At 39.4% G+C, this 115,343-nt stretch carries 105 protein-coding genes, 1 tRNA gene, 1 pseudogene and 4 other annotated features (1 of these 111 only partly in view); of the genes and pseudogenes, 16 read left to right on the top strand and 91 right to left on the bottom strand.

Features of this window, described 5'->3' with window-relative positions:
* Window positions 1-37: 37 nt before the first annotated feature.
* The gene (locus tag NSQ41_RS13950) at window positions 38-2,680 is read right to left on the bottom strand and encodes a valine--tRNA ligase (RefSeq protein ID WP_339210172.1); all 2,643 of its coding nucleotides are present in this window, start codon (window positions 2,678-2,680) and stop codon (window positions 38-40) included.
* Window positions 2,681-2,733: 53 nt separating this feature from the next.
* Window positions 2,734-2,956 (bottom strand) — a binding site (T-box leader).
* A gap of 146 nt (window positions 2,957-3,102) precedes the next feature.
* Here NSQ41_RS13950 and NSQ41_RS13955 point away from each other — a divergent pair.
* Entirely contained in the window at window positions 3,103-3,294 is a 192-nt protein-coding gene (locus tag NSQ41_RS13955; protein WP_063387843.1) for a hypothetical protein, read from the top strand.
* Window positions 3,295-3,312: 18 nt separating this feature from the next.
* Here the strand turns inward: NSQ41_RS13955 and ysxE are convergent, their stop codons facing one another.
* The 8 genes from ysxE to hemA all read right to left on the bottom strand — a co-directional run bounded on the left by ysxE (window position 3,313) and on the right by hemA (window position 11,901).
* Window positions 3,313-4,326, bottom strand: a complete 1,014-nt coding sequence (gene ysxE / locus NSQ41_RS13960) for a spore coat protein YsxE (RefSeq protein WP_311066366.1) — start codon at window positions 4,324-4,326, stop codon at window positions 3,313-3,315.
* Window positions 4,327-4,399: 73 nt separating this feature from the next.
* Window positions 4,400-5,542 (bottom strand): stage VI sporulation protein D, encoded by a 1,143-nt coding sequence (gene spoVID / locus NSQ41_RS13965; RefSeq protein ID WP_339196965.1) that lies wholly within the window; start codon window positions 5,540-5,542, stop codon window positions 4,400-4,402.
* Window positions 5,543-5,675: 133 nt separating this feature from the next.
* On the bottom strand, window positions 5,676-6,959 hold the full coding sequence (hemL, locus tag NSQ41_RS13970; RefSeq protein ID WP_063387472.1) for a glutamate-1-semialdehyde 2,1-aminomutase: 1,284 nt from the start codon (window positions 6,957-6,959) through the stop codon (window positions 5,676-5,678).
* Between the two features lie 16 nt (window positions 6,960-6,975).
* Complete coding sequence (gene hemB, locus NSQ41_RS13975) at window positions 6,976-7,959, bottom strand: porphobilinogen synthase (RefSeq protein ID WP_144597681.1); 984 nt, start codon at window positions 7,957-7,959, stop codon at window positions 6,976-6,978.
* A gap of 3 nt (window positions 7,960-7,962) precedes the next feature.
* Window positions 7,963-8,760, bottom strand: coding sequence for a uroporphyrinogen-III synthase (locus NSQ41_RS13980; RefSeq protein WP_339210173.1), 798 nt, complete (start codon window positions 8,758-8,760; stop codon window positions 7,963-7,965).
* Window positions 8,757-9,698 carry a hydroxymethylbilane synthase gene (gene hemC, locus NSQ41_RS13985; RefSeq protein ID WP_339210174.1) on the bottom strand — a complete coding sequence of 314 codons (942 nt, stop codon included), beginning with the start codon at window positions 9,696-9,698 and terminating at the stop codon, window positions 8,757-8,759. The genes NSQ41_RS13980 and hemC overlap by 4 nt, the downstream gene beginning before the upstream one ends.
* A 23-nt stretch (window positions 9,699-9,721) precedes the next feature.
* On the bottom strand, window positions 9,722-10,543 hold the full coding sequence (locus tag NSQ41_RS13990; protein WP_339193181.1) for a cytochrome c biogenesis protein: 822 nt from the start codon (window positions 10,541-10,543) through the stop codon (window positions 9,722-9,724).
* A gap of 20 nt (window positions 10,544-10,563) precedes the next feature.
* Entirely contained in the window at window positions 10,564-11,901 is a 1,338-nt protein-coding gene (gene hemA / locus NSQ41_RS13995) for a glutamyl-tRNA reductase (RefSeq protein ID WP_094246302.1), read from the bottom strand.
* A gap of 196 nt (window positions 11,902-12,097) precedes the next feature.
* On the opposite strand from hemA, the gene NSQ41_RS14000 reads away from it, so the two are divergent.
* Window positions 12,098-12,571 carry a hypothetical protein gene (locus NSQ41_RS14000; protein WP_339193183.1) on the top strand — a complete coding sequence of 158 codons (474 nt, stop codon included), beginning with the start codon at window positions 12,098-12,100 and terminating at the stop codon, window positions 12,569-12,571.
* 70 nt (window positions 12,572-12,641) lie between these two features.
* Here the strand turns inward: NSQ41_RS14000 and yihA are convergent, their stop codons facing one another.
* From yihA to ilvB, 13 genes are all read right to left on the bottom strand, one after another.
* Window positions 12,642-13,226 (bottom strand): ribosome biogenesis GTP-binding protein YihA/YsxC, encoded by a 585-nt coding sequence (gene yihA / locus NSQ41_RS14005; RefSeq protein WP_063387465.1) that lies wholly within the window; start codon window positions 13,224-13,226, stop codon window positions 12,642-12,644.
* Window positions 13,223-15,547: an endopeptidase La gene (lon, locus tag NSQ41_RS14010; RefSeq protein WP_066249767.1), complete on the bottom strand. Its 2,325-nt coding sequence runs from the start codon at window positions 15,545-15,547 to the stop codon at window positions 13,223-13,225. Before lon ends, yihA begins: the two co-directional genes overlap by 4 nt.
* Before the next feature lie 187 nt (window positions 15,548-15,734).
* A complete protein-coding gene (lonB, locus tag NSQ41_RS14015) occupies window positions 15,735-17,393 on the bottom strand; it encodes an ATP-dependent protease LonB (protein ID WP_339193185.1) in 1,659 nt (552 codons plus the stop codon).
* Between the two features lie 201 nt (window positions 17,394-17,594).
* On the bottom strand, window positions 17,595-18,860 hold the full coding sequence (gene clpX, locus NSQ41_RS14020) for an ATP-dependent protease ATP-binding subunit ClpX (RefSeq protein ID WP_066249773.1): 1,266 nt from the start codon (window positions 18,858-18,860) through the stop codon (window positions 17,595-17,597).
* A 274-nt stretch (window positions 18,861-19,134) separates the two neighbouring features.
* On the bottom strand, window positions 19,135-20,421 hold the full coding sequence (gene tig, locus NSQ41_RS14025; RefSeq protein WP_063387461.1) for a trigger factor: 1,287 nt from the start codon (window positions 20,419-20,421) through the stop codon (window positions 19,135-19,137).
* Between the two features lie 204 nt (window positions 20,422-20,625).
* Window positions 20,626-21,606 carry a tetratricopeptide repeat protein gene (locus NSQ41_RS14030; protein ID WP_339193186.1) on the bottom strand — a complete coding sequence of 327 codons (981 nt, stop codon included), beginning with the start codon at window positions 21,604-21,606 and terminating at the stop codon, window positions 20,626-20,628.
* A gap of 730 nt (window positions 21,607-22,336) precedes the next feature.
* Window positions 22,337-22,930: a 3-isopropylmalate dehydratase small subunit gene (gene leuD / locus NSQ41_RS14035; RefSeq protein WP_063387459.1), complete on the bottom strand. Its 594-nt coding sequence runs from the start codon at window positions 22,928-22,930 to the stop codon at window positions 22,337-22,339.
* Window positions 22,931-22,946: 16 nt separating this feature from the next.
* A complete protein-coding gene (gene leuC / locus NSQ41_RS14040) occupies window positions 22,947-24,362 on the bottom strand; it encodes a 3-isopropylmalate dehydratase large subunit (protein ID WP_063387458.1) in 1,416 nt (471 codons plus the stop codon).
* Window positions 24,363-24,446: 84 nt separating this feature from the next.
* Window positions 24,447-25,559, bottom strand: coding sequence for a 3-isopropylmalate dehydrogenase (gene leuB / locus NSQ41_RS14045; protein WP_063387457.1), 1,113 nt, complete (start codon window positions 25,557-25,559; stop codon window positions 24,447-24,449).
* Window positions 25,560-25,582: 23 nt separating this feature from the next.
* On the bottom strand, window positions 25,583-27,127 hold the full coding sequence (locus NSQ41_RS14050) for a 2-isopropylmalate synthase (protein ID WP_063387456.1): 1,545 nt from the start codon (window positions 27,125-27,127) through the stop codon (window positions 25,583-25,585).
* Window positions 27,114-28,139, bottom strand: coding sequence for a ketol-acid reductoisomerase (gene ilvC, locus NSQ41_RS14055; protein ID WP_094246308.1), 1,026 nt, complete (start codon window positions 28,137-28,139; stop codon window positions 27,114-27,116). Before ilvC ends, NSQ41_RS14050 begins: the two co-directional genes overlap by 14 nt.
* A 46-nt stretch (window positions 28,140-28,185) precedes the next feature.
* Entirely contained in the window at window positions 28,186-28,704 is a 519-nt protein-coding gene (ilvN, locus tag NSQ41_RS14060; RefSeq protein ID WP_144597671.1) for an acetolactate synthase small subunit, read from the bottom strand.
* Window positions 28,701-30,425, bottom strand: coding sequence for an acetolactate synthase large subunit (gene ilvB / locus NSQ41_RS14065; RefSeq protein ID WP_063387453.1), 1,725 nt, complete (start codon window positions 30,423-30,425; stop codon window positions 28,701-28,703). The genes ilvN and ilvB overlap by 4 nt, the downstream gene beginning before the upstream one ends.
* A gap of 87 nt (window positions 30,426-30,512) precedes the next feature.
* Window positions 30,513-30,763 (bottom strand) — a binding site (T-box leader).
* A 538-nt stretch (window positions 30,764-31,301) separates the two neighbouring features.
* On the opposite strand from ilvB, the gene NSQ41_RS14070 reads away from it, so the two are divergent.
* Window positions 31,302-31,700, top strand: coding sequence for an MmcQ/YjbR family DNA-binding protein (locus NSQ41_RS14070; protein WP_339211633.1), 399 nt, complete (start codon window positions 31,302-31,304; stop codon window positions 31,698-31,700).
* A 9-nt stretch (window positions 31,701-31,709) separates the two neighbouring features.
* Here the strand turns inward: NSQ41_RS14070 and NSQ41_RS14075 are convergent.
* A pseudogene (locus tag NSQ41_RS14075) lies at window positions 31,710-32,015 on the bottom strand (tRNA-dependent cyclodipeptide synthase); the annotation flags it as partial.
* A 279-nt stretch (window positions 32,016-32,294) separates the two neighbouring features.
* Between NSQ41_RS14075 and NSQ41_RS14080 the strand changes: the two are divergent.
* The 3 genes from NSQ41_RS14080 to NSQ41_RS14090 all read left to right on the top strand — a co-directional run bounded on the left by NSQ41_RS14080 (window position 32,295) and on the right by NSQ41_RS14090 (window position 35,291).
* On the top strand, window positions 32,295-33,410 hold the full coding sequence (locus NSQ41_RS14080; RefSeq protein ID WP_339210175.1) for an IS4 family transposase: 1,116 nt from the start codon (window positions 32,295-32,297) through the stop codon (window positions 33,408-33,410).
* A 228-nt stretch (window positions 33,411-33,638) separates the two neighbouring features.
* The gene (locus tag NSQ41_RS14085; RefSeq protein WP_034769954.1) at window positions 33,639-34,106 is read left to right on the top strand and encodes a MarR family transcriptional regulator; all 468 of its coding nucleotides are present in this window, start codon (window positions 33,639-33,641) and stop codon (window positions 34,104-34,106) included.
* 12 nt (window positions 34,107-34,118) lie between these two features.
* Window positions 34,119-35,291 carry an MFS transporter gene (locus NSQ41_RS14090; protein WP_328189306.1) on the top strand — a complete coding sequence of 391 codons (1,173 nt, stop codon included), beginning with the start codon at window positions 34,119-34,121 and terminating at the stop codon, window positions 35,289-35,291.
* 93 nt (window positions 35,292-35,384) lie between these two features.
* On the opposite strand, the gene NSQ41_RS14095 is transcribed toward NSQ41_RS14090, so the two are convergent.
* The 13 genes from NSQ41_RS14095 to NSQ41_RS14155 form a co-directional block, all read right to left on the bottom strand.
* A complete protein-coding gene (locus tag NSQ41_RS14095) occupies window positions 35,385-35,873 on the bottom strand; it encodes a transposase (protein ID WP_339211635.1) in 489 nt (162 codons plus the stop codon).
* A complete protein-coding gene (locus tag NSQ41_RS14100; protein ID WP_339210178.1) occupies window positions 35,783-36,553 on the bottom strand; it encodes a transposase in 771 nt (256 codons plus the stop codon). The genes NSQ41_RS14095 and NSQ41_RS14100 overlap by 91 nt, the downstream gene beginning before the upstream one ends.
* Before the next feature lie 291 nt (window positions 36,554-36,844).
* Window positions 36,845-36,921: transfer RNA gene (locus NSQ41_RS14105), tRNA-Arg, on the bottom strand.
* 125 nt (window positions 36,922-37,046) lie between these two features.
* A complete protein-coding gene (locus NSQ41_RS14110) occupies window positions 37,047-37,559 on the bottom strand; it encodes a metallophosphoesterase (protein ID WP_130156110.1) in 513 nt (170 codons plus the stop codon).
* Window positions 37,537-38,154 carry an XTP/dITP diphosphatase gene (locus tag NSQ41_RS14115; protein WP_339210179.1) on the bottom strand — a complete coding sequence of 206 codons (618 nt, stop codon included), beginning with the start codon at window positions 38,152-38,154 and terminating at the stop codon, window positions 37,537-37,539. Before NSQ41_RS14115 ends, NSQ41_RS14110 begins: the two co-directional genes overlap by 23 nt.
* Window positions 38,151-38,921 carry a ribonuclease PH gene (gene rph, locus NSQ41_RS14120; protein ID WP_063387450.1) on the bottom strand — a complete coding sequence of 257 codons (771 nt, stop codon included), beginning with the start codon at window positions 38,919-38,921 and terminating at the stop codon, window positions 38,151-38,153. The genes NSQ41_RS14115 and rph overlap by 4 nt, the downstream gene beginning before the upstream one ends.
* A 104-nt stretch (window positions 38,922-39,025) precedes the next feature.
* Window positions 39,026-40,108 carry a GerMN domain-containing protein gene (locus tag NSQ41_RS14125; protein ID WP_144597666.1) on the bottom strand — a complete coding sequence of 361 codons (1,083 nt, stop codon included), beginning with the start codon at window positions 40,106-40,108 and terminating at the stop codon, window positions 39,026-39,028.
* A gap of 101 nt (window positions 40,109-40,209) precedes the next feature.
* Window positions 40,210-41,028, bottom strand: coding sequence for a glutamate racemase (gene racE / locus NSQ41_RS14130; protein WP_339210181.1), 819 nt, complete (start codon window positions 41,026-41,028; stop codon window positions 40,210-40,212).
* A gap of 10 nt (window positions 41,029-41,038) precedes the next feature.
* Window positions 41,039-41,473 carry a MarR family transcriptional regulator gene (locus NSQ41_RS14135; RefSeq protein ID WP_339210183.1) on the bottom strand — a complete coding sequence of 145 codons (435 nt, stop codon included), beginning with the start codon at window positions 41,471-41,473 and terminating at the stop codon, window positions 41,039-41,041.
* 236 nt (window positions 41,474-41,709) lie between these two features.
* Window positions 41,710-41,934 carry a response regulator transcription factor gene (locus NSQ41_RS14140; RefSeq protein WP_063387446.1) on the bottom strand — a complete coding sequence of 75 codons (225 nt, stop codon included), beginning with the start codon at window positions 41,932-41,934 and terminating at the stop codon, window positions 41,710-41,712.
* Window positions 41,935-42,181: 247 nt separating this feature from the next.
* Window positions 42,182-42,946, bottom strand: coding sequence for a succinate dehydrogenase iron-sulfur subunit (gene sdhB / locus NSQ41_RS14145; RefSeq protein ID WP_339196994.1), 765 nt, complete (start codon window positions 42,944-42,946; stop codon window positions 42,182-42,184).
* Window positions 42,947-42,975: 29 nt separating this feature from the next.
* Window positions 42,976-44,727, bottom strand: a complete 1,752-nt coding sequence (gene sdhA / locus NSQ41_RS14150; protein ID WP_066247775.1) for a succinate dehydrogenase flavoprotein subunit — start codon at window positions 44,725-44,727, stop codon at window positions 42,976-42,978.
* A gap of 36 nt (window positions 44,728-44,763) precedes the next feature.
* On the bottom strand, window positions 44,764-45,372 hold the full coding sequence (locus NSQ41_RS14155) for a succinate dehydrogenase cytochrome b558 subunit (RefSeq protein ID WP_339196997.1): 609 nt from the start codon (window positions 45,370-45,372) through the stop codon (window positions 44,764-44,766).
* A gap of 300 nt (window positions 45,373-45,672) precedes the next feature.
* Between NSQ41_RS14155 and NSQ41_RS14160 the strand changes: the two genes are divergently transcribed.
* Window positions 45,673-46,122 (top strand): YslB family protein, encoded by a 450-nt coding sequence (locus NSQ41_RS14160; protein ID WP_232515579.1) that lies wholly within the window; start codon window positions 45,673-45,675, stop codon window positions 46,120-46,122.
* 59 nt (window positions 46,123-46,181) lie between these two features.
* Here the strand turns inward: NSQ41_RS14160 and uvrC are convergent, their stop codons facing one another.
* The 11 genes from uvrC to zapA all read right to left on the bottom strand — a co-directional run bounded on the left by uvrC (window position 46,182) and on the right by zapA (window position 58,478).
* The gene (gene uvrC, locus NSQ41_RS14165; RefSeq protein ID WP_094246311.1) at window positions 46,182-47,954 is read right to left on the bottom strand and encodes an excinuclease ABC subunit UvrC; all 1,773 of its coding nucleotides are present in this window, start codon (window positions 47,952-47,954) and stop codon (window positions 46,182-46,184) included.
* Window positions 47,955-48,071: 117 nt separating this feature from the next.
* Window positions 48,072-48,386, bottom strand: a complete 315-nt coding sequence (gene trxA, locus NSQ41_RS14170) for a thioredoxin (protein ID WP_063387440.1) — start codon at window positions 48,384-48,386, stop codon at window positions 48,072-48,074.
* A 182-nt stretch (window positions 48,387-48,568) separates the two neighbouring features.
* On the bottom strand, window positions 48,569-49,549 hold the full coding sequence (locus NSQ41_RS14175) for an electron transfer flavoprotein subunit alpha/FixB family protein (RefSeq protein ID WP_063387439.1): 981 nt from the start codon (window positions 49,547-49,549) through the stop codon (window positions 48,569-48,571).
* A 30-nt stretch (window positions 49,550-49,579) separates the two neighbouring features.
* On the bottom strand, window positions 49,580-50,353 hold the full coding sequence (locus NSQ41_RS14180; protein WP_063387438.1) for an electron transfer flavoprotein subunit beta/FixA family protein: 774 nt from the start codon (window positions 50,351-50,353) through the stop codon (window positions 49,580-49,582).
* A 38-nt stretch (window positions 50,354-50,391) separates the two neighbouring features.
* Window positions 50,392-50,982 carry a TetR/AcrR family transcriptional regulator gene (locus NSQ41_RS14185; RefSeq protein WP_339197000.1) on the bottom strand — a complete coding sequence of 197 codons (591 nt, stop codon included), beginning with the start codon at window positions 50,980-50,982 and terminating at the stop codon, window positions 50,392-50,394.
* 120 nt (window positions 50,983-51,102) lie between these two features.
* Window positions 51,103-52,779 (bottom strand): long-chain-fatty-acid--CoA ligase, encoded by a 1,677-nt coding sequence (locus tag NSQ41_RS14190; RefSeq protein WP_094246314.1) that lies wholly within the window; start codon window positions 52,777-52,779, stop codon window positions 51,103-51,105.
* A gap of 221 nt (window positions 52,780-53,000) precedes the next feature.
* Window positions 53,001-53,411: a DUF350 domain-containing protein gene (locus tag NSQ41_RS14195; RefSeq protein ID WP_063387435.1), complete on the bottom strand. Its 411-nt coding sequence runs from the start codon at window positions 53,409-53,411 to the stop codon at window positions 53,001-53,003.
* A gap of 23 nt (window positions 53,412-53,434) precedes the next feature.
* Entirely contained in the window at window positions 53,435-55,795 is a 2,361-nt protein-coding gene (locus tag NSQ41_RS14200; protein WP_339210186.1) for an endonuclease MutS2, read from the bottom strand.
* A 29-nt stretch (window positions 55,796-55,824) separates the two neighbouring features.
* Window positions 55,825-57,543, bottom strand: coding sequence for a DNA polymerase/3'-5' exonuclease PolX (gene polX / locus NSQ41_RS14205; RefSeq protein WP_339210188.1), 1,719 nt, complete (start codon window positions 57,541-57,543; stop codon window positions 55,825-55,827).
* A gap of 120 nt (window positions 57,544-57,663) precedes the next feature.
* Window positions 57,664-58,212, bottom strand: coding sequence for a CvpA family protein (locus tag NSQ41_RS14210; protein ID WP_063387432.1), 549 nt, complete (start codon window positions 58,210-58,212; stop codon window positions 57,664-57,666).
* 8 nt (window positions 58,213-58,220) lie between these two features.
* Window positions 58,221-58,478 (bottom strand): cell division protein ZapA, encoded by a 258-nt coding sequence (gene zapA / locus NSQ41_RS14215; protein WP_063387431.1) that lies wholly within the window; start codon window positions 58,476-58,478, stop codon window positions 58,221-58,223.
* A 196-nt stretch (window positions 58,479-58,674) separates the two neighbouring features.
* Here zapA and rnhC point away from each other — a divergent pair, with 196 nt between their 5' ends.
* Window positions 58,675-59,538 carry a ribonuclease HIII gene (rnhC, locus tag NSQ41_RS14220; RefSeq protein ID WP_339210189.1) on the top strand — a complete coding sequence of 288 codons (864 nt, stop codon included), beginning with the start codon at window positions 58,675-58,677 and terminating at the stop codon, window positions 59,536-59,538.
* Window positions 59,539-59,665: 127 nt separating this feature from the next.
* On the opposite strand, the gene pheT is transcribed toward rnhC, so the two are convergent.
* From pheT to NSQ41_RS14240, 4 genes are all read right to left on the bottom strand, one after another.
* Entirely contained in the window at window positions 59,666-62,077 is a 2,412-nt protein-coding gene (pheT, locus tag NSQ41_RS14225) for a phenylalanine--tRNA ligase subunit beta (RefSeq protein ID WP_339210190.1), read from the bottom strand.
* Between the two features lie 14 nt (window positions 62,078-62,091).
* Window positions 62,092-63,126, bottom strand: a complete 1,035-nt coding sequence (gene pheS, locus NSQ41_RS14230) for a phenylalanine--tRNA ligase subunit alpha (RefSeq protein ID WP_063387428.1) — start codon at window positions 63,124-63,126, stop codon at window positions 62,092-62,094.
* 185 nt (window positions 63,127-63,311) lie between these two features.
* Entirely contained in the window at window positions 63,312-64,562 is a 1,251-nt protein-coding gene (locus NSQ41_RS14235) for an IS4 family transposase (protein ID WP_339192832.1), read from the bottom strand.
* Between the two features lie 163 nt (window positions 64,563-64,725).
* Window positions 64,726-64,956, bottom strand: a binding site (T-box leader).
* 49 nt (window positions 64,957-65,005) lie between these two features.
* Window positions 65,006-65,758: an RNA methyltransferase gene (locus NSQ41_RS14240; protein ID WP_339210191.1), complete on the bottom strand. Its 753-nt coding sequence runs from the start codon at window positions 65,756-65,758 to the stop codon at window positions 65,006-65,008.
* A 97-nt stretch (window positions 65,759-65,855) separates the two neighbouring features.
* On the opposite strand from NSQ41_RS14240, the gene sspI reads away from it, so the two are divergent.
* On the top strand, window positions 65,856-66,080 hold the full coding sequence (gene sspI, locus NSQ41_RS14245; RefSeq protein ID WP_063387425.1) for a small acid-soluble spore protein SspI: 225 nt from the start codon (window positions 65,856-65,858) through the stop codon (window positions 66,078-66,080).
* Window positions 66,081-66,094: 14 nt separating this feature from the next.
* Here the strand turns inward: sspI and NSQ41_RS14250 are convergent, their stop codons facing one another.
* Window positions 66,095-67,180, bottom strand: a complete 1,086-nt coding sequence (locus NSQ41_RS14250; protein WP_327847825.1) for a M42 family metallopeptidase — start codon at window positions 67,178-67,180, stop codon at window positions 66,095-66,097.
* 432 nt (window positions 67,181-67,612) lie between these two features.
* On the opposite strand from NSQ41_RS14250, the gene NSQ41_RS14255 reads away from it, so the two are divergent.
* Complete coding sequence (locus tag NSQ41_RS14255) at window positions 67,613-68,842, top strand: IS110 family transposase (RefSeq protein ID WP_027725928.1); 1,230 nt, start codon at window positions 67,613-67,615, stop codon at window positions 68,840-68,842.
* A gap of 189 nt (window positions 68,843-69,031) precedes the next feature.
* Here NSQ41_RS14255 and NSQ41_RS14260 read toward each other — a convergent pair whose 3' ends face one another.
* Window positions 69,032-69,520 carry a dUTP diphosphatase gene (locus NSQ41_RS14260; protein ID WP_063387423.1) on the bottom strand — a complete coding sequence of 163 codons (489 nt, stop codon included), beginning with the start codon at window positions 69,518-69,520 and terminating at the stop codon, window positions 69,032-69,034.
* Window positions 69,521-69,642: 122 nt separating this feature from the next.
* On the opposite strand from NSQ41_RS14260, the gene NSQ41_RS14265 reads away from it, so the two are divergent.
* Window positions 69,643-70,053 carry a sigma-w pathway protein ysdB gene (locus tag NSQ41_RS14265; protein ID WP_339210192.1) on the top strand — a complete coding sequence of 137 codons (411 nt, stop codon included), beginning with the start codon at window positions 69,643-69,645 and terminating at the stop codon, window positions 70,051-70,053.
* 277 nt (window positions 70,054-70,330) lie between these two features.
* Here NSQ41_RS14265 and NSQ41_RS14270 read toward each other — a convergent pair whose 3' ends face one another.
* The 4 genes from NSQ41_RS14270 to infC form a co-directional block, all read right to left on the bottom strand.
* A complete protein-coding gene (locus tag NSQ41_RS14270; RefSeq protein WP_130156128.1) occupies window positions 70,331-70,522 on the bottom strand; it encodes a hypothetical protein in 192 nt (63 codons plus the stop codon).
* A 148-nt stretch (window positions 70,523-70,670) separates the two neighbouring features.
* Window positions 70,671-71,030, bottom strand: coding sequence for a 50S ribosomal protein L20 (gene rplT, locus NSQ41_RS14275; protein ID WP_063387420.1), 360 nt, complete (start codon window positions 71,028-71,030; stop codon window positions 70,671-70,673).
* A 34-nt stretch (window positions 71,031-71,064) separates the two neighbouring features.
* Window positions 71,065-71,265, bottom strand: coding sequence for a 50S ribosomal protein L35 (rpmI, locus tag NSQ41_RS14280; RefSeq protein WP_063387419.1), 201 nt, complete (start codon window positions 71,263-71,265; stop codon window positions 71,065-71,067).
* A gap of 15 nt (window positions 71,266-71,280) precedes the next feature.
* Window positions 71,281-71,802 (bottom strand): translation initiation factor IF-3, encoded by a 522-nt coding sequence (infC, locus tag NSQ41_RS14285; protein WP_222422773.1) that lies wholly within the window; start codon window positions 71,800-71,802, stop codon window positions 71,281-71,283.
* A gap of 68 nt (window positions 71,803-71,870) precedes the next feature.
* Window positions 71,871-72,001 (bottom strand) — a sequence feature (ribosomal protein L20 leader region).
* A 181-nt stretch (window positions 72,002-72,182) separates the two neighbouring features.
* On the opposite strand from infC, the gene NSQ41_RS14290 reads away from it, so the two are divergent.
* Entirely contained in the window at window positions 72,183-72,362 is a 180-nt protein-coding gene (locus NSQ41_RS14290; protein WP_094246321.1) for an H-type small acid-soluble spore protein, read from the top strand.
* 20 nt (window positions 72,363-72,382) lie between these two features.
* Here NSQ41_RS14290 and coaW read toward each other — a convergent pair whose 3' ends face one another.
* The 26 genes from coaW to dnaE form a co-directional block, all read right to left on the bottom strand.
* A complete protein-coding gene (gene coaW / locus NSQ41_RS14295) occupies window positions 72,383-73,186 on the bottom strand; it encodes a type II pantothenate kinase (protein ID WP_339210193.1) in 804 nt (267 codons plus the stop codon).
* A 55-nt stretch (window positions 73,187-73,241) separates the two neighbouring features.
* Window positions 73,242-75,173, bottom strand: coding sequence for a threonine--tRNA ligase (gene thrS / locus NSQ41_RS14300; RefSeq protein WP_339210195.1), 1,932 nt, complete (start codon window positions 75,171-75,173; stop codon window positions 73,242-73,244).
* A 351-nt stretch (window positions 75,174-75,524) separates the two neighbouring features.
* Window positions 75,525-76,352: a putative sporulation protein YtxC gene (ytxC, locus tag NSQ41_RS14305; protein WP_063387414.1), complete on the bottom strand. Its 828-nt coding sequence runs from the start codon at window positions 76,350-76,352 to the stop codon at window positions 75,525-75,527.
* Window positions 76,353-76,438: 86 nt separating this feature from the next.
* Complete coding sequence (gene dnaI, locus NSQ41_RS14310) at window positions 76,439-77,374, bottom strand: primosomal protein DnaI (RefSeq protein WP_063387413.1); 936 nt, start codon at window positions 77,372-77,374, stop codon at window positions 76,439-76,441.
* 18 nt (window positions 77,375-77,392) lie between these two features.
* Window positions 77,393-78,787: a replication initiation and membrane attachment family protein gene (locus NSQ41_RS14315; protein ID WP_094246325.1), complete on the bottom strand. Its 1,395-nt coding sequence runs from the start codon at window positions 78,785-78,787 to the stop codon at window positions 77,393-77,395.
* A gap of 46 nt (window positions 78,788-78,833) precedes the next feature.
* Window positions 78,834-79,295, bottom strand: a complete 462-nt coding sequence (gene nrdR / locus NSQ41_RS14320) for a transcriptional regulator NrdR (RefSeq protein ID WP_063387411.1) — start codon at window positions 79,293-79,295, stop codon at window positions 78,834-78,836.
* A gap of 438 nt (window positions 79,296-79,733) precedes the next feature.
* Window positions 79,734-80,114, bottom strand: a complete 381-nt coding sequence (speD, locus tag NSQ41_RS14325) for an adenosylmethionine decarboxylase (RefSeq protein WP_063387410.1) — start codon at window positions 80,112-80,114, stop codon at window positions 79,734-79,736.
* A 261-nt stretch (window positions 80,115-80,375) separates the two neighbouring features.
* Entirely contained in the window at window positions 80,376-81,401 is a 1,026-nt protein-coding gene (locus NSQ41_RS14330) for a glyceraldehyde-3-phosphate dehydrogenase (RefSeq protein ID WP_063387490.1), read from the bottom strand.
* A gap of 153 nt (window positions 81,402-81,554) precedes the next feature.
* A complete protein-coding gene (gene coaE, locus NSQ41_RS14335; protein WP_339210197.1) occupies window positions 81,555-82,154 on the bottom strand; it encodes a dephospho-CoA kinase in 600 nt (199 codons plus the stop codon).
* Between the two features lie 20 nt (window positions 82,155-82,174).
* Entirely contained in the window at window positions 82,175-82,819 is a 645-nt protein-coding gene (ytaF, locus tag NSQ41_RS14340; protein WP_063387408.1) for a sporulation membrane protein YtaF, read from the bottom strand.
* 94 nt (window positions 82,820-82,913) lie between these two features.
* Window positions 82,914-83,738 (bottom strand): DNA-formamidopyrimidine glycosylase, encoded by an 825-nt coding sequence (gene mutM / locus NSQ41_RS14345; protein ID WP_130156137.1) that lies wholly within the window; start codon window positions 83,736-83,738, stop codon window positions 82,914-82,916.
* A 63-nt stretch (window positions 83,739-83,801) separates the two neighbouring features.
* Window positions 83,802-86,432 (bottom strand): DNA polymerase I, encoded by a 2,631-nt coding sequence (polA, locus tag NSQ41_RS14350; protein ID WP_339210199.1) that lies wholly within the window; start codon window positions 86,430-86,432, stop codon window positions 83,802-83,804.
* Between the two features lie 89 nt (window positions 86,433-86,521).
* Window positions 86,522-87,436, bottom strand: a complete 915-nt coding sequence (locus NSQ41_RS14355; protein ID WP_339210200.1) for a protease modulator HflC — start codon at window positions 87,434-87,436, stop codon at window positions 86,522-86,524.
* Complete coding sequence (gene hflK, locus NSQ41_RS14360; RefSeq protein WP_066247808.1) at window positions 87,423-88,433, bottom strand: FtsH protease activity modulator HflK; 1,011 nt, start codon at window positions 88,431-88,433, stop codon at window positions 87,423-87,425. Before hflK ends, NSQ41_RS14355 begins: the two co-directional genes overlap by 14 nt.
* Before the next feature lie 204 nt (window positions 88,434-88,637).
* A complete protein-coding gene (locus NSQ41_RS14365) occupies window positions 88,638-90,398 on the bottom strand; it encodes an ATP-binding protein (protein WP_066247809.1) in 1,761 nt (586 codons plus the stop codon).
* Window positions 90,391-91,113 (bottom strand): response regulator transcription factor, encoded by a 723-nt coding sequence (locus NSQ41_RS14370; protein ID WP_063387489.1) that lies wholly within the window; start codon window positions 91,111-91,113, stop codon window positions 90,391-90,393. The genes NSQ41_RS14365 and NSQ41_RS14370 overlap by 8 nt, the downstream gene beginning before the upstream one ends.
* Before the next feature lie 244 nt (window positions 91,114-91,357).
* On the bottom strand, window positions 91,358-92,296 hold the full coding sequence (gene mdh / locus NSQ41_RS14375) for a malate dehydrogenase (protein ID WP_063387488.1): 939 nt from the start codon (window positions 92,294-92,296) through the stop codon (window positions 91,358-91,360).
* A 95-nt stretch (window positions 92,297-92,391) separates the two neighbouring features.
* Window positions 92,392-93,663: an NADP-dependent isocitrate dehydrogenase gene (gene icd, locus NSQ41_RS14380; protein WP_066247811.1), complete on the bottom strand. Its 1,272-nt coding sequence runs from the start codon at window positions 93,661-93,663 to the stop codon at window positions 92,392-92,394.
* A 96-nt stretch (window positions 93,664-93,759) separates the two neighbouring features.
* Window positions 93,760-94,878, bottom strand: coding sequence for a citrate synthase (gene citZ, locus NSQ41_RS14385; RefSeq protein WP_063387400.1), 1,119 nt, complete (start codon window positions 94,876-94,878; stop codon window positions 93,760-93,762).
* 300 nt (window positions 94,879-95,178) lie between these two features.
* Window positions 95,179-95,568, bottom strand: coding sequence for an FxsA family protein (locus NSQ41_RS14390; protein ID WP_339197032.1), 390 nt, complete (start codon window positions 95,566-95,568; stop codon window positions 95,179-95,181).
* A 136-nt stretch (window positions 95,569-95,704) separates the two neighbouring features.
* Entirely contained in the window at window positions 95,705-97,465 is a 1,761-nt protein-coding gene (pyk, locus tag NSQ41_RS14395) for a pyruvate kinase (protein ID WP_327847829.1), read from the bottom strand.
* A 49-nt stretch (window positions 97,466-97,514) separates the two neighbouring features.
* Window positions 97,515-98,474: a 6-phosphofructokinase gene (pfkA, locus tag NSQ41_RS14400; protein WP_063387397.1), complete on the bottom strand. Its 960-nt coding sequence runs from the start codon at window positions 98,472-98,474 to the stop codon at window positions 97,515-97,517.
* A 179-nt stretch (window positions 98,475-98,653) separates the two neighbouring features.
* Window positions 98,654-99,628, bottom strand: coding sequence for an acetyl-CoA carboxylase carboxyl transferase subunit alpha (gene accA / locus NSQ41_RS14405; protein WP_063387396.1), 975 nt, complete (start codon window positions 99,626-99,628; stop codon window positions 98,654-98,656).
* Window positions 99,622-100,485: an acetyl-CoA carboxylase, carboxyltransferase subunit beta gene (gene accD, locus NSQ41_RS14410; RefSeq protein ID WP_066247816.1), complete on the bottom strand. Its 864-nt coding sequence runs from the start codon at window positions 100,483-100,485 to the stop codon at window positions 99,622-99,624. Before accD ends, accA begins: the two co-directional genes overlap by 7 nt.
* A gap of 192 nt (window positions 100,486-100,677) precedes the next feature.
* Window positions 100,678-101,910: a malic enzyme-like NAD(P)-binding protein gene (locus NSQ41_RS14415; protein WP_066247817.1), complete on the bottom strand. Its 1,233-nt coding sequence runs from the start codon at window positions 101,908-101,910 to the stop codon at window positions 100,678-100,680.
* Between the two features lie 107 nt (window positions 101,911-102,017).
* Window positions 102,018-105,356 carry a DNA polymerase III subunit alpha gene (gene dnaE, locus NSQ41_RS14420; protein WP_327847830.1) on the bottom strand — a complete coding sequence of 1,113 codons (3,339 nt, stop codon included), beginning with the start codon at window positions 105,354-105,356 and terminating at the stop codon, window positions 102,018-102,020.
* Window positions 105,357-105,569: 213 nt separating this feature from the next.
* Between dnaE and NSQ41_RS14425 the strand changes: the two genes are divergently transcribed.
* A complete protein-coding gene (locus tag NSQ41_RS14425) occupies window positions 105,570-105,908 on the top strand; it encodes a YtrH family sporulation protein (RefSeq protein WP_063387392.1) in 339 nt (112 codons plus the stop codon).
* Window positions 105,905-106,408, top strand: a complete 504-nt coding sequence (gene ytrI / locus NSQ41_RS14430) for a sporulation membrane protein YtrI (RefSeq protein ID WP_066247820.1) — start codon at window positions 105,905-105,907, stop codon at window positions 106,406-106,408. The genes NSQ41_RS14425 and ytrI overlap by 4 nt, the downstream gene beginning before the upstream one ends.
* 46 nt (window positions 106,409-106,454) lie before the next feature.
* On the opposite strand, the gene NSQ41_RS14435 is transcribed toward ytrI, so the two are convergent.
* Window positions 106,455-107,393 (bottom strand): bifunctional oligoribonuclease/PAP phosphatase NrnA, encoded by a 939-nt coding sequence (locus NSQ41_RS14435; RefSeq protein WP_130156151.1) that lies wholly within the window; start codon window positions 107,391-107,393, stop codon window positions 106,455-106,457.
* Between the two features lie 88 nt (window positions 107,394-107,481).
* Here NSQ41_RS14435 and NSQ41_RS14440 point away from each other — a divergent pair, with 88 nt between their 5' ends.
* Entirely contained in the window at window positions 107,482-107,781 is a 300-nt protein-coding gene (locus tag NSQ41_RS14440) for a YtpI family protein (RefSeq protein WP_339210202.1), read from the top strand.
* Window positions 107,782-107,828: 47 nt separating this feature from the next.
* Here the strand turns inward: NSQ41_RS14440 and NSQ41_RS14445 are convergent, their stop codons facing one another.
* From NSQ41_RS14445 to NSQ41_RS14465, 5 genes are all read right to left on the bottom strand, one after another.
* The gene (locus tag NSQ41_RS14445) at window positions 107,829-109,148 is read right to left on the bottom strand and encodes a CBS domain-containing protein (protein WP_066247825.1); all 1,320 of its coding nucleotides are present in this window, start codon (window positions 109,146-109,148) and stop codon (window positions 107,829-107,831) included.
* A 142-nt stretch (window positions 109,149-109,290) separates the two neighbouring features.
* Window positions 109,291-109,971, bottom strand: a complete 681-nt coding sequence (locus NSQ41_RS14450) for a metal-dependent hydrolase (protein ID WP_063387387.1) — start codon at window positions 109,969-109,971, stop codon at window positions 109,291-109,293.
* A 69-nt stretch (window positions 109,972-110,040) separates the two neighbouring features.
* Window positions 110,041-110,802, bottom strand: coding sequence for an SDR family oxidoreductase (locus tag NSQ41_RS14455; RefSeq protein WP_063387386.1), 762 nt, complete (start codon window positions 110,800-110,802; stop codon window positions 110,041-110,043).
* A gap of 229 nt (window positions 110,803-111,031) precedes the next feature.
* Complete coding sequence (argH, locus tag NSQ41_RS14460; protein ID WP_063387385.1) at window positions 111,032-112,402, bottom strand: argininosuccinate lyase; 1,371 nt, start codon at window positions 112,400-112,402, stop codon at window positions 111,032-111,034.
* The gene (locus NSQ41_RS14465; RefSeq protein WP_063387384.1) at window positions 112,399-113,604 is read right to left on the bottom strand and encodes an argininosuccinate synthase; all 1,206 of its coding nucleotides are present in this window, start codon (window positions 113,602-113,604) and stop codon (window positions 112,399-112,401) included. The genes argH and NSQ41_RS14465 overlap by 4 nt, the downstream gene beginning before the upstream one ends.
* A gap of 166 nt (window positions 113,605-113,770) precedes the next feature.
* Between NSQ41_RS14465 and NSQ41_RS14470 the strand changes: the two genes are divergently transcribed.
* On the top strand, window positions 113,771-114,073 hold the full coding sequence (locus tag NSQ41_RS14470) for a hypothetical protein (RefSeq protein ID WP_144597841.1): 303 nt from the start codon (window positions 113,771-113,773) through the stop codon (window positions 114,071-114,073).
* A gap of 12 nt (window positions 114,074-114,085) precedes the next feature.
* Here the strand turns inward: NSQ41_RS14470 and NSQ41_RS14475 are convergent, their stop codons facing one another.
* Both NSQ41_RS14475 and NSQ41_RS14480 read right to left on the bottom strand, forming a co-directional pair.
* Window positions 114,086-114,907 carry an EcsC family protein gene (locus tag NSQ41_RS14475; protein WP_339210203.1) on the bottom strand — a complete coding sequence of 274 codons (822 nt, stop codon included), beginning with the start codon at window positions 114,905-114,907 and terminating at the stop codon, window positions 114,086-114,088.
* A 75-nt stretch (window positions 114,908-114,982) separates the two neighbouring features.
* Window positions 114,983-115,343: the final stretch of an alkaline phosphatase family protein gene (locus NSQ41_RS14480; RefSeq protein ID WP_063387383.1), read on the bottom strand. It continues 1,097 nt past the right edge of the window; only the last 361 of its 1,458 coding nucleotides appear in the window; its start codon lies beyond the right edge, outside the window; it ends in the stop codon at window positions 114,983-114,985.

Raw genomic sequence — 115,343 nt, forward strand, 5'->3', positions numbered from 1 at the left:
TTGATGGAAGAAAATCCGGGGCATACCCGGATTTGTTTTAGCCTTTCAGCTCCTGAAGTCGTTTTAACACCGCCTGCTGTTTTTCTAAATAGTCCTTTTCTTTTGCCCGCTCTTCTTCTACGACTTCTTTCGGTGCTTTTTTAATAAATCCTTCATTGGCAAGCTTTTTCTGAACGCGCTCGACTTCTTTATTCCATTTCTCTAATTCTTTTTCAAGCCGTTTGATTTCTTCTTCCACATTAATGAGTCCTTCAAGAGGAAGAAATACTTCTGCCCCGCTCACAACAGCTGTCATAGCCTTGTCAGGAGCATCAATGTTTGTATCAATTGTTAATGAGCTAGGATTGCAAAATCTCTCTAAATAGCTGCGGTTTTTCTCCAACTGGTTTTTAACTTCTTCACTATGAGCATGAATGATCATATCCACCTGCTTCTTCATCGGTGTGTTCACTTCAGCGCGAATATTACGGACTGAGCGAATCACATCAACTAGAAGCTTCATTTCGTTTGCAGCTTTTTCATCAGAAAGCTCCTGACGTACAACCGGCCATGAAGCAATTGTAATCGATTCTCCCTGATGAGGAAGGTGCTGCCAAATTTCTTCTGTTATAAACGGCATAAAAGGATGAAGGAGTCGCAATGTTTGATCTAACACATATGCCAAAACGGAACGAGTTGTCTTTTTCGCTTCCTCATCATTTCCGTACAGCGGAATTTTTGCCATTTCAATATACCAGTCGCAAAAATCATCCCAAATAAAATTGTACAGCACCCGACCGGCTTCGCCAAATTCATATTTTTCCGCAAGTCTTGTGACAAGCTCAATCGTTTCATTTAACCGTGTGAGAATCCATTTATCTACCACTGATTTTTTTCCGTTTAAATCAATTTCTTCATATGTTAAACCGTTCAAATTCATCAGTACAAAGCGGGAGGCGTTCCATATTTTATTGGCAAAATTCCACACGGCTTCTACTTTTTCAAAGCTAAATCTTAAATCCTGTCCTGGGCTTGAGCCGGTAGCTAAAAAGTAGCGCAAAGAGTCCGCACCGTATTTGTCAATAACATCCATCGGATCGACGCCATTGCCTAATGATTTGCTCATTTTTCTTCCTTCTGAATCGCGCACAAGTCCATGAATCAAAACATCTTTAAACGGTCTTTTCCCAGTAAACTCCAATCCTTGGAAAATCATCCGCGAAACCCAAAAGAAAATAATGTCATACCCGGTAACAAGGACATCTGTCGGATAATAGCGTTTATAATCTTTTGCCTCTTTATCAGGCCAGCCCATTGTTGAAAACGGCCATAAAGCAGAGCTGAACCATGTATCTAACACATCTGGATCCTGCTCCCAATTTTCAATATCTTTAGGCGGCTCATGATCAACATAAACTTCGCCTGTTTCCTTATGATACCAAGCTGGAATGCGATGTCCCCACCATAACTGACGGGAAATACACCAGTCGCGAATGTTTTCCAGCCAATGCAAATACGTTTTTTCAAATCGTTCAGGAATAAAATGAACTTTCCCTTCTGTTTTCTGAAGGTTCAAAGCAGCTTCGGCCAAAGGCTTCATTTTCACAAACCATTGAGTTGATAAATACGGCTCGATAACTGCTCCGCTTCGTTCACTATGGCCTACGGAATGGATATGCTCTTCAATTTTAAATAAAATTCCTTCCTCCTGCAGGTCTTTCACCAACTGCTTCCGGCATTCAAAGCGATCCATTCCTTCATATTTTCCCGCTTTTTCATTCATTGTCCCGTCTTCATTCATGACTAATATTCTTTCTAAATTGTGGCGGTTTCCGATTTCAAAGTCGTTCGGATCGTGTGCAGGAGTTATTTTTACTGCTCCTGAACCGAATTCCATATCGACATATTCATCTGCGACGATCGGAATTTCCCGTCCTGTTATTGGCAGCTTCACTGTTTTTCCGATTAAATGCTTATACCTATCATCATCAGGATGAACTGCCACTGCTGTATCCCCAAGCATCGTTTCCGGGCGAGTGGTCGCGACTTCAATATATCCGGATCCATCAGCCAGCGGATATTTTAAATGATAAAGTGCCCCTTTCACTTCTTTATAAATGACTTCGATATCGGAAAGGGCTGTTTTTGTCACCGGATCCCAGTTAATAATGTACTCTCCTCGGTAAATAAGACCTTTTTTATAAAGCGATACAAAAACCTCTCTTACAGCTTTTGAAAGACCTTCATCAAGGGTGAACCTCTCTCTTGTGTAGTCAAGACCTAGGCCTAATTTTGCCCATTGTTTGCGAATATGGTCTGCATATTCTTCCTTCCATTTCCATGTTTCTTCTACAAATTTTTCCCGCCCGAGATCATACCGACTTTTCCCTTCTTCGCGCAGCTTTGCTTCCACCTTGGCTTGTGTGGCGATTCCCGCATGATCCATCCCTGGCAGCCACAAAACATCGTACCCTTGCATTCGCTTCATTCGGGTAATAATATCTTGAAGAGTTGTATCCCATGCATGTCCAAGGTGAAGCTTACCGGTGACGTTTGGCGGAGGAATAACGATCGTGAAAGGAGTTTTCCCCTCATCATCTTTTGCTTCAAAAAATTTTCCCTCGAGCCAAAATGCATACCGATCCTCTTCAACCGTTTTCGGATCGTATTTTGGGGAAAGAGTGATTTCTGAATTCGACATATTTATGAAAACCTCCTTATTTTCATTCTAAAATATAAAAACTCCTTCCATCCTAAAAGGACGAAAGGAGATGTTTTCGCGGTACCACCTTTTTTCACAGATACGTCTGTGCACTTCTTTCAGGTAACGGCTAATGCCGGCTCCCTTTACTAATAGCTTTCAAGGAAGCTGCTCCAGGGCGACTTTCCAACGGGATCTCCTAGGAAATCTTCCAGCCTGCGATTTCCCTCTCTGGAAGGAGTCGTTCGTTGTACTACTCCCCTTCAACACATTTTCACAAACTATATAAATTTCTATATTTAATAGTACTAAAAAATTGTTTTTTTCGTCAATATTTTCCCCATCTTCCTTAACCTTTAAACAAAAATCACAAAATGTTCTTTATTTCATAATATAAATTAACAAAGTTGAAGGTGATCAACATGAGAAAAAAAATAAAACCATACTATATTCAATCGTTTATTAAACAATTCCGATCTACTCTTGAACAGTTCATCGTTCCTTTAACGATTTTTCAGGGAATTCGAACAATCCTTTTACCAACTATGTTTGATATTATTTTATTAGCCATTTTACTATTTCTAGCAGCCGCGTTGTATATGGAACGGGGTTAAAGCTGACAGATCCCCCATTCATTCTGATGCCAATGAATCGTTTTCTAGTTTTTCATTCCATTTTAAAGCAATGTACCCGGTATTTTTCATTTGCCAGTATGCTCTTAACAGCTGTTTGCAATATTCTAATTCTCCCTTTTCGCTTTTCTTTTTTTGATATTGCCGGACAAGCTTTAATAATTTGGCTGGATAAGATAAATAGCTTATCAACAGCAATCTCTCAGTTTTTGTTAAAGGAAGCACTTTTTCGTACTCTGATATATATTGCACATTTTCATCACTAACGGTTGGTTCTGCTTCGGAGAGGTTCATAAACATTAAGAAAAGGTCATAAATTGGAGTAGCAAATGCTGCATCTTCCATATTAATAAAATAAATTTTCCCTTTTGGATCTAACAGAAAATGAGATAAGGAGACATTTACTTTGTTCAGTGCAATTCGCATGTGAGGGGATTGCTTTATTTCGTTATACCACTCATCAAGCTTTGCTTCAGCAAATAAGATGGCTTGCCTCGTTTCAAAATAATAGCTGAAGACCGCCAATTCAAAAGGCGACATATACCATTTTTTTTCGATTTGTTCCATAAATGCTTCCAGCAGGTTGAAATTTCTCTTCCACTTGTTCTGAATCTGTTGATACACATTTTCGAGCTGAACTAGAGGTATGTTGATTTCCTGTTTTGTTTTTTTATGGAGTTTCGCTAAGTGGTAAAAAAGGATTGAGGCATTTTTTTCATCAACGATTGAACCTTCCATCCAAGGCATTAAATAAAACGATTTCGTTGAGTCATTAACAAACACATTTCCGTTCGTTGTCCTATAAATCGGCACGATTCCTAAAGATGGAAAGTCGTGAAAAATTGAATATAATTTTAGAATGTTTCTTTGCTTTTTAATCGTTGTTCGTTTTAAAGCATATGTTCTTTTTTCACAATGAATTTTCAAGACATTTTTTGTTTTTTTCTCTAAATAAATCGGTTTGATTGGATAATGCTGCAAAATCCTCATGGCCGTTTTCAGATCATCGCTCATCTTCCCACACGCCTTTAAAGAAAATAAAGAAAAGCTTGAGCTGGTTTGATCCCACTCAAGCCGCTTGCAAAAATTACGTTTGTTGTGTTTCAAGAACCGGGATATATAAAATGTCTCCTTCACTAATCTCTTTATCATGGTGAAATTGATTTACTCGATTGAGCTGCTGGAGCGTAATGTTGTAGCGTTCGCAAATATTTTCGAGCGAGTCTCCCTGCTGGACAATGTACATTCTTAATTTAGAAAATTCTTCTTCCTCATTTTTCGTAAACAATTTTGTTAAATATAAGGTGTTATCATTTTTCCTTACAGATTCTTTTTCTTCATCGTCTTTTTCGACATAATTGGAAATTTTATTGATCACTGGCTTTTCTTCTTCAATGCGGCCTTTCTCTTCCAAACTGACTTGATTTTTCTTCGCTTCAACAGTGAATGTATCGTAATCCGTTTCCGTTTCTTCTTCTCTCTTTAATGGCATCATAAAAACAATGTCTGCCGTCTCTTCATTGTCATCCTTTTGAACAGCATCACGATCATGTTCGATTTGCTCATTTTGATCGCGTTCGGCTGTATCGAATTCGAAATATTCATTAAGACTTTTCTGTTCATTATCTTTTTCAATATTTTCCGCTTTGTTGATTGGTTCATCATTGAAACGATTTTCTTTGAGCGTTGATTCGGTTTCATCTTCTTCCCTTTCATCAGACTGTCGATCGGATGAGATTTCCGCTTCAGCATCTATGATCTCGTCCACTTCATTTGCAGCAGTTTCTTCCGCCTGCTCTTCTCGAATTCCGTAAATGGATAGATCAGCTATAAGCTTTAAACCATTTGCTTCCGGAAAATCATAATCAAATGATTCAATCGCCACAAACACCTCTTCTAAATTGGCAATTCTTTTTTTCGGTATTGTAATATCGACCGGAAGCTCGTGTCTAAATTCCATTACACCGTCATTTCTCGCTTCTACATTTTGTATATAACGGGCGATGGAGGAGGTTTGAAGAAGTTTATCATTCTGTTGCTCCTCTCCATCGAATTTGTATTCTCCGGAAAGCTCTAGAGCACCTTTTATCGTTACATATCCATCATGTTCTTCAATTGAGATGTCAGGTTCCAGTGAAATGGACAATAGTTCAGAAGGTTGAAAATGATGGCGAAACAAGACCGATTCCTCTACCGAAAATCGTAAAACGGACGTTTCTTCAATGGACATGCGGACTTCCTCCTTTCTCCAATCAATCTAATTTATCGTGCCATTAAAGATGTATGAAGGAGGATGACAAAATATGCACGGGAAACAAAAATAAAAGGACCAGCTTCAATCAGAAGCTAGTCCTTTTAGCTCGTTATCTCAAAACCGAAAAAGCTTTTTCACATGCTTCTATTGTTTTTTCAATATCTTCATCCGAATGCTCTGTTGACAGAAACATTCCTTCAAATTGGGAAGGAGGCAAGTAAATGCCTTCATCCGCCATAACACGATAATACTTTGCAAAAAAATCAAGGTTTGATGTTTTTGCTTTTTCGTAATTGACAACATCTTCATTTGTAAAGAAAAATCCGATCATTGATCCCGCTCTATTAATTGTATGAGGGATTTCATATTTTTGAGCAGCTTTGCGCAATCCTTCCTCTAATTTATCCGCTTTTCTTTTAAATTCTTTATATGTGTCTGGTGTAAGCTGAATGAGTGTTTCATATCCGGCTGTCATCGCAAGCGGATTTCCTGAAAGTGTCCCCGCTTGATAAATAGGACCGACAGGAGCGATTTTTTCCATGATGTCCGCCCGTCCGCCATAGGCGCCGACTGGAAGTCCTCCTCCAATGACTTTTCCTAAACATGTCAAATCCGGAGTCACTCCAAAGTATCCTTGGGCGCAATGATAGTCAACGCGAAAACCGGTCATCACTTCGTCAAAAATCAGAAGCGATTCGTATTGTTTGGTGATCTCGCGCAAGCCTTCTAAAAAGCCTTCTTTAGGCGGTACAACACCCATATTTCCGGCTACTGGCTCGACGATCACGGCAGCTATGTCTTCGCCAAATTTTTCAAAAGCAAAGCGGACGCTCTCTAAATCATTATATGGAACAGTAATCGTATGCTGGGCAATTCCTTCCGGCACCCCTGGACTATCCGGAAGCCCTAATGTGGCCACTCCTGATCCAGCCTTAATGAGCAGCGAATCTCCATGGCCATGATAACATCCTTCAAATTTTAAAATTTTATTTCTTCCCGTATATCCGCGGGCAAGGCGCAATGCGCTCATTGTCGCTTCCGTACCAGAGTTCACCATCCGCACAATTTCAACGGAAGGAACCCTCTCCACAACAAGCTCCGCCAGCTTATTTTCAATCAAGGTCGGCGCCCCAAAGCTCGTTCCTTGCTCCGCTATTTTCTTTAATGCTTCAACAACTCTGTCATTGGCATGTCCTAAAATTAACGGTCCCCATGAAAGAACATAATCAATATATTCGTTGCCATCAATGTCATACACTTTAGAACCTTTTCCGCGCTCAATAAAGATCGGATTCATTTGAACGGATTTAAACGCGCGCACAGGGCTGTTGACCCCGCCGGGCATCAATGTCTTCGCTTTTTCAAATGCTTTTTTCGAACGTTCATATTTCATGAAATGAGCCCCCTTTTCAATAATCAGACTGTTCATCTAACCAACGGGCAACATCTTTTGCATGGTACGTAATCATTAAATCCGCGCCGGCTCTTTTCATGCTTGTAAGCATTTCAAGGACAGTGCCTTTTTCATCAATCCATCCATTTTCAGCTGCCGCTTTAATCATTGAGTACTCGCCGCTTACATTATAAGCAACGACAGGAAGGTTAAAATGATTTTTAACATCACGGACAATGTCTAAATAAGAAAGCGCCGGTTTCACAATTAAAAAATCGCATCCTTGTTCAACATCTGCTTCTGCTTCCCTTAATGCCTCCAGCCTGTTAGCCGGATCCATCTGGTACGTCTTCCGATCACCGAATTTCGGCGTGCTTTCAGCTGCTTCCCGGAACGGTCCGTAAAAAGCACTGGCATATTTGACCGCATATGACATAATTGGAATATGAACAAATCCTTCTTCATCAAGCGCTTCCCGAATGGCTGCGACAAATCCGTCCATCATATTGGATGGAGCAATTATATCCGCCCCGGCTTTTGCCTGGCTGACAGCTGTTTTGGCTAATAATTTTAACGAAGCATCATTTACAATTTGCCCGTTTTCCACAACTCCGCAATGACCGTGATCAGTATATTCGCATAGACAAGTATCTGCGATAACGACAAGATCAGAATGCTGCTGTTTAATTTGAGCGATAGCCCGCTGCACGATGCCATGATCATGGTATGCTCCTGAACCGACTTCATCCTTTTCATGAGGAATGCCGAATAAAATAACTGATTTAATTCCCAGCTTGACAACTTCTTCAATTTCTTCATTTAACAGGTCCAATGAAACTTGAAAAACTCCCGGCATCGATTGCACTGGATTTTTTTGATTTTCTCCTTCGACAACAAAAATCGGATATATTAAATCTTCTTTATGAAGGCGGGTTTCCCTGACCATAGCCCGCAGATTAGCTGTATGCCGCAATCGTCTGTGCCGTGCAAAATTCAGCATGATCTATTCCTCCCTTTTTTCTGCGTATGTACACATTTTTTCCAGCATTCCATCAATTGTATATTTTTCCGGCATAATGCAAGTACACTTTATTTTATAAGACAGCAATTTATCTCTTGTTATCGGTCCGATGCAAACAAACACAATATCCCGAACCCTGTTTTCCAGCCCGTTTCTTTTGACAATTTTCATAAATGCAGAAGCTGTGGAAGAACTCGTCAGCGTAATAAAATCAATCGTTTTATTTTCAAGCAAATGCAACACTTCTTTTTCATTTTCCAACAATTGTATTGTTTCATAAACAACAAAATCAAAGAAAAAAATCTTTTTTTCTGTTAATACTTCACGTAAATAAGTGCGTGCCAAATTCCCGCGGGCAATTACTATTTTGCTGTCTTGCCGAACATGATCGATTAATTCTTCCGCTAAGCTTTCGGCACGAAACTCTTCAGGACATAAAGATACCTTCCATCCTATTTTCTCCGCAGCTTTTTTTGTCTTTATACCGACACAAGCAACGTTGACGTTTTTCAGATCTTCTAATTCCAATGACAAGTCTTTTACATGTTCGGAAAAATATTGAACGCCGTTTGCACTAGTAAAAACAATCCAGTCTTTAGATGTTAACTGTTTTAAAACGGGGAGGGCATTGAAATCCGTTTCTGTTTTCCTCGTTGCAATTAACGGAACTTCTATAGGACAGCCTCCTGCCGCTTGAATTTTCTTTGAGAATTCGGCAGCCTGGCTGTTCGCTCTCGTCACTAACACATTAAAACCATTCAATGGTTTTTTAGCACTCATTCATGGTTTAGCTCCTTTCTCACTTGTTCGACCAGCTCTTTGGCGCCTTGAGACGATAGAAGTGCTGCCATATCCTTTCCAAGTAAATTCGGATCTTTTCCAGTTTTCGTCTCTTTATATACCGTTTTTCCATTCGGAGATGCAACAAGTGCTGTTAACACAATTTCTTCATTTTCATCAACTTGAGCTAAACCGGCAATAGGCACTTGACAGCTTCCTTCCATATCATGCAAAAAAGCCCGCTCTGTCAAAACGGCTTTCTCCGTCCGTTCGTCATTTAGTTTTCTTAAAGCTGCAAGCAGTTCATGATCATCTTCTCGGCATTCTATCGCCAAAGCTCCCTGACCGACTGCCGGAACGCACATATCAGGCGGTAAAAAGTACGCTTTTTCCAATTCGTCTTTCCAGCCCATTCGTTTAAGACCTGCTGCTGCTAAAATGATTGCATCATAATCGTTGCCTTCCCGCAGCTTCTTTAGACGCGTATCAATATTTCCGCGAATCCAACGGACGGTTACATCGGGGCGGACGGCTAAAATTTGGGCGCTCCTTCTTAAGCTGCTCGTTCCAACAACAGCGCCAGCTTTCAAATCTCTTAAAGTTTGGTAATCCTTCGAAATCAAAACATCGCGGTAATCTTCTCGTTTAGGAATGCAGCCGATCGTCAAGCCATTCGGCAAGACAGACGGCACATCCTTCATGCTGTGCACGGCCATATCAATATCACCGTTTAGCATAGCCTGCTCAATTTCTTTTACAAAAAGGCCTTTCCCGCCTACTTTTGAAAGAGTGACATCAACTATTTTATCACCTTTTGTGACAATTTCTTTTATTTCGAATTCAAATGGGGCTCCAAGCTCTTTTAATCTCTCGATCACCCAATTTGTTTGGGCGATTGCTAACCGACTTCGCCTTGACCCGACAATAATTTTTCGCATAAACATCCTCCTGAGCACATGCATTAATGGAAATTCGATAAGCTTCCAAATAAAAAGAAATTAACTAACAGCACTAAAAATGAGGCAACGTTTAAAAAGGCAATTCTTTTCCATTGCCACTCTTTTACTACTCTGGCATACAAATAAAAACTGTATATGCCTAAAACAGAAAATGAGCCGATCACTTTTGCATCATACCAGTTCAAATTTGGCACCTTTAAATAAGCCCATATTATTCCTAAAATGAGAGCTAATAGCAATATAGGTACACCGATCATATTTAAAACATATGTCATATAATCCAGTTTTGCCAAATCTTGAATGCGATGAAGCCTTTTCCCCCATTTTTTCTTTTTTAATAAGTTGTGCTGTATCAAATAAAGAATGGAAAAAACAAATGAAAGCGAAAACGCTCCGTATGATAGTATCGCCATCGTGATATGGATCAATAACAGTTCTGAAATTAACCTGCTGGATACTTCAGTCGATACTGCCTCTGAAGGAGCAAACGTCCGGATGGCCATAATGATAAAACCAATGACATTCGTAAAGAAGACAATAAAATCGACTCGAAGCAGCCGATTGATCACAAGAGAAAGAGTGACCAATACCCATGCATAAAAATAAAGACCTTCCGCTATGTTTAAAACCGGAAATCTGCCCGTTTGCGCCATTTGCGAAAATAAAAAAAAGGATTGTAAAACCCAGACAATAGAAAGTAACCAGAAGGCTATTTTGTTTGCCTTCCGGTTATGATGCAAAAAATCTATAAAATATAAGAAAACGCTCAATGCATATAAAACAATCATCAATTCGTTTAATCTAATGATATTCCAATCAAACATATAGTAGTTTTTCCTTTCACTTACATTTCAAGTGAAACATTTTTTGAATGCGTTTTTAATTGAACGGAAGGAGTTTGTTCTATTAATTCTTCATCTAAATCTAAATTAAAAATCTCTTTAAATAATTCCAAAGATTGTTCGCCATTTGGAAGAGCAGCCAGCTCTTTCACTTTTAAAATCGGATCTCTCAACATTTGATTGACAATGCTTTTCGTATGTTTATTTAATATTTTTCTTTCGCGTTCTGTCAAATTCGGCAGCTTCCGTTCAATACTTTTCATTGTTTCCGATTGGATAAGAAGAGCTTTTTCCCTCAATGCAGCAATAACCGGAACAACCCCTAATGTATTCAGCCATTTCGAAAACTCCAAGACCTCTCGCTCGATCATGATTTCAATTTGTTCAGCCGCTTCTTTTCTTTCCTGCAAATTCGCTTCGACAATTCCTTCCAAATCATCGATGTCATATAAAAAAATGCTGTCTATTTCACTCAATGCAGGATCTAAATCGCGTGGAACCGCAATATCCACCATCAGAAACGGGCGGCCTTTTCTTAACTTTTCAACATCTAACATCATGTCTTTCGAAATCACAAAACTCTTTGCACCTGTTGAACTAATTAAAATATCTGCCTCAATAAGCGCACACTGAAGCTCAGACATCATTTTTGCTTGTCCGGAAAAACGCTTCGCCAATTCATTCGCCTTTTCAAATGTGCGGTTCATAACCGTAATTTGTTTGACTCCGCTGCCATGTAAATTTTGTACGGCAAGCTCTCCCATTTTTCCTGCGCCTAAAATAAGCACATGCTTGCTGGATAGGTCGCCGAAAATTTTTTTTGCCAATTCTACGGCAGCATAGCTGACGGAAACAGCATTTGAACCGATTTCCGTTTCCGAATGGGCTTCTTTAGCCAATGTTACTGCCTGTTTAAACAGTTGATTAAAAATCGTTCCGATCGTGTTATGTTCTTGAGCTAATAAAAAGCTTGAACGGACTTGTCCTAAAATTTGCGTTTCGCCTAAAATCATAGAATCCAGGCCGCATGCCACCCGAAACAAGTGCTGGACAGCCTGTTCATTTTCAAAGTATTTTAGATACGAATCGAACTCCTCAATGTCCATATTGAACCATTCAGCTAAAAATGCTTTTATATAATAACGCCCTGTATGAAGCTGATCAACAACTGCATAGATTTCTGTCCGGTTGCAGGTGGAAACGATCACGTTTTCCAAAATGCTTTTTTCATTCTTCAACCGTTTCATTGCAGAAGCTAAATCATTGCTGCTAAAACTCAACCTTTCGCGAATTTCAACAGGGGCTGTTTTATAATTTAACCCAACAGCTAAAATATGCATCTCCGACCCCCCAAAAGCAAATACATACTGACTTTATTATAACAAAATATCGACAAAAAAATGTGAACAGTATATGAAACTGTATGATATGATGAATTAAGTAAGAAACAGATATAAATTATATTAATTATTACATTAAAAATATTATCAAAAAAGAGGGCCGGAATCAAGTCATCAAAACAGAGGTGATCGTTAAGTGCGTTGGACGTTTGTTGCTATGATTATGCTGGAGATCGGGCTTTATTTCTTGTTGAAAAATTTCGATCTCTTTTTCAATATGAACATGAACACTTTGCCTTTCTTTTTTATCATGTTTGGCATCGCCTTTATGGTTCAGGCAAAAGCGGAAAAGGATGACCAAGCAATCGTTCCTGCCGTTCTGCTGCTTGGCCTTGGCATCCATTTTTTATGGGGAAAATCATTCCCGTTCTGGCCTGATGATTTAACCGCAATGATCTGGATCATTGCCCTTGCTTTCATCATTCGGTCTGCTCAAACAAAAAGCGGGTTTGCACAAGGATTTATCCTTCTTTTGATCGGAAGTTTCCTTTACTATTTTCCGTCCGCTTTGACATCTTTTATTCAAAAGAGCGTTTCCAATTGGCAAGCCTTTTGGCCGATTCTTTTTGTTATTGCAGGTTTGTATTTATTGTTTTTCAGAAAAAAATAAAAGGAAACAGCTCGAAGCGGTAAAGCTTCTCGAGCTTTTCCTTCTGCATTCAGCCTAAAGCAATTTCGTTTTATGATAGGAATGGATAAATGGCTGACCATGCATCCTCTTTTCCGTAGCCAGTTTCTGCTGAAAAAAGAATAAGCGGATCATTTTTTTCCATTTTTAGCGTTTCCTTCACTACTTTTAAGTGTTTTTGCCATTTTCCTTTAGGAATTTTATCCGCCTTTGTTGCGACAATTACAGCAGGAATTCCATGATATTTTAAAAATTCGTACATCATGACATCATCAGATGTAGGTGCATGGCGGATGTCAATGATAAGAATACATGCTTTAAGCTGTTCTCTTTTGAGCAAATACGCTTCGATCATTTTCCCCCATTTTTCCCGCTCCCTTTTCGACACTTTGGCAAATCCATATCCGGGAACATCAACGAAATAAAATTGATCGTTAATTAAATAAAAGTTTAACGTTTGCGTTTTCCCAGGCTTTGAAGAGGTTCTCGCCAAATTTTTTCTATTGATCATTTTATTAATAAACGAAGATTTCCCGACGTTAGACCTTCCTGCCAGAGCGATTTCTGGAAAATCGGTTGATGGATATTGATCAGATTTAACCGCACTTATGACAATTTCTGCTTTTGTTACCTTCATTCTTTTTCTCCTGCCAATGCATGTTTTAATACTTCATCCATATGTGAGACAAGAACAAAAGTCAATTCTTTTCTTACGCTTTCCGGAATATCATCTAAATCCTTTTCATTTTCCTTCGGCAAAATAATTTTCTTTAAACCGGCACGATGGGCGCTTAATGTTTTTTCTTTTAAACCGCCTATCGGCAGAACGCGGCCTCTTAAAGTAATTTCACCTGTCATTCCGACTTCTTTTCGAACCGGTCTTCCAGTTAATGCTGAAATAAGCGCCGTTGCCATCGTAATGCCTGCAGACGGTCCATCTTTTGGAACAGCTCCTTCAGGCACATGAATATGGATATCATATTGTTCGTGGAAATCTGGATCTATCTTTAGTTCTTTTGTTCTAGATCGAATATAGCTGAAAGCGGCTTGAGCCGATTCCTTCATGACATCTCCGAGCTTTCCGGTTAAAATCAGCTTGCCTTTACCCGGAGAGATGGACACTTCAATGGACAGCGTATCGCCGCCGACCGTCGTATATGCGAGACCGGTCGCCACACCGATTTGATCCTGCAATTCTGCCTGACCGTATCGAAACAATTTTTTGCCCAAAAAGTCTTCAAGAGTTTTAGCGGTTACAACAATTCTTTTTCTTTCACCTGTTACAATCGTTTTCGCTGCTTTTCGGCATATTGCTGCGATTTGGCGTTCTAACCCTCTTACCCCTGCTTCGCGCGTATAATAACGAATTATATTTAAAATTGCTTCTTCTCTTATTTGCAAGTGACCTTTTTTCAGTCCATGCTCTTTTAATTGTTTTGGAAGAAGATGATCTTTGGCGATATGAACTTTTTCTAATTCGGTATAACCGGCAATTGTGATAATTTCCATTCTGTCGCGCAGCGGACCTGGAATAGTTGCTAAATTATTAGCTGTCGCAATAAACATGACTTTTGATAAATCATACGGCTCTTCAATATAATGATCGCTGAAATTATGGTTTTGCTCCGGATCCAGCACTTCAAGAAGAGCAGCTGAAGGATCACCGCGAAAATCGCTGGACATTTTATCAATTTCATCCAGCAAAAATACCGGATTAATCGTTCCCGCTTTTTTCATCCCTTGAATGATCCGACCCGGCATCGCACCGACATATGTTCTTCTATGGCCTCTTATTTCCGATTCATCTCGAACGCCGCCAAGAGAAATTCGAACGAACTTTCTATTTAATGATTTTGCAACAGAACGGGCAAGAGATGTTTTCCCAACGCCAGGCGGTCCCACTAAACATAAAATAGGGCCTTTAAGCGAATTTGTTAATTTTTGCACTGCTAAATATTCAAGCACCCGTTCCTTTACTTTATCTAGTCCGTAATGCTCTTCATTTAAGATCACTTCCGCCAGCTTTATATCCAGTCTGTCCTCTGTTGCCTTGTTCCACGGCAAGGAAATGAGCCAGTCTAAATAATTGCGGATCACCGCACTTTCAGCGGATGTTGAAGGGATTTTTTCATATCGGCTTAGCTCTTTCATAGCCGTTTTATAAACATGTTCCGGCATTCCCGATTTTTCAATTTTTTCAGTCAAATCTTCTATTTCGCCCGTTTTCCCTTCCTTTTCTCCGAGCTCTTTTTGAATGGCCTTCATTTGTTCGCGCAAATAATATTCTTTTTGCGTCCGTTCCATTGATTGACGGACCCGCTGGCCTATTTTCTTTTCAAGCTGCAGAACTTCCTTCTCATTATGGAGCATTTGAATAATTTTATTTAATCTTTCTTTCACATCAAATGTTTCTAATATTTCTTGCTTATCTTTCAGCTTGATCGGCAAGTGGGAAGCAATAATATCGGCCAATCTTCCCGGTTCATCTATATCCAAAACGGTTGCAAACGTCTCACTTGAAATTTTTTTAGACATTTTTATGTATTGCTCAAAATATTCAAGCGCAGTTCGCATCAAAGCTTCTTCTTCAACATCTTTTTGAAGCGGTTCTTCATAAGTATCAACTTGTACAGAAATATATGGTTCCTTGCTTTCAAAACTTTTGATTTCGCCTCTTTTTTGTCCCTCGACAAGCACGCGAATGGTGCCGTTCGGCAGTTTGAGCATTTGCTTAATTTTCGTCAGCGTTCCAATATGGTATAAATCATCCTCTTTTGGATCATCTATTGAAACTTCCTTTTGTGTTGTTAAAAATATCATATGATCATCCATCATCGCCTTCTCAAGCGCCTGTACAGATTTATCGCGTCCTACATCTAAATGTAGCACCATCGATGGATAAACTAACAAACCTCGAAGCGGTAGGAGGGGGACGATTCTATTCTCTTTTTTCGCCATATTTTTACACCTCCATCATGTGAAAAATAGATTATACAGCGTCCTTGTTCAATTCTATCCTATTCTTTCTGCACTGTCTATTTTCAAACTTATCTTTATTGAAAGGAATAAATAACTGCCTCAATAAAAATAAAGGTTCAGTGCCACGGCCTGAACCCTGTTAGGCATTTGGAATAAAGACGCTGCTTTAAACCGATTTTTTCTCTATGATTGTCTCTGGATAAATTTGCTCCGTTGGAGGATTGATGAGCGCACAATCTAACACTTCCTGAAAGCTTCGAACAGGAATAATTTCAATGTCTTCAATCGTTTTTAAAATTGACTGCATATTCTCCTCTGGTATGATCACTTTTTTTGCACCTGCCATCTTGGCAGCTTTTATTTTTGGAATAATTCCGCCAATCGGTTTTACATTCCCATGAATGCTGATCTCTCCAGTCATCGCAACGGTATTATCAACAGGAATTTTGTGGATGGCAGAAAAAATGCCGGTTGCCATCGCTATTCCTGCACTCGGTCCATCAACAGGTGCCCCGCCGGGAAAGTTTACATGAATATCATAATCATGGGCATTAACTCCCATTGATCGTAACACTGTTATGACATTTTCAACGGAGCCTTTGGCCATGCTTTTTCTTTTGATGGATTTTCCGCGGTCGCCAATGTTTTCTTCTTCTACAATACCTGTAATGTTGATCGTTCCTTTTTCTTTTGCCGGAATAACCGTCACTTCCACCTCTAATAAAGAGCCGCTGTTTGGTCCGTAAACAGCAAGACCGTTCACCAGTCCAACTTTAGGTTCATTTCCAATTTTCTTTTCATATTTTGGTGTAAGCTGGCTGGAATGGACAATCCATTCAATATCTTCGACTTTCACTTCATTTCGGTCCTCGGTGATGGCAATTCCAGCAGCAATTTGCATCATATTGGCAATTTCTCTTCCATTGCGGGCATAAGAAGTTAAAATGGATATTCCTTTTTCTGAAATTTTTACATTTACTTTTTCAGCCGCTTTCCGAGCAACGACCGCGAGTTCATCGGCCGTTAAATCTCTAAAAAATACTTCAAGGCAGCGCGAGCGAATGGCGGGCGGTATTTCAGATGGTGTTCTTGTAGTTGCCCCGATCAAGCGAAAATCAGCCGGGAGACCGTTTTGGAAAATATCATGAATATGACTTGGAATTTGAGAATTTTCTTCACTATAATAGGCGCTTTCTAAAAAAACTTTTCGGTCTTCAAGTACTTTTAACAGTTTATTCATTTGAATGGGATGGAGTTCGCCAATTTCATCAATAAACAACACGCCGCCGTGTGCATGAGTCACTGCTCCTTGTTTCGGCTGTGGAATTCCGGCTTGTCCCATTGCCCCAGCACCTTGATAAATGGGATCATGAACAGAACCTATTAAAGGATCAGCTATTCCCCGTTCATCAAATCTCGCTGTTGTTGCATCCAATTCAACAAAAACAGCATTATGTTGAAAAGGAGACTTTTTATTTCTTTTCGCTTCTTCAAGAACGAGCCTTGCAGCAGCCGTTTTTCCTACACCGGGAGGTCCGTAAATAATAACATGCTGGGGATTCGGCCCGCATAAAGCCGCTTTTAATGCTTTGATGCCATCCTCCTGTCCGACGATGTCAGAAAAGCTTTTTGGACGAATTCGTTCTGAAAGCGGCTTTGATAATTGGATAGCTCTCATTTTTCTCAATTGTTCCATTTCTTTTTTCGACTCGCGGTCAATGGAAATTTTTTGCGTCCGCTGATTCCGCAATAAATTCCAAAAATAAAGACCGACAATGACTCCGAAAATTAATTGTATGAAAAGGGCAATCCCTGTCCAGTTCATCCTGAGTTTCCTCCTCAACAAATGTTTATCCCCTATTATCTCCTTTGCATATACGGATTAAACATATGTTGAGGACGGATTTTCATGAAAAGAAGGATCGAGTTGTATGAACTCGATCCTTCTTATTTTTATGAGAACAACTATCCTTTTACAAAACCAAACTGCTGCAAATTCAGACTAAAAAGCCCGTCAAAACGTGTCTTATGCGGAAGTTTTCGTATCTTCATTTATAATGGTTCCATCATTTGCAATCAGCTTCGGAGGAATTTTTTCTCTTACAGTGTTTGCCGTGATGACACATTTTGTAATATCATCACGAGACGGCAATTCAAACATCACATCAAGCATAATGCCTTCAATGATAGAACGAAGGCCGCGCGCACCTGTTTTTCGTTCAATTGCTTTTTTCGCAATTTCTGATAATGCTTCTTCTTCAAATTCCAGCTCAACGCCATCTAGCTCGAGCATTTTTTGATATTGTTTAACAAGCGCGTTTTTCGGTTTTGTTAATATTTCGACAAGTGCTGCTTCATCAAGCGGTTCAAGGCTGGCAATGACAGGCAAACGCCCGATAAATTCCGGAATTAACCCGAATTTTAATAAATCCTCAGGTAGCACCTTTGAAAGCAGCTGCTTTTGATCAAGCTCTTTGTTTCGGCTATCTGCTCCAAATCCAATGACCTTTTGCCCTAATCTGCGCTTGATGATTTGCTCTATGCCGTCAAATGCTCCGCCGCAAATAAATAATATATTAGTCGTATCGATTTGGATAAATTCTTGATGCGGATGTTTTCTTCCGCCTTGTGGAGGAACACTTGCTACAGTTCCTTCCAAAATTTTCAGAAGTGCTTGTTGGACGCCTTCACCAGACACATCTCTTGTAATGGATGGATTTTCTGATTTTCTAGCAATTTTGTCAATCTCATCGATGTAAATAATTCCTTTTTCCGCTTTTTCCACATCGTAATCAGCAGCTTGGATTAGCTTCAGCAAAATATTTTCAACATCTTCCCCAACGTATCCAGCTTCCGTTAGCGACGTTGCGTCAGCAATTGCAAATGGAACATTCAAAATGCGTGCAAGCGTTTGTGCAAGCAGCGTTTTTCCGCTTCCTGTCGGCCCGATTAACACAATATTACTTTTGGACAGCTCAACATCATCAATTTTATTGTTTGAATTAATCCGCTTATAATGGTTGTAAACTGCAACCGCCAAAGATTTTTTTGCCTGCTCCTGCCCGATTACATATTCATCTAGGATGCTGAGAATTTCTTTCGGTTTCGGAACATCCTTAAATTCAGCCTCTTCTTCTGTGCCAAGCTCCTCTTCTACAATTTCTGTGCAAAGTTCAATACATTCATCGCATATATAGACGCCAGGACCAGCAACCAGCTTTCTCACTTGATCTTGAGTTTTTCCGCAAAACGAACATTTTAACTGTCCCTTTTCATCGTTAAACTTAAACATGATATCACCCCTTAATTTCCTTCATTGCCTCCCCACCCATATATAAACCGCACGCATGAATCGGGGAACAATGCTTTTCAAACAAAAGAAAAGTATGTATCGCATTTTATCATAAAACAAAAGAAAAGCGGTAATGAAAAGTATGTATAGTTATGTGACAATTATTATGTACAGTTTCGAACGATTTAACGCTTTTCATTTTATAAAACAAGGCACGATCAAATCGCGCCTTGTTATCAACTTTATCAAAGATCATGATGTTCCTGTAACTATATTATGCAACATCTTTTCTATTTTCTACAAGAAAATCGACCGCTTTTTTAATTTTTAAATCTTCTTTTATTCCTTCTGTTGAACCGAGTGCTCTCTTAACGCTTTCAACTGGCATATTGTACATGTCAGCCATTTTTTGCAGCTCTTCATTTACTTCTTCTTCTGTCACATCAATGTTTTCAGCTTTCGCAATTGCTTCTAATGTTAAGTTATATTTCACGCGCTTTTCAGCGTCTTTTCTCATTTGTTCACGCAATTCTTCTTCGCTTTGGCCAGAGAATTGGTAATACAGTTCTAAGTTCAAGCCTTGCAATTGCAAGCGTTGTTGAAATTCATTCATCATTCTTTCAAGTTCATTGTCAATCATCACTTGCGGAATGTCCACTTCAACATTTTCTGCAGCTTTTTCAACAAGTTCATCACGAAGTTTATTTTCAGCTTGTGTGTTCTTTTGCTCTTCTAAACGCTCTCTAATTTTCGCCTTTAATTCTTCAAGTGTTTCAACCTCATCGTTTACATCTTTTGCAAATTCATCATCCAATGCAGGGAGTTCTTTCGTTTTGATTTCATGAATTTTCACTTTAAAGACAGCCGGTTTTCCAGCAAGCTTTTCCTCATGATATTCTTCAGGGAACGTTACTTCTACATCCTTTTCTTCGCCTGCTTCAAGCCCGATCAACTGATCTTCAAAACCAGGGATAAATGTGCCGGAGCCGACTTCCAAAGAATAATTCTCAGCTTTTCCGCCTTCAAACGCTTCGCCGTCAACAAAACCTTCGAAGTCGAGGACGACTGTATCTCCCTCTTCCACTTTTCCTTCTTCTTTCACAACCAATTCAGCATGCCGTTCTTGAAGCTGTTTTAATTCGTTTTCCACATCTTCATCCGTAACGGTTGTATCTTCTTTTTGGACATCCAAACCTTTATATTCGCCAAGTTTCACTTCTGGTTTGACCGTTACTTTAGCCGTAAAAATAAGCGGTTTATCTTTTTCAATTTGTTCAATATCAATTTCAGGACGGTCTACCGGTTCAATTCCAGCTTCTTCAACCGCTTTTGGGTAAACTTCTGGAAGCAAAATATCAAGCGCATCTTGATATAGCGCCTCAACACCGAATCTCTTTTCAAAAATAGGGCGCGGCACTCTTCCTTTGCGGAATCCTGGAACAGCTACATTTTTTACAACTTTTTTAAATGCTCGATCCAGCGCTTCTTTAAATGTTTGTGCATCTACTTCAACGGTTAAGACTCCTTCGTTTTTCTCTAATTTTTCCCATTTAACTGACATTTGTTTCCCTCCAACAATCTATAAATATTATTCGTGAGTACACGATAAAAATTTTTTATATGCCTTGTCCGTAAAGAAACAAGCCATAAAATAAATATGTCAAAAAAGGATAACCGGCACCAATAGCAAGAAAGGTGCATACAAAAAATATACATTTTACAACCATTTTATTATACCATAGGATTCAATCCTTTCAATAGGACTCTACCATCTAATGTTTGAAATTTCTTCAATTTGTCTAATTTTATCGCAAACTGAAATAAACTCAGCACTTTTTATGTTGTAAATCCGCTCAACTTCCGTCAGCTTGATGACGATCCCAAAAATTTCGTAGCCAACGTAATGAAGCGCTGCTGCCCAAATATTTGCATTTTCCGGTTTAGGATGAAAAGGATACATGACATATAAATGACGAATCCATATATCTTTTACAGCTTCGAAAAGGGTTGGATTTTCATTTCCTAAAAAATCGTCCAAAAGATTGAGCACTTTTTTGGCAAACGTCATTTCTAATAAATCTTGAAGATGGATAGGATTTACAGCGGTAGTTTCCCCGAATTTCTCAACGGTCATTATTCGTGCTATTTCATGATCTCGCAATATTTGCAGCAGCATTGTTTTCACAACCGGATGGACCGTTTTTGACTGAAGCATCTCTTCAATCGTATGTAAATTTTTTTTAACATTATTATTATTTTTGATCGAATGTATGTAGGAAATTTGCTTGTCCAGCCTGCTGAAAAGATCATCGTCATTCGGTTCTGGACTGATTTGCTCTTCGCTCATCCTCCGGCTAAAATGAAGCAGCTTGTAAAACTGTTCTGCATGTGCTGCCGGAAGTTTATTTTCTTCCAAAACCGCTTCAATCGTCGTTTTTACCTCATCATATTGTCCAAGCTGTACTAAAATCGTTAAATACATCTGCAATATTTCAAAATAATTTCCTTTTGCTTCGTGAAGCATTTTTTTACAAATTTGTTTTGCTTCCTGATATTCTCCAAGCTCCATTAAGCATAAAGCAATTCCTATTTCAATATCAGGGTGATTTGAATTCCAAGATCTCGCCTCTAAAAAAAGGTCGAGCGCTTGTTCAAATTGTTTATTATGTAACGCATTCATTCCTTTTTCAATCAATCGTTCATTAAGTCGGGGAAAGGGAATGATTTTTCCATTCGCTTTTTTCATTGTAGAAAACCTCTTTATGATTTTGCTACAAGTTTACCAGCTGAGCAACGAGAAAACAAGAATCAAATCGAGTAGGAGGGAGCGATTAACTCCCGTCCTCTCACACCACCGTACGTACGGTTCCGTATACGGCGGTTCAATTAAGATAATTGACGCAAGTCTTTATAACTTCCGTGAATAGCTGTTCTCTTTATGCCAGTGGTCACTCCACCCTCCAAGAGATCTCCCACGGGATTCACCGCTTCCTCCCTCAAGTGAGGTACTACGTTTTCTGTGTTCATCATGACTCACTGAATGCCAAGGGCTATTCTCTCTTAATTGTTCGGTCCTTCTTAGTTGTTCTAGACCAACTAATACTATGACCTCTGCTGACTTCTGACTGTTCAGCTATCTATCACTAGATAGGTTACCAAGGTTACTTGGCGTGCCAGCCAGACCTCCCCGGGTAAGAGTGTAATCTTTCCTTCCATCCATCTGCTTCATTTACTCTGTATCACCTTCGGCAGAAAGGGCTTTGTTTTGTCTTGCAAACTCACCCAGTGATACCTAGCCTCATATGAAGTTCGTGTTCCTCAGACCGGAAGTTTGCCGCTCGCTTCCTTCAGATTCCGCGTCACCACGGACACCCTTGCGTTAAGCTAACTGCTACTTCTGCCTTCGCAGCTCGGGACTTTCACCCTATAGATTACACCCATGCCGGGCGCACAAGAAAAAGCGGAGGATGCAATCATCATCCCCACGCTTTTGCCTTTTGTTCAAATTGGCTGATCTGCTCTTCATATAATAATGTAAATCCTATTTCGTCGCGTCCATTTAAAAGCATTTCCTTCCAATGCTCATTAATGTCAAAATGAAACTCAAATCCTTCTTGATCAAATACTTTTTGCTGCTCTAAATCAATCGTGCATTCGTACACATTTCCTTCCGCTTTTTTGAGCAATGTTTCAAACACTTCTTCATTGACCCGTATCGGCAGGATTCCATTTTTTAAACAGTTTTGATAAAAAATATCTGCGAAGCTAGGCGCGATAATTGCGCGGAAACCAAAGTCTGCTAAAGCCCATGGAGCATGCTCTCTTGATGAACCGCAACCAAAATTTTCGCCAGCCAGCAAAATTTGTGCGCCTTTGTAGACTGGCTGATTTAACTCGAATTGTGGATTTTCCTCACCATTATCTAAATATCTCCAATCAAAAAAAGCAAATCTTCCATAACCTGTCCGTTCAATTCGTTTTAAAAATTGTTTCGGAATGATTTGGTCCGTATCCACATTTGTTCTATTTAATACTGCAATATGGCTAGTTAATGTTGTAAAAGGCTGCATGCTGCTTCTTCCCTCCTCATTTTACTGCTTCAAGCTTCTCTGTCCGAATATCAACAAACTTACCATAAATTGCTGCCACTGCTGCCATTGCAGGACTCACTAAGTGAGTTCTTGCCCCTTTCCCTTGACGTCCTTCAAAGTTGCGGTTGGAAGTAGACGCACATCGTTTTCCAGGAGGCACGACATCGTTATTCATGCTTAAACACATGCTGCATCCAGAATCTCTCCATTCAAAACCAGCATTGATGAAAATTTCATGCAATCCTTCTTGTTCTGCTGCTTGTTTTACTTTTTGGGAGCCTGGAACTACGATCGCTTTCACATTTGGAGCAACCTTTCGTCCTTTAATTACATTCGCCGCTGCACGCAAATCAGTTAGTCTTGAGTTTGTACATGATCCAATGAATACATAATCGATTTCAATGTCTTGAATGTTCGTTCCCGGTTCAAGTCCCATGTACTCATACGCCCGTTTGAAGGAAGCTGCTTCATTTTCATTGCGTGCATCCTCAAGTGTCGGAATCGAATGGTCAACAGGCAGCACCATGCTTGGATTTGTACCCCAGGTAACCATCGGTGCGATGTCTTCCCCGCGGATTTCAATCGTTTTATCAAATGTAGCTCCTGGATCAGATCTTAAAGATTTCCAGTAAGCAACTGCTTTTTCGAACTCTTCCCCTTTCGGAGCATATTTTCTTCCTTTTATATAATTAAAGGTTGTTTCATCCGGAGCTATTAAACCGGCGCGGGCACCTGCTTCGATTGACATATTGCAAATGGTCATCCGTTCATCCATTGATAAGCTTTCAATCACTTCACCCGAATATTCAATAACATAGCCTGTACCGAAATCAACACCAAATTTTCCAATAATGTAAAGGATGACGTCTTTGGCCGTGACTCCTTCTGACAAAGATCCTGTCACTTTCACTTGCAAAGTTTTCGGACGGTGCTGCCATAATGTTTGAGTGGCCAAAACGTGTTCTACTTCACTTGTTCCGATTCCAAATGCCAGCGCCCCAAAAGCGCCGTGTGTCGATGTATGGCTGTCTCCGCATACAATAGTCTTTCCTGGAAGAGTAAGCCCTAATTCCGGACCGATAACATGGACAATTCCTTGATCATCGCTGTCTAGTCCTGCCAGAGTAATTCCAAATTCTTGGCAGTTTCTTTCTAAAGCACTTATTTGGTTTTTAGCTACATCATCTTCAATGACAAAGCGGTTCACGGTTGGGATATTATGATCCATTGTGGCAAAGGTTAGATCAGGACGTCTCACTTTCCGTCCGTTTTGTCTCAATCCTTCAAAAGCTTGCGGTGATGTAACTTCATGTATGAGATGAAGGTCAATATAAAGCAGATCCGGTTTTCCCTCTTCCCTCACGACCACATGATCATCCCAGATTTTTTCTATTATGTTTCGAGGCTTCATTTTCTTTTTCCCCCTATTTCCTGTTTTGTATCTATTAAGAAAACGGTGAGCTTCTCCTGCCGGAAAAGCCCACACCCCCCCATTTTATTCGTAGGAATCGATAATATTTAATAGTGCATAATCGTTCGCAAGCACTTCTTTGATTTCTTCCACCATTTCAGTTGTATGAATAAATGCACCTTCATTATTTGTTAAATCTCTCGTGCACTTTCCGGAATCCAACACATGTTTAACCGCTTTTTCAATGGCTCTAGCTTCTTCATGAAGATCAAAGGAATAGCGGAGCATGAGCGCACCAGATAAGATCATTCCGACAGGGTTTGCCAGGTTTTGGCCAGCAATGTCAGGAGCTGATCCATGCACCGGTTCATATAAGTGCAATCCACTGTTTGATAAGCTTGCTGAAGGAAGCATGCCCAACGATCCAGTGATCATAGATGCTTCATCGCTTAAAATGTCACCGAACATATTTTCCGTTACAATCACATCAAACTGGCTTGGCATGCGGATCAATTGCATGGCCGCATTATCAACAAGCATATGCTCCAATGTGACATCAGGGTATTTTGAAGCCAATTCTTCGGCAATTTCACGCCAAAGCTTGCTAGTTGTAAGCACGTTTGCCTTATCAACAGACGTTACTTTTCCTCGGCGTTTTTGCGCCATTTGAAAAGCTGTTTCCAAAATGCGTTCAATTTCTTTCCGTTTATAAAAAAGCGTGTCAACCGCTGCTTCTTCTCCGTCTGAAACGATTCTTTCACTCGGTTTCCCGAAATAAAGTCCGCTTGTCAATTCGCGTACAATCACCAAGTCAACATCTTCTATTTTTTCTCCCTTTAACGGAGATATTTCTTGAAGGGCTTTATAAGTTTGAACAGGGCGGATATTTGCAAATAAGTCCAACTCTTTTCGAATGCCTAGCAATCCTTTTTCCGGACGGAGTTCAGGAAGATTTTTATCCCATTTCGGACCGCCTACAGCTCCTAATAAAACCGCATCGCTTGAACGACATAATTCAATCGTTTCTTCAGGAAGAGGTGTCCCGCACTTATCTATCGCTTCTCCGCCAATTAAGCCGAATTCAAATTCAAAATCATGTTTGTAATATTGTCCAATAGCCTTTAAAACCTCAATAGCTCCGTTCGCTACTTCTTTTCCAATGCCGTCTCCCGGCAAAACAGCGATTTTTTTCTTCATCACGTTCCACCCCTTTCATGATTTTATACAGTCGCCTGATGTTTTTCCTTCGCTGTATGTTTGAGTAATATCGCCCTGTTGACAGCATTTAGATAGGCTTTGGCAGATGCTTCAAGCACATCCTGGGCAATGCCGCGTCCTCCCATTTCAATTCCGTCCACGTTAACTTTTACATATACTTGCGCTAACGCATCGCGTCCTCCTGAATTAGATTGGATTCGGTAGTCCAGCAAAGTGACGGACTGCTTCAAACAGCGCTCTAACGTATTGTAAATAGCTTCTACGCTTCCATTTCCTGTCGCAGCCTCTTGAATTTCCTCGTTTTCTTTCGTTTTCAGCGTCACAGTGGCAGACGGGACTCCAGTCGTACCATATGTTACCTGCAGCGCCGCAAGTTCATATGTTCCTTCTTCACCTGTTAATTGTTCTTCTAATACAAGAGCTACAAGATCATCTTCCGTCAATTCTTTTTTCTTTTCAGAAAGTTCCTTAAAAGCAGTGAATAAACGATTTGTCGCTTCTTCATCCATTGTAAAGCCTAATTCCTTGAGCTTTACCCGAAATGCGTGACGACCAGAATGTTTTCCTAATACTAAACTGTTGGACTGTACCCCAACAAGTTCAGGAGATATGATCTCATATGTTGTTTTTTCTTTCAGCACACCGTCTTGATGTATGCCAGATTCATGGGCAAAAGCGTTTTTCCCGACGATCGCTTTGTTTGGCGGAACTATCATTCCTGTCAATTTGCTCACTAAATCACTTGTTCTCTTAATTTCATTTAAGCGGATGTTTGTTTCAACTTTGTAATAGTCTTTTCGAATGTACAGAGCGACAGCCACTTCCTCTAAAGCTGAATTGCCCGCACGCTCTCCAATTCCGTTAATCGTACCTTCAATTTGCCCTGCTCCATGTTCTACAGCGCTGAGAGCGTTCGCTACTGCCATTCCTAAATCGTCGTGGCAATGAGCGGACAAAATGACTTGATCAATGTTTTTCACATTTTGTTTTAAATATTCAAATATTTTGCCATATTCAATCGGAGTGATATAGCCTACAGTATCAGGAATATTGATGACTTTCGCGCCGGCTTCAATCACTTTTTCAACAATTTCCGCCAAAAAATCGAGTTCAGTGCGGCAGGCATCCTCTGCAGACCATTGTATAATAGGGAAAAATTTCGCTGCATATTTGACGGATTCTACTGCACGCTCGATCACTTGCTCCTTCGTCATTTTCAATTTATATTCCCGATGAACAGGCGATGTTGCAATAAACGTATGAAGTCTTGGCTCCGCCCCGTCTTTCAATGCTTCCCACGCCGCATCGATATCTCCTTTAACAGATCTCGCCAATCCTGTAACAGAAGAATTTTTGATTGTTCTGGCAATTTCCTGTACTGAGCGAAAATCTCCTGGAGAGGAGGCAGGAAAGCCTGCCTCAATAATGTCCATTCCAACTCGTTCCAGCTGTTTTGCGATTTCTAATTTTTCTTTTAAGTTTAGGTTTACTCCAGCGGATTGCTCGCCATCTCTTAAGGTTGTGTCAAAAAAGTTAATTTTTCGCACCAGTTACCACCGCTTCCTTATTTTTAGGCTTTACAAACGGCATCATGTCTCTTAACACTCTTCCGACCTGTTCAATTTGATGCTCATTTTCACGATTGTTGATCGCGTTAAACTGTGGTCTTCCTACTTGGTTTTCCAAAATCCATTCTTTCGCAAATTTTCCAGTTTGAATATCATTCAATACAGCTTTCATGTTTTCTTTTACATGCGCATCGATTACGCGCGGTCCAGATACGAAATCACCCCATTGAGCTGTATCGGAAATGGAGTATCTCATGTTGGAAAGTCCGCCTTCATACAGTAAATCCACAATTAATTTTAGTTCGTGCAAACATTCAAAATATGCAACTTCAGGCTTGTAACCTGCTTCAACAAGCGTTTCAAATCCAGCTTTCACAAGGGATGTTAACCCGCCGCAAAGAACTGCTTGCTCACCGAAAAGATCCGTTTCTGTTTCTTCTTTAAACGTTGTTTCAAGAACGCCGGCACGTGCGGATCCGATTGCTTTTGCATATGCTAAAGCCAATTCTTTCGCTTGACCTGTTACATTTTGCTCAACAGCAATCAATGCCGGAACCCCAGCTCCTTCAGTGTAAGTTCTTCGCACAAGATGACCTGGGCCTTTAGGTGCAACTAAAAATACATCCACATCGCTTGGCGGAACAATTTGATTAAAATGAACGTTAAATCCATGGGCAAATACGAGAGCATTTCCTGCTTTTAGTCCCGGCTTCACTTCATTTTCATAAAGCTCTCTTTGCTTTTCATCCGGAACAAGCACCATAATAATGTCTGCTTCTTCAACAGCTTCACGAACTGTTTTAACTTCCAATCCATCCTCTTGAGCTTTTTCAAATGATTTACCTTTTCTAACGCCAACTACTACATCTACGCCGCTTTCTTTTAAATTTAAAGCATGCGCGTGACCTTGAGAACCATATCCTAAAATCGCTACTTTCTTCCCTTCTAATACAGCTCCGTTAATATCTCCGTTATAGTATACTTTTGTCATTTGTACATCTCCCTTTCTTAAATGTTTTACTATATTTAAAAATGTATTAGACGATTGAAAAAGTTTTTTCGGACTGCTGCAGCTTTTGTGTACCGCGAGGAAAAGCTGTCAGTCCTGTTCTTGCTATTTCCTTGATGCCGTACGGTTTCAATAAGTCAATCAGCGCTTCAATTTTGTTCGGCTCACCTGTTACCTGTACGACAACGCTGTCTCTGCTAACATCAATGATCGATGCGCGAAACGGTTCGATCACACCGTATATTTCCATTCTTGTCGATGGATTTGCAACAACTTTAATTAATGCTAGTTCTCTTGCAACAATTGATTGATTTGTGATATCCATCACTTTCAACACATCAATTTGCTTATTTAATTGCTTTGTAATTTGTTCAATTTCTTTTTCTTCTTTAACATTTACAACAAATGTAATTCGCGAAACGCCTTCTATTTCCGAATGGCCGACAGAAATGCTTTCGATATTATAGTGTCTTTTCGTAAACAGGCCAGTAATTCGGTTTAAAACTCCTGATCTATTCATGACAGTCAGCGTAATGATTCGCTTCATTTCTTTATCCCCACCATTTCATTCAGTCCTTTGCCAGGAGCAATCATTGGATATACGTTTTCTTCCGGTGCTACGACGATTTCAATCAGCTCCGGCTCTCTGTTTGCAAAGCTTTTTTCCAACACTGTCTTAAGATTTTGATGATTTTGGATTCTTACTCCTTTTATTCCAAACGCTTCTGCCAATTTAATAAAATCAGGCTGCGTTTGAAAGACGGAATGAGAATAACGTTTTTCATAAAAGAGCTCTTGCCATTGGCGAACCATACCGAGCGAATTGTTGTTCAAAACGATTACTTTGATTGGCAAATTGTGCTCTTTGATTACCGCAAGCTCTTGGAAGGTCATTTGGAACCCTCCATCTCCCAATATCGCGACAACCGTTCTGTTGCGGTCAGCAAATTGCGCGCCGATAGCTGAAGGGAGTCCAAAGCCCATCGTTCCAAGTCCGCCCGATGTCACCCATCTGTTTGGCGAATTAAAGCGATAATATTGCGCAGCCCACATTTGATGCTGGCCTACATCTGTTGTAACAATTGCTTCTCCTTTTGTTTGTTTATAAATTTCTTCGATCACTTCTTGAGGTTTGATTTCATTTTCAGATTTTTCATACCATAATGGATATTCTTTTTTATATTCAGCAAGATGCTGAATCCACTCTTGATGATCGCCTTTATTTCCTTCCTGCTCGATCAAAAGCTTCAATACTTGTTTCGCATCGCCGACAATCGGAATTTGTGTGGGAACATTTTTACCAATTTCGGCAGGATCAATGTCAATATGTGCTACAGTTGCATTAGGCGCAAAATGTTTAAGATTTCCTGTTACTCTGTCATCAAAGCGGGCTCCGATGCTAATCAATAAGTCGCATTCATAAAGAGCCATGTTAGCCGCGTATGTTCCATGCATTCCTGCCATTCCTAAAAATAGAGGATGATCCGCTGGGAAACTTCCTAATCCAAGTAGAGTGTTTGTGATCGGAATTTGCTGCTGTTCAACATATTCTCTCAGTTCATTCGCAGCATTGGCATGGAGAACGCCGGCACCAGCTAAAATCACCGGTTTTTTTGCACTGCTGACCGATTCCACCAGCCTGCGGATTTGCAAGTAATTCGGCTCTAATTTCGGCTGGTAGCCGGGCAATGACAATTCCATATCATATTCGAAATTGCCTTCCGCCTGTGAAATATCTTTTGGAATATCGATCAATACAGGTCCTGGTCTTCCAGTTGTTGCGATATGAAACGCTTCTTTAACAATTCTCGGTAAATCATTTATATCCCGAACTTGATAATTATGTTTTGTAACGGGCATGGTAATTCCGATCACATCTGCTTCTTGGAAAGCATCAGAACCGATCACAGTTGTTGCTACTTGCCCTGTAAAGACGACGAGCGGCAAAGAATCAATTAATGCATCCGCAAGCCCTGTCACTAAGTTGGTTGCACCAGGTCCTGAAGTGGCAATGACGACACCCGGTTTTCCGGATATACGTGCATATCCTTCAGCAGCATGGATTCCTCCTTGCTCGTGTCTTGTTAAGACGTGAAAGACTCCAGAATTATATAGCTTATCATATATTGGCAAAACGGCTCCACCGGGATAGCCGAAAATGACTTCTACATTTTCCCTTTTTAAGGCTTCGATGAGCATTTCCGACCCCGTCATGGTTGTTGTTGTACATTTGGTTTTCAACTCATCCAACTGTACATTCGCAGTCATGAATATATCCTCCTTTTAAACAGATGTGATAGAATTTTTAGATAATGAAAAACCTTCCCGCCCCTATGAAACCCACTTATAGCAGGCCAAAGGGGCGAGAAGGTTGAATTCCCGCGGTACCACCCTTCTTCGTGATCAATCGATCACCTCATGAACGGAATATCCGTTCTTTTCCTAACGAGTGCATTGGGATGCACCCGGCCAATCCTACTCGCTGTCCGCTTTCGAAAAGGCACTCGGAGGCGAGTTCATCCTTGGTGATAACGCCGGTTTTCAGCTCCCCCGGCTCTCTGGAGTTATCTTAACCAAAGATTACTAATCCTCTTCATCGTTTTCATCTATAAATTTTTACATTCAATCCTTATACGAAAATTTATGTTTGAGCCTTATAATACGCTGATTTTTCAAAAGTGTCAACACCATTTTTATGAATTATTTGATTATTTTTATGAAACAGTTTTTTGGCAACGTTTACAAACTTATTATTTCAACATTTTATAATACAATGAAAATTTTTTATGCTCTAAATTGAAATAAATAACGATTCCAAACCATTTTGCAAAATGTGCGTAATATTTTATGAAATTAATTTGAATAGCCAACGTTTTCAACAAATGCGGCAAAAGAAAAAACATCCATTTTATTCGAAATTACACCAGTTTTTCTTAAAGGCTCGGCAACCCGAACACTTCAGAAAGAGGGCTGTAATCTGTTTTAAACAGTAATGCAGCATATGTATGTTCTAAAACCTTGAACGTTATTCGATTTTAAATAAAAGCCCTTCACTTGAAACGAGCAATTTCGGAAGAAGGAAAAAAGACAAAGTATGTTGTATAAAAAATATTTGGAACAATATATGGTGGAGGAGATTATATGATGAACAAACAAAAGCTTGAATCTTTCTGTCTCAAACTTCCCGGTTCTGTTCATGATTACCAAATTGATTGGGAAGCAGACCGATATAAAGTGGGAGGCAAAATATTTGCGATTATAGGATGTGATTCTGAAGGAAAGCCAATCATCACGTTAAAATGTGATCCGCATCATTCTGAACAATTAAGAGAAAATTACGACGGCGTCATTCCAGGCTACTATATGAACAAAAATCATTGGATCTCAATATATTTTAACACGAACATCCCGGAGGAAATTTTGGAAAACCTGATTTTTCGTTCCTACGAACTTGTTTTTCAAAAATTGCCGAAGAAAATACAAAAAGTAATAAATTACGTTTTGATAAACTTCATTATAAATTTTGTTGTTTTTAAAATCTGAAAAAGTATATATATCAATCTCTCTACCATTTTTCCTTAATGCTTCTTCGCTAAAACGGAAATGACGTCTGATTTCCTTTCTGACTTTTCTTTCCGCTTTTGTTGTAGGAGTTCCGAGGGCTTCAAGTAAGTTCTTAGCTTCATCTCCAGCTAATAAAACGGTCACATTTTTGAAATTTTTTGATGACCAATCAATAAGTTGGTGAATATAGTTTTGTGAAAACTTACTGTTAAAGGGACTGATACCTAAAAGTATGTGAGTCTTATTCTTATAAATTTTCTCACAATTTCTAGATAGTGGAACAACATAGAACAAATCTTTTAATAACTTGTTGCATTAAAAAAACTCCTTTCCCTAACTATGATTAATAAGTTAACATTAAACATTTAACATAATATAACACAACTCAAAAACATTATTGAGTTATGCGAATTATCATTTAAATATTTTTCCTCACTAGCATTGCAGTAATTAAATCTGATGATTCAAAATACTAAGAATGTTCAATTTTTTATTGATTTCGAAACAAAAAAATCCTTTACAATGGAAGTACAGGTGGTTCCTGTCCAAATCCAATCGTAAAGGATAAGCGTTATGGACAAGAATACACTAATTTCATCATTTGGTAAATGGGTTTCACCCATAAATATTCAAAAACTTAGCGAACAAGTCAAAGAATTGAAACAGGACTATTACACAAAAAAGCTGACAACAGAAGCCTATATTAAACTTTTATTGGTAGCCCAGCTGCTCGAATTTAAGAGCTTAGAGGAAATGAGTGATGCACTTGTAGACGAAGATCTTCAAAAAGCACTCGGATTTGAATCGATAAGTGCCTCTCAGCTATCCCGAAAAAACAATCAGATCCACCCACTAATTCTTGCAAATTTGTTCTTGGATCTTGTTTGGAAAATTCAACGGTACCATTATAAAAACGGAAAGAATATGCCACTGAAAATCATTGATTCAAGTACACTCCCGTTGAACTTGACCAATTATAAATGGGCAAAATTCCGTAAAACAAAAGCTGGTGTAAAGCTACACTTACGGCTCGTTTTCATGGATAAAGACACCGTCTATCCTGAAAAAGCAGTGATTACGACAGCAAAAGAACATGACCGAAATCAACTCGAAGTCCTAGTGGATGATCAAGAAGCCATGTATGTGTTTGACCGCGGTTATGTGGACTATGAACGTTTTGATCGGATGACAGATGATGGCTATTTCTTCGTTTCAAGACTGAAGAAAAACGCAGTCATTCGTGAAGTCTATACATTTTCACTTCCTGATGATTGTCACGTTCTATCCGATAAAATGGTCTACATTGGTACCACACAAAATCGTACTGAAAATGTCTATCGTCTACTAGAAGTTATGGACACAAAAGGGAACTTACTTCGTTTCATCACCAACCGATTTGATTTAAAACCAGAAGAGATAAGTGATATTTACCGATCTCGCTGGGCTATTGAACTCTTTTTCAAATGGCTCAAGCAACACGTAGAAATTAAGCACTTTTATGGAATGAGTGAAACAGCTATTCAAAATCAAATTTTCTTAGCCCTGATCACGTATTGCTTACATGTTCTCATTCAATTGGAGATGAAAAGTAAGAAATCCCTACTTCGAATTACTCGTTGGTTAAAGAGAGCTCTGTGGAAACCAGCTTATGTTTGGTTGCGAAAATTTGATGGGCGAGCCAGTCCATAATCTCCCTTTTGTCGTTGTCGCTCTGGTTTAACTGTATATATTTACCAAATGGGCAGTGCCACCTTTCTTTAGGTTTTGTCTTTTTGGCACAAATTCACAAAAGCTAATTAACAGAAAATTCTAACTATATTTATGCAATGCTAATGATTTTTCCTTTATTTCTTGACAACACGTAAAAATTCCCTTACCATTATTGTTAACTGGTTAACTATCGTAAGGAGGATAAAAATGGAAAGCACTAAAAAGAAAGTTCTAAAAGCATTACAAGAATTCATCACAACTAGAGAATCGATCAGAAGAACTGAATCGAGTAATAATAAGAACGTATTGTTCGGTGTTTCATGGACATTGACACAATTTCACATTGTTGCCCTTCTGAAAGAAAATGAATTAATGAATAATACAACCTTAGCTAAAGAACTTAATATATCTAAACCAGCGGTAACTAAAGCAACAAAAAAATTACTGGAGAAAGGTATTATTAAGGAAAAACAAAATGAAGGAAATAAAAAAGAAATTTTCTATGTTTTAACTGAAAAAGGGGAAACAATGGCCGCAATTCATGAGAAGCTGCATAAGGAGGCTGAAGAACAATATTTATCACTTTTAGATAACTTCAATAAGGAACAACTTGAAACAATCATATTATTTTTAAATACGCTTACTAATCATTTGAAAAATGAAAATATGAAGTAGGAGGGAAGAGCTTTGGATAAAGCCCTTCAACAAAAAAGCAAAGTTCTGGTTCTTCTCCTAAGTATTTCAGCTTTTTTTGCGTCATTAAATCAAAATATTTATTCCCCTTTGATTCCTCTTATTCGAGATACTTTTGACACAACGATTTTTTGGGTGGATTTAACAGTTAGTGGTTTTATCTTTATTATTTCTATCATGCAAGTAATATTAGGAACATTTATTGATTCTGCTAATCAAAAAAAGTTAATGATCACTAGTCTTTTGATTACAAGTATCTCAACCTTATTTTGTGCATTTACAACAAATTTTATGGTATTTTTTGTTGCACGAATGTTTCAAGCCATCGGTACAGGAATGATTCCGTTGATTGCAGTGAATGTCATTGCATATTTATTTGAAGGGGCAGAACGGGGCGATGCAATGGGAACATATCAAATCTTATTGACATTAGCCCCCGCACTTGCGCCGATCTTGGGAGGATTCATTGGACAATACTACAATTATTCAGGTGTATTTTTATTTCTATTTGTCATTTCAATGACATTGTTGATTTTTTTAGGATACAAACTTCCAACATTAAATAGTAAACAATTATCCGATAATAAAAATAAAGCTCAAACACTTCTAAAATATCAAATTTTATGGGCAAATAAAAAAGGCATGAGTGTTATCGGAATTGGTTTTTTCGTCTTTCTGGTATATTTTTCAATATTGACATATTTACCTGTTTTATTGCACGATCACTATCAAATATCTTTACAGATTATCGGATTATTATATTTGCCTTTGACAATTAGTATGATTATAGGTAGTACCCTATTTAAAAAGTTACAAAGAAGATTTAATTTAGAAAAGTTATATCGTGCAATTTTATACTTAATGCCATTTTTCATTATATTATTTGGTTTAATGATGAAAAAGAACATTATCATATTAAGTATTATTTTATTCATTTATGGTGTTTTACTAGGATTCTCTCCACCATTATTTTCAACAATCATTAGTAGTCAATATACAAATGAAAAAGGATTGGCATTAGGAATATTTAATTTTGTACGATATTGTGGAATGGCAATAGGAGCAGGAATTGTCGGAATTAGCTTTCTGAGTTCCTCTTCCTTATTTCTTATTCTAGGAATCGTGTTTTTAGTGATTTCGTTCATGATTAATCAGATTTTAAAATAAAAAATGGTTTCTTCATCCTTTATTTACAATGGTTCTATGTCAATTGTTGGGGTGCACTTGATGTGAAGTGCACCTCTTTTATACGTATGAAAGTTAAATAAGTGAGCATAATACCTTATTTCTAAGTCGTTGAAAGTTGCGAATACCATAAGACATTCGTTTAATGACTTTCATTTTATTGTTAATCCCTTCTAAATAACCGTTAGTGTAGGGATACATAAACGAATTGATGATTTCTTTCTCCCAGCTTTTAAAGGTTCGTTTCATGTACTGATATTCGTCCAGTCCTGATTCGTCAATCGCTTGATACAGTTGTTCTAAGTTCAACCTTACATTGCGTTCATTGCTTTGTGTCATCCATTTTTTAAAGACTTCTTTCACTTGGTAAGCTTTCTTTAAATCGGGGGACAACTCTAAATAATATTGCAGGAGCTCCTGTTCTCTTGTGGTTAACTTCTCTTTCGGTTTATGTAAGAGAAAACGTAACTTTTTCATCGATTTTCGATCTTTGTCTTGGAACGACTTTTGTACTCTCTTTCGTACTCGTTCAAGTGCCCAGAAGTTATGACGAGGTAATGGAATTTGTCCACGATGATAATTGGATTTTGAAAGAGTTGTTGAGCCAATATTTTATACGGCTGCCACATATCCATGACCACCATTTGAACACGATGAGTCGGTAAAGAACGAAAATAATCTTTTAGCGTGGACAACTTACGGTCTTGAATCACATCAAATACCTTGAAGCCTCGAGGGTCTCCGATGACACATTGATATTTTCCTTTTTCGGTTGTCCCCTTAAACTCATCAATGGCTAAAATTTGTGGTAATGAGTGGTTCTCATAAGTATAATAACGGTCAAACCATCGAATCACCGTTGAGTGTCCCAATCCAAGCTCTTTCGCCACTTCCTTAAAATTGGCCGTTCTCACTTTGATAAGAAGGGCTTGAAGGACACGTATCGTATGACGTTGATAGCGCTCTAAGAAGGGATATCGTTCATAGAAACGCTTTCCACAGGATGTACATTTATAGCGACGCTTTTTTAGAATGAGATACGTATACATTTCGCGAAATTTGACATCTCGAATCTTCTGCAGGCGATAATCATGAATAGATCTTGTCCTTTCCCCGCACTGAGGACAACTTTGATGACAAGGTTTGGTTTCGATAAAAATTTCTAGGTGCGTATCCGTTTCTACAATATTTGACACAATGACATTTTCTAATCCAATCAGTTTTGTGATACAATAGTCTTGCATTTACGAAGTCTCCTTTTAAATGAGGTTTGGTCACTTTCATTATAAAAGAGAGCACTTCGTAAATGCTTTTTTATTTTATGAAATTCTTTACCCCAACATTTAGTATAGAACCTTAAATTACTAATTGTTCTAAAGCATGTTCATTGTATTTATTAAGATCTACAATATCAAACCCGATAAAATGTTCAAACTCTTTATCAGAAAAGCAAAAATTAAAAGCTCATAAATATTGACATATCAATATTTATGAGCATTATGTAATAAATTCATCCTATTCAAAATTAACATAAATGGCGTCCCAGGAGAGATTCGAACTCCCGACCGACGGCTTAGAAGGCCGCTGCTCTATCCAGCTGAGCTACTGGGACATTGGATAATTTTTTATTATTTTTTCGAAAGACAATGTTTATTATAATTTCATGCTAAAAGTATGTCAACTACTTTTTTAAAAAAATTTTTTGAGGGAGAAAAATTCTCCCTCAAGGAAGAGTGGTTAAGCAAATTGGAATTTAGTGGACAAGTTTGAAATTTTCTCTCCATGAAGATTGTAAAAATCTACAATTGCTTGGCCATTCATCAATTCTAGTATAGCATAAGTTTTTTCATTTCTCATCCTCGGAAGGAAAATACTTCCTGGATTAATAAACAATTTCCCGTCTACAAGCTCGGCTCCTGCTATATGCGAATGGCCGAAACAAACAATGTTCGCTTGCGCTTCCTCTGCACGATATTTTAATTTCATTAAAGTCGTTTTGACAGAATATAAATGGCCATGGGTGATAAAAAAGCGATAGGTTCCGATTGTTTCAATGATTTCATTCGGGAAGTTTCCAAGGAAATCGCAATTTCCTTTCACGATCAACATATCTTGAATTTGTTCCGCTCCATCATTCAGCTCTGAATCACCGCAATGGATGATTGCTTCTACTTCGTTTATATGCCTTTTCTTAATTTCCACAAGCTCATCCGTAAGACCGTGACTATCACTTATAATTAAAACTTTCACGATTAGCCTCTCCCCAATCGCCTATTAATTTTTCTAGTTTCTTCAAAGCTTTTGCACGATGGCTGATTTCGTTTTTTTCGAACTGCTCTAGTTGAGCCATCGTTTTTTCTTTGCCGTCCACAAGAAAAATAGGATCATATCCAAAGCCATTGTCACCGCGAGGTTCAGTTGTAATTTGTCCTTCACACACACCTTCCACCGTCATCGTTTCACGGTCTGGAGCAGCAAACGTCAAAACACATATGAACCTTGCTTTTCGATTTTCAACGCCTTCCATTTTTTTTAAAACCTTTTGAATATTTTTTTGATCATCTTTTTCATTTCCGGCATATCGGGCAGAATAAACCCCTGGTTCGCCATTTAAAGCATCAATCGAAAGCCCGGAATCATCTGCAACAACGGGTTTATTGAGCAATTGGCTGATTGTCTCCGCTTTTAGAACAGCATTTTCATAAAAAGTTTGGCCGGTTTCTTCAACATCTGGCAAATTCGGATAATCCAACAGTGACTTGACCTGTATTCCTTTTTTTTCTAACATCGCGCGAAATTCTTCGATTTTCCCTTTGTTTTTGGTGGCGATCACCAATTCTTTCATGAGCATCCCTCTTCCCGCTGATCCCTGTTATTGATAATTTTTGCAGTCCATTCCCCTAATGCCGCTTTTTGTTTTTCGATTAGTTCCAAAATTCCTTTTTCAGCATATTCCAACAGTAAGTTCAGCTCTTCTTTTGAAAACGTGGATTCTTCTCCAGTTCCCTGCAATTCAACAAAATGGCGGCTTGATGTCATAACAACATTCATATCAACTTTTGCCGCTGAGTCCTCTTCATAATTCAAATCTAAAATGACTCCGTGTTCAGGAACGATCCCTACAGACGTAGCTGCTAAAAAATCTGTTACAGGATATGTATCTAGTACACCGTCATTGAATAATTTACCGAGAGCGAGATTTATTGCAACATAAGAACCTGTTATGGAAGCCGTTCTCGTTCCCCCGTCCGCTTGAATTACATCGCAATCAATCCATAATGTTCTTTCACCCAGTTTCTCCAAATCAACTACTGCACGCAAGCTTCTTCCAATCAGCCGTTGAATTTCCATTGTCCTTCCGGAGATTTTTCCTTTTGATGCCTCCCGGACCGTTCTTTGAGCCGTTGCACGCGGAAGCATGGAGTATTCTGCGGTAATCCATCCTTTCCCTTCACCTCTCATAAAAGGAGGGACACGGTCTTCTACACTTGCGCTGCATATCACTTTTGTATCTCCAACCGTTATTAAAACAGACCCTTCCGGATGCTTCAAATAATCCGTTACTATTGTGACTTCTCTTAACTCATCTTGATTTCTGCCATCAAGGCGCATTGTTTTCCCTCCTACCAACTGCAATGTACGAAAACATGAAAGAAGAGGCAGCTATCATGCTCGCCTCTAAAGTCTCATTCTTATAGTATATCAAAAATAGATGTTTAAAAACTACCTGTGTTTACATTTTCAGGTCTTGACACTGGCTCTGACAAACTTTTTCCATCTTCATTCACAAGGTCTTGCTTGCCGTTCACTTTTAGTGCTACTTTTTCTATTCCTTCCTGCTCCGTCAATGTAAGCACAAGGGAGTTTATAACATGATTGGAAACGATCTTTTTCTCCTCATCATAGCTTCCATAAATCGCTTCGTTGAAGTTTAAAGTGACTTGACCGTCTTCATATTTTGGCTTTTCAATCAGCTTCACTTCAGACTGAAACTCGCTTAATAATCCGCTTGAACGGTCTGGACCTTCAACTAATGCGTTAACAGCAGCTACGACTTCGTCTTTTTCTTCATTGCTGATCCTCTTTGTCACGGGAACATAATATACGTTATCCCCTTCTTCCCCAATATAATACACGGTTAGAGGATGAGTATCCGTAATATCAACAGCATCGCTCGTATCAATATTGATGCCGTCTTTTCTAGTCGTTCCTTCGCCGATTGGGGTTCCGTTTACTGGCATTTCTTTCAGTTCATGGCCGTTCACCCAGAGCTTTACTTTATTAATATTTTTAAATTGGGTTAATGTCCATGTAATTGCCTGCAAAATTTTTTCTTCATCTTCCGGCTTGTAGTTAGTAAATTCATTTGAGAAATCTACAATAGCCGTTCCGTCTTTAATATCTACTCCTTTAACAACTGTATCTTCCGGCAATACCGCACGGAACCCGTTCGGGAGAATGTTTGAAACGGGCCCTCCAGCCACTAAATATTCAACGGCTTGTTTGGCTACTTCCTTCGTGTTAGGCAGCTCCAATGTTTGTGGAACGACCATTCCGTTTTTGTCAATTAAATACAGAACTCTTTTCACCGTTTCCTTTGAGGATTCCTCTTTGTCGGACGTTGATTTCGCTGAGTCTAATTGTTGATCAAGCTGATCCCCGTCCTCCAAATAGGTAATATCCTGCGGCGGATCTATTTCTTGTTTTGAACTCTTGCTTCCAAATGAAGAACACCCTGAAAGCAAAACAAAAGTAGCCAAAACTGCTGCTGTCACATTCACCCATCTGTTTTTTGGCATAACAATCCCTCCTAAGGCAGTTTGTACTACTATGTATACGAGCATTGAAAAAAAATAGACCAGCTCCAACCAAAAATTCAATGGACAAAAAAACAGCTTGCTCATTTAGAGCAAACTGTTTTCGTTAAAGTTATACTTTCTACATGATCAATGTGATGACCGAACCATTTTGAAGCAATCTTTTGAAACATTTGTTTCGACCCAGTAGTTAAAAATTTGTGGTTTTTATTGCCATCCTCTTGGTTTAAACAATGATGAAAGGATAAAATAGCGCTCACTTCCCGGGCTGTTTCATCTCCCGAGGTGATTATTTTTACGTCTTTCCCGATATATTTTTGAATTAAAGGCCGTAATAGAGGATAATGTGTGCATCCTAAAATAAGCGTATCAATTCTCTTTCCTTTAAAAGGAAGTAAAGATTCTGCAACAATATATTCCGCCCGTTCACCTTCAAATTCGCCGCTTTCTACTAACGGCACAAACTCAGGGCAAGCGAGACTTTCCACAATAACAGAGCTGTTAATCGTTTTGAGCGCACGAACGTACGCACCGCTCGATATAGTCCCTTTTGTCCCGATTACACCAATATGGCCTGAGCGTGTAGCATTTATGGCAGCTCTTGCCCCTGGTTGAATCACGCCAATCACAGGTATCTCAAGTTGTTCTTGAATTTCTTTTAATACAACTGCTGTTGCAGTATTACAAGCAATGACAAGCATCTTGATATGAAAGTTTGAAATTAAATAGTTGGTCAGCTCCCATGTAAATTGTCGAATTTCCGTTTTCGGCCTCGGGCCGTACGGACATCGGGCGGTATCACCCAAATAAATTAATTCTTCTTTTGGAAGCTGCCTCATCAACTCTTTAACAACAGTTAATCCACCAACACCTGAATCAATAACTCCAATTGGTCTATTCAAAAAATCGCCTCTATTCTTTCATTTCTTGTTGCAATTTTGCTAATAGCTTTTCCAATTGAACAATTTCTTGATCCGAGAAATTTTTCAAAACTTCTCTTAAATATTCTTGCCGCTTCGCTAATGCAGCCTCAATAACGCGTTGTCCATTTTCAAGCAATTGAATCCTGACTAACCGACGATCCTTTTCGTCCTTCACCCGTTTAACAAGGTTGTTTTTTTCCATTCGATCAATTAAATCCGTAATCGTGCTGCATGCAAGATACATTTTATTTGAAAGCTCTCCAATTGTCATGTTTCCTGATTCATTCAATAGCAGAAGCGCATCAAATTGCGGAGGAGTAATCGAGTAATTGCTTAAAATATCACGGCCCTTCTTTTTTAAGTTCGTAGCTATGCAGCGGAGGGATTTTTCTATTTCTTCAACAGTATTGAAAACGTACGTCATAACGGGGAACCCTTTCTTTCAAGATTAACAAATAAGATCAAATCTATTTTCCATTTTTTTATGTAAAATTTCAAGCATAGCCGTATTTTCAAAATGTGGAAAGACGAATTTTTTCAAAAAGTCACACGCTTTTTTTAGAAGCAAATGGTACAAAAGATAAAGATTGAAACAAATTCTTTCATTTCAATCTAAAAAGGCAGCCGACGATGAAGTTCCATTAAGGCTGCCTCTTTAGTTTAAAGCTTTAGTTCTCCCATACGAAGAAGTTCTACGACTGCTTGTGAGCGCCCTTTCACACCTAATTTTTGCATAGCATTTGAAATATGGTTCCGCACCGTCTTTTCGCTTATAAAAAGTTCACTGGCTATTTCTCTTGTAGTCTTATCTTGCACTAATAACTCAAATACTTCTCTCTCTCTCTTAGTTAGCAGCGGTTTTGGCTGAAAATCCTTCTCATTCAAGTATTGTAACCCTCCTTGCAGATGAGAGCCAGTCGACAGGATGGATTTAAAAATTGTCACCATATAGTATGATCGCAAAAAGATGACCGTGACAAGATTCATAAAAGAAAGGTGCATTTTAGGCGAAAAGAAGCTTTTTTACGTTAAAGGGACTCGTTTGAAGGAGGAAATGTTCGAGAAAGATTCAACCGTTTCTAAAATTAGGAACACCTTGACATAGCAAGGTGTTCCTTTTTCACAATATACATCAGCTGTCAATATAGTCGCTTCCGAACATTTTACGAAATGCATGGACAGTTGTTTCTCTATTTAATGCCGCAATCGATGTTGTAAGCGGAATTCCTTTTGGACACGATTGAACGCAGTTTTGGGAATTTCCGCAGTTCGCAAGTCCGCCGTCGCCCATGATGGCTTCCAAGCGTTCTGATTTATGCATCGCGCCTGTCGGATGAGCGTTAAACAAACGCACTTGTGATAATGGCGCTGGACCGATGAAGTTCGATTTGCTGTTTACGTTTGGACAAGCTTCAAGACATACGCCGCACGTCATACATTTTGAAAGCTCATATGCCCATTGGCGTTTTTTCTCAGGCATTCTTGGTCCTGGTCCTAAGTCATACGTACCGTCAATTGGTATCCATGCTTTTACTTTTTTCAAAGAGTCGAACATGCGGCTGCGGTCTACTTGAAGATCGCGAATAACCGGGAATGTGCGCATCGGCTCGAGACGAATAGGCTGTTCCAGCTGATCAATCAGCGCTGTACATGATTGACGCGGTTTCCCGTTAATGACCATTGAACAAGCACCGCATACTTCCTCTAAACAGTTCATATCCCATGTTACTGGCGTTGTTTTTTCTCCTTTGGCATTAACAGGGTTACGGCGAATTTCCATTAAGGCCGAAATAACGTTCATATTCGGACGATATGGCACTTCAAATTCTTCTTGATATGGTTCTGTGTCTGGTCGATCCTGTCTGGTGATAATAAACCGCACTGTTTTTTCACTCATTGTTTACTCCCCCTTTTCTCCCAGCTTTTTTAATGTTTCTTCGTATAGTCACGCACACGAGGCTTAATGAGTGATACATCAACATCTTCATAGTGGAACTTAGGAGCTTCCTTCAGGCCGGCAAACGTTGCCATAGTTGTTTTGAGCCACTCTTCATCATTTCGTTCTGGAAATTCTGGTTTATAGTGAGCACCTCGGCTTTCATTACGGTTATAAGCTCCAAGCGTAATAACCCGAGCCAACACAAGCATGTTTCTCAACTGGCGAGTAAAGCTTGCGCCTTGGTTGCTCCATTTCGCAGTATCGTTAATATTAATTCTTTCCCAACGTTCCATAAGCTCTTGAATTTTTTCATCTGTTTTTAGAAGTTTATCATTGTAGCGCACGACTGTAACATTATCCGTCATCCATTCACCAAGCTCTTTATGAAGAACGTAAGCATTTTCGTTTCCATCCATTTTCAGGATTTCGTCCCATTTGCTTTGTTCTTCTTTTACGCGTGCATCATATAATGTGGATGGTAAATCGTCAGCTGATTTTTCCAATCCATTCATATATTCAACAGCTTTTGGTCCTGCAACCATACCACCGTAAATTGCAGAAAGCAATGAGTTTGCTCCAAGCCGGTTCGCACCATGCTGAGAGTAATCGCATTCACCAGCTGCAAACAAACCAGGGATGTTTGTCATTTGATCGTAATCGATCCATAGACCTCCCATAGAATAATGGACGGCAGGGAAAATTTTCATCGGCACTTTTCTTGGATCTTCACCCATGAATTTTTCATAAATTTCGATAATACCGCCTAGTTTAATATCAAGCTCTTTTGGATCTTTATGAGAAAGATCAAGATATACCATGTTTTCGCCATTAATGCCTAATTTCAAGTCTACACATACATGGAATATTTCTCTCGTTGCAATATCACGAGGAACAAGGTTTCCATATGCCGGATATTTTTCTTCAAGGAAATACCATGGTTTTCCGTCTTTATATGTCCAAATTCTTCCGCCTTCGCCGCGTGCAGACTCGCTCATTAATCGAAGCTTGTCATCTCCAGGGATGGCTGTCGGATGAATTTGTATAAATTCCCCGTTTGCATAATAAGCTCCTTGCTGATAAACGATAGAAGCAGCCGATCCCGTATTAATCACAGAGTTTGTTGATTTACCAAAGATAATTCCAGGTCCTCCTGTCGCCATTATTACGGCATTCGAACGGAAAGCTTGAATCTCCATTGATTTTAAATCTTGAGCAACGATGCCGCGGCAGCGTCCTTCATCATCTTGTATGATTCCTAAAAACTCCCAGCCTTCATATTTCGTCACAAGACCTGCTACTTCGTGACGTCGAACTTGCTCGTCCAATGCATATAAAAGCTGTTGTCCAGTTGTTGCTCCGGCAAACGCTGTCCGGTGATGCTGTGTTCCTCCAAAACGACGGAAATCCAACAATCCTTCTGGTGTACGGTTAAACATAACACCCATGCGATCTAAAAGGTTAATAATTCCCGGTGCTGCTTCACACATCGCTTTAACCGGTGGCTGGTTAGCCAAAAAGTCTCCGCCATAAATCGTATCATCAAAATGGATCCACGGAGAGTCTCCTTCTCCTTTTGTATTTACCGCCCCGTTGATCCCTCCTTGAGCACATACTGAATGGGAACGTTTTACAGGTACTAACGAGAATAAGTCAACAGACACCCCGGCTTCCGCAGCCTTTATAGTTGCCATTAAGCCAGCCAAGCCGCCGCCGACAACAATTAATTTTCCTTTACTCATTTTTTCGCCCACTCCCTTGAACGCAATTTAGTTAGATTAGACAAACGCAAAAATGGCACGAAGACCTACGATTGAAAGCAACACAAAAATACCTATTGTCACATAAGTTGAGACTAGCTGAGATTTTGGAGTAACCGTAATTCCCCAGCTGACTGCAAAAGACCATAGACCGTTGGAAAAATGGAAAATCGCTGAAAGAACGCCTACTATGTAAAGCACTAAACTAACAGGATTGCTTAAAATGGATTCCATCATATCAAAATTAACTTCAGCCCCAAACATCGCGGCAATACGAGTTTCCCATACATGCCATGCAATAAAAACAAGGGTAATAATACCAGTTACACGTTGAAGCAGGAACATCCAATTGCGGAAATAGCCAAAGCGACCTACATTGCTTTTTGCTGTGAAAGCAATATAAATCCCATAAATGGCGTGGTATAACAGAGGAAGGAAAATAACGAAAATTTCCAGAAAATAGCGGAATGGTAAATTTTCCATAAAATGCGCTGCGTTGTTAAATGCTTCTTCGCCCCTTGTGGCGAAATGGTTGACAGTCAGGTGTTGAATTAAAAATACGCCAATCGGTACAACACCTAAAAGTGAATGTAGTCTGCGGTTTGCAAATTCTCTGTTACCAGACATATGCGTTTACCCCCTAATCTTAATAAATTAAAAGATTTCTTAAAATCTCCTGCTCCCCCTGCTTGGCATGTAAAAATCCGCCGACAAAATATGACGAAATCTTAAAATAATAGGACAAATTCATTGTACTCCCATAAAGTAGTACCGTCAAGAAAACGTCTACAAAGTATTATTCAGTAAAATCATTTTTTCTGATCGGAAAATAGAATATTTCCCGTATCCGAAATTGATTTTATAAACTCTTTCATCTTATGTGAAAGCTGATATAATATAATTGTTCGCTAGAAAGAGGGGAAACGATTGAAAGAGCTGTCATATCACGATCAATTAAAAGAATTAGAAGAAATAACCTTACATCCTTTTAGCGTTTTGCTGCTTCGCGACTATTTACTTCCTGAACTTCTAGGAAAAGAGCATCATTCCATTTTGTATTGGGCAGGCAAACAGCTAGCTCGAAAAATTCAATTATCTACGTTAGAAGAACTTATATCTTTTTTTTCATCAGCCGGATGGGGCGATCTTCATATTATTCGCCAGAAAAAAAACGAAATGGAATTTGAATTAACAGGCCAATTGATCGAAAAAAGGATGAAGCTTTTCAAAGATTTATCCTTCCAACTAGAAGCAGGATTTATCGCGCAGCAAATCGAATGTATGAACGGTGTCGTCACAGAAGCGTATGAACAGATAAACAAACGCTTAAACAAAGTTATTTTCATTGTAAAATGGGATGAAAAAGATAAAATTTAACAGAATGAAAGGGCAGTAGGAGGATTTAAAAGCTTCCTCCTATTTGTTTTATTACATCGCTATTCGCTGAAATATTGTAAAATGTTTTGTGCTGTTTTTTCAGGCATTCCTGCCTGTTTTAGCTCTTCAAGCGATGCCTTTTTAATATTTTCAACGGAACCGAACGATTTTAACAGTTGTTTTTTACGCTTAGGTCCTATGCCGGGGATTTCATCTAATACAGACTTAAACGTATTCTTTTGGCGGACTTGTCGATGAAACGTAATGGCAAAGCGGTGCACTTCATCTTGAATGCGCTGAAGCAAATAAAATTCTTGGCTGCTTCTTGACAATTGAACAGCAGCTTCCCGGTTGCCGAGAAGCAAATCGCTCGTTTTGTGCTTGTCATCTTTCACAAGCCCGGCAACAGGAACGTCAAGTCCCAGTTCGTTTTCTAATACATCCATAGCTGCTTGTACCTGTCCTTTTCCTCCATCAACAATAATAAGGTCCGGCAACGGCAGCTCCTCCTTCAGCACTCTAGTATATCGCCTGCGAATTACTTCCCTCATCGATTCATAATCATCAGGCCCGCTGACTGTTTTTATTTTAAACTTTCGATACTCTTTTCTCGCAGGTTTTCCATCTATGAAAACAACCATAGCCGAAACAGCGTCCGCGCCTTGAATATTGGAATTGTCAAAAGCTTCAATCCGATGTGGTGTAGGAATATTCAACTGCTTTCCTAAATTTTCAATTGCTTTGATCGTCCTTTCTTCATCTCGTTCAATGAGTGAAAACTTCTCTTTTAACGAAATTTTTGCATTTTGATAAGCTAGCTGTACGAGATCTTTCTTTTTTCCTTTCTTTGGTTTGCTGACCTGTACTTGTACTAAAGCTCGAACCATTTCCTCATTGACATCTTCCGGAATGACTATTTCTTTCGGAAGAAAATGGTCGTTCTTTGCGTAAAATTGACCAATAAATGTTAAAAATTCCTCCTCTGGCTCTTGGTACAGAGGGAAAATGGACACATCCCGTTCTATCAGTTTTCCTTGCCTGATAAAAAATACTTGGACGCACATCCATCCTTTATCGTAATAATAAGCAAATACATCGCGATCAATAAAATCATTGAGAACCATTTTTTGCTTTTCCATTGTTGCTTCGATATGCGCGATTTGGTCCCGATATTCTTTTGCCCTTTCAAATTCAAGATTTTCTGCACATTTCAGCATTTTTTCTGTTAATTCTTTTTTGATCTCCTTATATCCGCCATTTAAAAAACGGATGATGCTTTCCACCATTTGTTTGTTCGTTTCTTCGGAAACTTCGTGAACACAAGGCGCAAGACACTGGCCCATATGATAATAGATGCAAACCCGGTCTGGAAGCGAATTGCATTTTCTCAAAGGATACATGCGGTCAAGCAGCTTTTTTGTCTCTCTCGCAGCTTGGACGTTTGCATACGGTCCAAAGTATTTTCCCTTATCTTTTTTTACTTTTCGTGTGACGATCAGCCGCGGATGGCGCTCGGAAGTAATTTTAATATACGGATAGCTTTTATCATCTTTTAGATTGACATTGTATTTCGGTTCATGTTTTTTAATTAAATTCATTTCTAATAGAAGCGCCTCAATATTCGAGGATGTTACGATATATTCAAAATCGGCAATTTCTTGAACGAGTCTTAACGTTTTTCCGTCATGTGATCCAGTAAAGTAGGAACGAACCCGGTTTTTCAATACTTTTGCCTTTCCAACATAAATGACGGTTCCGTTTTTGTCCTTCATTAAATAACAGCCAGGCTTATTCGGAAGAAGCGAAAGTTTTTCTTTTAAATGCTCATACATCGGTAAAACACTCCAACTTATTCTAATCTGTGCTGGATTTATTCAGCCGTTTTCATTTAAAAGCAAGAAGGCGCTCCAAAAGGTAACTTTCGTGAGCGCCTCTTTTTATATTTTATATTACAAATGTTTGTTAAGCAATTGCGCTAAAGCTTCTTTCGGCTGGTAACCGATCGCTTTATCCACTGCTTCACCATTTTTAAAGACGATTAACGTCGGAATGCTCATGACTCCGTATTGACCGGCAGTTTCTTGATTTTCATCCACGTTAAGCTTAACAATTTTTACTTTGTCACCAAGTTCTTGATCCAATTCTTCAAGGACTGGGGCAATCATTTTACATGGACCGCACCAAGGCGCCCAGAAATCTGCCAATACTACACCCTCGCTTGTTTCTTGGGAAAAATTCTGGTCAGTAACGTTTACAATTGCCATCTTAATTCCTCCTAATTCACTTTTTCTATGTGAAGTATACCATGTTCTTTCGCTTGAAGCGAATGTTTTGATCTGCAACTATTTTTTCATATTTTTTGTATTTTATGTACGTCGTGACCCGTCTCCACTTATACTAGGAGGAATGGATTTGTTCAAAAAAATACGAGTCCATTCAGGACACGTTAAGAGGAATGGATTTTTAATTTTTTAAATTCTTCCGTAAGCATTGGCACAACTTCAAATAAATCTCCGACAATACCGTAGTCTGCGACGTTGAAAATGTTCGCTTCCGGATCTTTATTGATTGCAACAATTACTTTAGAATTCGACATTCCCGCTAAATGCTGAATGGCTCCAGAAATTCCGCAGGCAATATATAAATCCGGTGTAACGACTTTTCCCGTTTGTCCGATTTGCAGCGAGTAGTCACAATAGTTTGCATCACAGGCACCGCGTGACGCCCCTACTGCTCCTCCGAGCACAGATGCCAATTCTTTTAACGGTTCAAACCCTTCTGCACTTTTTACCCCTCTCCCTCCGGCAACGATCACCTTTGCTTCAGATAAGTCAACGCCTTCCGCTGCATTTTGGACAACCTCACGCACGATCGTGCGCAGATCTTTTATTTCTACCGATATGGAAGCAACTTCTCCGCTCCTTGATTCATTTTTTTCGAGAGGTGGAATATTGTTCGGACGAACGGTCGCAAAAATAATCCCATCCGTAATGATTTTTTTCTCAAAAGCTTTTCCTGAATAGATCGGTCTTGTGAAAACAACGTTACCGCCCACTATTTCTACAGCGGTAGCATCAGAAATAAGACCTGCGTTTAATTTAGCCGCTATTTTTGGAGATAAATCTTTGCCTAATGCCGTATGTCCGAAAATAATAGCGTCAGGCTTTTCACTGTCAATGATCGCCATGACAGCTTGTGAATACCCGTCCGGACTATAATATTTCAATTTTTCATCTTCCACGATGACAACCCTATCCGCTCCATAATAAATCATGTCATTTGCAAGCGTTCTAACGTTCTCTCCAATTAATCCGGCGACCACCTCTCCGCCTTCGGATATTATCTTGCCGGCTGCAAGCGCTTCAAATGATACGTTCCTTAAAAATTGATCCCTTATTTCTCCCAATACGAACACTTTTCGAGCCATTTTTTCATCCCCCTGCTATATTCGTCTCCACTAAATAACTTTTGCTTCTGATCTCAATAAAGAAACAAGTTCCTTCACTTGATCCTGCAGTTCCCCTTGCAATATTTTTCCTGCTTCTTTTTTAGGCGGCAAATAAATTTCTAACGTTTTTGTTTTCGGCATGACATCTTCTTCTTCAAGATCTAAATCATCGAGCTCCAACTCTTCAAGCGGTTTTTTCTTTGCCTTCATAATTCCCGGCAAAGACGGGTATCTCGGTTCGTTTAAACCTTGTTGGGCAGTTACTAAAAGAGGGAGTGTTGTTTCAATGATTTCCGAATCCCCTTCAACATCTCTCACAATTTTCACGTTTTTTCCATCTATTTCAATATTTGTGATCGTTGTGACATACGGAATGTCAAGAAGCTCCGCCAAACGGGGGCCTACTTGGCCAGATCCTCCGTCAATGGCAACGTTTCCAGCTAATATAATGTCCGCTTCTTTATCCTTCAAAAATTCATATAGAATTTTTGCTGTTGTAAATTGATCTCCATCTTCCAAATCTTCCTCAATATTTATTAAGACAGCTTTATCGCATCCCATCGCAAGAGCCGTTCTCAGCTCTTTTTCGCTTTCTTCTGATCCTACTGTAACAACAGTTACTTCTCCGCCATGAGCCTCCTTAAGCTGCAGCGCTTCTTCAATGGCATATTCATCATAAGGGTTTATGATGAATTCTGCATCATCCTCGGAGATTGATCCATTTTCAATTAAAATTTTTTCTTCTGTGTCAAAAGTTCTTTTCATAAGGACAAAAATATTCACCTTTCCCATCCCCTTTTTAAAAATTGATCATTCTCTTTTTATGAATGATTGCTTTTAAATCCGTTGATTAACAGCTCAGGAATTTTTTCTGCAATTGTGAGGAGATCGTATTTTTGATCTTTCATTACCCACGTTGTCGCCGTTTCGTCCATCGTCCCAAAAATCATTTGTCTTGCCAGCCTTAAATCCAAATCTTGTCGAAACTCTCCCGTTTTTTTTCCGAATTCGATCACTTCGTCTATTACTTTCAAATATTCTTTAAAAATTTCATTTATGCGCCGGCGCAATTCTTTGTTTACTTGCCGCAATTCCAATTGAAGAACCACTGCCAAATTCCGATCATGAACTAGCATTTGAAAATGCTTTTCGATCAACGCAAACAATTTTTCTGCAGCAGTCTGCTTTGCATCAATGCTTTTTTTCACTTCAGCGATATGATTCATCAATCTTTCTCGAAAAAGGGAGATTAAAATATCCTCCTTGTTTTTAAAATACAAATAAATCGTTCCATCTGCTACGCCCGCCTGTTTGGCAATTTTCGAAACCTGAGCGGAATGATAGCCGTTCTCCGCAATGACGACAATAGCTGCATCAATGATTTGTTTATATTTTGCCTTTTTTTCTTTCAACGTGTATCTTCCCTTCAAAATGAATGAATGGTCATTCATTTATATGATATTTAGATTAAGCCTTTTTGTCAAGCATTGAGGGAAGTTTTTATTCTCGTTCAAAACCGATAGATGTCCGTTTTATATTTTTCTTTCTTCCTCTACTAGTTTTCTTCTTAAAATTTTTCCTACTGCTGTTTTCGGAAGCTCGTCGCGAAATTCGTATTTTTTCGGCACTTTGTACGGGGCAAGATGTTTTCGGGCGAATTGGTCAAGCTCTTGCTCCGTAAGCTGTGCTCCTCCCTTTGGTACAACATAAGCTTTCACGGTCTCGCCTCTGTAAGGATCCGGAACACCTGCAACGACAACCTCTTTAACCTTTTCATTAGCATACAACACTTCTTCTATCTCGCGGGGATAAATATTGTACCCGCCAGCAATAATCATATCTTTTTTACGATCGACAATATAAAAGAATCCGTCTTCATCCATATAGCCGATATCTCCTGTAAAAAGCCATCCGTCTTTGAAAACCGCTTCCGTTTCCTCTCGGTTGTTCCAGTAGCCTTTCATCACCTGCGGTCCTTTTACAATAAGCTCGCCGAATTCGTTGACATCTGCAAATCCTTCTTTTTCAGCCGAATAAATGGCTGCATGCGTATTGGGCCAAGGGATGCCAATGCTTCCTTTTTTCTTGACATCTGAATAAAATAAGTTTGCATGCGTAACGGGAGAAGCTTCCGAGAGTCCATATCCTTCAACAAGCTTCCCGCCTGTTTCTTTTTCAAAGCGCTCCTGAATTTCTACCGGAAGAGGAGCCGAACCGCTGATACAATATTTAACCGAGGACAAGTCGTATTTTCGCAAATCTTTATGATTTAAAAGAGCAACATAAATCGTTGGCACTCCTGGAAAAAGCGTTGGCTTTTCTTTTTCAATCGCTTTCAAAATTTCGGTTGAATCAAATTTGGGGATTAAAATCATTTTAAAACCTTCCATGATCGATAAATTCATTACAGTCGTCATGCCATATACGTGAAAAAAAGGCAAAACTCCTAGTATGGACTCTTCTCCTTTCCTGCATTTATACATCCAGGCAGCACACATTTTCGTATTGGAAATTAAGTTTTCATGCGTCAACATCACCCCTTTAGGCGTCCCTGTCGTCCCTCCTGTATATTGCAAAAGGGCAATATCTTCTTTCGGATCAATATTTACTGTCAATTCTTTAGCAGGCGATGTTTTTAAGATCTCTGTCCATACATGAACACCATTTGCTGCGTTTACCTTTATTAAAAGATTTTGCTCCTTCTTTTGAATGAGCGGGTATAGAAGATTTTTTGGGAAAGGCAAATACTCTTGGATCTTTGTTATTATGATATGTTTGATATTTGTGAGAGATTTCAATTTCGAGGCTTTTGGATAGAAAAGATCTAATGTAATGAGATGTGTAGCACTGCTGTCATTCAACTGGTACTCCAGCTCTGATTCTGTATAAAGAGGGTTCAATTGAACGACTATTCCGCCTGCCTCCAGAACTGCATAATAAGCAATAACTGCCTGTGGACAATTTGGAAGCATAATCGCTGCCCGATCCCCTTTTTCAAACCCTGTTTGCTCCAAATAATTAGCCAATTGAAGCATCTGTTCGTATAGCTTGCGGTACGTAATGTTCTTTCCAAGAAATGAAACGGCTGTATGATTCGGAAACTGATTAGCCGTATCTTGAAAATATTTGGAAAGCGGCTTATTCTCCCAAGAGATATTATGCGGAATTTCCGAGGGATAAAAATTGAGCCAAGGTTTTTGACATTCCATTTATCTCCTCTCCTTTGAAAAATAATGATGATTTTATTTCATTATATCAAAATAAAATTCAGAAATATAATTATTTTTAGAATTTTAAACAGGAAAAAGCGGAGACCTTTTCTTTTCTCCGCTTTTTCAAGCAAAAAACACCATATAAATAATACCGATCGCAATAAACAGACCGCACAAACCAAATAAAATTTTAGCCAGCGTTTCCATGTTCCCCTCTCCTAATTTGTAATTCCTGCTCCGATTACAAAGGACAAGCCTATGGATATGACCATTGAGATAAAGCCAACTGCACGGTTATCCTTTTGAATTTCATCATCAATATTAAATTTAGGAGTCAGAAATTCAAAAATAAAATATCCGATTAAGAGCAAGGCAAATCCGTAAAAGCCCCAGCCAATCATTTCAAAAAGACCGTCATGCTGTTCAATTGAGAAGCGGAAAACGTTTGAAATCCCGAAAATTTTGCCGCCTGTTGCCATTGCAACAGCCACATTGCCTTTTTGGATTTCTTCCCAGTTTTTATATTTCGTCACCAATTCAAAAATGACTAAAAATAAAACCCCGCACAATATGACAACACTATAATTAGCAGCAGTTTGAACATATACGTTTTCCCAAAACAGATTCATGTTTACTCTCCTTAAAGAAAAGTTTATTTGAACTCCACAATCGTAACACCTGTTCCGCCTTCATTTGCTTCACCGAAACGGACGTTTTTAACAGCGCGGTGGTTTTGCAAAAATTCCCGCACCCCTTTTCTTAAAGCGCCCGTCCCTTTGCCATGAATAATGTGCGCCCGCGGATATCCTGCGAGAAGACAATCGTCAATATATTTTTCAAGACGGATGAGCGCATCTTCATATCGCTCTCCCCGCAAATCAAGTTCTAATGAAACATGAAAATCCTTCCCTTTTACTGTTGCGAGCGTTTTTTCTCCCTCTTGTTTCGGGCTGCCAATATATTCAAGATCTTCTTCTTTTACTTTCATTTTCAATATTCCAATTTGTACAAGCCATTCACTTTCATTTGCTTTTTCAAGCAGATGTCCTTTTTGATTTAAGTTGATCACTTTTACCTCATCGCCGGGGCGCAGCTGCTTTTTGCTTTTTTGTTTTTCAGATTTTTGTTCAGTATTTATAAATTCAGGCGCTGCATATTCAAGCCGCTTTTTTGCTTCTATTAATTCATGCTCTTTAATAGCTGAACTGTGCTCTTTTTGCATGTTTTTCAATTTTTGAATAATCTGATCTGCTTCTTTTTGCGCTTCTTCCAGCCTTTTTTTCACCATTTCCTCAGCTTCTTGATATAGGCGGTCTTTCTGCTTATTAAATTCAATGATTTGTTCTTGTAGTTCTTTATGAAGTTTTTCTGCTTCTTTCAGCGTTTTTTCAGCTTCCATCCAATCCTCTTCAGCACGTTTTTTGCTTTCCTCAAGGGAGGCAATCATTGCATCCGTTTTGGATCTGTCAACGCTCATGAACGATTTGGCGCGCTCAATAATTTCTTTGCTCAATCCAAGCCTTTTTGATATTTCAAACGCATTGCTTCGGCCAGGTACACCGATCAACAATTTATACGTCGGCGATAATGTGTCGACATCAAACTCAACGCTTGCATTGATCACGCCCTTACGGTTAAATCCGTATGCTTTCAATTCGGGATAGTGGGTGGTTGCAACAACTTGCGCTCCTCTGTTTAAAGCTTCATCCAAAATTGCAATGGCTAGAGCGGCACCTTCCCCAGGATCTGTACCTGCCCCAAGTTCATCAAATAGTACGAGTGAGCGATCATTAAGTTCCTGTAAAATTTTGACGATGTTCACCATATGAGAAGAAAATGTACTCAAATTTTGTTCAATTGACTGTTCATCCCCAATATCTGCGTAAACTGCCTCAAATACCGGCATTGTAGATCCTTCTTCAGCAGGGATTTGCAGACCTGATTGCGCCATTAGTGCGAGCAGTCCAATTGTCTTCAGCGTCACCGTTTTACCGCCGGTGTTTGGACCGGTAATGACAATCGATTGAAAATCTTCCCCAAGTTCAATTGTATTTGGCACAACGGTTTCAGGGTCAATAAGAGGATGGCGGGCTTTATACAGCTTCATAATGCCACGATCATTTATATTTGGCTTTGTAGCCTTTAATTTTTTAGCATACAATGCCTTGGCAAACATAAAATCGATTTCACCCATTACAGTGATATTATGAATGATTCCCTTGCTTATGTCAGCAACCATTTTCGACAATTCCGTTAAGATCCGTTCAATTTCGCGCCTTTCCTTAATCCGCGCTTCATTTAAAGAGTTGTTCGCTTCTACGATAGCCTGCGGCTCAATAAACAGAGTTGCTCCTGAGGAAGATTGATCATGGACGATTCCTCCGTAAACTCCTCTATATTCTTGTTTGACAGGAATGCAATAGCGGTCATTTCGAATCGTAATAATGGCATCCGAAAGATTTTTTTGTGCAGATGGGGAGCGAATGATCGATTCCAGCTTTTCGCGAATACGAGCCTCCAGTGTACGGATTTGACCTCTTATCGCTTTTAATTTATCGCTCGCATCATCAACAATTTCCCCGTCATCGCGTATGCAACGTTGAATTTCTTTTTCTTCTTTTAAATAAATTCCGATTTCGCTGACCAATTGATCTAAATGAGGAAGTGAAACCTCCTCTTCTTGAGTCAACTTTTCAATAAATTGCTTCATTTGTCTTGAAGCATATAACACGGCAGAAACAGCCACAAGCTCTTGCGGACCTAAAGTTCCGCCTATTTGCGCACGCTTTACACTCGGCCGTATGTCGCTTAATCCTCCGAAAGGGGCAGAGCCTTTCAATCGGAGCACTGTTAGTGCTTCATCTGTCTGCTCCTGCCTCTTCAGTACTTCGTTGATGTCTCCTGACGGCATAAGCTTTAACGCTTTCTCTTTTCCTAAAGAAGAAGAAGCATGCTCTTTCAGCTGTTCTCTTATTTTATTAAATTCCAAAACATGTAACACTCGTTCCTGCAACTTCTCAAAACCTCCTGACAGTTGAATGGTCAGTCTTTCTTTTTTAAAAATTGCTTTAATTGTTCAACATCCCACGTATTCACAACGTCATCCGGCTGAATGAAAGCTTTTCGCGCATACGCAACCCCTATCCCCATATGTTCTAGCATGTTTATGCTGTGGGCATCTGTATTAATCACAACCTTTACACCGTATTCCTTCGCTTTTTTCAAATGTTCTACACATAAGTCAAGCCTGTTCGGATTTGCGTTCAATTCTAAAATAGTATCTGTTTCCTTTGCAAGTTCTAAAAGCATTTCTATATCAACATCGTATCCTTCTCTTCGCCCAATTAACCTTCCAGTCGGATGAGCGATAATATCAACATGGTAATTATATAGGGCTGCTTTCAGCCTTTTCATAATTACACTCTGCGGCTGGGAAAAGTTCGAATGGATCGATGCAATAACTATATCTAGCTCTTTTAGACAATCGTCGTCATAATCAAGTGTACCGTCCGGCAAAATATCCATCTCGATTCCTCTGAAAATCGTAAAATCAGAATATTGTTCATTCAACATGTCAATTTCTTCTTTTTGTTCTTTCAGCTGCTCAGGAGTCAAGCCGTTGGCTACTTTTAAAAATTGCGAGTGATCTGTAATCGCGATGTACTTGTAGCCTTTTCTTTTAGCAGCCTCAGCCATTTCCTTGATTGAATGAGCGCCGTCGCTCCATGTTGAATGCATATGGAGATCTCCCTTTATTTCCTCGAGCGAAATAAGATTTCCTTTGTATTTTTCCACTTCCTCCCCATCTTCCCGAACCTCTGGCGGAATGTAGGGAAGCTGAAAGTGTGCATACAGCTCTTTTTCTGACTCAAATGTGAGCACTTCTCCGGATTCTATTATTTCTACGCCGTATTCGCTTATTTTTTCTCCTCTTTCCTTCGCTAGCTGGCGCATTTTTACATTATGCTCTTTTGAGCCTGTAAAATGGTGCAAAGCCGAAATGAATTCCTTTGGGTGCACGATGCGAAAATCGACCTGAACCTTGACATCAAACTTGAGTTCAATCGATATTTTCGTATCGCCTTTCGCAATGATTTCAGTTATATTCGGCATTGTTAAAATGTAATCTCGCACAGCTTCTTTATTTTCCGCCGCAATAATAAAGTCAAGGTCTTTTATCGTTTCTTTCATTCTTCTTAAGCTTCCTGCGCGAGAAAAGCGAACTATTCCGTTTCCTTGTCCTTTTTCTAAAAATTTCTCTATTTTTTCTGCAATCGGCAGCATATAAGCAAGAGGCAGTCGGCCCGGTTTTTTATTCATTTCATCGATCGCAGCCAATATTTTTTCTTCCGTTACTTTTCCAAAACCTTGTAAACTTTGCACTTTATGTTCTTCACAAGCTTTTTTTAAAGAATCGATGTCCACAACACCTAAATCCTTGTACAATTTTGCAATCTTCTTTCCGCCCAGCCCTGGCAATTGAAGAAGAGGGATTAACCCTTCAGGAACTTCCTTTTGCAAGGTTTGCAGCGTTTTTGACTCGCCGGTTTTTATGAATTCTTCGATGACTGCACTCGTTCCTTTCCCAATCCCACTGATTAAAGTAAAATCGTGGATGTCTGATAGGCTTCTCGCATCCCTTTCAAGGGCATTGGCAGCTTTATAAAACGCGGAGATTTTAAAAGGGTTTTCGCCTTTTAACTCCATATATACTGCAATTTTCTTTAACAGGCTGACAACATCCTTTTTGTGAACCGTCATGTTTTACGTCACCTCTTGAATCTTAAACAATATAAAAATCACCAGCTATTGAACTATTTAATAGAAACAGAGAAGGACGATGGGGGTCTAAATAAAGATGTTTCCATCGTCCCTTTACGTCTAACTTCCTTTACCGAAATAGCCGATCCAAAGATCGTGAATTTTATCAGATAAGACAGGGGTATGATTGACAATTAAATCAGCCAGCAGCGATTTATCGATAAGATTTTGAATTTGCTCGGCTGGAATGAGCGCTGCCAAAAAAAGCAGAATGAATAAAATGAGGTAAGTTTCCGCAAAACCTAAAACCGCACCCAGCAAGCGGTTGATTTGCTTAAGTATTGGAAGCATCGCAACAAAATCAAACATAGATCCGATGATGTGAAGCGCTATTTTTGATCCGATAAACAAAAGCACGAATGCAACTCCGCGATAGTAAGCTTCCTCCAAATGGCCCCCTGTCAATATAGATAGAGCAGCATTTGAATCTCCTATATTTGGATACGGTACCCATAATTCCAGTTTAGGAGCAAGATCGTCAAAATATGTTCTGGCAATTATGAAAGACACTATAACACTTGATAAATAAACTACTTGGAGAATAAATCCCCTTTTAAGGCCAGTGAGCAATCCGAATACTAAGAAAAATAAAATGATCAAGTCAAGCATTTTAAATTTCAATCCTTTTCTTGAAGTTGCTTTTCTAGTTCTTCAAATTTCTCCTTTAATTTGAGATAATCATGAACAGCATTAACCGCAGTTAGTACTGCCAGCTTGTTTAAATCTAGAGATGGGTTTTTTTGACTGATTTCCCGCATTTTTTCGTCAACAATTGAAGCGACAAGCTTCATATGATTTACGCTCTCATTTCCAACAATCGAATACTGCTGTCCATATATATAAACAGTCGCTTTATTTTTAGGTTGATCAGACAAAGCGAATCCTCCATCCTCTATGAAAAAATATCGCAAAATGATTCAAAATCCTAATCATAATCATAACATGTTTGTCGAAAAGATGGAAAGAAGAACAAAAGAAAGGGTACAATAATATAGCATCCATTTTAGGAAAGCGAGGCGTTTTTTATTGTCCAATATCGTCATAAAAGTTGATCATGGGGGAATTCAAACTTTGAAAGATTTTTATAATCCTTTCATTATAGACAGAACCCCTCCAGGTGCCGTCTTTTCTGCCAAATTGACAAACTGTACGATCACTGCTTACAAGTCGGGAAAAGTGCTTTTTCAAGGATCTGCCGCTCAGCAGGAAGCAAACAGATGGGAAAAAACAGCAAAAACAGCCCCTTCTCAAACAGAGGATGAGCTTCAACAGCTTCAACAGATGTCAGTCATCGGCTCTGATGAAGCGGGAACGGGGGATTATTTTGGACCGATCACGGTTGCTGCAGTATTTGTCCCTAAAGAAAAAAGAAAACTGGTTCAGCAGCTTGGAGTAAAAGATTCAAAGGCTTTGACAGACAAACAAGTTTTTTCAATCGCCAACACTTTAATAGAGAAAGTTCCGTACAGCCTCTTAATTTTGCGCAATGAAAAATACAATCAATTGCAAAAATCTGGAATGAACCAAGGGAAATTGAAAGCTATCCTTCATAATCAAGCGATTCATCATTTACTCAAGAAAATTTCTCCTGATAAACCAGAAGCTGTGTTGATCGATCAGTTTGCAGAGCCGGATGTTTACTTTCAATATCTTAAAGACCGGGATGTTCCGTTTAAAGACATAACCATCTTTAAACCGAAGGCGGAGCATATACACATATCTGTCGCTGCAGCATCCATTATCGCAAGATATGCTTTTTTAAAAGAATTAAACAGCTTATCCAACGCAGCCGGATTTTATTTGCCAAAAGGAGCCAGCCATACTGTTGATGAAGCTGCTGCCAAATTAATAAAGGAAAAAGGGAAAAACTCACTTGGCAAAATGGCAAAGCTTCATTTTGCCAACACCGAAAAAGCTTTGAATCTATTGAATTGAAATGACGAATCCGGAAATCTTATTTTCGGAGGTTAGCAGGACCAATTTATGATTTCAATAAAAATGAAGGTGCTATCTGCACCTTCATTTGTTAGCTGGAATTATTTTAGGGATTTATCGTCCTGCGTTAGCTGCGAAGAACTGCTGAAAATTTTTCCTCTACCGCCTTAATTACTTTTTCATGAGCTTTTGCTGCTTCCTCATCCGTCAATGTTCGTTCAGGATCGTAGTAGCGGAGTGAAAATGCGATCGATTTTTTCCCTGCTCCCAAACGTTCTCCTTCATACACATCGAAAATGGAAATCTCTTTTAACAGTTTTCCGCCCGCTTCCCGGATCGTTTCTTGAAGCTCGCCAGCATGCACATGCTGATCAACGACTAAGGCGATATCCCTTGTAATAGATGGGAACCTTGGAATCGGCGTATATATGACTGGCTTAGCTTCATATTGAATGAGATCGGCTAGCTTCAGCTCAAAAACATATGTTTCATCTAAATCATACTCTTTTTCAACTTCCGGATTTAATTCGCCGACAAATCCGATGAATGATCCGTTTAAATAAATATCTGCCGTTCTGCCGGGATGCAGCCCTTCACGTTTTGCCTGTTTATACTCAATTTCATCCAACAATCCAAGCAGATCAAATAAACCGTCTAAAATTCCTTTCACAACATAAAAATCAACTTTTGTTTTTTCCCCTTGCCATGGGTGATAAACGTAGTGACCCGTCATGACGCCTGATAAACGTTCTTTTTCCAAAGGCTTTTCTAAAGCATCGTCCGAAATGAAAACAGAACCAATTTCATAAAGATGAATATCATCGATTTGCCGCGCTTTATTATATTTTACGGACTCAAGCAAATGAGGAAGCAGGCTTAAACGCAAAACACTCCGCTCTTCACTCATCGGCAATGCTAATTGAGTAAAGCTTGACGTCTCCAGCGTAAATTGTCCCGCCTTTTCTTTGCTCGTTAATGAATATGTGATCGCTTGATAAAGCCCGGCGCCTTCCAAAAATCTTCGCACTTTTCTTCTTTTCAATTGATAGTCTGTTAATGCTCCGGATGTTGAAGATCCTTCAGGCAATGTTGACGGAATATAGTCATATCCGTAAAGGCGGGCTACTTCTTCAATTAAATCTTCTTCAATCGCAATATCGCCTCTTCTTGTCGGAACGGTTACTGTAAACAGACCGTTTTCTTCAACGGTTTCAAATTGCAAGCGGTCAAAAATTTCTTTTATTTCATCTACTGCAATGTTTGTCCCTAAAACGTTGTTAATTTTCTCAGCGGAAATGGTGATCACTTTTTTCTCGATTGAAAAATCATGAAATTCTGCTTCACCTTCTAAAACAGTTCCGGAGGCGTATTTTGCGATCAATTGTGCTGCCCGCTCTGCTGCAGCTTTTACCCTGTTCGGGTCAACTCCCTTTTCAAATCTCAAGCTCGCTTCACTTCTAAGTCCGAAATCCTTCGACGCTTTTCGGACAACACTGCCTTTAAAATAGGCGGCCTCAAGCAAAACGGTCGTCGTATCGTCTCTTACTTCAGAATCAGCCCCTCCCATTACACCAGCTAATGCAACAGGTACTTTGCCATTTGTGATCACAAGGTGATCGCTTGTAAGCTTTCGTTCTTGATCATCAAGGGTCACGATCGTCTCTCCGTCATGTGCGCGGCGAACGAGTATTTCCTTTGATCCGAACCGGTCATAGTCAAACGCATGAAGCGGCTGGCCGTATTCTAATAAACAATAGTTTGTAATATCGACGACGTTGTTATGCGGTCTGATTCCGGCTTTTATTAAGCGCATTTGCATCCATAACGGGGAAGGAGCAATTTTGACATTTTTAATAATTTTAGCTACATAGAATGGATTATCTTCTTTTGCTTCGACATTCACAGTAATATAATCAGTTGCTTTTTCTTCGGCAGCCTCATAATGAACTTCCGGCTTTCGAACCTCTTTCTTTAAAATTGCTGCAACTTCATAGGCAACACCGATCATGCTTAAACAGTCAGAACGGTTTGGTGTAAGACCTAATTCAAGTACATAATCGTCCATAAACAGCTGTTCCATCGCATTTTTTCCAACTTCAGCATCACTAGGGAAAACAAAAATGCCGTCAGAAAACTCTTTTGGGACAAGCTTTCCTTCAATGCCCAGCTCTTGCAAAGAACAAATCATACCGTTAGATTCTTCACCGCGCAGCTTTGCCCGTTTAATTTTGAAATTGCCCGGCAAAACCGCACCAACTTTGGCTACCGGCACTTTTTGCCCTTTTTCAACGTTTTTGGCGCCACATATAATTTGCACTGGTTCTCCTTCACCGATGTCAACTAAACATTTGCTTAATTTTTCTGCATTTGAATGCTGTTCTTTTTCAAGCACCTGTCCAACTACAACATCTTTTATTCCTTCATTAACAGCTTGAACATTTTCAACTTCAATGCCGCTCTTCGTTATTTTTTCAGCCAGCTCCTCAGGGGAAATGTCTAGATCGACATATTCAGAGAGCCATTTGTATGAAACGAACATGAGAAAACCTCCTTTTAAGCTTGTTTAAACTGTTTCAAAAAACGCACATCGTTTGTATAAAAATGACGAATATCATCAATTCCATATTTCAACATGGCAATCCGTTCCGGTCCCATTCCAAATGCAAAACCACGGTATTTTTTCGAATCGAATCCCGCCATTTCCAAAACGTTTGGATGAACCATCCCCGCTCCTAAAATTTCAATCCAGCCTGTTCCTTTGCATACATGACAGCCTTTCATGGAGCATTTAAAGCAGGATACATCGACTTCCACCGACGGTTCAGTAAACGGGAAAAAGCTCGGACGCAGACGAATTTGCCTGTCTTCTCCGAACAGTTTTTTCGCAAACACTTCGAGCGTTCCTTTTAAATCGCTCATGCGAATGTTTTCATCCACAACGAGCCCTTCAATTTGCGTAAATTGATGGGAGTGCGTTGCATCATCTGTATCACGTCTGTATACTTTCCCTGGACAAATGATTTTTACAGGACCTTTCCCTTTATATTTTTCTAACGTTCTCGCCTGAACTGGAGATGTGTGTGTGCGCAGCAAAATTTCATCAGTTATGTAAAAGGAATCTTGCATATCCCTTGCCGGATGGCCTTTCGGCAAATTGAGCGCTTCAAAATTGTAATAATCTGTTTCAACTTCTGGACCTTCCTCCACTGTGTATCCCATGCCGATAAACAAATCTTCAATTTCTTCAATGACCGCTTGGAGAGGATGATGGTTTCCTGTTCGAACCGGTCTGCCTGGAAGGGTAACGTCAATCGTTTCTTGCTGTAATTTTTTCTCGATTTCTGCTTTTTCGAGTTGTTCTTGCTTACTTGTTATTTCCCCGGCAATCACTTCCCGAATTTCATTTGCTAACGCACCTATTTTCGGCCGTTCTTCTTTCGAAAGCTTTCCCATTCCGCGAAGAACTTCGGTAATCGGTCCTTTTTTTCCAAGATATTGAACGCGAATATTTTGCAATTGTTTTAAATCCGTTGCTTCCCGTACCTTTTGCAACGCTTCATCGCGAAGCTTTGTTAATTCTTCCTGCATGTAAATTCCTCCTTTTTTTAAAATAAATCAGTAGCGTTGCATAAAAAAATTTAATGTTTGTCAAGCTCAATAAAAATTCCAGTTATTTCATGTAACTGAATATTCAGACATACAATCTTTCTAAGCAAGCTTAAAAGGACAATGACGTCTTAATCGGCAGTCCATTTCCACAATTTGGTAATATATTACAGAAACATTGGATCATAAACTAAATCGTCTAGGTGTTCCACCTCCCCTTCTTCAAATTGGTACACGATGGTTTCAAAATCTTTTTCCCAATGGTATTTTTTCCGACCGTTGGACGTTCGAATTGGCTTTTTAAAAAGGGAGCGAACAAAACAGTCAAAACCTTTAAAAAGCAGATTCTGTAAAGTTCGCTTGATCTCTAATAAAGGACCATCGTGATTCACTTTTAATTGGAGCATGGCCTGTAAGCAATAGGTGATTAGGGCGATCCAAATTTGATTGTAAACGGCATTTTGACTTTTTCCATAAAATCTTTTTATCTTAAGGTGCTGTTTCATCCATTTAAAGAAGGTCTCTATCTTCCAGCGATATCGGTATAAATCTGCAATCTCTTCCGCAGAAAGATCAAAGCAATTGGTTATGATGATCACGGGATTCCCTTCGCTGTCGACCGTTTCGATCAATCGGAGAGGATGAGTCATTTTGGTATGATTACGGTCATTTCCTAAAATGACAATCTGATCCCTATAAATCAAACGTTCTGGATTGGGAATCCGTTCCGATAAAACTTCAATCTCTGCGTTCTTTTTAAGCCGGGTAATGAATCGCACCCCTTCTCGGCATAAGCGGTCGAACTGTTTGTAATCGACATACCCTCGATCAAACAAGTAAATCGCATTTGGATCGATTTCAATGAGTTCGTCCATCTGTGTGCGATCGGCATGTTTCGCGGGTAAGATAATCCCTTGATCCGGAACAGTGATATCCTTCGTTACAACAACCTTTAAATGGAGTCGAACACCAGCCTTTGTCTTACGAAAAGTTGCCCATGGATATTGGCTCAAACTCATGCTCATCGTGGTAGAATCAATGACCAGAAGACGACCAATGTTTCGGATGATCGGGGCATTTTTCATTTGCCCTTGGATCTTTAAGACCAGATATTTAAATACTTTTTCAAACAGTTGAGGGGATAATTGGCCTAATTTGCGAGAAAGTTGCGAAGTACTAATTGCATCAAATTCCAGATATGTCTGCAACTCTTCCTTGTCTTTCAAATGTTTGGCCAATTTTGTTAAGCTTTCCAATTCGTTTAACTGAGCGATGATACAAAGTTGTAAAAACTTATACGCCGTTAATTTTTTAATGTATTTGTCAACGTCAATCACATTAATTAGTTTTGAAAAAGTTATTGGATCGATCTCTTTAAATAGTTCATTTATTGTGGATTCTGTGGTATTCTTATCCATAATGGTTTCTCCTTATTCTTAGGATTTGGATAGGACTGCCAATCCTAATTATAAGGAGTTTTTTTATATCCAAAAAGATGAAATTTAACATAAAATTGGGCTTGACAAATTAAAATTAACTTAATGCAATGCTACTGAAAATAAATAAAAAAACCCATCCCAAAAAAGGGACGAGTTGAATTTCGCGGTACCACCCTTATTAACAAAGAAAGAATCTTTGTTCACTTCATTATCATAACGGCACAGCCGGAGCGCCTTTACATGCTTCCGCATGGTCCTGGCGTCAACTCTGGAGGTGAATTCGTTTGCCTCTACCATAAAAATGCTTCCAGTCTACGGCATTTTCTCCCTAAATGGCGACCTGCAAACTACTCTTCTCCGTCATCGTTATTCCTTTATTCAATTGCTTTTAATTATAAAAAAAAGAAATTAAAGGCGCAACACTATTTGCGAAGATGGTACATGAAAATAGCTGAAGCAACGGCAACATTTAATGACTCCGCTTTTCCATAAATCGGAATGTGTAAATTTTGATCTGTCATATCCAGCAGATCTTTTGAGACCCCATTTCCCTCATTTCCTACAAGGAGGGCAAATGTTTCAGATGGAGGGATCTCTTTATAGAAAACAGCATTTTTTGTTGAAGTTCCAAATACAGGAATTTCCTCTTCCTTCAATTTGCTTATAATCTGTTTTAATGACGAATTGACCACAGGCAAATGAAAAATTGATCCTTGTGTCGCCCGGATCGTTTTACTATTGTACAAATCAACCGTCCCTTCACCTAAAATCACAACATCCATTCCAGCCGCATCTGCAGTACGAATGATCGTACCGAGATTTCCTGGGTCTTGAACCGCATCTATTAACAGCCATTTTTTGGCGTTCAAATCGATTTCCCACCTAAGCTGCTTACAAACAGCCATGACACCTTGCGGGGAATCCGTTTCAGACAGAAGCGAAAACACCTCTTTGGAAACAATCGTTGTCGGAATAGTACCTTCGAAAAAATGATTTGGCAGCTTCGCTCCGTCTAAAACAATTAACTCTTGAACAATTGATTTGTATTTGAGAGCTTCCTCGATTAAATGCAAGCCTTCAATTAAAAACAGCCCGCGCTCTTCCCGTTTTTTTCTTGATTGCAGCTTTTTCCATTCTTTTACTCTTTCATTTTTAGTTGACGCAATCCGTTTCAATGATGGTGTCTCCTTCAACTGATAGTTCATTTCATATACATATTATAGAAAACAAAAGAAAAAATAAAGAAGAATGAAGAAAAACGAGGTGAAGGATATGAATTTTGATTTGCGCAATGCAGTCATTGCCAACATATCGCAAAATTCAAAAGACGAGCTGAGAGAAACGATCGTTGATGCCATCAATAGCAAGGAAGAAAAAATGCTTCCAGGGTTAGGCGTGTTATTTGAAATTATCTGGAACCATTCAAGTCAGCGTGATCAGCAGGAAATGGTTGAAACACTTGAACAAGGATTAAAAGAGACTGGAGCTGGGAAATAACCAGCTCCTGCTTTTTAGTTGTACGTAATGTTTTCAACCGTTTTTTTGTCGAGGCGTTTAATGACTTCTGTCAATAATTGAACCGTATGTTCAAAGTCTTCGCGATGAATCATCGCAGCGTGTGTATGAATGTAGCGCGTTGCAATCGTAATGGAAAGCGTTGGAACACCATTTCCTGTTAAATGAATCGATCCGGAGTCTGTACCGCCACCCGGCATAGCATCATACTGATATGGAATGCCGCATTCTTCAGCGACCCCTACGACAAAATCGCGAAGCCCTTTATGGGAGACCATAGAAGCATCATATAAAATAATTTGCGGACCTTTCCCCATTTTTCCCATCGCTTCTTTTTCGGAAATGCCTGGAGTGTCGCCGGCTATTCCGACGTCTACGCCGAAAGCAATATCAGGCTCAATATAATGGGCTGATGTGCGGGCTCCTCTTAATCCTACTTCCTCCTGAACGGTTCCTACACCGTAAACGACGTTCGGATGGTTTACCTCTTTCAGCTTTTTCAAAACTTCGATCGCTATTGCACAACCGATGCGGTTATCCCAAGCTTTCGCCAAAAGGATTTTATCATTTTTCATAACGGTGAACTCAAAATAAGGCACAATTTGGTCGCCGGGACGAACACCAAATTCCATCGCTTCTTCTCGGCTGCTGGCGCCAATATCAATAAACATGTCTTTGATCTCTACAGGCTTTTTTCGTGCTTCTGCCGGCAAAATATGCGGCGGCTTGGAACCGATGATGCCGGTCACATCTCCTTTTTGGGTGACAATCGTCACTCTTTGTGCGAGCATAACTTGATTCCACCAGCCACCAACAGGCTGAAAGCGAATGAACCCTTTATCATCAATTTGCGTAACCATAAAGCCGACCTCATCAAGATGGCCCGCGATCATAATTTTGGGTCCGCCTGATTCTCCTTCTTTTTTGGCAATTAAACTGCCGAGTCCATCCGTTTGGATATCATCCGCATAATCTTTTATGTACCCTCTCATTACTTCTCTGACTTCCCGTTCATTGCCGGCGATGCCTTTCGCGTCTGTTAAATCTTTTAACATTTTCAATGTTTCATCCCATTTCTCCACACTGAAACCTCCTCGTATACTAAGTTTCAGAAAGTTTTTTTATCGAATTTCCAGTCCGATACGCTCCTTGACAATCGCATATCTTGGGTGGTTGCCTTTGTGGGAGGGGCGCGCCCCTCCCACAAAGGGTTGAGCGTACCGGGGTTGGACTTTTCGCAATGTTCCTGGATAATGGTCTTAGGATCATCGGGGATACTCTTCTCACTCCTGTAGCTTTGACTACTTGTAAAGTCTGTCTCCTCGGCCCCTGTTTGGACGTCTAACCCGCAGGCTGTTCCCGTTGGTTTTCCCCATGCTGGAAGGAGCAGCTTCCAGGGCAGCCCATGGTCCAACGTGAGTTCTCATATGCGAGGGTGACTGGTCAACAGGCGCGATCCGGGGGCATCCCGAAGAGTCCTACCCCTCGATCCTACAACAATAGGAGGTGATCTCATGAAACTCTACGTCGGGATCGACGTGAGCTCACGCGACTTAGCCACCTGCATTATGGATCATGAAGGAAATACGTGCGCACGCTTCAAAGTGGATAATCATCTTCTGGGCGCCACCTTCCTTCGGGATCAAATCCTCCTGTGGGCTAACAAGCGAAAGCCAACCGAAATTCTGATCGGGATGGAAGCCACCTCGGTCTACAGTTGGCATCCAGCTATGTTTTTCCACCAGCAGGAGGCCTTGCAGGCTTGGAACGTCAAGGTGTTTACGATCAATCCAAAGCTCATTCGCAAGTTTAAAGAAGCCTATGTCGACTTGGAGAAAACGGATGACATCGATGCTTGGATCATTGCGGATCGGCTTCGCTTCGGCCGTCTGAAGATGACGGCTGTCCTCAAGGAGCAGTTTCTCGCGCTTCAGCGACTGACACGCATGCGATATCATCTCGTCCACCAGTTAACCCGTGAGAAACAGTATTTTCTCCAGCACTTGTTTTACAAATGCAGTTCCTTTACCCAAGAGGTGGACAGTTCGATCTTCGGACATGCCATTCTCGAACTGCTGCTTGAGTCGTGGAGCCTCGATGACATCTGCCAAATGGATGTCAAGCAGTTGGCCGACTTCCTGCGCCAAAAAGGGCGCAATCGCTTTGCCGATCCGGAATGCATCGCCAAGTCGATTCAAAAGGCGGCCCGTTCGTCGTATCGGTTGTCCAAGTGTGTCGAGGATTCCATCGACTTGCTGTTAGGGCTGTCGATTCAATCAATCCGCAGCCTGCAATCGCAGCTCAAAGAGCTCGATAAAGCCATTACCCGCCATCTTGAAGGCATTCCGAACACACTGCAAACCATCCCAGGCATCGGACCGGTTTATACCGCAGGCATCCTGGCCGAAATCGGGCAAATCGAGCGGTTTCACAACCAGGCCGCCTTGGCAAAATATGCCGGCTTGACATGGTCCAAGCACCAATCGGGCCGTTTTCAAGCCGAGGACACCTCCCTCATTCGTTCCGGCAATCGCTATCTCCGTTACTACCTAGTGGAGGCTGCCAACTCGGTGCAACGGCATGATGCGACGTTTCGTGCGTACTACCGGAAGAAGTATGAGGAAGTGCCCAAACACCAACATAAACGAGCCCTCGTCCTCACCGCTAGAAAACTCGTGCGTGTGATCGATGCGCTGCTACGCAACGGTCAAATCTACACGCCAAGAAAGGGGGAAGATCGATAAGAGGATCGATCTGGTATACCAATATCAACCTTTAGACCCAGTTTATTACATGTACCAATACTGGGTTTCTTCAGTATTGCCTTTTTTCGGATCATCGGACAAGGGAATTTCCAATTTCTATGATTTTTCACCTTGACATATTACCGCAGGACTTTAATTTATATTCTTCATTTTTTCCAAACGGAATTGTTAATATCCTTGATTTTGTCTAGCATGATTGACTTCATTTTTCGCCATGTATGCTGAAATAATATCTTCCTCTGAAAAGCCCAGCGCAGAGCCGAGTGTAACATAGTCGTTAAATAAATCGATATACGCTTGGACAGACAAATATTCACTGAATTTTGCCGTTTTTTGATAAACGTTTAAAAAAAGATCGGTCAGGCTTTTATCGATTTTTCTTGCTTTCATTTCCGGCAGTTTTTCAATATACAATTCATGGCCGATCGACAATAAAAAATGAAGGCCGTCTACATACTCTTCCAAAATAACCTCTCTGTCGGAAGGCGGCTTAACGCTCCAAAATTTAAAGCAGCGCGTTTCATTAGCCAATTCGCCAATTTCGACAAGCAAGGCTAAAACTTTTCTCTCGATCAGCCTTTCTTCCTCCAAACCGTGTTTCTTTTCAATTTTTTCATCCAATTCTTTTTGCATTTTATATAACTGTTCAAAATCCATTTTCTCAACCCCTAAAATATATCTAAAAAAATTATAGCAAAAGTGATCATTAATGAAACCCCTTCAATTCCTTTTTCGTAATGTATATGTATGAATATGACCTTCGGGGAGGTTTAAAGTAAATGATTGTCATCCTTCTTCGTCTTTTCATAATTGCTGCGATTATTTTCCTAATTTATTCATTCATTAAATATTTATTGAACCCGAAGCGAAAGTTAGAATTGGCTCATGAGCAAAAAAAATTTTTCTTTCTTGATGATAAAGAAAATGTCCACAAAAATTTTTTGTTAACGCATAAAGGAGTTTTATTTGAAGGGGAAAAATATTTAGGCACGACTGAAACTTCTTTTGAAGTTATCACCGTTTTTATTTGGACATCTACTCCAAATAAGTTAAGGGGGTTTACAAAAGAAGATTTTCAATTTATAGAATCGAAAATAAAAGAAGCATATCCTTACGCCAAAATCGACTGGAAAAGTCCAATTAAAGAGTTTTTGAATCGGAACGAATCGGAATTCCCGACACTATCTTAAGACAGCAAAAAAGAAAGAGCAGCTTGACATTCCCGTTCAAAATTGACAGCGTTAAAAGACTATGCGGTTCATGACTGGACGATCATGGTGTCGCTTTTTTGATCAATCTATGCAACATTTCTGATTTAAAAAGAAAATAAGCATTCTGAAGGCAGTTCCCATTGCGGGAGCTGCTGTTAGCTTCCATTTCTATTTTTATCCCATTACCTTTTCTCTTCCTCTATGAAATTTTGTAAAACAGCTCGGTAATTGATTATAATTTTTCGAAGTCTCCTTTTTAATTGGGTTTGGTCACTTTCATTATAAAACAGAGTGCTTCGTAAATGCTTTTTTCATTTTGATGATATTCTTGATCCCAACATTTAGTATAGAACCTAAATTTTTTGCATCGGCCTAAAAAACCCTTGAACTTTTGACTTTTTTCACTGTTGAGAAACGTAAAGCCATAATCGTTTACCTTTTCAGCCATATAAAAATCCCCTCCAAATAGAAGTGCAGCATCCGCGAGTCATTGCGCAGATTTTTTACACGTCTACTTAAAGGGGATCAATAATATGCTGTTCAATTATGTCCAGCCCAAAGGGCAATGTACGTTTATAGGTGGCTTGCTTTTTCGATTACTTATTTAATTCAGCTTTAGCTGTTTCGGCGAGTTGTGCAAATCCTTTTTCATCATTTACTGCTAAGTCAGCAAGCATTTTTCTGTTTACTTCAATGCCAGCAAGCTTTAAACCGTGCATGAACCGGTTGTAGGAAAGACCGTGAATGCGCGCAGCAGCATTGATTCTCGTAATCCAAAGCTTACGGAAATCGCGTTTTCTTTGGCGACGGTCACGGTATGCATACATTAAAGATTTCATTACTTGCTGGTTAGCAACTTTATATAAACGATGCTTCGAACCGTAATAACCTTTTGCAAGCTTAATAATTTTTTTGCGGCGTCTGCGTGTCACTGTACCGCCTTTAACACGTGCCATAATGCATTCCCTCCTAAAAAATCGAAGTTAAAAATTATTTTATATTGTCAAGCATTTGATGAATACGTTTAAAGTCACCTTTGCTTACTAATGCTGGTTTGCGAAGTTTGCGTTTTTGCTTTTGAGTTTTGTTAGCGAATAAATGACTAGTAAATGCATGAGACCGTTTCAAATTTCCGTTCCCAGTTTTTTTAAATCTTTTCGCAGAGCCGCGATGAGTTTTCATTTTAGGCATAAAAGGATCCTCCTTCTATTTCTTTTCGTTTTTCGGTGCTAGCACTAGAAACATGCTGCGCCCATCCATTTTCGGCTTCGTTTCAACAGAACTGATGTCAGCGCATGCTTCAGAAAATCTTTCTAGAACTCGTTGGCCGATTTCTTTATGGGTAATCGCTCTTCCTTTAAAGCGGATCGATGCTTTCACCTTGTCACCCTTCTCCAAAAATTTCCGAGCATTGCGAAGCTTTGTATTAAAGTCATGCTCTTCAATTGTTGGGCTTAGGCGGACTTCCTTCACATTAATAACTTTCTGCTTTTTACGCGCCTCTTTTTCTTTCTTTTGCTGCTCGAAGCGGTATTTTCCGTAATCCATGATGCGAGCAACCGGCGGTTTTGCATTCGGAGCAACAAGAACGAGATCCAAATTGGCATTTGCGGCAATATCAAGCGCTTCTTGCCGTGATTTAATGCCTAATTGATTACCGTTTTGATCGACCAGTCGAACTTCACGAGCGCGGATGCCCTCGTTTACTAACATGTCTTTGCTAATAATGAGCCACCTCCAAGATTTTATAAACAAAGTGCACGTTCGCCTTGACAGAGCTTATACATTCGTTTATGCAAATAAAAAACGCGTAGACGCACACTGCACCCACACGTTGAATACACGAACTTTTTGTCCAATGTATAAACCTGTCAACAGCAACGATGTGCGTCAATCAGGTGAGAAGCGGGTGCTTCTGCTTGTTCTCCTTGACTATAATATTCTATCATGGCAAAGCAGCTTTGTCAAAACAACATTTCTTCAAAAACGATACCATTTTAAACTATTCAAACAGAAAATGCAAGAGTCTATATTTGAATGAACATACATAAATCGGAATGGAGTGGACATGATAATCAATATATCATATAACTATTGGAGTGATCGAAATGGATGCAAACCGCGTAAAACAAATTTTATCCTCGCCGGCTGATATTGAAGTTCTCTATAACGGAGCTTCCGTTTGGATTGATCAGCTAAATGAAGATGGAAAAACAGCAACCGTTCATGTAAGAGGTCCGTTTAAAGAACGTACGGTTGTAAATATTTCTGAGCTTGAAGAAAAATAATTCCTCCATTGTTTTAAACATTATTGATATAAAATAGCTCCCAATGCTCCGGTAAAAGAACCGTTTGATAAAAATATGCTTTGCAGACCTGTCATGGAATCAAAGCTTTGGATGATTTGTTGTAAAGGAGGGTTTTGCGAAATTGCAGCTCCAACATAGACACACGTGTCCACTTTATGAAGCTCGGCACATTGCTTTGCCAAAAGAACGATCGTTTCACCAATCAATTGAAATAACGCTGCAGCAGCATCTTTTTTCCGTGCTCTCGATAAATCCGGATTGCCAAAATTAGCAGCGGTTAAATCTCCTAAAATTGGAGGAGCCTCTTCTCCATACAAATCTTTTACCAACAAATCAACATGGCTTCGATCACCTTTTTTCGCCAAATCAACGATTTGATAAAAATTGCTCTCCTGCAAAATGAGCCGGCTTAAACCGGAAATAACACCGCCGCCGATACCGCTACCAAGCAAACGCTCATAACGCTCGCCCTTCATAAGGAAAAAAGATGTTCCCGTTCCAATGCTGACGATTAAAAAATCGCTCTTTGGCTCCTTTCCTTCTTCTACTAAAAGCTCTCTTGTTCCTATACAAACTGAATCAAATTCTGGAATAAAGGTCACATCAGCGCCGGTCAATTTTTCTTTTACTTTTGCAGCTTTGCCTCCTGTTATTCTATAGCGGGCAGCCGGCTTCAATCTCTTCATCCAAGAAAGAGCTTGATCCGTTTCATCAATTGGAAACCATTTATACCGATATCGTCCATGTTCAACATAAGCAATTTTTAATAAACTTCCCCCTGTATCAATTCCTACTATTTCCATCCGCACACCCCTCGCTTATGCTTTAAAAAAAGGAAATCAGCAAACGCCGATTTCCTTATTTTCTCCCTTCTTTTCCAACAGATACAGCAAATGTCTCCAGCGGCATGGATTCTGATTTTTGTTCTCCATACTTTCTGACATTGACCGTCTCATTTTCTGCTTCTTGATCACCGACAACGACCATGTACGGGATTTTTTGCATTTGTGCCTCACGAATTTTATAGCCGATTTTTTCATCCCGAATATCGACTTCAACACGCAAGCCTTCTTGCTGAAGACGCTGTTCTACTGTTTTGGCATAATCAAGATGCACTTCCGGCGAAACAGGGATGACTTTCACTTGCACAGGTGCAAGCCAAGTTGGGAAGGCACCTTTAAATTCCTCAATTAAGAAGGCAACAAACCGTTCCATCGTTGAAACAACTCCGCGGTGAATAACAACTGGCCGATGATGTTTGCCGTCTTCGCCAACATATGTTAAATCAAGCCGTTCCGGAAGGAGAAAATCTAGCTGAACAGTCGATAATGTTTCATCTTTTCCTAAAGCCGTCCGCACTTGTACATCCAATTTCGGTCCGTAAAATGCCGCTTCACCTTCCGCTTCATAATAATCCAGCCCGAGTTCGTCCATTGCGGCTTTCAGCATCGACTGGGCCTTTTCCCACATTTCATCATCATCATAATATTTTTCTTTATCCTCAGGATCGCGGTAAGATAATCGGAACGAATAATCTTTTATACCAAAATCCTCGTATACCTCTTCAATAAGGCGGACAACTCGGATGAATTCGTCTTTAATTTGATCCGGTCGCACGAAAATATGCGCATCGTTCAACGTCATCCCGCGAACACGCTGCAGCCCTGTCAATGCCCCTGACATTTCGTATCTGTGCATTGTTCCAAGTTCTGCAATGCGGATCGGCAATTCCCGATAGCTGTGAATTTCATTTTTGTAAATCATCATATGATGCGGGCAGTTCATCGGACGCAATACAAGCTCTTCGTTATCCATCTTCATTGGCGGAAACATATCATCTTGATAATGGTCCCAATGGCCGGAAGCTTTATAAAGATCGACGCTGCCGAGAACAGGTGTGTATACATGCTGGTATCCGAGTTTAATTTCTTTATCAACAATATAGCGTTCGATAATCCGGCGGATAGTTGCACCTTTTGGCAGCCAAAGCGGCAAGCCTTGTCCAACCTTTTGAGAAGTGGTAAACAGGTTTAATTCTTTTCCAAGCTTGCGATGATCCCGCTCTTTCGCTTCTTCAAGCATGCGGAGATGTTCTTTAAGCTCTTCTTTTGTAAAAAATGCTGTACCGTATATGCGTTGAAGCATTTTGTTTTTGCTGTCTCCACGCCAGTAGGCGCCGGCTACGCTGAGCAATTTAAATTCCTTTATTTTTCCGGTAGAAGGAACGTGGACTCCTCGGCATAGATCGAAAAATTCTCCTTGCTCATATATGGAAATGATTTCGCCTTCCGGAATATCATCGATAAGCTCAAGCTTTAAATGGTCGCCGATTTCCTCATACATTTTTTTTGCTTCATCGCGGCTTACTTCTTTACGAATAACCGGCAAATTTTCGCCGACAATTTTTTTCATTTCTTTTTCGATTTTAGGCAAATCTTCGTGTGAGATCGTTTCATCCATATCGATATCATAATAAAAACCGTTTTCAATGACGGGACCAACTCCCAATTTTACATTTGGGTAAAGCCGTTTAATCGCTTGCGCCATTAAATGTGCTGTACTATGTCGTAAAATTTCTAACGCTTCTTTTGTATCAGGCGTCAAAATTTCAATATGGCCGTCTTGTTCAATCGGGGTTTTTAAGTCAATAAGCTTTCCATTTATTTTACCTGCAATGGCTTTTTTCTTTAATCCAGGGCTGATGGATGCAGCGATTTCTTCCGTTGTTGTTCCGTGCGGAAATTCTTTTACAGAACCGTCTGGAAAAGTAATTTTAATGGCTTCTTTCATCTTCTTTCCTCCTTTGTTTTTTCTTGCAAAAATAAACACCCGTCCCTAAAAGAAGGGACGAGTGTTGTATGTAAAACCCGTGGTTCCACCCTAGTTCCCGCTCAAAACTTTGCGCGGCTCATTTTGATAACGGAACAATCCGCCAGCTATTACTTGGCAAAAGCCGTTCACAGCTGAAGTTTAGAGGTGGTAAGAGCATTACACGAGTTAGGAAGGTTTCAGCCTGTGCCTTCCCTCTCTTTGAACTGTGATAATACTCCCGTGTCCTCATCATAACCTTTTCGTGATGAATGATTTCAACCGTATTATAGACTGATTCGCCACCAAAAATCAAGGAGTACTGAAAGAAACTTATCGTTTTTGAAAGCTAGCCCTTGAAAAAAATCGAACCCGTTCCTGAAAGATGTTTTGGATCGTTTGAATCATTGCTTCCTCCTGTTGATCGGAGTATATATAAATTTCTAAAGGAGCAATGGATACAAGCGGGGCCAGCAAATGGGAATCAATATACATCGGGTGGCGATAAATAAATTCCCGATCAATCCACTTTTTCAATTCCAGCTCTTTTATTTCGATGAACTTTTCATTAAACACTTGAAAGGAAGTATCATGCAAAATATGAATCGTTGATAATTTCGGTTTTTTATTGAGAACATATTCCCGCAAGCTTTGAATAAAATTTTGGTATTCCTGCTCCATTTTATACTCTTCAATGGAGAGACCGACATATTCCGAAAGTCTTGATAAATAATCAGACAAGCGGAACTGAATAAATGATTCTATAGAAAAAGATTGGTTTGGCCGAAGGAAATTCGTTAAAGCAGAAATAATTAAGTTTTCCCTCGGCTCAAAATGTTTGATCATTGGAATTTCCGCCCGCTCTCCTTCCAAGATCGATTGAGCAATATGTAAAATTTGCTGTTTTTCATCTTCATCCTCAAAATAAAATTGTTTTTCAATTATAAAAAGAAGGAGACGGGGCTCTTTCACATTTAGAAAAAAATCAACAAATGATGGTACGAGCACATCAGATATAAATGTTTCCCAATCATCTGTTTCACATGTTAATACTGTGCCGTTCAGCAAGGCTGCTTGGAAATCAAAGTTTTCCTTCTCTGTATTAAGCAATTGATGCAGATAAGAAGCTTCTTTTTCCGTTTGAAAAGTTATTTCCAGCAAAAAAAGATCCCCCCCTTTATATAGCAAGTCCTGTTTCTATATATATGGGGGGATGGCATTATTTAGAAGTGTTTGCTGTCCAGCGGTTATTCTTGTCTGCGATTTTTTCCTTTCAATTCCACGGGAATGGCCAAAAAACGAATCCTTTCCATAATTCTTTTTGCCTTTAGCTGTTCTATTTCGCCTTTTTGTGAATAAGTCAGGTGGTGTTCCAATTCGCTAAAATTAAAGTTGGATGTAAAAAAGGTCGGTAAATTTTCAAGCATGCGGAATTGGAGAATCGAGCCTAAAATGTCGTCTCTCATCCAGCTCGACATCGATTCAGCACCAATATCATCAAGCATTAATACCGGAATTTTTTTAACCGCATCAATCTTTTCATTCAGTGAATGATCTTGAAGAGCGCTTTTTAACTCCCTGACAAACTCCGGAACATATACAAGCATGGAAGGAACGCCTTTTTCCGCCAGCTCATTCGCGATCGCTCCAAGAATAAATGTCTTTCCCACGCCGAAGGAACCGTATAAATACAATCCTTTTAACCGATCATTTTGACCGTATTGCTCAACAAAATCTTGCACGAGAGACACTGCCTTCAGACGGTTTGGTTCGTTTAAATCAATATCCTCTAGGTGTGCATTGAGGATTTCCTTTGGTACATACATGCATTTAATGAGCGATTCTTGTTTTTTTCGAGCATCATATGCTTCTTTTCTCGGGCATTTATCATATTTCAGGTCGATTGTTTTTCTTTCAATAATTAATGTAGGGTGATATCCTTTTAAAATATTTTTGCACTCATCTAAATTTCGGCATTCACGGCAAAACTTGCTCTGCGTTACAAATTCATACAGTTTGCCTAAGCTGCGGTCAATCATATGTTCATCGATTTGATTTTTATGCTTTTCTAAAAATAACCTGACATCTTTGTCCGATTTTATTTGCTGTTTCAAGTTCAAATACGTTTCCCGAAACCCTTTGCTGTTCATGAATTGTTTTAAATGATTTTGCAGGGATTCCATCTTCCTCCCTCCTTTCACCTAGTCCTTCTGTTTATTTTTATATTTTTTAATCCGCTCCTGTAGCTTTTGTTTTTCTTTTTCAAACGCTTCCGGATCGATGTTTTCTACCTGTTGATTTTCGTTTTCCAAAAGCCATGAAGGGAGTTTTTCTTTTCGAACGATTTTTTTGCTGACAGTCTTCTTATCCTTTGTTTCCGCCCAAGTTAAATATTTCTTATGTTCTTTTTTCGCCACATCCACTGCATCCTTCACAGTTTTAATTCCTAATCGAGCCCAGTGGCTGGCAATTTTCTCAACATACGCTCTTGACAATCTCATATTTGTTTTTAGCAGGACATAATAAATTAAAACGTTGACAACTCCGGGAAGCAGCTTTTGCTGAAACATGACATCTTCAATAATTTTCAAATCCGCTGCGGACGGTTCAATACCGCCTGAAATATCTTTTAGAAACTGTCTTGGAGAGATGGATTCAAGCTGTCGAATTAATTCCTTATCTTTTGACTGTTCAATTTCTTCGTCTTTCACCCGCTGATTCAAAGGCTGAAGCCTATCAACAAGCTCTGGAAGACGGTTGCCGTGATTCAGCTTATACCAATCCCTCGCCCATTTTCGCAGCTCGTCTAAATTAATTTGCTCATCATGATCCAAAGAACGGATGACCAGATTTTTCATTTCAATTGGATCAATTCCATAAACATATGCTAATTTCTCAACAGCTTCCTTAACCGCAGGCGTGATCGCTTTTTTGGGCACAATATGCTCTGATAAACCGGCATAAAACAATTGAAAATCAAAGGACTGGTTTTGAATCGAAATCGGTTCTCCAGGCGCATGATCAAAAAGCTCCTGATCGTTTTCCTCGGGTTCCATTGCAATATTGGCTGAAAGCTCAGATGGGTGGATCGATTGGTATACTTCATGAAATGATCTTGTCACATCTTTGGCGTTGCTATCAACCGATTTATCGGAAAAATAGCTTTTCAATCTTTGGTACACCGTTTTTCCAACTCTGTTATATAAATATATGTTCAACATTCCATCATAAAAAAATTGTTTGGGGGAAAGAGGTCGTTGAAGTTCATAAATATATTTTTTCGGTTCGCTTTCATCGACAAGGTATGTTTTTAAAAGACCTATTCCTTCTAATTTCAAACGGTCATGATAAATTTCATTTAATGGGGATTGAGTAACAGCCATTAAAAAATGGTGGGTCGATTCCGTCCCCCAAAGACGGTTTTGTTCAAGCTCGCTCCAAAGCGTCATGTATAAGTTTAACGTTCTTGGCCCGATTAAGGGCTGGTACAGTAATGTAAGAACTTTTCGGTCAAATTCATGAATCAAACTGCTCGTACATTTCACAACGTAGCGATCAACAGGCAGCAGCTCTTTCCAGTGATGATGTCCAATCATTTTTTCAAAACCTTCCCAAATAGCATGTCATAATCTCGCAGCTCTTTTATGAACGTTCTTTTTTGATCAGTTCTTTCAATTCCTCAATAAAGACATTTATATCTTTAAATTGCCTGTAAACAGAAGCAAATCGAACGTATGCGACTTCATCAATTTCGGCTAGTCTGTCCATCACCATTTCGCCGATCGTTTCGCTTGATATTTCCGATGTACCTAGATTTCTTAGTTCTTTTTCAATATCATGCGCAGCATCTTCCAATTTTTTTAAAGAAACCGGTCTTTTCTCACAAGCTTTAATCATCCCGCGCAAAACTTTTTCCCTGCTGAACTCTTCTCGTGTTCCTTCCTTTTTCACAACGATGAGCGGAATTTCTTCTACTTTTTCAAACGTTGTGAACCGATATTGACATTCCTCACATTCCCTTCGCCTCCGAATTGATCTCCCTTCATCGACTGGACGCGAATCTAAAACACGTGTTCCAAAATGGTGGCAGGAAGGGCATTTCATATCACCAGCTCCAATCTTTTTAACTAAATCAAAAAAGCTCTACCTACATCTTATTAAATAGCATTGGATCAGACAAGAAACTTTCAAGTTCTTGTATTTTTGTTATAGATAATTCGACTGAATGAAATGGATTTCTGTCAGTCCGGTCCAATCAAATGATGTTCGAACCGCCAAACAGTGATGGCAGCCATGTAGCCATGCCAATAAAAGCTTTTTTATTTTTACATCACTACAATGAATGATTTTAAAAACATCAAAGCCTCTTTTTCATAACGGCTTTGAAGGGGGTAGAATAACTCGGTACTTTGAGGCCGCAAATAAGATGCCTCTAAATACCATTCAATATGAAATATTATTCTTTATTATAATATAAAAAGAGGTGCAGTAAAAAGCTGACACCTCTTTGCATTTCCATTCAAATTTTATTCTGTTTTCACTTTAAAGTGCTTTTGCTTGACCCTGTTTGATTTGAACAGGACCCATACCGCGAGGAATTTCAATATTTTCGCGCGTTTGAGCACCTAAAGCTTCAGAAATGTAATCCGCTGCAATATTTGGATTTAAATCACCGCAAGTGTACACATCAATGCTAGCATATCCATGCTCTGGAAAACTATGAATTGTTAGGTGTGACTCTGAAATGATCACAACTCCGCTTACACCCTGAGGCGCAAACTTATGAAACGCAACCTCCCGGATTTCAGCACCTGATTTTAATGCTGCATTTACAAACGTTTTTTCAATAAATTCCAAGTCATTCAACTTATCAAAGTCGCATCCCCACAGCTCAGAGATAACGTGACGTCCCATTGTTTCCATAGCCATGGATCCCCCTTTATAAATTTTTATGAATTCTTCGCACTCTGGTATGTTTAACTACCACGGGGGAAAGTTAGTCCAAAGAGGTCCTAACCCTTTAAGTAGCCACATTACCTTGCGTTTAAGAAGTTCACGAAAAATAGTATATATGGTTTGATTTGTTTTTGCAACATACTTTGTCAAAAATTTTGCGCTGAAAAAAGTATCCAAACAAAAAGAAGAAGAGGGTCAATCTTTGTAAAGATCAACCCTCCCATCATTTTATACAGCTGCGGCCAATTTATTCAATTTGCTTGCTACAAGTTTTGCTAAATCCACAACGCGGCAAGAGTAGCCCCATTCATTATCATACCATGCAAGCACTTTTACCTTTCTTGTTCCCATAACCATTGTCGTTAAACCGTCGACAATAGCAGAGTGCGGGTTTGTGTTGTAGTCAACCGATACGAGCGGTTCTGAAGAAAAATCTAATATCCCCTTCAGCTTTCCTTGAGAAGCTTGGATAAACGCTTCATTTACCTCTTCAACGGTCACATCGCGTTTTAGATCTACAACAAAGTCTACGAGGGAGACGTTTGGTGTAGGCACTCTTAATGCAAGACCGTGCAATTTTCCTTTTAATTGCGGTAAAACTAAACCGATCGCTTTTGCTGCACCGGTAGTTGTCGGAATGATTGATTGGGCGCACGCTCGCGCTCTTCTTAAATCTTTATGCGGATTATCAATATTTCTTTGATCGTTCGTATATGCGTGGACAGTAGTCATTAAACCATATTCAATGCCAAACTGTTCATCAAGAACTTTTGCAACAGGCGCTAGACAGTTTGTTGTGCAAGAAGCATTCGAAATAATGACATGGTTGTCAGGATCATATTGTTCTTCGTTTACACCGATAACAATCGTTACATCTTCATTTTTTCCAGGTGCTGTTAAAATAACTTTCTTCGCCCCTGCCTCAACATGCATCATCGCTTTTTCACGGGAGTTGAATTTTCCTGTCGCTTCAATCACTATGTCCACATCTAGATCTTTCCAGGGAAGTTCAATAGGATTTCGATTGTTCAAAAGAAGCACTTTATGGCCATTTACAATTAAATGATCTTCTTTTGGAATGACTTCTCCTTCAAATTTCCCATGGTTTGTATCGTATTTAATTAAATGAGCCAATGTTTCTGCTGGATAGCTTGCATTGATTGCTACGATATTCAAATCTCCTTCTAAAATTGCTTTTCTGAATACCATTCGGCCAATTCGGCCGAAACCGTTAATGGCAACCTTAGCACTCATGTGAATATCCCCTTCCGGCATTATGTTACACTTTTTATCTCCTATTCTGTTAATTAGTATATCATATTTATAAAATAACGAAACAATTATTTTAATCGTTTCTTAAAAAAATATATACTAAAAATAAAAAAAACCGCTCTATTTGCGAGCGGATTAACCAATTCCCCAATTCATGAGAATGTTTTCCAATTGCTGTTCCGTTTCTTCTAATGTTCCATCATTGTTGATCACTGCATCGGCAAATTTTACTTTTTCTTTCAAAGGCATTTGTGCATTGATGCGTGATAAAGCTTCTTTCTTCGAAAAATTATTCCTTTTCATTAATCGTTCCAGTTGATTTTTTTCTCCCGTATAAACAACAATCACTTTATCCACTAAATGCTTCAAATTGCTTTCAAATAGAAGGGGAATATCAAGAACTACTGCTTTCGCACCTTCTGAGATCAATTGTTCCTGTCGCCTTTTCATTTCCAGCCTGACCTCAGGATGTACAATACTGTTTAGCTTCTCCCGCTTATCTTCGTTTTGAAATACAATGTAGCCTAATCGAGCTCGGTTGATCGTTAAGTCTTCGTTTAATATTTCCTTTCCGAAAGCATTTACGATCTCTGTATATGCTTTTTTGCCGACTTCTACCACTTCTCTTGCAATTAGATCTGCGTCAATAACTGGAATGCCTCTTTTTTTAAGCATTTCAGACACAGTGCTTTTTCCGCTTGCTATGCCTCCAGTTAATCCAATAATCATTGTCATATCATCATTCTCCTTTATCCTTACATGGCCCAAACACCGATCATTATTAATAATAAACCCGGGATAAATGAAAACTTTTCAAAAAACGAATAGGATGAAGCAAATCGGCCGGATTTCATTCCAATATAAACAAACATCGTGCTCATACAAGTGACGAAAATAGCTGTTAAAAAAGGTTCATACCCTGCTAAAGCCGCACCGATTCCTGCTCCGAATGAATCGAGCGAAAGAGCGATCCCAAGCAGCAAAGCTTCCACGCCTGTAATCTCGCCAGATCGATCCATATCAACTGCAGCAGGCTTTTTCAATATATGAATGACAATGCCTAACGATTTTAATTCCATATTTAAAATCGTTTTTTCACTCTTTTCCTCATCTTTCTCATCCTCTGATTCATTGTTGCGGAAAAAGGAATATAACACAAACATGCCAAGCAAAATAAAAATAGCTCCGCCAAGCCTATCCGTAAAATAGGGAGGAAGAACACTTTGAGCTATTTGTCCGGCCATCATCGCAGCGAGCAACACAATCGCCGAACAGCATGAAATAGTGATAATCGATTTAATTGGAATTTTTACTTTACGCAAACCGAACGCTAAGCCAACAGAAAAACTATCAAGACTGACTGCCAACGCCAATATTAAAACCGATCCGATTTCCGTCATTTTATCAAATGCCCCTTCTTTCCTTTTATTGCTAACATAGTAATATGAAAACCGACTAAAATGTGTTCGCTTAAAGAAGGTGGCATAAATCTTTCTACACTTGGCAAGATGAACAAAAATGTGTGCCTCTTCCCCCAATTTTTATTTTTTGGATAGGGCTTCCGCAAATTTTACATTGTTCTTTTTCTCTTGCATAGACAAATAAGTCCAGTTGAAACATCCCGATTTGCCCTTGTGAATTGACGTAGGATCGGACAGTACTTCCTCCTTTTTCAACTGCTTCCTTCAGCGTTTGAATAATTTCCCGATGCAATATTTTCACTTTTTCCGCTGTCAAATCTTTTGCCAGCCGCTCCGGATGAATGCCTGATCGAAACAATACTTCATCAACGTAAATGTTTCCTAATCCCGCCACTATTTTTTGGTCAAGCAAAACCGTCTTGATGTTTCTAGAGGTAGACTGAAGCTTGCTCATAAGTCTTTCAGCAGTAAATTGTTCCGAAAAAGGCTCCATCCCTAACTGGGACAAAGGAGGATGCTTCTCCTCCTCGCCCTTTTGATACAGATGCATAGTGCCAAATTTGCGAACATCCCGATATCTTAATTCCGTTTCATCTTGAAAGCGAAAAATGACATGTGTGTGAGGTTCAATGGGCTTTATTTTTGGATACAGTCCATATCTTCCTTCCATTCGTAAATGTGATACAAGAACATATCGATCTAAATAAAATTTTAAAAATTTCCCTCTTCTTCCGATTTCATTGATTGTTTCCCCTCTCAAAACGCGGCAAAACTGCTCTGCGTCTTCGGGACGTTTGATGATTTTCGGCCATGATACGATAACTTCATCGATGACTTTTCCTATGACAAGCTCCCTTAATGTTTTTCGAATCGTTTCTACTTCAGGAAGCTCAGGCATTATGTTCACCCCTTATCTACACTCGAAAAAGGCGGGGGAGCTTCCCTTTCCGCCTTTTTCAAATTATTTCGCTTCATACCACGTAGAACCGTAAGAATAATCAACCTTTAACGGCACTTTTAGCTGAATGGCATTTTCCATTACTTCCGGAACAAGCTTTTCTAAAATTTCAATTTCATCCTTTGGCGCTTCAAACACCAATTCGTCATGAACTTGAAGCAGCAGCCTCGTTTGCAAATTTCGTTTTTCAATTTCTTGCGCCATATCGATCATCGCTTTTTTGATAATATCCGCTGCACTTCCTTGAATCGGAGTATTCATGGCTGTTCGCTCGGCAAAGCTTCTGATATTGAAATTTCTGCTCGTAATTTCCGGAATATATCTCCGACGCTGCATTAGTGTCGTTACATAGCCTTTTTGCTTCGCCTCTTGGATTATGCCATCCATATATTCTTTAACACCTTTATAAATTTCAAAATATTTTTTAATAAATTCACCAGCTTCTTTTCGGGTAATTCCTAAGTTTTGCGACAATCCGTAATCGCTGATTCCGTAAACAATCCCGAAATTAACTGCTTTTGCCTGTCTTCTCATGTTGGAGGTCACTTTATCTTCTTCGACATGGAACACATCGATCGCCGTTTTTGTATGAATATCAAGATCTTGTTGAAACGCTTCAATCAATTTTTCATCTCCAGATATATGCGCAAGCACTCGCAGTTCAATCTGGGAATAGTCCGCAGCAAAAATGACCCAATCTTTTTCAGAAGGGATAAATGCTTGACGAATTTTGCGGCCTTCCTCAAGGCGAATCGGAATGTTTTGCAAATTCGGGTCTGTGGAGCTTAATCTTCCGGTTTGCGTTAATGCTTGATTAAATCGGGTGTGGATTTTATGCGTATCACGATGGACAACCTTCAGCAACCCTTCAATATACGTCGATTGAAGCTTTCCGAGCTGCCGGTAATGCAAAATTTTCTCCACAATTTCGTGTTGTCCTCTCAATTTTTCTAAAACGTCCGCAGAGGTCGAATACCCCGTTTTGGTCTTTTTCAAAACCGGTAGATTGAGCTTTTCAAATAAAATCGGCCCAAGCTGCTTCGGAGAATTAATGTTAAATGACACTCCAGCTAGACGATGAATATCCTTTTCTAATTGCTTCAGCTGTTCATCAAGCTCTTTTCCCATTTCTTTCAGACGGTTGACGTCTATCTTTACTCCTGTTGTTTCCATGTCAGATAAAATGGCTGACAGCGGAAGCTCCAATTCGCTGAATAAATGAAATTGTTCATTTTCTTCTAATTCTTGTATTAATAATTCTTCCAGCTCATAAATGGCTAACGCTTTTCTGGCAAGATGTTCGCCTAAAATGTCTTCATCAGGGATATGACGTTTAGCGCCTTTTCCGTAAATCACTTCATCCTTTTGAACTAAATGTTTATTTTTTGTCTTGGCAAGCTCGGCTATGTCGTCAATCGATTCAGACGGGTTTAAAATGTATGAGGCAATGAGAACATCAAACTCAATACCTGCTAAATCAATGTTTCGCCAGCGCAGCGCCACAATTGATTTTTTCGCATCATACACCACTTTCCGCTTTGTTTCATCCTTCACCCATTCTATGAACTCTTTTGAATGTAGCGCAATTTCGGCTGGAATATAAAAACATCCATTTTCGTTTGCGATAGAAAACCCGATGATTTCTCCAGTATGATAATTTTCATCAATGATTTCCACTAAAAGAGCTGCCTTCTCTGATAAAACCTTGTCTGACAGCTTTTCAACTTTTTCGAACTTAATCGTCGGCATTTCATCCACTTCTTCATTCTCATGCTCTCCCATTTTGTCTAGGAGCGATTGGAAGCCTAGTTCCTTAAAAATTTTCACTACTTTTTCTTTGTCATAGCCTTTATACTCAAGGTCTTGAATTTTTATTTCGACAGGAGCTTCACAATGAATTGTCGCAAGCTGTTTGCTCATTAATGCTTGCTCTTTATAGTTTTGTAAGTTTTCCTTTAATTTTTTTCCATTTACTTCTTCAATCGAATTTAAAATATTTTCGACTGTCTCAAACTGTTTCAGCAATTTAATCGCGGTTTTCTCTCCAACGCCGGGCACACCTGGGATATTATCTGATTGATCGCCCATCAATCCTTTCAAATCAATAATTTGTGCCGGGCTTAGCCCATACTTCTCTTGAATCGATTCAGGCGTGTGCGGTTCAACATCCGTAATTCCTTTTTTCGTGATGGAAACGGTCGTTTTTTCAGTTGCCAGCTGTGTTAAATCCTTATCTCCGGAAATAATTTTCACTTCAAAATCTTGCTTCTCAGCTTGTCTCGCAACTGTTCCAATAATATCATCAGCCTCATAATTTTCGAGTTCATATGTTGTAATTTTGTAGGCATCAAGCAAATCCCGTATAAATGGTAGCTGCTCCGACAATTCAGGCGGGGTTTTTTGCCGAGTTCCTTTATATTCTTTAAAAGTTTTATGCCGGAACGTTGTTTTCCCTGCATCAAATGCAACAAGAATATGTGTCGGTTTTTCTTCCTCCAGTACTTTTAACAGCATATTTGTAAAGCCGTAAATTGCATTCGTATAAATCCCCTTATCATTATTTAAAAGCGGCAAAGCGAAAAACGCTCTGTAAGCAATACTGTTTCCATCAATTAAAACTAGCTTCTTTGTCACTACTACTAGCCTCCTTCAACTAAAAAAGCCATGCCTTCCTTCTATTCTACCATTACTTTCAGCAGAAGAAAAAACATGGCTTATCGATTTTATTCTGTTTCTCCCATTAATATTTTGGCGTATGGAGAATCGAACGGGAGAACGATGACTGTTTCACCGTCGATTGTTTTCTTGTAGGATTGAAGTGTTCTATATAATTCATAAAATTTAGGATCTTTTGAATAAGCCTGGTTATAGAGCTTCGCTGCCTCCGCCTCTCCATGACCGCGGATGGTTTCAGCTTGAGCTTCAGCTTTTGCCAGCATTTCTTTTACTTGTCTGTCCGTTTCAGCAACAATTCGATTTTTTTCTGCATCCCCCATCGATAAATATTCTTGGGCTTTTGATTCCCGCTCTGATATCATCCTAGTAAATACCGATTTTTCATTTGCTTCCGGCAAATCCGTCCGTTTAATTCTTACATCAACCACCTTAATGCCGAAATGATTTTGTTCAAGCAGGTTATTAACAATATTTGTGATTTTGTCATTAAGGCTCCCGCGGGAAGACTTTTCATCATTAATAATTTCATCATAATTCAGTTTTCCAAGCTCCGATCTCACAGTGGAAAAGATAAATTCCGACATTTTTGCCTCTACATTGACAACTGTTCTTGCATTGGCGATCATTTCTTTCGGATCTTCGATTCTCCAAACCGCATAGTTGTCAATTAATATTCGTTTTTTATCCTTTGTATTGATTTCCGCTTCCTCCACATCATACGTTAATTGATGCTTTGGAAGACTTTCAACTGTTTGTATGAAAGGAATTTTTAAATGGAGGCCGGGCTTCTCTATAATTTTTACAACTTCGCCAAATTGACGAACGACTTTATATTCATTTTCTTTCACAACAAAAACGTTGCTGAATAAAAATAGCAAACACGCAAATAAACCGGCTATAACAGACCCTAGGCGTATGTATTTCTTCCATTCAAAATTAATTTTCTTTTCATTCTTGTCCATTGTTTTCACCTCTTTTTTGCGTGTTCTCACTCGATTGATCAGCTTTTTGCTGACTTTGCTGATCATTAGGCAGCACTTGCTGCATAGGCTGAACAGGAAAATACTTCATTGTATTTCCATCATCCTTCATAATGTAAATTTGCGCATTTGGCAGCACGCTGTCTATCGTTTCTAAAATTAGACGTTTTTCTGTGATTTCTTTTGAATTTTTGTATTCATTGTATAAAGAATTAAATAGTGCGACTTCCCCTTTCGCTTGTTCAATCCTGGATGCTCTGTCCCCTTCAGCTTTGGAGATGATTGCATCGCGCTCTCCTTCTGCCTCTTTTGTTCGTTTATTCCTATATTTATTGGCTTCGTTTATTTTCGTATTCATCATTTCTCTTGCATCCGTAACGTTTGTAAACGCCTTTCGAACTTCTTCGTTCGGCAAATCAACATCCTGCAATTTGACCGCAATGATTGAAATGCCAATATCATACTTTTTCATCAACGAGCTTAATAATTCTTGCACTTGAGCTTCAATTTCCACTTTTCCGCTCGTTAAAGCATTGTCAATTTTTGTGCTTCCAATAATGCTTCTTAACGAAGCAGATGTTGCATCCCGCAAAATTTCCTTTGGATTTTCAGCATTGAACAAATATTTTGCCGGATTCGTTATTTTCCATTGAACGACCATATCTGCTAACACAATGTTTTCATCGCCTGTAATCATTTTTGTTTCCTTTGGAAAAGACTCAACTTTTCCATCTTTCTCTTTATATCCAAATTGTAAACTGAATGTTTCTTTGGATAGTTTTTTTACCGATTGAATCGGCCATGGCCATTTAAAATGAAGCCCAGGCTCAGTTATACCCTCTTCCACTTTTCCAAATGTAGTAATAACCGCTTGTTCCGACTCGTCTACAGTATACCAGGAAGTAATCGCAGCAAGACCGAGAATGCTGATCAGAAAAATAAATCCAATAATTGTTAATAATCTTCTTATGCTTACCATTATATCCCCCCATCTCTCTCTATTTATTATTTCATACGAAAAAAGTACGATTTTGTTTCATTTAAAAAACGCAGCCATAAAAAAAAGACGGAAACGTAATTGTTTCCATCTGCAAATGGGCTCCTTGGATGAAGGGGTTTTCGAATGCCATTTTAACAATCAAATGTTAACTTAGCATAAATTGGATGTAAATCTTATGTTAAACTATTCATTGTATCTTTGAAAAGTCACAGTAAAAGTCGTTCCAACACCAACGGTGCTTTTGACTGTCAAATTTGCTTGGTGGGCTTCTACTAAATGTTTTACGATCGCAAGCCCTAAACCAGTTCCACCTGAGTTTCTGCTTCTAGCTTTATCAACTCTATAAAAACGCTCAAAAATTCTAGGAATTTCCTCTTCTCTAATTCCAATTCCGGTGTCTTGAACAGAAATGGCTACTTCATCATGTCCAGCCTTAACAGAAAGGGTCACTTTTCCGCCAGCTGGCGTATACATAATTCCGTTGCTGGCTAAGTTTATAAAAATTTGCTTCAGCCGATGAGGATCGCCTTCAATAAAAACAGGCTCGTCTGGAACATCCAATATAAAATCAATATTTTTTTCTTTCGCTTTTCTATCTAGCAAATGATGAATTTCTTTTAAAAACTCGTTTACATTGCATTTTCTAAGCTCCAGCTGAAAGCCCTGCTGCTCGATTTTTGATAAATCTAATAAATCTTGAATTAAAGATTGCATTCGTTCGCTTTCTTTTAAAATGATGGATAAAAAAAAATGCAATGTTTGTTCATCTTTCATGGCGCCATCCAGCAATGTTTCAGAAAACCCTTTGATGGAGGTGATCGGTGTTTTTAATTCATGAGATACATTTGCTACAAAATCTTTTCGTATTTGTTCAAGCTTTTTCAATTCGGTAATATCGTGAAAAACAAGAACGACGCCTTTCCATACTTCGCTTTTTCCAATGATCGGAGCACCGTAAACTTCAAAATGCTTTCTTTCGATGTTAACAGGAAGCATAATATGCTTTCTTATATTTGATTCCGTCAAAAAAATTTCTTCGACCATTTGAATAATTTCTTTATATGCGATCGCTTCTTGGTAAGATTTATATAAATAATCCTCTTGATTAATTTGAAAAATTTCTTTAAAGGCTTTATTCATCAGGCTAATATAGCCACGTTCATCAATGAAAAGAAGACCGCTTCCCATGTTTTCAATCAATGTTTGCAGCCTTTCCTGGTGCAATTCCTGGGTTCTTGTCATGTCTTGAAGGTTGCGTGCCAAAATGTTGATGGATTTGCTCAACATACTCGTTTCGTCGCCTGATGAATTTTCATATGTTCTCGCTTTGTAATTTCCTTTTGCAAGCTCCATCGCCACTTCTGTCGCCGATTCGATCGGTTTCGTATATTGCTTCATAATGCGGGTGCCAAAAATTAAAATGATCGTTAATGCCGCAATAAGACTCCCTATAATGAAAAACCAAATTTCTTTATTCATCGCTTCGAAATATTTGATGGAAGTCCCGAAAACTAAAAATCCCTTTCGTTCATCTTGTTGAAAGATGGGAATACCGTAAAATAACAAATCAGCTTGATCGAGATCTAGGCGAAATCCTTCCTTTGCATTTCGGTGGTTGGTCAAGATCAGTTCTGATAATCTTTCGTCGCTTTGATGAAAGCTAGGACCTGTTTTAAAAACGATGTTTCCGTCCATATCCATAAAAAGAAGGAGTGAGTTTAACTTTTCGCTCATTTCCTCCATTTTATGCTTCATTTCGGTAGAACCGATCTTTTCATTCTCAATGACCAGCTTGATCAACTCGGCTTCTTTTTTAAATTGCTTCTCATAATTGATGAAGTAAAACGATTGAAATAATTGTCCTAAAATAAATCCAAAACCAAGCAGAACAGTAATAATTAATGCTGTAAACGCAAGAAGCAGTTTTGAACGGAACTTACTCATTTAGCTTTGGATCCTCCAGTTTGTAGCCTAGACCTCTGATCGTTTTAATATATTCAGGCTTTTTCGTATTCCGTTCAATTTTTTCTCTTAAATGGCTGATATGAACATCCACTATTCTTGTATCACCGGCAAAATCATAATTCCAAACAGCGCTTAATAACTGATCCCTTGTTAAAACTCGGCCTTTATGTTTTGCAAGATAAAGAAGCAGTTCAAACTCTTTCGGTGTAAAGTCAAGTCTTTCTTGTTCAAAATAAGCTTCATATCGTTCAGGCATAATTTTTAAATCACCGATAATAATGTTGTTTTCTTCCGCTTCTTTTTTTACATGCATGTGAGCATCTTCTGATCTGACACGCCGCAGGATTGCTTTTACCCGAGCGATAATTTCTCTTGGACTGAACGGTTTTGTCATGTAATCGTCCGCACCTAACTCAAGCCCAAGCACCTTATCAAATTCATCATCTTTTGCCGTAAGCATTAAAATGGGCGTCATCACTTTGCGCTGTCTAAGCTGTTTACAAATTTCCATACCATCTATACTCGGGAGCATTAAATCAAGCACAATTAAATCCGGTGCATCTGTAATTGCTTTTTCAAATCCTTCGCTTCCATCCTGAGCAGTAATGACTTCATAGCCTGCTTGTTCAAGATTATACTGAAGAAGAGTGACAATCGATTGTTCATCATCCACTACTAATATTTTTTTACTCATAAAATCCTCCAATAATTTTCTCCTACTGTTCTTATTATTCTTTATTATTATTATAGTCCACGAAGCAGAAAGAACCAATACAAGAAAAGCTGCTTTCAGAAGATTTTAAAGAATCGATAGAAACATGATGGAGCGGTTTTGAAGCGGAAAATTGAAAAAGCGGACGAATTTTCTGTGCAAACTCTCTTTTTTCTTTTATAAGAAAAAGGAGGAACATAACATGTCCTCCTTTTTCTATCATGCACTATATTAATGCTTTCATAACATTTCTTACAGATTCAGCAGATTTTTCCAAAGCTGCTTTTTCTTCATCCGTCAGTTCAAGCTCAATAATTTGCTCTAAGCCATTGCCTCCAAGAATTGTTGGAACGCCTAAATAAATACCTTCAAAACCGTATTCTCCTTCTAAATATGCAATGGCAGGCAATACGCGGCGCTGATCTTTAACAATCGCTTCCACCATCTCTACAAGAGATGCGGCTGGTGCGTAGTATGCGCTTCCGTTTCCAAGCAGGTTAACAATTTCTCCCCCGCCTTTTCTAGTTCTTTCAACAATCGCATCCAAGCGCTCTTTCGGAATTAATTTTTCTAACGGAATGCCCCCTGCGTATGAATAGCGAACTAATGGCACCATATCATCTCCGTGGCCGCCTAACACAAATCCTGTAATGTCTTTGACTGATAAATTCAATTCTTGAGCAACAAATGTGCGGAATCTTGCGGTATCTAAAACTCCAGATTGACCGATGACGCGGTGTTTTGGAAATCCGGATTCTTTATAAACAGTGTAAGTCATTGCATCAACCGGATTTGTCAGCACAATGATAATGGAGTTTGGGGAATATTTTACAACTTCTTTTGTGACGCTTTTCATTACTTTTTGGTTGGTCTGCACTAAATCGTCTCGACTCATTCCAGGTTTTCTTGCAATTCCTGCCGTGATCACAACAATATCGGAATCAGCCGTTTCCTCATAGTTTGATGTTCCGATAATGTTCGCATCAAATCCAAGAACAGGGCTTGATTCAAGCATGTCCAACGCTTTCCCTTTTGTCGGATTCTCTGCTTGCGGAATGTCAACGAGCACAACATCTCCCAGCTCTTTTTTTGCTAGCAAAAAAGCTGTTGTCGCACCAGTAAATCCAGCACCAATGACAGAAATTTTCTTTCTTTTAATCGCCATTTCAAGCATCCATCCTCTCTTTTATGTAAGTGATTTTTCAAAAATGAATCTAAATGGAGAGCTACTTCGTAAAGAAGCAGCTCTCAGTTCTTTGTTTAACCCATGTTTTTAATCAATTCATTGCCGAATTCAGAGCATTTTACTTCCGTAGCTCCGTCCATGAGGCGTGCAAAGTCATAGGTGACAACTTTTGAAGCGATCGTTTTTTCCATTGCTTGAATGATTAAATCAGCTGCTTCTTTCCAGCCTAAATGTTCGAGCATAAGCACTCCAGAAAGAATTACGGAAGATGGATTCACTTTATCAAGTCCGGCGTATTTTGGTGCTGTACCGTGTGTTGCTTCAAAAATCGCATGCCCTGTCTCGTAGTTAATGTTTGCTCCTGGAGCAATACCGATTCCACCTACTTGTGCAGCCAAAGCATCCGAAATGTAGTCTCCATTTAAATTCATCGTTGCAACTACATCAAACTCGCGCGGACGAGTAAGAATTTGCTGTAGGAAAATATCTGCAATTGCATCTTTAATAATAATTTTTCCAGCTTTTTCTGCTTCTTCTTGCGCTTTGTTAGCCGCTTCTTTTCCTTCTTTTTCAACAATGCGGTCATACTCAGCCCATGTGAATACTTTATCGCCAAACTCTTGCTCAGCCAATTCATATCCCCAATTTTTAAACGCGCCTTCTGTAAATTTCATAATGTTCCCTTTATGAACAAGGGTGACAGATTTTCTTCCGTGTTCAATTGCATAGTTAATGGCCGCACGGACAAGCCGTTTCGTTCCTTCTTCAGAAATAGGCTTAATGCCGATTCCGGACGTTTCAGGGAAACGGATTTTGTTTACTCCCAGCTCTTTTTGTAAAAATTCAATGACTTTTTTTACTTCTTCTGTCCCTTTTGCATACTCTATGCCGGCATAGATGTCTTCGGTATTTTCACGGAAAATTACCATGTCTGTATCTTGAGGACGTTTTACAGGGGAAGGAACTCCATTGAAATAACGGACAGGTCTTAAGCACACAAATAAATCCAGCTCTTGGCGAAGAGCAACGTTTAAAGAACGGATTCCTCCACCTACAGGAGTTGTTAACGGACCTTTGATCGCAATCATATACTCGCGTATAACATCAAGCGTTTCTTGAGGAAGCCATTCCCCAGTCTCTTTAAAAGCTTTTTCACCAGCAAGCACTTCTTTCCAAACGATTTTCTTTTCGCCATTGTATGCTTTTTCTACAGCTGCTTCCAGCACTTTTGACGCAGCTCTCCAAATATCAGGACCAGTGCCGTCTCCTTCAATAAACGGAATTATAGGATCATTTGGAACGTTTAAAGTACCATTTGTCATTGTAATTTTTTGACCTTCTGCCACAATCATTACCTCCTAAATATGTATTCTCTATTTGTGTATAAAAGCATGGCCATGCTTAACAGGGAAGAAAAAGGAATCCCTTTTCTATTTTACCTGTTAGCTGCGCTTTTCGATAGGGATAAATACTTGTTTTTCTGGTCCTGTATATTCCGCACGAGGACGAATCAATCGATTGTTTTCATATTGCTCTAAAATATGGGCTAACCATCCAGATGTGCGGCTTATTGCAAAAATCGGCGTAAATAAATCATGATCAATACCTAAGCAATGGTATACAGACGCTGAATAAAAATCAACATTCGGCGGTAAAGATTTTTCAGATGTTACGATTTCCTCAATTTTAGTTGACATTTCATACCATTTCGTTTCACCGGTGATTTCTGTTAGTCTGCGGGACATTTCTTTTAAATGTTTGGCACGAGGATCCCCTTTGCGATAAACTCGATGACCAAATCCCATAATTTTTTCTTTGTTTGCTAATTTTTCGCGAATGTAAGATTCTACATTTTCAGGTTCACCAATTTCTGTTAACATTCGCATAACGCGTTCGTTCGCACCGCCATGCAACGGTCCTTTCAATGCTCCAATTGCCGCAGTAATTCCGGAATAAATGTCCGAAAGCGTTGCCACACATACTCTTGCAGTAAATGTCGAAGCATTCAATTCATGGTCTGCATGAAGGACGAGCGCTTTGTTGAAGGCTTCAATGGAAGTTTGATCAGGTTCTTCACCTTTTAACATATATAAGAAATTAGCGGCAAAGCCTAAATCTGTTCTCGGTTGAACAGGCTCCAATCCTTTGCGGATGCGGGCAAAAGCAGCGACAATTGTAGAAATTTTCGCCTGCAATCGAATTGCTTTTCGATAATTTGCCTCATCAGACATGTTGTCCGCTTCTTCGTCATACAATCCAAGCAAAGATACAGCTGTTCTCAAAGCTGCCATCGGATGTACTTTATCAATCGGATAAGTTTTAAAATGTTCTAATATTTCATTCGGTATCGACGCATTCTCAGCAAGCTGCTTTCTTAATTCCTCTAATTGCTCCTTATTCGGAAGCTTTCGATGCCAAAGCAGGTAAACAACTTCTTCAAAGCTTGCGTTTTGAGCTAAATCGTCAATATTGTAACCAACATATGTCAATGTATCATCAATAATAGAACTTATTGATGAAGTTGTGGCTACCACGCCTTCTAGTCCACGCGTTGCTGTCATGGCTATCTCCCCTTTACATAAAATTTTCAACTGCAATTCAAATAGAAATAAACGAAATTCATAAAACTTTCATTTTTTCACAAAAAGAAAATGCTTTCATTTCTTTTGTGAAATATTTTTTATCAGTGAAATGATCACCAAACATATGAATTAAAAAATACACCTCTATTATAAACAATTATCAGACTTTTGTGAATCAGATAAATAAGATATTTTTTACGGAATTCTTTTTTTTAATAAAAAAATCTTATAGAATTGAATAAGAATTACTTATTTCAGCATAATAAATCTTTTATTGAATTATGGCCGAATAATATGGATCGTATGTTTATCAATCCATTTTTTTATGAATTGAATAAGAAAAGGCTTTATCCAATTTCTTGTGATTGGAAATAAAAGAAACAAACCGACGATATCCGAAATAAATCCCGGCGTCAATAGCATGATTCCTCCGACAAAAATAGCCATTGCATCCAAAATGGCATTGCTTGGAATGCGCCCATATTGAATTTCCTTTTGAAGATTTCGCACTGCCTGAATTCCTTGTTTTTTCGCCAAATAAGCCCCAACAAAGCCTGTTAAGATAATCAATAGCACAGTCGGAAGCACCCCGATCGTCTTTCCAGATAAAAGCAAAACCCCTATTTCACAAGCCGGTGCAACAATAAAAAAAATCAATAATGCTCGCATATGCTATCTCCTCCATATATAAAATACCCGTTCCCTACTCTTTACTATACAAAAGGGAGATGTAAAATGCTCGTTTCTTAATCTTTACTATACAAAAAAAGAGAAGGAACTGAAATCCTTCTCCTTTCAATCAAAATTATAGAACGCTCGCATGTCCTTTATAAATCATCCCTTGGATTGCATCCACAGTGACTTCCATACCATCCTTCAAAATTTCTGTTGCATTTTCTACCCCGACAATGACTGGAATGCCAAGGCTCAAACCGACTACGGCCGCATGGCACGTTAAGCCGCCTTCTTCCGTAACAAGTGCAGCTGCTTTTTCAATCGCTTCCATCATGTCTATGTCGGTCCCATTCGTAACGAGAATTGAACCTTTCACCATTTTCTCAACAGCTTCTTTACTATTCTTTGCAACGATAACCTTTCCAAATGCCGATGCTCGTCCAATCCCTTGACCTTTTCCTAAAACATCGCCAACAACATGGACTTTCATCAGATTTGTGGAACCTGTTTCTCCAACAGGTACTCCGGCTGTAATAATCACTCGATCTCCATGTGTAATAATTCCAGTGTTTATAGATTCACGCACAGCTATGTCAAGCATTTCATCTGTTGTTGTAGCAATTTGTCCTATTGTTGGATGCACACCCCATACAAGGGCAAGCTTACGGCATACTTTACTGCTGGATGTTACTGCAATAATCGGCGCTTTTGGCCGATATTTCGAAATCATTTTGGCCGTATAGCCGCTGACTGTTGGCGTGATAATGGCCGAAACGTCCAAATTTATCGCCGTATAAGCTACTGATTGTCCAATTGCATTTGTGATCGTTGAATCAGCAACTTTCGTATGTTTCGTTAAGGCTTGGCGATAATCTAAAGCTTGTTCAACGCGGGAAGCAATTTTATGCATCGTCTCCACTGCTTCTACCGGATATAAACCGGCAGCTGTCTCGCCTGAAAGCATAATTGCATCGGTTCCATCAAAAATAGCGTTTGCTACATCGCTGGCTTCCGCACGGGTAGGTCTTGGGTTTCGCTGCATCGAATCAAGCATTTGAGTAGCAGTGATAACAGGTTTTCCTAATTGATTGCATTTGCGAATCAGTTCCTTTTGGACAAGCGGAACATCTTCAGCGGGAATTTCCACTCCTAAATCTCCTCGAGCAACCATTAGCCCGTCGGAAACTTCCAAAATTTGATCAATATTGTCAACGCCTTCTTGATTTTCTATTTTCGGGATAATTTGAATATCGTCAGCTTGGTGTTCCTCCAGCAGTTGACGAATTTCCAATACGTCGGAAGCGCGGCGAACAAATGATGCAGCGATAAAATCGACTCCCTGCTCAATGCCAAACAAAATATCTTTTGCATCTTTCTCCGTAATTCCAGGAAGATTGACACTAACTCCAGGAACATTGACTCCTTTTTTATTTTTCAAAATTCCGCTGTTTAATACCTTCGTTTCAATTTCCTGTTTTTCTTTATCAATCTTTGTAACTTCTAATCCAATTAATCCGTCATCAAGCAATATTTTAGAACCAACGGAAACATCATTTATTAATCCTTTATATGTAACCGAAATTTTTTCTTTCGTGCCGACAACCTCTTCCATTGAAATAAGAAGGCGGGATCCTGCTTCTAATTGTATCTCCCCGTTTTCCATTGTATGCGTTCGAATCTCAGGGCCTTTTGTGTCCAATAATATTGCAACACTTTTGCCCAAACGCTTCGCTGCCTCCCGAATGTTTTGAATTCTCGCTTTATGCTCCTCATGATTTCCATGCGAAAAATTGAGCCGAGCCACATTCATGCCGGCTTTTATTAGTTTTTCCAACATTTCGATGCTCTCGCTTGCAGGACCTATTGTACAAACAATTTTCGTTTTTCGCATAAATTGGCATACCTCCTAAACATTATGAAAACGATCCCATGTTCATACTTTATATAGAAAGTTCTTTTGAAAGCTTGTACATTGACTTATCAACCGTATGAGGCTGATCCAAAATTTCTAAAATGTCATGATCCACAAGCTGATTATTTTGGATGCCTACACATCGTCCGCCTTTACCATTAAGAAGCAGTTCCACCGCATAAGCGCCTAGTCTGCTTGCCAATACTCTATCAAATGCGGTAGGCGATCCGCCGCGTTGAATGTGGCCTAATACAGAAACACGCGTTTCAAAGTTTGTCATCTCTTTGATCTTTTGGCCTATTTCGACGCCGCTTCCCACACCTTCAGCGACAATAATAATACTATGTTTTTTCCCTCTTTCATGGCCTCGTTTTAATCGATCGATGATTTCCTCTATTTTGAAATCTGCTTCCGGAATTAAAATGGTTTCCGCACCTCCGGCAAGCCCGGACCATAAAGCGATGTCACCGGCATCCCGACCCATTACTTCTATTACGTATGTACGCTCATGGGAGGTAGCTGTATCACGAATTTTATCAATTGCTTGTATCACCGTATTAAGTGCTGTATCAAAACCGATCGTATAGTCAGTTCCAGGTATGTCATTGTCGATGGTGCCCGGCACCCCAACGCATGGATATCCATGTTCAGTCAACTTTTTTGCGCCCATGTAGGAGCCGTTTCCGCCAATAACGACAAGACCTTCAATCCCGAATTTCTTCAATTGTTCAATTCCTTTTTTTTGTCCTTCGATTGTTTTAAATTCTTCGCACCGTGCCGTATAGAGCATCGTTCCACCGCGATGAATGATGTCACCTACTGAACCAAGTTCAAGCTTTTGAATTTTTCCCGAAATAAGACCTGAGTAACCATTATAAATTCCATAAACTTCTAATCCATGAAAAATTCCTTTGCGGACAACGGCACGAATTGCAGCGTTCATACCAGGAGAATCGCCGCCGCTCGTTAAAACGCCGATTTTTTTCATAATTTCACCTCTCTTGGACTGCTCAAACAAAGCTTACATAAAATAATGATCATATTATCTGATAATCGTTGAGCATAGTAAGCTTAGAATAGTTAAATTCTTTATTATTATACACAAAAAGAAGCGATGCGAAAGATAAAAATAAAAAAATAACGTGCGGCTCCATCAAGGAGCGCACGTTACTGCGTATTTGTCACTTGTTCGTCAATAACGGCCCCAATACTTTTAAATTTTTCGTACCGATGCCTGATCAGCTCTTCTCCGCTCATATTGGTCAATTCTTTTAATGATCGTTTTAAAGCCTGTTCAATGTGTTTAGCTTGCAATTGGACATCCCTATGTGCCCCGCCTTTTACTTCCGGAATGATATCATCAATGACACCAAGCTCTTTTAAATCTTGGGCAGTGATCTTCATTGTTTCTGCCGCTTTTTTAGCTAAGCCGGCATCCTTCCATAATAGGGCGGCAGCCCCTTCGGGAGAAATAACTGAATAAGTAGAATTTTCCAACATATATATATGATTTCCTACTCCTAATGCTAATGCGCCGCCGCTTCCCCCTTCTCCAATGACAATACATATAATTGGAACAGAAAAACCGGCCATTTCAAACAAATTTCTGGCAATTGCTTCACTTTGTCCCCGCTCTTCTGCAGCTTTTCCTGGGTAAGCTCCTTTTGTATCGATAAATGTAATAATAGGGCGGTTAAACTTGTTCGCCTGTTTCATAAGGCGCAATGCTTTACGGTAACCTTCAGGATGCGGCATACCAAAATTTCTTCGGATATTGTCTTTCGTATCTTTTCCTCTTTGCTGCCCGATTACCGTTACAGGGATCCCATGAAATTTTGCAACGCCTCCTACAATCGCTTCGTCATCTCCAAAATATCTGTCTCCGTGGCATTCGAAAAAATTTTCAAACAACAGCTCAATATAATCAAGCGTTGTAGGGCGATTCGGATGGCGTGCGATTTGGACGCGATTCCACGGGGAGAGGTGATCATATATTTCCTTTTCTAAATTTTTTAGTCTTGTTTCCAGCTTTTCAATTTCAGCCGACAAATCTACATCCGCTGTTTTTGTAAATTCCTTTAATTCATGAATTTTTTTCTTTAATTCTATAATCGGCTTTTCAAATTCCAGTTCTCCTACCAATCTACATCCCCCTTTGCTTGGTGTATATCCAAGAGGTTGATTAACGTATCCCGCAGTTGGTGGCGGTGCAATACAGAATCAAGCTGCCCATGCTTCAGCAGAAATTCAGCAGTTTGGAAATCTTCCGGAAGCTCTTCTCTGATCGTTTGTTCTATGATTCTGCGCCCTGCAAAACCGATTAATGCACCAGGCTCGGCAAAATTGTAGTCACCTAAAGAAGCGAAGCTAGCCGATACTCCCCCTGTAGTCGGATGGGTCATAACCGAAATAATGAGTCCGCCTTCATCGCTGAATAATTTTAAAGCAGCGCTAGTTTTCGCCATCTGCATTAAACTGAGGACGCCTTCTTGCATACGAGCACCGCCTGAAGCTGTGAAAATAATAAAGGGGATGTTTTTTTTCTTCGCTTTTTCAATTGCCCTTGTAATTTTTTCTCCAACTACCGAACCCATGCTCCCCATGCGAAAACTCGCATCCATAACGGCAATCACTACTGGAAATCCGCCGATTGTTCCTTCGCCTGTCACGACAGCTTCATTTAGCTTCGTTTTCTCTTTGTCTTTTTCTAGCTTTTCTAAATACCCTTCAAAATTAAGAGGGTTTTCAGAACGCATATCGCTGTCATATTCTAAAAAGCTGCCATGATCTAAAAGGCTGGCAATTCTTTCTCTCGCTCCCATTTGAAAATGGTAGCCGCAGTTGTTGCACACTTTTAAATTTTTTTCAATTTCTTTTGAGTACATAATCTTTTTACATTTTGGACATTTTGTCATAATACCTTCAGGAACATCATATTTTGCATGTCCGGAAGGGATCGATGCATATTTTTTCTTTTTTGAAAAAATGTTTTTTATCAAAATAGAACCTCCCTTTTTGGCTGAATAATGTCTTCATTGCAAGGGATGACACCTTCAATCAATCTTAAATCTTCCGGATCTTCTTCCTATATCTTTTGAGAGGTATTCAAATATTATAAATATATCATATTTTTCTTTCTCCCAACAGCAGAGAAGAGAGGTTTCTCATTCTTTCGCCATTTGTAGCCGCTTTTATTTTCCAATAATAGCAAGCTTTCTTGTTTTTTCCGCAACTTCTTCCGGATCTACTTTTATGCGTGCAACACCTGTTTCCATTGCCGTTTTCGCAACAGCTGCAGCAACACATGGTGCAACCCTTGGATCAAACGGCGCCGGAATAACATAATCAGGACGAAGCTCATCTTCCTTAATAAGAGAAGCAATCGCTTCAGCAGCAGCCATTTTCATCTGTTCATTTATATGTGTTGCTCTTACATCCAATGCTCCACGGAAAATCCCTGGAAATGCTAAAACGTTATTCACCTGGTTAGGGAAATCTGAACGTCCTGTTCCAATGACTTTTGCTCCAGCTTCTTTCGCATCGTCAGGCATAATTTCCGGATCTGGATTGGCCATAGCGAAAATGATCGGATTATCCGCCATTAATTTTACCATTTCTTTTGTTAGTGCTCCTGCGACTGACACACCGATAAAAACATCCGCTCCTTCGATTACATCGGCCAAAGAGCCCTCTAAGCGATCATGATTTGTATATTTAGCCACTTCAGCTTTTATGCTGTTCATTCCGTAAGGGCGTCCATCGAAAATGGCTCCTTTTGAATCGCACAAAATAATGTCACGAACACCATAGCGATATAATAATTTTATAATAGCTATTCCAGCCGCTCCTGCTCCGTTTGCGACAACTTTAATATTTGACATCTCTTTGCCGACCAGCTTCAACGCATTTAATAAACCAGCGACAGTTACAATGGCGGTTCCGTGTTGATCGTCATGGAAAATCGGAATGTTCGTTTCCTTTTTTAAACGCTCTTCAATTTCGAAGCAATTTGGTGCGGCAATATCTTCCAAGTTTATGCCGCCAAAAGTCGGCTCAAGAAGCTTTACTGTCTCAATAATTTTTTCCACATCTGTCGTATCTATACAAATCGGGAACGCATCGACACCTGCAAAGCTTTTAAATAAAACAGCTTTTCCTTCCATGACAGGGAGAGCTGCCTCCGGTCCGATGTTTCCAAGCCCTAAAACGGCTGTTCCATCAGAGACAACCGCCACCATATTCCCTTTCATCGTATACTCATACACTTTGCTTTTATCATCATAAATTGCCTTGCACGGCTCAGCCACTCCAGGAGAGTATGCTAAACTTAAATCTTTTGCATTTCGTACCGGAATTTTTGATTTTGTTTCAAGTTTTCCCTTCTGAACACTATGAATATGTAATGCTTCTTCTCTTAATGACAACCTTTATCACTCCTTAACAACATGGATAATCGTCAAAATGGAAAGACCACTTTTTAGATATTTCTAAAATATTATACATGCAATCCGTTGTAAAGAAAAAGACATGTTTATTCTCTCAAGGCGACATTCCTTTCTCCGAGCAATGCCCGCAATCGATTCAAACATTGTTCAGACGGTTGTACACCAAATGTTTCGGGAAGTTTGACCGCTTTCTTTTTTCGTTCATGGTAAATAAATACAGGTATGCTGCCTGGATAATCCTGCAATACTTTTTTTATTTCGAGAAGCTTTTGTTTCTCTGATGCTTCATCTGCAATTTTTAAAAATAAAGCACGCTGCCGTTTAAATTCCGAGATGTCTTTTACGTCTTGAATTATATATTGAACATGTTCATTTCTAATTTCCGGTTTTCCGGTCAACAAATATACATTCCCTTTCTTTATTTTTCCGCTGAACTTTGCGTATTCATTAGGAAACAAGACCGCTTCTACATCCCCGCTTTGATCGCTTATATTGAGAAAAGCCATCGCCTGGCCGCTTTTTGTGCGAATTGCCTTTACGTTCGTCACATACGCGCCCACATGAACTTTTTTTTCAATCCATTGCGATAAATCCATTAATCGAACTGCCCCCAGCTGCTTCAAAACCGAATCGTAAGGCTGAATCGGATGGCTTGATAAATAAAATCCTAATGTTTCCTTTTCGAATTTTAATTTTTCTTCAATGGTGAACGGTTCCACTTCCACATACTTTGGTTTAATCGCAGCAAGATCGTCAAGCGGAAAAACGATTTGCTCTTTTTCATCCATTTTGAACAATTCTGCATGCTCGAGCGCAACATCAATACTAGCAAGCAACGTTGCCCGATCTTGCCCAAAATCATCCATCGCACCAGAAAAAATGAGCGCTTCTATTGTTCGGCGATTGACTGCCTTTGAAGACATCCTGATACAAAAATCAAACAAATCTTCAAAAGGCTTCTTTTTTCTTTCTTTTGCAATTTCTTTCATGGCGGCAATGCCAACATTTTTAATCGAGGCAAGTCCGAATCGGATAGATCCGTTTTCCACTAAAAAAGAAAAACCGCTTTTATGAATGGACGGTGGCAGGATTGTAATTCCCATTTCTGAAGCTTCTCGAACATATTGCGCTAATTTTTCTTGATTTCCTCCGATGCTCGACATTAACGCAGCCATAAAATATAAAGGATAGTGGGCTTTTAAATAAGCAAGCTGATAGGCAATCATGCTGTAGGCAACAGCGTGGCTGCGGTTAAAACCGTAGTTGGCAAATTTAACAATGAGATCGTATACTTTATTCGCGGTTTTTTCGTCGTATCCTTTTTTTAAACAACCTATAATAAAGCGATTTCTGTTTTCATCCAAAATCGTTTTAATTTTTTTGCCGACGGCCCGTCTCAACAGGTCTGCTTCCCCTAACGAAAAACCGGCCATTTTCGCTGCGATTTCCATTATTTGCTCTTGATACACAATGACTCCGTATGTTTTTTCTAAAATAGGCTGCAAATCTTTATGCAAATATTCTACCGGCATCCGGCCGTGCTTCCGTTCGATATAGACAGGAATGTTTTCCATCGGTCCTGGACGATACAAAGCATTAACCGCAACCAAATCTTCCAAATTAGTAGGTTTTAGCTTTTGTAAAACTTTCCTCATTCCTTCTGACTCAAATTGGAACACACCTGTCGTATTTCCTTCCGATAAAAGGGAAAACGTTTTTTCATCATCATAATTTGTAAAGTGAACAGAGAGCTTTGTTCCCTCGTAACGTTCAATTAAACGTTTGATATCTTCTATTAACGTTAAATTTCGCAGACCTAAAAAATCGATTTTCAACAGCCCGATTTCTTCTAAAAAATCCATTGAATATTGTGTTAAATATATATTGTGATGACCATTTTGAATCGGAATGACTTCAGTCAGCGGATAATCGCTTAGCACCACTCCCGCAGCATGCGTCGATACATGGCGCGGTAAGCCTTCCAGCTTTAAAGCCGTTTCAAAAATTTCCTTTCCTTTTTCCATTGAATGAAGGATGTTTCGAAATGCTGCCGATTGTTCAAATGCTTCTCTTAAAGTAATTCCAAGCTTTGAAGGTATGTGCTTTGCGAGCACATCCACCTCTTTATTCGAAGCTCCAAGCGCTTTTGCCACATCTCGAATAGCAGCTTTGGCCGCAAAAGTACCGAAAGTGATGATTTGAGCCACATGCCCTTTTCCGTATTTTCGCGCAACATATTCAATCATTTCATCCCGTCTTGTATCCGGAAAATCAATATCGATATCTGGCATAGAAACACGTTCAGGATTTAAAAAACGCTCAAACAATAGATTATAGCGAATTGGATCTACATTCGTAATATCTAGTACATATGCCACTAAAGAGCCGGCTGCTGAACCGCGGCCTGGACCGGTTACAATACCTTTTTCATGCGCGTATTTCATAAAATCCCAAACGATTAAAAAATAATCGCTAAAATTCATTTTTTTTATAACAGACAGCTCATACGAAAGCCTTTTGACATACTCGTCCGAAGGGGATGTTACTTTTTTTCTTAATCCTTCAAAGCACAGTTGTTCAAGAAAATCATCGCTGCTCAATCCTCCAGAAAAGGGGTATTTGGGCAATTTTGTTTTGCCTAATTCTATTTCAACATGGCATTCGGAGGCGATCCGAACAGTATTCTCAATGGAATCAGGAAAGTTCGCGAAATTGTTTATCATTTCCGCCGGGGATTTTAAATAATATTCGGAAGCAAACGCTGCGTCTTGTTCTTCTACAGTCGTTCCGTCTTTAATCGCCAGCAAACAGCGGTGTGCAAATGCATCATCCTTTTCAACATATAAAACATCGTTCGTTGCGACAATCGGAACTTTGATCGTTTCTCTCAGCTCCGCAATTTTTTCATTTAATTGCTGCTCTTCCGGCAAGCCGTGATTTTGTACGGATATGTAAAAAGAATTGGGATCGAGCATGCTTTGAAAAAACTCCACCGCTTTTCCTGCCTCTGCAATCTGTCCGTTTATAAGCAACTGCTCAATCAAGCCTTGTCTGCCAGGTGTGATCACAAAAAGATCCCTGCTGTATTGTTTAAAAAAAGAAAGCGGAAGTCCTTTCGGAAACTTTGTTTGCAGCAAACTGCTTAATTTAAGCAAATTGCGGTATCCGCTGTTATTTTTAGCAAGCAAAACAAAAGGATACGGTTCGTTTTTTATGATAACGGTAGCAGTTAAACCGAAAATCGGTTTAATCCCGTGTTCTTTACAAATTTTATAAAAAGAGATCGCTCCATACATGACATGATGGTCTGTCAAGGCTAGAGCTGTTTGACCAGTTTTTTTCGCATAGCGGACAAGCTTGTCCAATCCAGCAGCACTAGCCAGCAAACTATAGGCGCTCTTCACTTGTAGGTGAACAAAAGGCAATGAAGACCCCACCTTTTTTCAATGATTTCTTAAAACAATTATAGTCATTGTTTTCAATGAAAGACAAACTTCATACTTTCATCTTCCCATCCATATACATATAAAGAAAGAGAATAAACCAAGCCTTTTCACTGCTTGCTGAAACCGGCTATTTAGCAAGTTTATTATAATCATATTTCCCCAATGAACGGAAGAAAGGATGGTGGAAGCTCAATGGAAACAGATACTTTTATTGCAACCTTTATTAAAGTGTATTTTATTGCGTTAGGAGTCATTTTCGGCGGCTCGTTAATCGGCGGTATTGGCGCATATATTACAGGCGATGCTCCTCTCACCTCCATTTTCAGAATGGCAAACAAATTGAAAATTTGGGCTCTTGTTGCAGCTATTGGAGGGACGTTTGATGCGTTTTACAGCTTTGAACGAGGGATTTTTGAAGGAGCGACAAAGGACATTGTGAAACAGATTTTGTTAATCATTTCCGCCATGGGCGGTTCTCAAACAGGCTGGCTCTTAATCTCTTGGTTCACACAGGAGCATGTTTCGCAATGAGAATCCCGCCTTATTATAAAAAGCCTTCATGGCAGCGTTTTTTTGCCGGAGTTGCCGTAGGAGCTCTTATTAGCTGGGGGTTTTTTCTATATTCCTTTGGCTATTACCAAGAAAAACAAGTAAAAATCATTTCAACACAGCAAGAAACGATCGAACAATTAAAAAACGACATTCAAATTTGGCAGAGGGATTACAAAGAGCTAAATAAGAGAAACTTAGAATTATTGACTGTACAGGATGTCAAAATCGAAATTAAAAATGCGGAAAAATATAAGCTGGATGAATTAATGAAATATTCGATTGAAAATACGATCAAAAACGATTTAGCTGATTTAATTGCAAAAGATATTGACAGTGTTGTGAAAACAAGGCATTTAATTGCCAAAACGATTGAAAATAGAAAATATAAAATAGATGACAAAGAATACAACGCTACTGTCGTGGAGCTTGTCATTACACCGACCATTATTGTTGAAGTAGAATTGAAATTGAGCAAATAATAATGCCAACTTTTCTCCTATTATGAGGAGGGAAAAAGCGCCCTCCTTAAGATGTTTTACATAAAGCGACCAGCTCTTGAATGATTTGATCCGCAGTTTCCCAGCTGTCGATCGTAGCTCCGGCCGCAAGCGGATGGCCTCCGCCTTTAAAGCGTTTTGCAAGCTCATTGATCACGATTCCCTTCGAGCGGAATCTGACCCGAATTTCGTTGTTTTCCTCGACAAACAGCACCCACGCCTTGATCCCTTCAATATTTCCTAAAGCACCGACGAGCTGTGAAGCTTCGGAAGGAGTGACGCGGTATTCGTCCAATAGTTCTTTAGGAAGCTTTATATAAGCGGCCCCTGAATCAGTCAAAACGAAATTTTGCAGGACGTAACCGTTCAGCTTCGCCACATTAAGTTTCGTTTTATACATTTCGTCGTATATTTGCGTAAATGAAAACCCATAGTCTATAATCTCGCTTGCATATTGGAACGTTTTTTTCGTCGTATTTGAAAACAAAAATCTTCCTGTATCCCCAACAATTCCGGCATAAATGAGACTGGCTGCTTTTTTCGATAATGTTAAGCCTTGATCTTTGCCAAATAGATAAAATTCATAAATCATTTCGCTGACAGAGCTGGCAGATGTGTCTACCCAGACTATATCTCCATAAGGATCTTCATTTGGATGATGATCGATTTTGATCAATTTTTTCCCTTTATCATATCTTTGATCGCAAATTCGTTCTTGGTTTGCTGTGTCACATACGATGACGAGCGCTTCTTGATAGACGTCATCTTGAATTTCATCCATTTTGTACAAAAACGTTAAAGAAGGCTCATCGTTGCCGACTACATATATGTTTTTTTCAGGAAACGATTCTTTTAACAATTCCGCAAGCCCGCACTGAGAACCGTATGCATCAGGATCCGGCCGGACATGTCTATGTATAATAATCGTATCGAATGCTTTTATTTCATTTAAAATCTGTTGTTTCATTTCAGCTCTCCTTTATCATCATAAATGTTTTATTTCATCATTTACTAATGGTAAAATGATAATCGATACTTAGATGGAGGTTGACATCATGCCTGTTTTAGCTATCCTAACGGTCATTTCTTTATCTTTTTATGTTTTTTACAAAATCAAATATTTTCGCACGAAACGTCCGATGGAAAAAAGCTGGATTTCATCTAAATCTAGCATTTCTCTAGGATTGTTTGTCTTCTTTTTCGGATTAAACCAAATGTTTTTAAACCGATCCACTGTTGCGCTCATCGTCGGTGTTGTTTTTATTATAACAGGTTGTCTGAGCATTTGGGCAGGATATAAAGCTTACAAATATTATTTGCCTTTGGCAATCAAAGAAAGCGAAAATACCCGCTAAGAAAATTATATAGGAGAGACTGTCCTTATTTTTCAGACAGTCTTTTTTTAATTACGATCCATGATTTGCACCATTAACATAGCTTTGCCGACTAAAGTGTTTTCGTGGAATACTTCCACATCAATTTTCCCGAATTTTCGACCCACGTCTAATATTTTCGGATGAATTTCAATCATGCTTTCCATTTGAACAGGTTTCAAAAAATAAATCGTCATATTCTCAACGACAAGCTCGCCTTTCTTTTTTTGTCTCAAATGATAATTGGCCGCTTCTGTAACTAGAGTTGTGAAGGCACCGTATGAAATGGTACCGAACTGGTTTGTCATTTGCGGTGTTACTTCACATTTAAAAATGTTTGATTCTTTTGCTTCATCAGAAAGATTGATCATCTGCCTCGTGATGATGTCATCAATTTTTTCACCTGTGTGCGGCTGCCGTTCAATTGAATGGAGAGCCTTTAAAACGTCCTGTCTGGAAATCATACCTGATAGGCGGCCGTTTCCGTCCACAACAGGCAATACTTCAATTCCTTCCCAAACCATTATTTGCGCAGCTGAAGCGACAGATGTTTTTCCTGTAACGGTTATCGGGCTTTTTGTCATCACTTTTTCAATGGATGTTTTTCGATCTGACGTCATAATATCCTTTGCCGTGACAATTCCAACAACCTTCAAACCTTGATCAATGACCGGGAATCGTCCGTGTCCAGTTTGCCGGTTGTATTCAAACCAGCGTTCAATCGGATCATTCGGGGTTAACGTGACAGTTTTTTCTAATGGGGTCAAAATGTCCTCCACTAACACGATTTCCTTTTTGATCAGCTGGTCATATATCGCTCTATTTATCATCGTAGCCACTGTAAAAGTATCGTAGCTAGTGGATATTATCGGGAGCTCGAGCTCATCCGCCAGTTTTTTTACATAATCATCTGTGTCAAATCCCCCGGTTATTAAAACGGCGGCACCCGCTTCCAAAGCCGACTGCTGAGCTTTTGTCCTGTTGCCGACAATGAGCAAGTTTCCAGCACCTGTATATCTCATCATCGCTTCCAATTTCATGGCGCCGATAACGAATTTATTTAAAGTTTTATGAAGACCGGCCCTGCCGCCTAACACTTGTCCGTCGACAATATTGACAACCTCCGCAAATGTGAGCTTTTCAATATTGTCTTTTTTCTTTTTTTCAATTCGAATGGTGCCGACCCTTTCGATTGTGCTGACAAAGCCTTTATTTTCCGCATCTTTAATCGCACGATAGGCAGTTCCTTCACTGACATTCATAACTTTGGCAATTTGTCTGACAGAAATTTTATCTCCGACGGGCAGGGACTCAATATAGTTCAAAATTTGTTCATGCTTTGTCGCCAATTTCTTCCCTCCTTTTAAGTTACATGATTGGCGAATTCTTCAAACATTTACTTATTTTTTCCTAAAATTTACTGTTTAGCAAACAAATGCTTGGAACTCATAATACGTAAAATGAACGGCTAAAAGCCGTCCATCAAAAATCTCACAGTTCGATTGTTTCTCCTGGTTTCAATAGGAGACCGACACCGTCTGGAAGCTTGGAAACAAAATCTTCAGGGTTTTGCTGGATCACTGGGAACGTGTTGTAATGAATCGGCACGACTTTTTTAGCTCGAATCCATTCTGCTGCTGTAAGAGCATCCTCCGGCCCCATTGTATAATTATCGCCAATCGGCAAAAAGGCTAAATCAATTTCATTGCGTTCTCCAATTAATTTCATATCAGAAAACAATGCTGTATCGCCTGCATGATAAATCGTTTTGTCCTCAGCTGTCAACAAAATTCCTGCTGGCATGCCAGTATACACAATGTTTTGGTTATCTTCCGTATAGCTGGAGCCATGGAAAGCCTGAGTCAGCTTTACTTTTCCAAACTCAAACTCGTATGCTCCCCCGATGCTCATTCCATGGGTTTTAATCCCTTTCCAGCTCAAGTATGTAGCCAGCTCTGCAATCGCCACGACTAACGAATCATTTCTTTTTGCAATCTCAACCGTATCCCCTACATGATCATTATGGCCGTGTGTCAACAAAATGACATCTGCTTTCACATCTTCAACCTTCAAATCAGTTTGCCCGTTCCCATTAATGAACGGATCAATGATAATGTTTTTCCCATTTGTTTCAATTTGAACGATGGAATGACCGTGAAAGGAAACCTTCATAAAAAAACCCTCCTTTTTGAATCTACTTTCATTTTACTGGAAACTTATGCTTTTGAAAACGTTTTATCGTTATTGATGAAATCGATGAATGACATTAGCGGCTCCCGTCGCTTCAATTATGGCGCCTGTAATAAAATCTGACTGTTCATCGCACAAAAAGGTTATAATTCTTGCGATATCTTCCCCTGTACCTGATCTTCCAATCGGCGTGTTCACGTCAATATGCTTTCTAGCTTCTTCAATGGTCGCCTCTTTCATTTCCGCCGTAATGTTTCCTGGACAAACCATATTCGCTGTGATGCCGTTTTCCGCCTCTTCAATAGCAATCGTTTTTGTCAAAGAGACTAGTCCGGTCTTAGCCGCGCTGAACGCCGAGCGGTGAAGCCAACCTGAAGCATCCCCGGCACCTTGGAAGCCGTAGGTAATGATTCGGCCATACTTTTGTTTCCTCATAATCGGGATTGTTCGTTTCACTAAATGAAACACCGAGCTTAAATTTCCTTCAATCATTTCATACCATTCCTGATCAGAATAATCAGCAAGCTTTTTCCTCTCAAATATATACGGACCCGCATTATTAACTAAACAGTCAATACGGCCAAAGCACTGATAAGTTTGATCAATCAGCCGAATTAAATCTTCCTTTTTCGTCACATCACATCGTATAAACAGCAAACGGTCGCGCATAGAAGCATATTTTTCCTGCAGTTGTTCAACTCCTGTTTGATTATTGTGATAACTGACCGTCACGCTGTACCCCTTTTCCAAAAATAATTCGGTCACCTTTCGTCCAAGACCTCTTGAGCCTGCCGTAACAATTGCATGGCGCACCCATCAATTCCTCCCTTTATTTACTACAATCATTTTACAATAATTTTTTAAAATGCAAAAACGGAATAGCTTCCACGATTTTTATCAGCAAGAGGTTGGAATGCAAGTACAAGGCGGCCTTTCCATACAAAAAAGCGGGCACAATGAGTACCCGCCTGTTTCAGCTTATGCGCAGAAGACTGATTTTTCATTGAAGGTCTTTATTCAATTAAAACAAATGGAGTTGGATTTATATAATCGCCTTTGCTTTATTGATTTGCTCCTTTACTTCCTTAAATCCGGTTCCACCTAAGCTGTTTCGTTTGTTGACCGCTTCGTATGGGTTCAGAACTTCATATACATCATTTTCAAACAGAGAGGATGCTTCCTTATACTCTTCTAATGGCAAGTCAAGTAAATAGATTCCTTTTTGAATGCATTTATATACAAGTTTCCCGACTACTTCATGAGCTTCGCGGAAAGGAAGACCTTTTTTCGCCAAATAGTCAGCGAGTTCAGTAGCGTTTGAAAAATCCTGCTTCACCGATTTTTCCATCTGCTCTTTATTTACTTTCAGCGTTTCGATCATTCCCGTCATAATTTGCAAACAGCCCTCTACTGTTTTTACAGTATCGAACATGCCCTCTTTATCTTCCTGCAAGTCTTTGTTATAGGCAAGAGGGAGACCTTTTAAAACCGTCAGCAAACCGACGAGATTGCCGACGACGCGACCGCTCTTCCCTCGAATTAATTCCGCCATATCCGGATTTTTCTTTTGTGGCATGATGCTGCTGCCGGTCGAATAAGCGTCATCCATTTCAACGAACTGGAATTCCTGCGAGCACCATAAAATTAATTCTTCGCAAAATCTTGAGAGATGAATCATCAACAGCGAGCTGTTGCTCATAAATTCAACAATAAAATCCCTGTCGCTCACCGCATCCAGGCTGTTTAAATAAACTTCATCGAAGCCTAAAAGCTCAGCCGTATATTTCCGGTCAATCGGAAAGGTTGTCCCAGCTAATGCGGCAGCGCCAAGCGGACTGATATTAATCCGTTTCAAAGATTCTGTAAATCTAGATTTGTCACGCTCAAGCATCCAAAAATAAGCCAATAAATGATGGGCAAATGAAACCGGCTGCGCCCGCTGCAAATGTGTATATCCCGGCAAAATCGTCTCAATATGCTGTTCAGCTTTGTTTACAAGCGCTTTTTGCAATTCTCTGATCAGTTCCACAATGGCTTCAACATGTTTTTTTAAGTATAGATGCATATCGGTCGCCACTTGGTCGTTGCGGCTTCTTGATGTATGCAGCTTTCCGCCGATCGGTCCGATTTCATCTATTAACATTTTTTCAATGTTTAAATGAATATCTTCATATTGAACGGAGTATTCAAGCTCCCCATTTTTTGCTTTTTCCAAAAGACGGTGCAGCCCTTTTTCAATCGCTTCTCCTTCCTCTTTTGTTAAAATGCCGCACTTGGCAAGCATTTTAACATGGGCGAGGCTCCCTTGAATGTCTTCCTCTACGAGCTGTTTGTCAAACGTGATCGACGCATTGAATTCGTCGACCCATGCTTCGGGCGTCTTTTGAAAACGGCCGCCCCAAAGTTTTTTCATATTGTCACCTTCTTGTTTTTCACGATGCTGTTCACCGCTGTTGGAAGGCCGAACAGTTTAATAAAGCCGACTGCTGCTTCATGATCAAATGAATCTTCTTGCGTGTAGGTGGCCAGCTTTTCATCATAAAGCGAGTACGGAGATTTTCTTCCTTCTACAATTGCGTGCCCTTTATACAATTTTACGCGCACTGTCCCTGTTACATATTTTTGAGTTTCTTTCAAAAATGCTTCCAATGCGCTTTTCAGCGGAGAGAACCAAAGACCGTTGTAAATAAGCTCGGCAAGCTTTTGTTCGATCAGCGGTTTAAAATGCGCTACTTCTTTAACCTGTGTTAAATCTTCCAATTCTTTATGCGCTTTGATCAATGTCATAGCCGCAGGGCATTCGTACACTTCGCGCGATTTAATGCCGACAAGTCTGTTTTCCACATGATCGATTCTGCCGACGCCATGTTTTCCAGCGAGCGCATTCAGCTTCAAAATTAGTTCATCTAACTGCATTCTTTGACCGTTCACTGCTACCGGTACGCCTTGTTCAAATTCAATTTCAATGATGTCCGCTTCATCCGGTGCATTTTCAATGGAAGAAGTCAGTTCATAGGCATCCTCAGGCGGTGCAGCCCATGGATCTTCTAAAACTCCGCATTCATTGCTTCTTCCCCATAAGTTTTGATCGATGGAATATGGGCTGTCCAGATCAATCGGAATTGGAATGTCATGCTGTTTCGCATATTCAATTTCCTCTTCACGCGACCATTTCCATTCCCGAACAGGTGCCAAAACCTCCAGCTCAGGATTTAACGCTTTTATGGAAACTTCAAAGCGCACTTGGTCGTTTCCTTTTCCGGTACAACCGTGAGCAACTGCGACAGCGCCGGTCTTTTCCGCTATTTCCACTAATTTTTTGGCAATGAGCGGTCTTGAAAGAGCGGAAACAAGAGGATATTTACCTTCATAAAGGGTGTGTGCCTGAAGGGCGATCAACGCATATTCTTCCGCAAACTCTTTTTTCGCATCTATAATATAAGATTGTACAGCACCGACTTTTAGTGCTTTTTCTTTAATAAACTCTAAATCCTTCCCTTCCCCAACGTCCAGACAGCAGGCAACGACGTCGTATCCTTTTTCTTGCAGCCACTTGATGGCGACAGATGTATCTAAACCTCCAGAATAGGCCAATACTACTTTTGGTTTTGACATGTTCATTCTCCTCTCCGATGTATACAAAATGAATAAAAATACTTTTTTATTCATAAAAATGCAATCATTAATTAAAAATGTAACAGTTTTGCTGACTTTTTTCAATAGTTTTTTTAAAAAAGCATTATTTGTTTATGATATAATTTGCATAATAAAAAATGGAGGAATGGAAATGTTTGAATATAACGAAAGATTGGGGATTCCTCTTCCTGCATTCAGCAAGCATTGGGAGGAATATCCAAATGAGGTTCAACAGCAAATTTTATCGGATTGGGAATGTATACGTGGACAAATCCCTGACCGCATTAAACATTTAGAAGCGATAATAAATAAAAAGCAAGAGCAGTTGAATGACGAAGAGGATTTTGATCTTTCGTGCAGACTAAATGAAGAAATCAGTGAGATTGCTTCCATCATCAATGATTTATGGCTTTGGTACCGGATTGATCCGCATATAACAAAAGCTTGAGAAATTATATTTTCATCTCAAGCTCATCCCTTCATAATGATGTCTATATTGATAAAATTTATGTGCAAACTCAATGGCCACTTTCATTGAACGATAGCGAATGCCGCCTCCGATCATTAAGCTTAAAATCGGTTTTCCCCGAATTGTTTTATATTTGAATGTTTGCACGGCAATGCATTTTAAGATTTGGTTTACAGTTTGATGGTTGACAAATGGTTCGTTCTGCTCATAAAAATAAGCATCATCTCCATTTTGTAATTCCTCTTTTAGTTGATTCCACGCTTCAAATTTTAAATGTTTCGGCATTAAAGAGCTGTGAAAAACCTTTAGAGACAGCATCATTTCATAAGGTGACGAAACTTCATAACCATACGCAAGAGATAATGTTTGCACAGCCCGCATATGAAAAATTATTTGCAGCACAATATCTGCACTTAGCGAAAAAACACCACTGGAAGATGCGATTCCTCCTTGAATAAAGGAATACAGCCGCTGCTTCGCCATTTCCTTCTCAGCCAATTGATAGCATTCTTCTAAAGGGAGCTTTTTTAAATCAGTGATCGTTTGAACTTGATCGGAAATAACACGTGCAAATGAGAGGATCCGCTTCCGTGTTTCTGAATAGAAGATCGAGCTTTGCAAAATCGAATGCATATGAAACAAAACGTAATCGACCTTCTCAAACATTTCTTTTTGAATATGCTCAGGAAGGTCATTCAATCTTGTTTCCAGCCATTTGTCAAATGGAAGCGTGCATTTACATGCACATTTTTCCAACTCTTCCTCCCAGCATTTCATTTGATTTACCCAGCTTTCTTCCAAAATGGCCCCCAAAAATGCACCGCCTTTCTTTTTAAACAAATGCTCGCAAATATACAATGATATTATATCACGGAATTGATATAACTCTTAAGAGTCGAGCATTGATAAAATCCAATCCTTTACATCTATCATCCGATTATACTTCGGCAATCGCTCTGTCCCTGAAACGATGATTGCTGCTAAAGAGTCATGCTGGTGTAAACCGCCATGACTCGCACCGCCCACATGCACTGGAGATGACCCGTACTTGAATTCAAAGCCAGGATAAGCGCTAATCATAAGAAATTGTCCTTTATGTGACAAAGCGGCTGCATGTAATCTTGCCAGCGCATCCGGATATTCCCCGTACTTAATTCGGCTTCCTTCCGTGAAAATATCCAACACTTCAATGTCTCCGTTTAAAGTCCACATACTTCCATACGGATCTTCCCATTGACCTCCTTTTTTA

This window comes from Aeribacillus sp. FSL K6-8210, from assembly GCF_037963925.1.
In the GTDB taxonomy this organism is placed as follows: domain Bacteria; phylum Bacillota; class Bacilli; order Bacillales; family Aeribacillaceae; genus Aeribacillus; species Aeribacillus composti.

What these genes read in the sequence shown, in the direction of transcription:
- NSQ41_RS14440 (WP_339210202.1), top strand. Translation starts at nt 107,482, where the DNA reads ATGCCTGTTTTAGCTATCCTAACGGTCATTTCTTTATCTTTTTATGTT.
- speD (WP_063387410.1), bottom strand. Translation starts at nt 80,114, where the DNA reads ATGGAAACAATGGGACGTCACGTTATCTCTGAGCTGTGGGGATGCGAC.
- NSQ41_RS14450 (WP_063387387.1), bottom strand. Translation starts at nt 109,971, where the DNA reads ATGAAGGTTTCCTTTCACGGTCATTCCATCGTTCAAATTGAAACAAAT.
- NSQ41_RS13950 (WP_339210172.1), bottom strand. Translation starts at nt 2,680, where the DNA reads ATGTCGAATTCAGAAATCACTCTTTCCCCAAAATACGATCCGAAAACG.
- NSQ41_RS13955 (WP_063387843.1), top strand. Translation starts at nt 3,103, where the DNA reads ATGAGAAAAAAAATAAAACCATACTATATTCAATCGTTTATTAAACAA.
- hemB (WP_144597681.1), bottom strand. Translation starts at nt 7,959, where the DNA reads ATGCTGAATTTTGCACGGCACAGACGATTGCGGCATACAGCTAATCTG.
- pyk (WP_327847829.1), bottom strand. Translation starts at nt 97,465, where the DNA reads ATGCGAAAAACGAAAATTGTTTGTACAATAGGTCCTGCAAGCGAGAGC.
- NSQ41_RS14435 (WP_130156151.1), bottom strand. Translation starts at nt 107,393, where the DNA reads ATGAAACAACAGATTTTAAATGAAATAAAAGCATTCGATACGATTATT.
- NSQ41_RS14255 (WP_027725928.1), top strand. Translation starts at nt 67,613, where the DNA reads ATGAAACTCTACGTCGGGATCGACGTGAGCTCACGCGACTTAGCCACC.
- polX (WP_339210188.1), bottom strand. Translation starts at nt 57,543, where the DNA reads ATGACGGTTCACAAAAAGGATGTTGTCAGCCTGTTAAAGAAAATTGCA.
- NSQ41_RS14115 (WP_339210179.1), bottom strand. Translation starts at nt 38,154, where the DNA reads ATGAAAGAATTGGTGATCGCCACCAAAAACAAAGGGAAAATCGAAGAA.
- ilvN (WP_144597671.1), bottom strand. Translation starts at nt 28,704, where the DNA reads ATGAAGCGAATCATTACGCTGACTGTCATGAATAGATCAGGAGTTTTA.
- hemA (WP_094246302.1), bottom strand. Translation starts at nt 11,901, where the DNA reads ATGCATATTTTAGCTGTTGGGTTAAATTATAAAACAGCCCCTGTTGAA.
- mutM (WP_130156137.1), bottom strand. Translation starts at nt 83,738, where the DNA reads ATGCCTGAGCTTCCTGAAGTAGAAACGATTCGAAAAACATTAAGGGAG.
- coaW (WP_339210193.1), bottom strand. Translation starts at nt 73,186, where the DNA reads ATGGAAATAGTAGGAATTGATACAGGGGGAAGTTTATTAAAAATTGCT.
- citZ (WP_063387400.1), bottom strand. Translation starts at nt 94,878, where the DNA reads ATGACAGCAACGCGTGGACTAGAAGGCGTGGTAGCCACAACTTCATCA.
- leuD (WP_063387459.1), bottom strand. Translation starts at nt 22,930, where the DNA reads ATGCAGCCTTTTACAACATTAACTAGCCATATTGCAGTATTAAATAGA.
- sspI (WP_063387425.1), top strand. Translation starts at nt 65,856, where the DNA reads ATGAATTTTGATTTGCGCAATGCAGTCATTGCCAACATATCGCAAAAT.
- nrdR (WP_063387411.1), bottom strand. Translation starts at nt 79,295, where the DNA reads ATGAAATGCCCTTCCTGCCACCATTTTGGAACACGTGTTTTAGATTCG.
- NSQ41_RS14260 (WP_063387423.1), bottom strand. Translation starts at nt 69,520, where the DNA reads ATGGATTTTGAACAGTTATATAAAATGCAAAAAGAATTGGATGAAAAA.
- NSQ41_RS14315 (WP_094246325.1), bottom strand. Translation starts at nt 78,787, where the DNA reads ATGATTGGACATCATCACTGGAAAGAGCTGCTGCCTGTTGATCGCTAC.
- argH (WP_063387385.1), bottom strand. Translation starts at nt 112,402, where the DNA reads ATGAAAAAACTTTGGGGCGGCCGTTTTCAAAAGACGCCCGAAGCATGG.
- NSQ41_RS14290 (WP_094246321.1), top strand. Translation starts at nt 72,183, where the DNA reads ATGGATGCAAACCGCGTAAAACAAATTTTATCCTCGCCGGCTGATATT.
- NSQ41_RS14070 (WP_339211633.1), top strand. Translation starts at nt 31,302, where the DNA reads ATGAACAAACAAAAGCTTGAATCTTTCTGTCTCAAACTTCCCGGTTCT.
- ilvC (WP_094246308.1), bottom strand. Translation starts at nt 28,139, where the DNA reads ATGACAAAAGTATACTATAACGGAGATATTAACGGAGCTGTATTAGAA.
- ytaF (WP_063387408.1), bottom strand. Translation starts at nt 82,819, where the DNA reads ATGACGGAAATCGGATCGGTTTTAATATTGGCGTTGGCAGTCAGTCTT.
- yihA (WP_063387465.1), bottom strand. Translation starts at nt 13,226, where the DNA reads ATGAAGGTAACAAAAGCAGAAATTGTCATAAGTGCGGTTAAATCTGAT.
- NSQ41_RS14470 (WP_144597841.1), top strand. Translation starts at nt 113,771, where the DNA reads ATGGAAATGTTTGAATATAACGAAAGATTGGGGATTCCTCTTCCTGCA.
- pheS (WP_063387428.1), bottom strand. Translation starts at nt 63,126, where the DNA reads ATGCAGGAAGAATTAACAAAGCTTCGCGATGAAGCGTTGCAAAAGGTA.
- NSQ41_RS14195 (WP_063387435.1), bottom strand. Translation starts at nt 53,411, where the DNA reads ATGAATCTGTTTTGGGAAAACGTATATGTTCAAACTGCTGCTAATTAT.
- NSQ41_RS14210 (WP_063387432.1), bottom strand. Translation starts at nt 58,212, where the DNA reads ATGCTTGACTTGATCATTTTATTTTTCTTAGTATTCGGATTGCTCACT.
- leuB (WP_063387457.1), bottom strand. Translation starts at nt 25,559, where the DNA reads ATGAAGAAAAAAATCGCTGTTTTGCCGGGAGACGGCATTGGAAAAGAA.
- NSQ41_RS14355 (WP_339210200.1), bottom strand. Translation starts at nt 87,436, where the DNA reads ATGGACAAGAATGAAAAGAAAATTAATTTTGAATGGAAGAAATACATA.
- NSQ41_RS14135 (WP_339210183.1), bottom strand. Translation starts at nt 41,473, where the DNA reads ATGACGTACGTTTTCAATACTGTTGAAGAAATAGAAAAATCCCTCCGC.
- NSQ41_RS14370 (WP_063387489.1), bottom strand. Translation starts at nt 91,113, where the DNA reads ATGAGTAAAAAAATATTAGTAGTGGATGATGAACAATCGATTGTCACT.
- NSQ41_RS14265 (WP_339210192.1), top strand. Translation starts at nt 69,643, where the DNA reads ATGATTGTCATCCTTCTTCGTCTTTTCATAATTGCTGCGATTATTTTC.
- rph (WP_063387450.1), bottom strand. Translation starts at nt 38,921, where the DNA reads ATGCGCCTTGATGGCAGAAATCAAGATGAGTTAAGAGAAGTCACAATA.
- ytrI (WP_066247820.1), top strand. Translation starts at nt 105,905, where the DNA reads ATGAGAATCCCGCCTTATTATAAAAAGCCTTCATGGCAGCGTTTTTTT.
- sdhA (WP_066247775.1), bottom strand. Translation starts at nt 44,727, where the DNA reads ATGAGTAAAGGAAAATTAATTGTTGTCGGCGGCGGCTTGGCTGGCTTA.
- lon (WP_066249767.1), bottom strand. Translation starts at nt 15,547, where the DNA reads ATGGCGAAAAAAGAGAATAGAATCGTCCCCCTCCTACCGCTTCGAGGT.
- NSQ41_RS14085 (WP_034769954.1), top strand. Translation starts at nt 33,639, where the DNA reads ATGGAAAGCACTAAAAAGAAAGTTCTAAAAGCATTACAAGAATTCATC.
- NSQ41_RS14365 (WP_066247809.1), bottom strand. Translation starts at nt 90,398, where the DNA reads ATGAGTAAGTTCCGTTCAAAACTGCTTCTTGCGTTTACAGCATTAATT.
- leuC (WP_063387458.1), bottom strand. Translation starts at nt 24,362, where the DNA reads ATGAAGCCTCGAAACATAATAGAAAAAATCTGGGATGATCATGTGGTC.
- rpmI (WP_063387419.1), bottom strand. Translation starts at nt 71,265, where the DNA reads ATGCCTAAAATGAAAACTCATCGCGGCTCTGCGAAAAGATTTAAAAAA.
- spoVID (WP_339196965.1), bottom strand. Translation starts at nt 5,542, where the DNA reads ATGTCCATTGAAGAAACGTCCGTTTTACGATTTTCGGTAGAGGAATCG.
- trxA (WP_063387440.1), bottom strand. Translation starts at nt 48,386, where the DNA reads ATGGCAATTGTAAACGTTACTGACCAGAATTTTTCCCAAGAAACAAGC.
- uvrC (WP_094246311.1), bottom strand. Translation starts at nt 47,954, where the DNA reads ATGTATGAGCATTTAAAAGAAAAACTTTCGCTTCTTCCGAATAAGCCT.
- NSQ41_RS14125 (WP_144597666.1), bottom strand. Translation starts at nt 40,108, where the DNA reads ATGCCAAAAAACAGATGGGTGAATGTGACAGCAGCAGTTTTGGCTACT.
- NSQ41_RS14330 (WP_063387490.1), bottom strand. Translation starts at nt 81,401, where the DNA reads ATGAGTGCTAAGGTTGCCATTAACGGTTTCGGCCGAATTGGCCGAATG.
- clpX (WP_066249773.1), bottom strand. Translation starts at nt 18,860, where the DNA reads ATGTTTAAGTTTAACGATGAAAAGGGACAGTTAAAATGTTCGTTTTGC.
- pfkA (WP_063387397.1), bottom strand. Translation starts at nt 98,474, where the DNA reads ATGAAAAAAATCGGCGTTTTAACGAGCGGCGGCGATTCTCCTGGTATG.
- NSQ41_RS13980 (WP_339210173.1), bottom strand. Translation starts at nt 8,760, where the DNA reads ATGAGTGCTAAAAAACCATTGAATGGTTTTAATGTGTTAGTGACGAGA.
- NSQ41_RS14270 (WP_130156128.1), bottom strand. Translation starts at nt 70,522, where the DNA reads ATGGCTGAAAAGGTAAACGATTATGGCTTTACGTTTCTCAACAGTGAA.
- thrS (WP_339210195.1), bottom strand. Translation starts at nt 75,173, where the DNA reads ATGAAAGAAGCCATTAAAATTACTTTTCCAGACGGTTCTGTAAAAGAA.
- NSQ41_RS14080 (WP_339210175.1), top strand. Translation starts at nt 32,295, where the DNA reads ATGGACAAGAATACACTAATTTCATCATTTGGTAAATGGGTTTCACCC.
- pheT (WP_339210190.1), bottom strand. Translation starts at nt 62,077, where the DNA reads ATGTTCGTTTCATACAAATGGCTCTCTGAATATGTCGATCTAGACATT.
- mdh (WP_063387488.1), bottom strand. Translation starts at nt 92,296, where the DNA reads ATGGCGATTAAAAGAAAGAAAATTTCTGTCATTGGTGCTGGATTTACT.
- NSQ41_RS14030 (WP_339193186.1), bottom strand. Translation starts at nt 21,606, where the DNA reads ATGAAAAAAGCGAATGGAAAAATCATTCCCTTTCCCCGACTTAATGAA.
- NSQ41_RS14465 (WP_063387384.1), bottom strand. Translation starts at nt 113,604, where the DNA reads ATGTCAAAACCAAAAGTAGTATTGGCCTATTCTGGAGGTTTAGATACA.
- lonB (WP_339193185.1), bottom strand. Translation starts at nt 17,393, where the DNA reads ATGAACTGGACAGGGATTGCCCTTTTCATACAATTAATTTTCGGAGTC.
- NSQ41_RS13990 (WP_339193181.1), bottom strand. Translation starts at nt 10,543, where the DNA reads ATGTTTGATTGGAATATCATTAGATTAAACGAATTGATGATTGTTTTA.
- hemL (WP_063387472.1), bottom strand. Translation starts at nt 6,959, where the DNA reads ATGAAATATGAACGTTCGAAAAAAGCATTTGAAAAAGCGAAGACATTG.
- hflK (WP_066247808.1), bottom strand. Translation starts at nt 88,433, where the DNA reads ATGGTAAGCATAAGAAGATTATTAACAATTATTGGATTTATTTTTCTG.
- dnaI (WP_063387413.1), bottom strand. Translation starts at nt 77,374, where the DNA reads ATGGAATCCCTGCAAAATCATTTAAAACAATTCATGAACAGCAAAGGG.
- NSQ41_RS14190 (WP_094246314.1), bottom strand. Translation starts at nt 52,779, where the DNA reads ATGGAATGTCAAAAACCTTGGCTCAATTTTTATCCCTCGGAAATTCCG.
- NSQ41_RS14100 (WP_339210178.1), bottom strand. Translation starts at nt 36,553, where the DNA reads ATGCAAGACTATTGTATCACAAAACTGATTGGATTAGAAAATGTCATT.
- NSQ41_RS14425 (WP_063387392.1), top strand. Translation starts at nt 105,570, where the DNA reads ATGGAAACAGATACTTTTATTGCAACCTTTATTAAAGTGTATTTTATT.
- ilvB (WP_063387453.1), bottom strand. Translation starts at nt 30,425, where the DNA reads ATGACTGCGAATGTACAGTTGGATGAGTTGAAAACCAAATGTACAACA.
- ysxE (WP_311066366.1), bottom strand. Translation starts at nt 4,326, where the DNA reads ATGAGCGATGATCTGAAAACGGCCATGAGGATTTTGCAGCATTATCCA.
- rplT (WP_063387420.1), bottom strand. Translation starts at nt 71,030, where the DNA reads ATGGCACGTGTTAAAGGCGGTACAGTGACACGCAGACGCCGCAAAAAA.
- NSQ41_RS14235 (WP_339192832.1), bottom strand. Translation starts at nt 64,562, where the DNA reads ATGGATAAGAATACCACAGAATCCACAATAAATGAACTATTTAAAGAG.
- NSQ41_RS14155 (WP_339196997.1), bottom strand. Translation starts at nt 45,372, where the DNA reads ATGTCTGGTAACAGAGAATTTGCAAACCGCAGACTACATTCACTTTTA.
- coaE (WP_339210197.1), bottom strand. Translation starts at nt 82,154, where the DNA reads ATGACAATGATTATTGGATTAACTGGAGGCATAGCAAGCGGAAAAAGC.
- hemC (WP_339210174.1), bottom strand. Translation starts at nt 9,698, where the DNA reads ATGCGAAAAATTATTGTCGGGTCAAGGCGAAGTCGGTTAGCAATCGCC.
- NSQ41_RS14390 (WP_339197032.1), bottom strand. Translation starts at nt 95,568, where the DNA reads ATGCGAGCATTATTGATTTTTTTTATTGTTGCACCGGCTTGTGAAATA.
- NSQ41_RS14175 (WP_063387439.1), bottom strand. Translation starts at nt 49,549, where the DNA reads ATGGCTCGAAAAGTGTTCGTATTGGGAGAAATAAGGGATCAATTTTTA.
- tig (WP_063387461.1), bottom strand. Translation starts at nt 20,421, where the DNA reads ATGTCAGTTAAATGGGAAAAATTAGAGAAAAACGAAGGAGTCTTAACC.
- sdhB (WP_339196994.1), bottom strand. Translation starts at nt 42,946, where the DNA reads ATGAGTGAAAAAACAGTGCGGTTTATTATCACCAGACAGGATCGACCA.